Raw genomic sequence first — 98,787 nt, 5'->3', positions numbered from 1 at the left:
AGCCCTCCCATCCCGGAGGGCGCCTTGCGTTTAGGGCCTTGGATACCGCAAATGACTTGCTGGCGGTATAGCCACGTGGGGCTCTGATAGCGTGCAGCTAGGCCTATACCCTGCTCGCGGAGCTGCAACTATCTAACGATTGGTTATGAAGATCACGTTCTGCTTGGCGTATCCCGGTAAAAACGAGGGCGCAAATCCAGAGTTGCTCGCGCCGGTTCAAACCCCCATAGTTTAGCTTTTCTAAACAAAAACCCATCTGTGGCGGGATTGTCTCTCTTTGTTGACGCGCAAATAATGAGATTTGTCAGAGGGATAAATTGAGGTGAGGCCTTGGGGCTGCAAATTGGTGAAGACCAAATTGCCAGCGAGTTTTTGAGGAAGTTCTGCCTCCCGCGAAAACCTTTGATCGTCTGCAGGTTGACGCAAGCTTTGAGCGATCTCACGGGGAGGGCTCTCGAGGCGATCTGTAGATTTCCGGATATTGCAATCATCAGGACAAGCAAATCATGACGACCCGCCTGGATCCACGTTTTCGCCCGTTCGAGGTAAAGCGCAAGGTGCGCGAGAGTGCCACGATCACGTCATTTTACCTCACGCCTGTCGATCCTGCGGATTGGTGTACTTTTGAGGCGGGCCAGTTTCTGACGATCCAGATACCGCATCCCGAAGGCAAAGAACCGCTTGTCCGGAATTACACGGTTTCGTCAGGACCAAATGAGATCGGGGTCTATCGTATTACCGTGAAACGGGAGGCCGCTTTAGCGCCCGATATGGCCGATGGTCTTGTTTCGTGCTGGCTCCATGACGCCGTAGAAGAGGGTGCGGTCATCCATATTGACAGGCCGCGTGGTGCCTTCAAACTCGACAAGGCCAGTCAGCGACCGGTTATTCTCTTGTCCGGTGGCGTCGGGCTGACACCTACGATATCCATGTTGAAGGTCCTGGTTGCGGAAAGCGATCGGCCCGTCTGGTTCGTCCATGCCTGCGACGGGGCTGCTACCCATGCGCTGCGTGAAGAAGTACGGGTGCTCGCTGAACAGCGCAGCAACGTCCATATTCATTACTGTTATCGTTTTCCGACCGACGAGGATGCTAAAGCCGGGCTGTTCCATTCCGCCGGTTTCATCACGCGGGAGACCTTGCAGTCGTTTCTGCCGCTGGACGATTACGAAGTCTATATGTGCGGACCACCGCCGTTCATGCAGGCGATGTATGACCTGCTCCTCTCCCTCGGCTTGGAGAAAAGCAAGATTGCCTACGAGTTTTTCGGGCCTGCCTCCCTGCTTTCGCCATCGCAGCCGAAGAAGGAAGCAAACCTCAGCCTCACTGTTGCTCCGGTGGCGTCAGAGCCTGAGTACTCCGGCATCGAGATTGTTCTCGGAAAGTCAAATGCCAGATTCGAGTGGGATTCAGCCTCGGAATCCATCCTGAGCTTTCTGGAGAGCCGGGGTATTGAGCCAGCATTCTCCTGTCGCGCGGGTGTCTGCGGCAGCTGTGTCCAAAACCTTGTGTCCGGCGACGTTGAATATGTGGAAGAGCCGCTGGATAACGTGCCGTCCGGGCAGATTCTCCTCTGTTGTTCCAAGCCCGTGAGTTCAGTCGTACTCGACCTCTGAAACCAGATTCCAGCGTTTATCCAAATCAGCGAGATCAACCCATGGCCGATACACTCAGACTCAACCCGCACGTTGCTGAACTCCCGCCTTATAATGCTGGAATGAATATCGCCGTTGCGCGAAGCAAGACGGGTTTGGCCGAAATTGCGGCCCTTGCCAGCAATGAGAATCCATATGGCTGCTCTCCGAAGGTAACCGCTGCGCTGGCCAGTCTCGACCCTTCACGCTATGCGGATCCTGCCTGTGTGATCTTGCGTGATGCGCTTAGTCGAAAGCTCGGCGTTGCCGGAAACCGGATTGTCATTGGAAACGGCTCGGAAGAGATGATTGCTGCCGTTTGTCGCGCGGTCCTGCGTCCCGATGCTACCGTGGTCGCGATGATACCTGGTTTCGGCCTTCACGAAATCGAACCCAAAGCAAATGGTGCGAAAATCATCAAGATATCGATGACGAAGGATCTTCGGTTTGATCTTGAAGCGATGACGACCGCATTGCGCGAAAAGCCATCGATATTCTTCATCTCCTCGCCTTCCAATCCCGTGGGCCCGGCGTTGCGACAGGATCAGCTCTCAAGCCTCATTGCAGCCGTCCCGAAAGAGACCTTGCTTGTTTTCGACGAAGCCTATTTCGAATTCTGCGACGGGAATACGCCAGATGGGCTTAAGACACTGGCTGACAGCGCTATCTCCTGGGTCGTGCTCAGAACCTTCTCGAAGGCCTATGGGCTGGCTGGGTTGCGCGTCGGATATGCCGTGGCTTCCGATGAGCGGCTGGCACAGGCCATGTCATCTGCAAAAACACCGTTCAACGTCAATGCAGCCGCGCAATTGGCCGCAGTTGCCGCGCTCGATGACGAAAACTGGATGCGGGTCTCAGTCGAGAGCGTCGTCAAGGAGCGCAGGCGCATGGCTGCGGCAATCGCCTCGCTTGATCTTTTCGTTCCGGACTCTCAGACGAATTTTCTCTTCATCGATGTTGGTTGCGACAGTTCGATCGCTTTCGATCATTTCCTGTCCCATGGCGTCATCGTCAAACCCTGGAAAGAACCGGGGTTCGCCAGCTTCATTCGTGTGACCGTCGGGCTCCCTGCGGAAAACGACCGTTTTCTCGAAGCGTTACACTCACTCAAAGATAAGCTTCCTGAGGCAAAAGTCGCGTCATGATCGAACACAATACCGCCTCAACACGGGATTTGTCCGCCGCGTTTCTCAATGAAATCGACCAGATTATCGGCCTGTCGAACCTGAAACGCGGTGATGCCGTTGCCAATCTCGATTATGGCGTAACGCCTGCGAATTTCGGTGCGGATGCGGTTGCTTTCCCTTCATCTCCGCACGAGGTTGCGTCGATCATAAAAACTGCGGTTGCCCATGGTATATCGGTTGTACCACAGGGTGGCCGAACCGGGCTTGTTGGCGGGGGTGTGTCCGTCCCCGGTCAAATCGTGGTGTCGACCGCCCGGCTGAACCGGATCGTGGAAATCTATCCAGATGAGCGGGTTGCCGTTGTGGAGGCGGGCGTTACGCTTCAAGCGTTGCAGGCGGCCGCATCGGAGCATTGTCTCGAGCCAGGCATCGACTTGCCATCGCGTGGTTCTGCCACGATTGGCGGAATGGTCTCGACCAATGCCGGCGGGATTTCTGCTTTTCGATATGGGGTGATGCGACATCGCGTGCTCGGGCTGGAAGTCGTATTGCCTGATGGCTCGATATATTCCGACCTGACACGCGTGGTGAAGAACGCCGCAGGATACGATCTGAAGCATCTCTTCATCGGGGCCGAGGGTACGCTTGGTATAGTGACCAGGGTTGCCATCAAGCTGGAGCCGGTTCCCGCAGCAACCGCCACCGCACTTTTTGGGTTTCCCTCCGTTGAAGCGGCTCTTGATGCAACCAGGCTGGGGTTGACCGTGAGGTATGGCCACATGCGTGCGGCGGAAGCGATCTGGAATTCGTTTTTCTCCCTGACGGCGGGCGAGCACCTTTGGTCGGCGCCAGATTATGCCCCTGACTATCCTCTCAACCTCATCATGTCTCTGGGCGGCGGTGACGAGGAACAGCTTCAGATGGAGCTCGGCCGGATTTACGAGGAGCTGTATGAAACCTATCCGAACGTGTCCGCTGTCGTCGCAACATCGAAGGCACAGGAAGCAGAGTTGTGGCGTCTGAGGGAGGACACGGACCTTATCTATCGCAGATATCCGGCTGCGCCGTCCTTTGATGTCTCCATCCCCTTGTCGCAGATCGGAGAATATGTGGCTCGCTGCGTACCGGAGCTTCGGTCAATCGATCCTCTCCTCGACCCCTACCTCTTCGGCCACATTGCCGATGGCAATCTTCACATTGTTCTCAATGCAGCCGGGACAGCTCTGACGCCCGCCAAGATTGCTGCCATCGAATCCGTTCTCTACCGCGACCTGACGCAATCGGGTGGTTCGTTCTCGGCGGAACATGGGATCGGCTCCAAACGCATTCATTCGTTGCGAGAGACAGCGAACCCGGTAAAATTTGCCCTGATGACGCAGATCAAGGCCGCAATCGATGGCGGATGCACTCTTAACCCCGGCAAAGTCACCGGCTGACATGACAACGCCGCGCTCTTTAGGCGCGCGGCGCTGACACGACATAGGCGACTACGTTTCAGTTCGCCAGAACGCCATTTTTTGGCTGTCCAAGTGGCGATATAGTCCATCAATGCGGATGACAGGCAGTCGTAAGGTTCGAGACTACTGGCCTTCAGCGCGCTTCGTGTCGCATCAGATGTGCCTCAAGCATGCGGATGAGCATGACGAGGGTGAGGTTGATGACGAGGTAGATGGCACCGGCCAGGGCGAAAACCTCGAAAATCGCGAATGTCTGGCTCATCAGGCGCTTTGCATATCCCGTGATCTCGAGAACCGTGATTGTCGAGGCAAGGCTCGTACCCTTGACGACGAGGATCAGCTCATTGCCGTAAGCAGGCAGAGCCTGGCGAATGGCGAGCGGGAATTCGATCCGGCGGAAACGCATAAATGGTGACATTCCCGTGGCTTTGGCCGCTTCCTTGAGACCCGCGGGAACCGATAATAATCCGCCTCGCAGAATCTCCGATGTATAGGCGGCTGTGTTGAGCGCCATCGCCATGACCGCGCAGCGCGCACCATCACTAATCACCCACCACGTTATGGCATTGCCTTTGATAAATCCAATTTGGCCAAGCCCGTAGTAAAACAGGAACAGTTGTACAAGCAGCGGCGTACCGCGAAAGACCATGCTGTAATATTTTGCAAACCCGGCAAGGAAACGGTTTTCGGACAGCCGCATGAGCGCAAGACCAAGGCCGAGATTGAAACCGATCGCGACAGATATCGCGGTTATGGTCGCCGTTGTGGAAAGCCCTTTCAAGAGGAAAGGCATCGATGTTTTCAGGAATTCGATATCCATCGCGTTACTTCCTCGCCCTTAGTCTCATCAGGCGTTCGACCCTGTCGAATCCAGCCTGGCTTATGATGGTGATCGCGAAATACACGACGGCTGCGATAAGAAAGAAAATCAGGGGATTGCGGGTGCTACCGGCGCCAACCGAGGCGGCGCGCATCAGTTCCTGCAGCCCGACAACCGATACCAGTGCCGTGTCCTTGATGGTTGTCTGCCAGACATTGTTCATGCCGGGGATGGCAATGCGTAGCATTTGCGGGATGATGATGCGCCTGAAGATGCGGCGCCCGGGAATCCCCAGTGCGCGCGCAGCTTCGATGTGTCCCGTCGGGATGGAAGCCAATGCTCCCCTGATAACCTCGGTCGAGTAGGCGCCTGAAATCGTACCAATGGCAATGATGGCAATGATGAAGGCATATCCGCTGTCCGCAAGGGCAGCATATCCGAAAGCTGTGGCAACCTGTGTCACGAATTGCACGGAAGAAAAGAACAGCAGATAGATGATAAGCAGTTCAGGCACCCCCCGCACGAGAGAGGTATAGGCGTCTACCACAAGTGTCAGCGGGAATATCCGCGCCCACTTGATGACCCCGCACAAGGTTCCGATCAACGCACCGACAAGCATGCTGACCGTACCGACGGCAATCGTTATTGCGGCCCCCTGCAGAATGGCTCTTATCCAACCACCCTGCCAAACTAGGATCAGACTAGACTCCATTGGATTTGCCTTGGTTTTGCTGCGCACTCACTTGCCTTTTTGGCAGCAGGCATCGTCAGCGTCTTCGACCGTGCGCACCCTGTCAGGTTGCGATTGAGTGGTTGCCCCGCACTTCTGGGAAGAGCGGGGCAGGGGTCTTAGTTGCAGGGTCTGGAGATATCCATCTTGAACCACTTCTGGCTCGCTTTGCCGATCGAACCATCCGCGACGAGCTCGCACAGTGCCTTGTCGATCTTCGTCTTCAGCTCGGTGTTCTCCTTGGCAATACCGACGCCGATCCCTTCGCCGAGGGTGGAATCGAATTTGCTCTGAACTTTCACGTCGACAAACTGAAAGTCCTTGCCTTCGGGCTTGGCGAGAAAATCCTGAAGTGCAGAGGCGTCTGCAAATGCTGCCTCAACGCGGCCGCTTGCGAGATCGATCTGCATATTGTCGAGCGTGTCGTAGGTTTTGAGATTGGCATTCGGCACCCGCTTTTCGATGAAATGGGCGTGCGTCGTGCCGGTTTGAACGCCGATCGTCTTGCCGTCCAAGCCCTTCAACAAAGTGTCGATATCCTTGATACCGGCGAGATCGGACGTCTTGGGAACGAGGAACATGTTTGCCAGCTCAGCATATCCGACCGAAAAATTGATTTCCTTTTTTCGATCCTGGGTAATCGACATCCCGGAGATGATGACGTCGAAGCGCTTCGCCTTGAGGGCAGGGATCAGGCCATCAAAGGCCTGCACGACAAACCGGCACTTCACGGCGAGCTTCGTGCAGAGCAGGTTGCCGACATCGGCGTCGAAGCCGGTTACATTGCCGGCAGCATCGGCCATGCTCCATGGTGGATAGGCACCTTCGGTGCCGATCGACAATTCGCCTTCGGCAGCGTGCGCCGTGCTGACGCCTGCAAGAAGCAGGGCGAGTGACAGGACTTTCAGATTCATATGCGAATTCCCCTATTTGGTTATTTGTTGAGTTTGATTTGCCGGACACAGCGCCGGCACAGCGGATCACGTCATAACGTTCGCGACAGAAACTGACGCAGGCGTTCCGATCGCGGATTGGTGAACAATTCCGCCGGGGTACTCTCTTCCTCCACCTTTCCTTTGTGTAAGAAGAGAATCTTGTGAGATACCTCGCGCGCAAACTGCATTTCATGCGTCACGAGGATCATGGTATTGCCCTCTTCTGCCAGCTGACGGATCACGCGCAGGACCTCTCCCACAAGTTCGGGGTCGAGAGCGGATGTCGGTTCGTCACAGAGGATGACTTTTGGCCGCATGGCCAGTGTTCTTGCGATGGCCGCACGTTGCTGCTGGCCGCCGGAGAGCTGCCCGGGATATTGGGCATGCTTTTCCGACAGTCCCACTTTCTTCAACAACTGATGGGCATGGTCGATTGCATCCTGGCGACGCTCGCCAAGAACATGGACGGGAGCCTCGATGATGTTCTCAAGCACGGACATGTGGGGCCAGAGGTTGAAGTTCTGGAATACCATTCCCACGCGGGCGCGAATTCTTTCGACCTGGCGCATGTCTGCTGGCTGCGAACGGCCATTCGCTCCGCCCTTCATTCGTATTTCCTCGCCATCAACGACGATCGTTCCACTGCTGGGCTGTTCAAGCAGGTTTATACAGCGCAAAAACGTGCTCTTGCCGGAACCTGACGAGCCGATCATCGAAACGACTTCGCCGGGATCGGCACTCAGCCCCACGCCCGACAGGACTTCGTGCGTGCCGAAACTTTTGTGGAGATCATGAACTTCAACGGCTGGCCGTTCATGGCGTTTGGTGTTCACAGGCACGGCCGGTGGCCAGTCGCTCACCAAAGCCGGAGCGGGTGCGCCCTTTGAAGCCGGGGGAGTAACCGAGGCAAGTGCGGTCAGCGCGCGGTCGAAATATCGCAAGCTTGTCCCAAGACAGTTCTGCTGCCATTCGGGATCGTCAGGAATGAACGCCGTTCTCAGCGTCTTCTTGATTTTCTGCCCAAGCGGAGATTCGATATTCCCGAAAAGATGCAGCCAGTTATCGGCCTGCACGGCGTCCATCACCACCGGGCCTTCAAGGGTTCCGCATTCGATTACCAGCGGCAATACGCGGCTCTCGGGCAAGGATTTGCAGACCGCTGCTGAAACGTAGCCCGTAGCCGTTGCCGCAATGCCGGTATCGGTCGTTGCGCCATTGCCGGTCATCACGACCGCGAGTGCGTGCCCATAGGTTTTCCTGCCCCATTCCAGACCGGCATGGTCCTCTTCCGCCACGGATAGCAGTGCGGGATATCCGTAAGGGCCTGCACCGGTGTGAAGATCGAAGACGACGACATCCGACGCGCCACTGACGAAAGTGCTCAAGATATCGTTGAGGGTGCGGTTCGACCATGTCGGGCCGTTGCCGCCATAAAACAGTCCGTCTGGAAAGTCGTATTGGCCTGCTTCGATAATCGCGGCGATCCCGGCGTGACCATTTAAAGCGGCCTTGGCATCTCTCAGCAGTTGATCGGCACGGTCACGATCGGGTCCATCCCACTCGGCGCAGACAAATGCATTATGGAGTGGGGCGTATCGTTCGTTTCGTGGAACGGCTCTCTTCCAGTCAACGAAGTTTCGGTTGAGATCGACATTGTCCTCGTTGACCCGTCGGCTCCATGCTGTTCCCCATGGGTTGATCAGATGGATCATCACCACAGCCGTATCGGGAGGAAGCGGTAAAGGGTTATTTGCGGCAAGCCATTCAGCCTGGCAAGCCGATCCGAATTGCCCCTCAACTCCGTGCGTGCCGGACAAGATGACGAGTTTTTTTGACGCGTTGCGTTCGCCCAGATATGCAACATCCGTGAAAAGGTGCTCTCCACCTGGGCCATGCAATGGATGCTTATATTCGAACAACGCAGCATTCGACCGGCGCGCAGCGGAAAGAAAACGTTGCCGCAGCACATTATAGTCCACTGAATAGAGCTCAGGCTGCCTGATGTGGCGCATCAAGGATACTCCCGATTTGTGGCGGGCGTCGGCTTTTGCCGATCACCAGCTATGTTCCCGGTTATTATTTTTTTGCCATCTCCGCCTGATACATTTGAGCAGGCGAAGACCATATCGTTAGTCGTTCCGGCGCAGGCGCTTACTCCGCGGCAGCGACGACATTCATGGTCTCGCTATCGATCATCTGTGAAAGCTTGCGTCTGAACCGCAGCGGTCCGACATCGATCTTCAGATCGAGGTTTGGAGTCTTCTTGTTCGCGATCCCGTGGTGGACCGCCTCTAGCACGACACGGTCTTCCTCGAATGCGCCGCGTACGGATGTTGCGAAGCGCGCTGAAACGTCCGGGTCGTCGGGCGCGAAATTTCGCATCTGAAACCAATAATACTTCGTGCGGTTCTCATCGACTGGCGTCATGAAATTGTAGCTGTCCATCAAGAACGTATTGGCTGGCAATTCGCGGCCTTCGCCACCGGAGCCTGATGGTGCAAAGATGGCCTTGATGATGGCATTGCTGGGGTAGCGAACCTCGTAATGCTGTTTTCGATCGCATTTCCCCTCAAATTGCAGGAACGGTGCGTAGAAGGGGGCTGGATCTGAATCCAGCATCCAGCGCCAGACGACGACGCCATCGCTTTTCACCGTTGTTTCCAATGGTGTTTCTTCGCAGGCGGAACTGGCGAACGAGCTCTGATGTACCCATGCGACGTGGGATGGGTCCAGCAGATTGTCCGTCATGTAGAGGTAATTGCAGTTGATCGTCATCGACTCGCCGCGATTGACGCCCCAGGACGGATCACCGAAATGTTCGACATGGAAAATCTCTGCGGGATCGGCTTTCGCGGCCTCACCCATCCAGACCCAGACGAGCCCGTAACGTTCCTCCACCGGGTAGGAGCGGACGCAGGCCACATGTGGAATACGCTCTGCACCCGGCACGCGGGTGCAGGCGCCGGAACAGTCGAAGGTCAATCCGTGATAGCCGCATTCGACGTCGTCGCCCTTGATACGCCCCATGGACAAGGGGAGCTTGCGATGGGGACAGGCATCTTCGAGCGCTGCAAGCTTGCCATTCTGAAGACGATAAAGGACGATATTTTCGCCGAGCATCGTTACGGGTGTCAGGTCTCGTCCGATTTCGTGATCCCAGGTGGCGACGTACCAAGCATTCTTGAGAAACATTTTCTTCCCCCGTTCTCGCTTTAATCGGATCAGTATTTTCCTTGTTGCGATGCGGAACAAGCGGATTTTCGTTGCGTTTTTGTTTAGAAAAACTTAACAAAAAGCAGAACTGGAGATACTCTATTGGCTATGCCCCCACTCCATGCCCTGCAAGCTTTCGAAGCCGTAGGAAGGTGCGGCACGATGAGCACGGCCGCCAAAGAACTGGGCGTAACACCCAGTGCCATCAGCCAACAGGTGCGCAAGCTTGAGAACCATCTCGGCGTTACGCTCCTCGAACGTATCGGACGCCGTGTGGAACTGACGTCGTGGGGTGTTCTTCTTCACAAGGAAGTCGCCAAAGGCTTCAGCCAGCTCAATCATTCCGTCGATGTTCTCGAACGGGCGCGGAGCCAGACCGGCATCGTGCTGACTGCGCTCAGCTCGGTGGTGAACAAGTGGATCGGCCGCAAGATCTTCGAGTGGCAGGCTCTCTATCCGGAAGCCAATGTCCGTATCATCGGCAAGGATGACGAACCCAGCCTGTCGGGCGGCCAGAGCGATTTTCGCATAACCTATGGAAAGCGGGCAGAGGTGCACGCGCATTTCGTGCCGCTTTATACGGATTGGGTGGTTCCCGCATGTTCGCCGCGTTTGCTCGGGGGACGGACATTATCGGCGCCCGCCGACCTTCTCAAATTCCCTTTGCTCAATATCGAGTGGGAAGCCCATTACAGCCGTCCACCACAATGGAGCGAGTGGGCGCAGCTGGTTGGCGCGACCGTGAATGAAAAACTCTCGAGCCTGTTTTTCGCGCTGTCGAGCAACGCAATCGACGCTGCGGTCAACGGACACGGCTTCGTGCTGGCTCAGGTCTCGATGATCGAGGACGAGTTGCAGGCCGGTACACTTGTTGTTCCTTTCGACATCCGCCTTCCGCTTCCCGAGAGCTACTATCTGGCATGGGATCGTTCCGTTTTCGATAAGCCCTACGGAAGAGAATTTCATATGTGGGTGATGGCGATCGCGAAAAAGCAGTCTGTCGCATCGTCTCCGAACCGCAGTGCGTGACTAAGGGCCTACCGCTCGGGATATCACTTTCTGATGTGTTGATATTCTCCGCGCCAGTACAGAAGTGGCCGGGCATCGTCATGCGTCCTTATCGACCGGACGAGGCCGACCAGGATCACATGGGATCGATGGATGATCGCGTCTTCGAGTTCGCAGTCCAGACTTGCCAGAGCGCCATCCAGCGCAAGGCCGCCTGACGCCATCGTGTGCCAGACGGCGCCATCGTAGCGGCTGGCACCCTTAAGGCCATTAAAACCCGAGAATGAGTGGGCGACGTTTTCCTGACCTTCAGCGACGACGTTGACGCAAAACCGTCTGGCTTTCTCGACGATTTCCCAGGACGAGGATCCACGATTGAGTGCGACCATCACAGTTGGGCCATCCGCAGAAAGTGCTGTGACGGATGTTGCGGTGAAGCCGGTTCGTGTTTCACCCGTGCCTGTCGTGATGACGCAAACGGCACCCGCCAGATTCCGCATGGAGGATTTGAAGAGGTCAGCGCCCGGAGACGGCACCTGCATTTTCATCTGGTCCACCATGATCGGCTCCTTCATATGCGCTCTTTATCGCCTTTGGCGGCCGTGTAACGGTTGGCAGGCATCGAAAGCCCCAGGTTCTCGCGCAGCGTCGATCCTTCATATTCCTCACGAAACAGTCCGCGCCGCCGCAACTCCGGCAAGACAAGGCGGACGAAATCTTCCAGGCTTGCGGGAAGTGTCGGGAACATAAGAATGAAACCGTCGGCGGCACGGGTTTCGAACCACTCTTCCATGTAGTCTGCGAGCTGTTTTGGTGTCCCGGTTATTCCGTTTCCGGTGTGGCGTTCTGCGTAGTGACGGATCAATTGTCCCACTGTCTGTCCTTGTTTGACGAACTCGACGAGCTGGTCAAACATCTTGCGCGAGCCTTTCGGCTCGGCGGGCAGCCGGTCCATCGGAAATGGTTGATCGAGGGGAACGCCACGAAGGTCGGCTTCGAGGAACTCCGAAAGCATCAACCGACCCACGTCCGGATGCAGGCTGTCGATGAGAAAATCGACTTTTGCCTTCGCCTCGGTCTCGGTCTCCCCGACATTGACGACAATTCCCGGCATGACCTTGAGATCGTTGGGATCGCGACCGAATGCCGGCATACGTCCTTTGACGTTCTGGTAGAAAGCCCTGTTGCTCTCGATGTTGGATGCCAGGCTGAAGACGATTTCAGACGTCCGTGCAGCAAGGTTCATTCCGGCCTCGGAGCCGCCGGCCTGAGCAATAACAGGCCGCCCCTGCTCGGAAGGCGCAATGTTGAGGGGGCCGCGCACCTGAAAATGCTTGCCGACATGATTGAGGGTATGGTGCTTGGCCTTGTCATAATAAACGCCGCTTTCGCGATCGAGCAGCAACGCGTCGCGTTCAAAGCTGTCCCATAGGCCGAACACTACGTCGATGAATTCCTGCGCGCGCTCGTAACGGACGGCGTGAGGATCGAGACCCTGACGATTGAAGTTGTAGCCGGTCTCGTCATGATCGGAGGTGACGACATTCCAGCAGGCGCGTCCCCGGCTCAGCTGATCGATAGACGCGAAAATCCGGGCGACATTGAAGGGTTCATAATAGCTCGTCGATACCGTCGAGACCAAACCCAGTCTTTCCGTCATCACCGAAAGTGCCGAGATAAGAGAAAGCGGTTCGAACCGGTTCTGCTTGGTCGGGCTGCGCGCCAGGGCGTCGGGGTCACCAACGGCAGCCGCAGCGGAATCGGCGAGGAACATGAAATCGAATTTGGCAGCTTCAGAAATTCTGGCCACATTCAACATGTGGCTGAAGTCGGTTGCTGCCGTTACCTTGCTTGCCGGGTGCCGCCATGCGGCTGCATGGAAGCCGAACGTGTAAACAAAGGTTCCGAGCTTGATCTTGTCCTGCCGTTTCGACATCGTTCCCTCTTTTGCCTGATACCAATTCTGGTCTCAGGCTATTCGAGGATCAACGCTGCAACAATCGGCCGAAATCTTCTCCGTAGGTTAGAAATACTAACAAGGATTAGTGGCGCGTCTGCGCATCAGCCCGAGAGGCTGCGGCGCCACGCAACAGGATCACATTCCCGTAGGAAGGCCTGATGATGGCGCTTCACTATAAGTATTCATAAGTCACACTTAAGTCGCTGTTAACCAACATCTGGTCAATTTATTCATATAAGAAGTTGTCTTCGCAGGCGAATTTCGCGCAGGCGCTTCATTTTCATGACCACATGACGCGGTCGTCTTTTCCCAAAAAAATGTTTCCAGATCCGTTGAATTCGCTCGGTGAAAGCCGAGGAGTTCGCGCGTCTATTCGCCCGCAATCCAATGATAGCGAGGACAAGTGCAAATCGTATTGGTCGATGACAGCAAGTCGATTCTTGTTGCCCTGAAAGCGACGGTCCGCGGGCTTCCGGATGTCGGCACCATCGTGGGCTTCACCGATCCCACGGAGGCGTTGGAATTCTGCCGCAACAATGCGGTCGATCTGCTTGTGGTGGATTATACGATGCCGAAATATAACGGCATACAGCTCCTCAAGGCACTGAATACGTATGAGCATTTCGCGCATGTGCCTGTTATCATGATCACATCGGAAAGAGGCCGGCCTGTCCTTATCGAAGCGATAGAGAGCGGTGTCACGGAATTCATCCACAAGCCCTTTGACCCGGTGGAGCTGAAGGCGCGGGTGCGCAACCTTCTCGCCTTGCGCAAGGCGCAGCGCGATCTTGCCGGACAGGCGCGCAGCCTTGTGGATGAGGTGCGCAAGGCCACCCGGCAACTCGCGGCCCGCGAAGAAGAAATCATCTGGCGCCTGGCGCGGGCCATCGAATTCCGCGACGGCCACACCGGCGACCATATTTCCCGCGTCGCGCAAATCAGCATGCTGATGGCAAAGGATCTCGGCCTCGATGACGAGCATTGCCGCATGATCTATCTCGCGGCACCCTTGCACGATGTCGGCAAGATCGGAATTTCCGACAGCGTGCTGCTGAAGCCGGGTCGCCTGACGCCTGATGAGATTACCGAAATGCGAAAACATGTCGGTATCGGTGTGCAGATTCTCGAAAACGGTTCATCCGACCTGCTGCGCATAGCCGAGGCGATTGCAGGTGGCCATCACGAAAAATGGGATGGAACGGGATATCCACACGGCTTGTCGGGTGATGGCATTCCGCTGGAAGCCCGTATCGTCGCCATTGCGGACGTCTTTGAGGCTCTCTGCTCCGAGCGCCCTTACAAGAAGGCGTGGTCGACCCAAGAGGCCTATGCGCATGTTGTCGCGCAGAGCGGCAGCCATTTCGATCCCGCTTGCGTCGCGGCGTTCCAGCGCCAATGGACGCTGATCGAGAGGCTCATGACGGGCCACGGCGTTCTGGAGATCGAAGTGCCGAGCCTCGAAACACCGGAAGAACAACCGATCAGGGCGGATGGCGGCATGCAAGCCGCAGCCGTTCGGGAGACTCCCCATGTTTGATGAAACCACGAACGACACACTGAAGATGCCGCAAGCGCTTTCCATACGGTCGATTGCGTCGGCACACGGTCTTCTTCTCGACCGTCTCAAAGACACCGACAGGCTGGTGGTCGAGGTGCCCAAGGATGCGGATGCGGATTTGAGCTTCGTGCAGCTGATGGAAGCCTCGCGCAATTTCGCGGCGCAGAACAACAAGACGATAACATTGAACGAGCCGGCTGACGGTCAGGTTTTGCAGACATTGCGGCGGGGCGGTTTCCTGTCGCGGATGGATGAAGCCTCCCGCCAGTTCTGGTTGCATGGAAAGGACATATCATGAGCGCACATATTTTAACGGTCGACGATTCCGCCAGCATTCGCATGACGACGAAGATCGCCCTCACAGGCGCGGGCTACCAGATTACCGAGGCCGTTGATGGGCAGGACGGTCTTGCCAAGGCGAAGGCCGCGAATTTCGACCTCATCGTCACTGATCTCAACATGCCGAACATGAATGGTCTCGAGATGATTGAGGCGCTTCGGCAATCTCCGGCTCATACCGGCATTCCGATCATCTTTTTGACGACGGAATCCGATGCGGACATGAAGGCGCGCGCTAAGGCCGCCGGTGCCACCGGCTGGCTGACCAAGCCCTTCGATGCCGAACATCTGGTCAAGATCGTCAGAAAGGTCCTCGGAAAATGACGACGCTGGACCCTATTCAGGTTTTCAGAACGGAGGCAGCGGAGCTTTTCGAGCAAATCGAGGGTGGCCTTCTCGATCTGCTTCACGATTTGACCGATCAGGATCAGATCGACGCCGTTTTCCGCGGACTGCATACATTGAAGGGGTCCGGGGCAATGTTCGGGTTCGAGGCGCTTGCAGCTTTCACCCACCATTGCGAAACCGCCTTTGACCGGGTGCGCAAGGGCGAGGTTCCGGCAACTAGCGAACTGGTCGCAGCCGTTCTTGAAGCGCAGGATCATATGCAGGCGCTGGTCGACAATCCGCACGGTGTGCAGGGTGATGTTGGAGAGCAGCTGCTCGCCAAGCTTCGTGCGGCAGTCGGCACTCGTGGCGATGGCGGTGTCCTGACACATGTTCCGGCGCAGAATCTCGCCAGGAAGCAGGCAAAGGCAAAAGCTGCCACTTGGGAAATCCGGTTCCGGTTGCCCGTCAATGCCATGGCAAACGGAACCAATCCGCTCGGTCTTCTCGATGAGCTGGCCGAACTCGGCGATTGTGAAATCGTTGCCGACACCTCGACGGTGCCGTCTCTCGACGCCCTCAATCCGAGCGATCTCCATCTGGGCTGGACAGTCCGGCTGACGACCGAGCAGCCGCAATCGGCAATCGACGACGTTTTCATCTTCGTGATGGATGACATGGAGATCGATATCCGCGCAATCGAAGCGGTTGTCGAAGAAGAGCTGCCCGTTTCCGAAATCCTGCCGCAAGCCAGAAAGGTCGCCGCCGATCCGAAGGGCGGCAAGGCGGCCGAAAACGTGCGGGTGCCTGCCGAAAGACTTGACGAGTTGATGGATCGGGTCGGTGAACTCGTCATTGCCCAGTCCCGCCTTTCGCAGCTGGCGGGTAGCAGCGTCGATATTCTTTTGCGCTCTGTTTCGGAGGATGTCGAACGTCTTTCCGGAGAACTTCGCGATACGATGATGGTCTTGCGAATGGTGCCGATCGCCCAGCTTTTTGGTCGGTTCCGCCGTCTGATCCATGACCTGGCGCGGGAAACGGGCAAACAGATCGAGCTGGAGACCGAGGGCGAAGGCACAGAGGTCGACAAGGCGGTGATCGAACGCCTGGCTGATCCCCTCGTGCACCTTGTCCGTAACTCCTGCGACCATGGACTCGAAAAAAGCGATGAGCGTGTGGCGGCCGGCAAACCGGCGACGGGGCGGATCACCCTCATTGCCCGCCAGTCGGGCGGTGATGTGACGATCACCATCCGTGACGATGGCCGTGGCATCGATCGCCAGCGCGTCCGGGCAAAAGCTGAGGCTTCCGGCCTTTTGGCTCCGAACGCGCAGGTCAGCGATCAGGAACTGCTGCAGATGATCTTCCAGCCGGGCTTTTCGACAGCCTCTGAAGTTACCAGTCTTTCCGGCCGTGGTGTCGGCATGGATGTGGTGAAGAAGAGTGTCGAGGCCCTTCGCGGCACGATCAGCGTTACCAGCACGCCGGGCGCGGGTTCGGAAGTTTCGCTGGCGATCCCGTTGACTCTGGCCATCATCGACGGCCTGCTGGTGCGGGTCGGCAATGGTTGCTACGTCATTCCGCTGCCGGCGGTGGAGGAATGCCTGGAACTGTCGCCTGACGACGATATTCGTTCGCGGGGCCGGTCCTTCATTTCACTGCGCGAGAGCCTCGTTCCCTTCATTCGCCTGCGCGAATTGTTCAACACCGGAACCAAGCCGGATCAGTTCCAGAAGATCGTCGTCATTTCCACCGGCTCCGAGCGGGTCGGGCTTGTGGTCGACCAGATCATCGGTGACCACCAGACGGTCATCAAGGCCATGTCGAAACTGCACCATGACGTCGCGACATTCTCCGGCGCGACCATCCTCGGTGACGGCAATGTCGCCCTTATCCTCGATGTCGCACATCTGGTGATGGCGGGGCAACAACAGGAGGCGCGATTGCGGGCCGCGGGATGAACCAGTCTCTCTTGAAGCAGACGGACGAGTTTTGGGGCGTGTCCGACGCCGTGGAAGTTCTGACCTTCAACATCGCGGGCGAGACCTTCGCCATCGAGGCGGTGAAGGTACGGGAAATTCTGGATCTTCTGCCCGAAACCGCCGTTCCCGGTGCTAAAGCCTTCGTGGCGAGTGTTATCAACTTCCGGGGCAAGGTCATCCCTCTGGCCGATATCCGTCTTGCATTCGGCATGGAAGCCACCGAGCGAACCATTGATAGCCGTATCGTCGTCATAGAACTCCCGTTTGATGGCGAGCCGGCATTGATCGGCATCAGGACCGATAAGGTCAACGAGGTGACCACGTTCAGCCGGGCAGCCAGCGAACCGCCGCCGAGCGTCGGCATGCGGTGGCGGGCGGATTACATCCATTGCCTCATCAAACGCGGCAGCGAGTTCGTCATTCTTCCAAATCTGACAGCAATTTTCACGGGGCATCGCGAGTCCGGACCGGTTTCGTCCGGCGCGCGTGGCAACGTCATCGAACTTTCCAAGGAGCATTGAGATGCGATTTACAATCAAGATGAAGCTGGCGGTTGCCTTCGGCTTTCTGATCCTGATGCTTGCCGGAACGGCCGGCTATGGCATCTACAGCCTCGGTATCGCCAAGAATGCCATGGACGATGTGGTCGATGGCACCGTCGTGCGCCTCGACAAGGTTCACCAGATGAACGCACTGGCGCTGGCAACTGTCCGGTCGCAGAAGAATATCATCCTTGCTGCTTCGCCGGAGGAAACCCAGCTTTTCAAGGCGGCCGGTAACGAAAGTCGCGACCAGTTGACGGCCATGCTGAATGATATGGCAGCCACCGCCAGCGCCGAGACGCGTGCGTTCTGGACGGATCTGCAGGCCATCACCAAGGCTTTCGAGGCCAGTGATGATCACGTCCGGGAACTGGTTGCGCAGGGCAATACGTCGCTCGCCGCGTCGTACTCGTCCGGCAAGGGCCGTGACGCTGCCAATGCCCTGACCGGGAAACTGGGCGAGGGCGTCAAGATGAACCGCGACCGTCTTGAAGAATCGAAGCAATTGGCGGCTGATGACTATGAGCAGACCCGCACCCTGCTGGTCAGTGCATCGGTCGTTGCCGTACTCATCGCCATCGCGACAGCATTCTGGATCGCGCTCGGCATCAGCAGCGGATTGCGCAAGATCATGACCGTGGCTGAGGCGGTTGCGATCGGCGATCTCGATCAGAATGTCGAGATCAAGACCAATGACGAGATAAAGGATCTCGTTGCGCGCATCAACACGATGACGGGCAATCTGCGCAATACCGCAGGCATTGCCGACCGGATTGCGGATGGCGATCTTACCGTCATGCCGAAACCCCTGTCCGACAGTGATACTCTCGGCCTTGCGCTGGAACGGATGGTTGAGCGCCTGCGTGGCATTGTCGCCGATGCGCTTTCCGCTTCCGACAATGTGTCCTCCGGCAGCCAGGAACTGTCGGCCAGCTCCGAACAGCTGAGCCAGGGCGCGACCGAGCAGGCATCGTCTGCCGAAGAGGCCTCGGCCTCGATGGAAGAGATGGCTGCCAACATCAAGCAGAATGCCGACAATGCCGCGCAAACGGAAAAGATCGCGCGTCAGTCGTCCAAGGACGCCGAAGCCAGCGGTGAAGCCGTCAACCGTGCCGTGGTCGCCATGCGCACCATCGCCGAGAAGATTTCCATCGTGCAGGAAATTGCCCGCCAGACCGATCTTCTGGCGCTGAACGCCGCCGTTGAGGCGGCGCGCGCTGGAGAACACGGCAAGGGTTTTGCTGTCGTGGCATCGGAAGTGCGCAAGCTCGCCGAACGCAGCCAGGCTGCTGCCAGCGAGATCAGCTCGCTTTCCGGCGAGACCGTGCAGGTGGCAACCGAAGCGGGCGACATGCTTAACCGTCTGGTGCCGGACATTCGCAAGACCGCCGAGCTGGTCGCCGAAATCTCCGCCGCCTGCCGTGAGCAGGATATCGGCGCCTCCCAGATCAACGAGGCAATCCAGCAGCTTGACAAGGTGACGCAGCAGAACTCCGGCGCTTCGGAGGAAATGTCTGCGACTTCGGAAGAGCTGGCCGCACAGGCCGAAGAGTTGCAGAGCAGTATCGCCTTCTTCAAGGTGGATACCTCAAGCGTCTCGTCGCGCCCCGCACAGGCCGCACATCGGCCTGCCGCAAAGCCTGCTGCGACCCGTCCGGCGATGAAGCCGGCCCCCGTTCGCAAACCGCAGACGGGCAATACCGTCAGCGCCCAGCAAGCCCGCGTCAAAGGTTTCGCACTGGATATGTCCATGGGCGGTCCCGATGCTGACGACGCGGATTTCCGCGAAAGCGCCTGACCATGACCAGCACATCTTCAGAAGGCCAGTTCGTGACATTCAGCCTCGGTGAGGAGGTCTTTGCGGTATCCGTCGCGGTCGTCCGTGAAATCCTCGACTATGAGGACACGTTCAAAATTCCGCATAGTCCTGAATATCTGCTGGGTCTGAGAGATGTGCGCGGGCAGGGTGTGCCCATCATCGATCTGCGGCTGCGGCTCGGAATGAGCCGCAGCGTGCGGACACCCCATACCCGTGTGCTGGTGCTGGATATTCCGTTTCCATCCCGCACGCTGGCGATAGGTCTTGTGGCGGACAAGGTGTTCGAGGTGACGCCGTTCCGTCGCGACCAGATGGAAACGGCACCCGATATCGGCGTTCACTGGAACTCCGACTACATTGCAGGTGTGGTTCGCCGGGAAGGTGATTTCGTCGTCATCATCGATCTTGCAAAGCTTTTCTCGAACGAAGAAAATGCCATTGCCCGCCAGGGCGGCACACCGGTTCAGGCGGCATGAGGAGAGCCCTTTCCGTGGATGCCTCCATTGCTGCCAGCTCCGCGCATGATGGCCTGAGTCAGCGGGATTTCCGGCTGCTCGCCGAATACATCTACAATTACAGCGGCATAAAGATGCCGGACAGCAAGCGCACCATGCTGGAAGGGCGTCTGCGCAAGCGCCTTCGCGCCACGGGGCATGCCACCTTCGCTCAATATTGCAATTTCCTCTTCCGCGAAGACGGGCTGGAAGAGGAAGCGATCTACCTGATTGACGTGGTGACGACCAACAAGACGGATTTTTTCCGTGAGCCGAACCATTTCGACTACATGGAGAAATTCGCTTTGCCTGCACTTGCGGGTGAAGGCCATGGGCGTATCCGTGCCTGGAGTTCCGCCTGTTCGACGGGTGCGGAACCCTATACCATGGCGATGGTGCTGGCCGAAGCGGCCGAGAAACAGGTCATCAACAATTTCAGTATCCTTGCGACCGACCTTTCCACTGATGTGCTCAGGAAAGCCCATAGCGGTATCTATGCCCGTGAACTGCTCGAACCGGTTCCGGCCGACATGATGCGGAAATATGTCATGCGGTCGGTCGATGCCGGACGACGGGAGGTTCGGATCGTGCCGCGGCTGCGTTCCAAGATCGGTTTTGCCCGCCTCAACCTCATGGACCCGACCTACCAGATCGGCGATGCGGTGCACCTTCTCTTCTGCCGTAACGTTCTCATCTACTTTGATAAAAAAACGCAGGTGCACGTCCTGACTCAATTGTGCAAGCGCCTGGTGCCGGGCGGTTACCTTTTCATCGGTCATTCCGAAACGATAACCGGTATCGACCTGCCCCTGCGGCAGGTCGCCAATACCGTTTTCAAGAAGCAATAGCGGCAGAGAGCCATGTCGAACAAAATCCGCGTTCTCATCGTCGACGATTCCGCCAGCGTCCGGCAGACCCTGACCGAGGTTCTCGAAAGCGATCCCGGTATTGAGGTGATCGGGGCCGCTGCCGATCCGTTTGTTGCGGCCAAGCGCATCCAGGAAGAAATTCCCGATGTCATCACGCTTGATGTGGAAATGCCGCGCATGGACGGCATCACCTTCCTGCGCAAGATCATGTCGCAGAAACCGATCCCTGTAGTCATGTGCTCGTCGCTGACCGAGGCCGGATCGGAAACCCTGCTTCAGGCGCTGGAGGCGGGGGCAGTCGATATCATCCTCAAGCCGAGGATAGGCGCTGCGGATCATCTGGCGGAGCAGGCCACGCGCATCTGCGAGGTCGTCAAAAGTGCGGCGCACGCCCGCGTCGGCAATGCGCGGGCGGCGCTGCGTTCGGCTGCCGCAAGCGGTCCGCAGGCCAAGCTGACCGCCGATGCCGTGTTGCCGCCGCCTTCGGGCAAGGCCATGGCACGCACCACTGAAATGGTGGTCTGTGTCGGTGCATCCACCGGCGGCACGGAAGCGTTGCGCGCAATGCTGATGAAGCTGCCGGCCAATTCACCCGGCATCGTGATCGTTCAGCATATGCCGGAAAAATTTACCGCCGCATTTGCAAAACGCCTGAACAGTCTCTGCGATGTCGAGATCAAGGAGGCCGAGGACGGCGATCCGGTGCTGCGCGGCCATGTGCTGATTGCGCCGGGCGACAGACATATGCTGCTGGAGCGGCAGGGTGCACGTTATCGCGTTTCGGTCCGCACCGGGCCACTGGTTTCGCGACACCGGCCTTCGGTGGACGTTCTGTTTCGTTCTTCCGCGCGTGCCGCCGGTGCCAACGCCATGGGCATCATCATGACAGGCATGGGTGATGATGGCGCACGCGGCATGCTGGAAATGCATCAGGCCGGCGCCTTCACGGTGGCGCAGGACGAAGCATCCTCTGTTGTCTTCGGCATGCCGAAGGAAGCGATCGCCCATGGCGGTGTCGACAAGGTTCTGCCACTCGACAGGATCGCGCTGGAAATTCAGGCCGAAGACCGCCGCCGCTGATGGCGCGACCCTTTTTTACCCGGCATTAACCAAACTCGCCAATGATGGCGGCAACACCATGCGACAGGTGCGTTCCGCGAGGCATGACCGTCTCCGCCCAGTTTTCCGGATCATGCCATGCCAGTTATCACCTTCGCGAATACCAAGGGCGGCGCCGGGAAAACCACGGCGGTTCTTCTCCTGGCGTCCGAACTGGCGCGGCGCGGATCACGGGTTTGCGTCATCGATACCGATCCACAGCGCTGGATTTCCCGCTGGCGTGAAAAGGCCGATGCGCGTGTCGATTTTTCAGTCATCACCTATGTGACGGCGGCGACGTTACAGCAGCATGTCATCGACAGCCGCCGTGCGTTCGATCATGTGATCATCGACCTGCCCGGTGCGCAATCGCCCCTGCTCGCGACTGCGATAGGTCTCTCCAACCATGTGCTGATACCCGTTCAGGGCAGCACCATGGATGCGCAGGGCGGGGCGCAGGTGCTGGAGCTGCTGCGTTATCTCGATGAAAAGGCGAATATCCGGATCGACCATTCCGTCGTGCTGACCCGCGTCAATCCGCTGGTCACGACCCGCGCGCTTCTGGCCGCACGGGAACTGCTGGCGCAAAGGAATGTACGTGTTCTCGATACGCCGATTTTCGAACGTTCTGCGTTTCGCGATATGTTCGAATTCGATGGATGCCTGCATATGATGAAAGCCGGCCATGTCAGCAATCTCGACAAGGCTCTGCAGAATGCCGAAGCTTTTGCCGCCGAGGTTCTCCGTCTCCTTGAGGCCTCCAGCAAGAAAAGCCCTGGCAAACTGATGCAGGCGGCCTGACGCCGGAAACCCGGCGCAGTAAAAGCGCCCGATCGATCCCGTTTAGATCGAATACGCTCTAGAAAAGCGCGTCGGCAAACAGATCGTCGTCATCTTCGACGGCGGCGGGTGCTTTCTGCCCGGGCGCAAGATCGACCGGCAAGTAGCGAAGATGCACGTCGCGCTCCTGCGCCATCGTGTAGATCTTGTAGATGCGTGTCGAAAACGGCTGGATTTTCTCCGCAAAGCCGGAAATGTCTCCGGCGCCGCCGGCGGCCAGCCCGCTTGCCACGTGATGGCATTCTTTCAGGACATCGCCGAGTTCGCTTTCGAAATCGAGCTTGATCACGGCGGCACTGATGCGGCTGAAAACGGCCTGACCTTCCGTGGCGAGATCCTGAAGACCGGTTTCCATCTGACCCTTGGCGTGGCTTATGGCTTCCAGTGCTTCGCTCAATGGTTCCCGCAGGTCACCGGCGCTCCGGTTCTCAGCCGTCTTCAGATTTGTAATAACGCTTTCGATCCGGTGGAGATCGGCAACGATCGAATCCGCCGGGCTTTCCAGCTTGTCGGCAAAGACCCGCAGCTCGCCGCTAACGACATTGACCGACCGGCCTTCGTCGCCCAGTTTCGAGCAGCGCAGGTTTGAGTTCAGCGCCATATAATGGATTTCAGTCTTGATCGAGCGCAGCACTTCAATGCCGTGCAACAGGTCCTGTGCGGTACCGGTAACGGAAGCGACGACCGCATTGGCATCCGCCATGCCTTCCTGAACGCGCCCGGCCAGATCGCACGCCTTTGCTATGTCCTTCTCAAGCAGCTGCAACGCGCTGCCGCCATCATTGGCAGCATCTTCCACCAGGGTGTCGCGCAGTGAAAGAATGGTTGCGGCATCGTCGGCGAAACTTGAGATGCCTGCAAAAATCTTGCGGCAATCCTGCTGGAAGGTGGTTGCCATCTCGTCGATCTGGGCGCTGACCATCTCGAAAATGGTGTCGTAAAGAGCGTCCATTTCGGCGGAATTTAACGCCAGCGCCTCTTCGGAATTCAGATAATCGCTGAACAGGGCGAGTGTCGTCTGCACATGTTCGACACGTTGGCGGGTGATGTCGCCGATCTGGAGGGAGGACAGCGTTGCCGCTATCTTGCCCTGCACGCCCTGCGCGACGGATTTCACCTTGGCCGCCATGGCCGTCATGGCGCGATGCTGTTCGCCGATGCGACCGGAATTTGTCTTCAAACCTCCGACGATGCCGGGGATCGTTGCTTCGAAATCGGCGCCGATGGCGGAGGAGACGTCGCGCGCTCTGGCAAGCTGCTTGTCCATGAGATCGAGATATTGCGCGAATTTGCCGACTTCAGTACCGCCGAAATGGATGCGTTCGCGGATTTCCTCGGCAAAGGAGGAAAATTCGGCGATGCCTGCGCCGGTGATCTTTACCGTGACCGCAAAGGTTTTCAGGTAACGGATCGTCTCGCGGATATCATCGACATGGCCGTTTGCAGACTTGCAAAGGGAACTCATTTCAACGAAGGCGGCCTGTCGCAACTGTTCGGTTTCCGGCAGGCGGACCATGTCCTCAATGGTCTTTTGCATGTTGGCCATTGCCGCATCCGCGGTATCGCCGTCCATCGAACCCGTCATGCGGTCCAATATGGTGATGAGCTGGTTTAGGATGTCCATGACTGAAACGAGCACGGAGCCGCCTTCGAGAAAGGTCTTCTCGATACGAGACTGTGCGGTTGCAAGGCGCGCGGTCAGGTAAGCTTGCGGATCACTGGCTTCAGCTTTTGGTTGATTTTTCACGACGGTACTGTTTCCCATACTCGGATGGCGTGATCCTAGAGAGCAGGAAGAAACGGACAGTGAATATTCTGAGTTGATCGGGAGTTAACAACTCAATTGGTTGACGAATTCCTCTCCCCCTGGAAGGCCTTCTCGGGGCTTATCGAATCTGGACGTGGTCGGTGCCTACCGGAAAAATCAGTTGTACCCTTGCGCCATCGCCCGGGATCGAGCTGATATGCGCCTCGCCGCCGCTCTGCCGGACGAAGCCGTAGACCATTGCAAGGCCGAGGCCTGCCCCGCCGTGTTCCTGCCGGGTGGTGAAATAGGGCTCGAAGGCCTTGTCCACCGCCTCGGGCGTCATGCCCACCCCCTCGTCGGTGACCGCGATCACAAGTGCATCCTTCTCGGAAGCGGCGCTGATCGAGATCAGGCCACCATCGGGCATGGCCGCTGCAGCATTCAGGCAAAGGTTGAGGATGGACTGCTCGAGGAGGGCAGGGTCTAGCGCAATCGAGGGAAGATCCTCGTCAATCTCCAGCGCAATCCGGCATTTCGGGCCGACTGCAATCTCAAGGATATCGGCCATGCCGCGCAGCAGGTTTGCGACGTTGATGCAGCTCGGATGAATGGGCTGCTGGCTGCCGATGGTCAGCATGCTGCTGGCCAGAGAACGGCCGCGATCCGCCGCCTTGCGGATACGGGCGATGTGGCGTTTCTGGCGATCGTTGAAACCAGTTTCGCGCTCCAGCAGGCCGAGGCTGCCGGTGATGATGCCGATCATGTTGCCCACTTCATGACTGACCTGATGGGTCATGCGCATGATGCCATCAAGCCTCTGGGCTTTTGCGGCCTCCGCCTCCTGACGATCTAGAGAAGTTACATCCCGCGCCAGCAGCACGATACCGCCATCCGGCTGGCGTGACATCGATATTTCGATCACTCGTTGATCTCCAGTGCGATGGCGCACCACTGCCCGGTCCATCAACTCGCCTCGGCCGCTCTCGAAAGGGAACAGTGCGGGATCGATCTCCGGTATCGGTTCGACAAAACGGCGAAGCGGCAGCTTACGCGACGAGCCGGAACGACCGACAAGTTCTATGATCCGGCGGTTCATGGTGATCGGCCGACCGGTCGGATCGAACAGCGCTATTCCCTCATTCATGTTGCGGAAGGTCGAGCGGATGGTTCGGGCCGCCGCTTCCGCCGTGCGCCGCAGGCGGGAGACACGATCGACGCTGTCATGGAAAGCCCGGAAAGCATCGAGCAGGCGGATCAGTTCCGTCTCCGATCCGGTGTAGGATGGCGGGCCGACATCCTTTTCACCCTTGGCGAGCGCGTTCATGCCGTTGGAAAGCGTCGCGATCCCGCGTGAGACACGCATCACCGATCGAATCGAGAATGTTGCCATGACCAGAACCAGAAGCGAAGCGACTGCGACGATGACCAATAGCCGGCTCAGAGCGTCCGAGGTCGAGATCAGGTCCTCGTTGAGGCTGCGGGCAACCGCATCGCTCTGGGTTTCGGTGACATGGGACAGATCGCGCGACACAATGTGAAGCCGCGACACCGAGGCGCGGATCGCAAACATTTCCAAGAGGTAACGGCTCTGCGCTTCAAAGACCCGCTCATAGGGTTTCAGCTCGGCCACGGGGAGCCGCTCTCCGGGATAACCTTCCTGGCGCGCGGTGGTTTCGGCAACATAGCGGCGGCGCAGTTCACCAAGCTGGAAGAGGCTGTCGGATGCGGATGCGGCCTGCACGATGCCGTTCATCCGCCGGCGCAGTTCGGGATCGGTGATGCCGCGACCCGTGGCAATTTCGCCAAGCGCGGCTGCCGCTTCCGCCTTGTGGCCCTGCGCCGCATCGGCATCCTTTGCCAGATCCAGCGTCTGTGTTCTGATCAATTCAAGGAGTTCGACGATGCGCTCGTTGGCAAAGCCGCGGGCGACCCGATCACCGTTGCCTGGCCCTGTCATCTCTAGCAGGATATCGACCTGCTGGACCACGGACCGGCTTTCGCTGGAGACGCGATAGGGCGAGGCGGCATTCATCAGGAAAGGTGCACTCGAGACGAGGTCGGAGACCTGCCGCGAAACCAGCGATGCCTTGGCAAGGCTGGAAAAGGCCTGCAGGCCGTAGGCGGCCATTTCATCGCGAGCGCGTTGCAGGCCGTAGATGGCGATGGCGGATAGGCTGAAGACGAGGATGCAGATGAAGACGATCGCAAAGGGCAGGCGAAAGGCGATCGAGGAAAGGAAGGAACGGCTGATCACGGAGAAAGCTCGCCCTCGTCGGTGTGGAGCACATAACCCCTGCCGCGCCGCGTCTTGATGTGACGCGGCAGATCGGGGTTTCGCTCGATCTTGCGCCTCAGCCGCAGCACCAGCACATCGACGTTTCTATCAATATAGCGGTCGCTTTCCGAGCCCAGCCTGTCGAGGATCTGGGAGCGACTGACGGGCTGGTTTGGCGTTTCGGCCAGAATTTCCAGAAGTGCGAATTCGGCACTTGTCAGCGTTCTGCTGCGATCGGTCAGGCAGACCGCCTGTCGGGCATTGAGATCAATCGCCCAGTCGCTGAGGAGCAATGCCGCCCGGCCGTGGTCGCGCTCACTGTCCTTTTCCTGCTTTAAGGAGGGGATTGTCCGACGCAGAACGGCCTTGATCCGTGCCGTGAGTTCGATCGGTTCGAAGGGTTTGACGACATAATCGTCGGCCGCTGTTTCCAGGCCGAGAACCCGGTCGGCGGCGCTGCCGGCAGCCGTTACCATGACGATGCCGATATCGACCTTGCTGCGTAGTCTCTGGGCAAAGGTGCGGCCGGAGGTGCCGGGCAAGTTGTGGTCCACGAGCACCAGCTGCATCACGTCCTTCGCCAATATCTCGTCCGCTTCCTCGGCGGAGCGCGCGCAGGTGGGCAGCCAGCCCTCGGCCTCGACGAGGTCCGAGATAAGCTCTGCCATATCCGGATCGTCCTCGACGATCAGAATGCGAACCTTCTGATTAAGCACTGCGTATTCCTCCCGCCATCATCATAGGCGCGGCAGACGCGATCTTCAAAGCCTAGCTGGTTATCCGCCCTGTCATATTTGTAATATCTGTAATCTTGTTCGGAAAGATTGGTAACCATTCTTCGATTGCGGTGCGGTCAGGATGTGACATGCTAATGGCGGAGATTGGAACGGGGAGGTTCCGAGCAGGGAGGCTCAGTTGAGAGCATTGACCGCACTTGCGGCGAGCATGGCCTTATGGCTGTGCGGCGCAGGGCATGGCATGGCCGCGACGAAGTTGAACGTCCTGTGCGGCGTCGACGAGGCTTGGTGCGTGACCATGCAGCGGGCTTTCGAAGCGCGGATGGGGGTCGAGATTTCGATGGTTCGCAAGAGCACTGGCGAAATCCTCGATCAGATTCGTGCCGAACGCGCCCATCCGACAGTCGACGTCTGGTGGGGCGGTACAGGCGACACTCATTTGCAGGCGGGTTCGGAAGGCCTTCTGGAAGAGTATCAGCCCGCGCATCAGCAGGATCTGCTGCCATGGGCGCAGAATTTCAATGCGATGTCGGGATCGAAATCGGCCGGAATCTATGCCGGTGCGCTCGGTTTTGCCTATAATTCGGAACTGCTTGCCAAGAACAATCTGCCGGCCCCGACATGCTGGAAGGATCTGGCGAAGGAGATTTATCGCGGCCATATCCAGACCGGCAACCCGAACTATTCGGGCACGGCCTTCACCATGCTTGCTACGCTTGTCCAGCTCTTTGGCGAGGAGGAGGCTTTCAGTTTCATGGGCAAGCTTAACCAGAATGTGGTGAGTTACACCAAGGTCGGCTCGGCGCCCGTAAAGGCGGCGGCGCGGGGGGAGGTTCTGATCGGGATTTCCTTCATGCATGACGCCGTGACACAGAAGATCGAAGGCTTTCCGCTGGTGATCGTCGCCCCTTGCGAGGGAACCGGTTACGAGATCGGGGCGGTCAGCATCGTCAAGGGCAACCACAACGATGCGCTGGCGCAGGCCTTCGTTGAATTCGCGCTGACCCCGGAAGGACAGGCGACCGGGGCAAAGGCGGGGCAGAACCAGGTGCCATCCAACGCCCGAGCGACATTGCCGCTGACGGCGCCCGATATATCGATGATCAAGATGGTGGATTACGACTTCGCCACCTTTGGCCAACCCGAAGAGCGAAGTCGATTGTTAAGCCGCTTCGACAACGAAATTCACCCGACCCAGTAGGGTCAGCAATCCAAGACCGAAAAGACAGACAGCGTGGCAGCACAAGATGCCGCGACCGGCAGCGCCATGTTTGTGGACTGCCGAACCATTCAGACGCAAGCTACAGGAGGATAACCATGCGACTGACGATACTTTCCACATTGCTTTTTGCCGGTACGGCACTCGGCACCACATCGGTGCAGGCGGCAGGCGAGCTTAACCTGATATGCTCTGCCGATGTCGTCATCTGCGAACAGATGAAGGGCGATTTCGAAAAGTCGCATGACATCAAGGTCAATATGGTTCGCCTGTCTTCCGGCGAAACTTATGCCAAGGTGCGTGCGGAAGCCCGCAACCCGAAGACCGATATCTGGTGGGCCGGCACCGGCGATCCGCACATGCAGGCGGCCTCCGAAAACCTGACGCTTGAATACAAGTCGCCGATGCTGGATCAGCTGCAGGACTGGGCCGTCAAACAGGCGGAAAGCACCGGTTACAGAACCGTCGGCGTTTATGCCGGCGCGCTGGGCTGGGGTTACAACACCGAAATCTTCAAATCCAAGGGTTACAAGGAGCCGAAGTGCTGGGCCGATCTGCTGGCACCGGAACTGAAGGGCGAAATCCAGATCGCCAATCCCAACTCCTCTGGCACAGCCTATACGGCGCTTGCCTCGCTCGTGCAGATCATGGGCGAAGACCAGGCGATCGATTATCTGAAGAAGCTCAACGCCAACATCTCGCAATATACCAAGTCCGGCTCCGCGCCGGTGAAGGCGGCAGCGCGTGGCGAGACGGCACTCGGCATCGTCTTCATGCATGATGCCGTGGCGCAGACAGCGGAAGGTTTCCCCGTCAAGTCCATCGCGCCCTGCGAAGGTACCGGCTACGAAATTGGCTCCATGTCGATCATCAAGGGTGCCCGCAACCTCGAAAATGCCAAGACCTGGTACGACTGGGCGCTAAAGCCAGAGGTCCAGTCACGCATGAAGGACGCCAAGTCCTTCCAGCTTCCATCCAACAAGACCGCGGAAGTGCCGAAGGAAGCGCCGAAGTTCGAGGACATCAAGCTCATCGACTACGACTTCAAGACCTATGGCGACCCGGCCAAGCGCAAGGCGCTGCTGGAACGCTGGGACCGCGAGGTCGGTGCAGTCGCAAACTGATCTGAACTCCGGCGATCGGCATCCCGGCTTTTGAAAGCCGGGATGTCCGCCGTTCTTTCATCGGCATGAAATAAGCGAGGTCGGCCATGACACGTGGCAATCGCAGGCTGAACATTGTCCTGGCGCTCGGGGCTTTTGCCCTGGTTTTTCTTCCCTGGTATCGCATTGAAGGCGGCTTCTTCAGCTTCCGCTGGCTGTCTGAGTTTCTCTCTTCCCCCAGCAATGCGCCCGGTGTGCTGCAAATATTGGTTTACGGAAAACCCTGGCTTGCCGGTGCCGGCCTGTTTTTTCTTGCCGGATGCCTTGTCCGCCCGATTGGCGATCCGATGCTGCGGGGCAAGCTGCTTGCGTGGATTGGTGCTGCCGGTCTCGTGGTTCTGATTTTGCAGGGATTGGCGATCGGCTTTACCGGCTGGACATGGAGCCTCAGTGAAAACCTGTTCGGCGTGCTTTCCGATGGCCAGCCCGCCATGGGCGCCGGTGCCGTCGTCATGTCGCTGGTCTTTGTGCTTTTCTTTGCCTTCGGGCTTGCCGAACGCGGCGTGATGAAGGGCGATGCCTTTGTCGTCGGCTCGATTTCCATTCTGGCCTTCCTCGTTACCGTTTTCGTGTTCTATCCGATCGGCAGCATGCTGATCGCATCCGTTCAGGATTTCGATGGCTCCTTTAATGCCGATGGCTTCATCCGCAATATTCAGGATCCCGGCATCTGGAGCCTTGGCTGCGTCACGGGTGAAGAGCGCTGCGGCGTTGCCTGGCGAACGCTCTTCCTCGCCTTGATGACCGCCTTCGGCTCCACAGTCCTTGGGTTGGGTTTCGCGCTGGTCGCCACCCGCACCCGTTTTCCGTTCAAGAAGGGCCTGCGCCTTCTGACGGTTCTACCGATCATAACTCCGCCTTTCGTCATCGGTCTTGCCCTGACGCTGCTCTTCGGCCGCGCCGGTGTCGTCACTGAATGGCTTTCCTATCTCTTCGGCATCGAACCCGGCCGCTGGCTCTACGGCATGACCGGCATATGGATCGCGCAGGTGCTCTCCTTCACGCCGATATCCTTCCTGGTGCTGATCGGTGTCGTCGAAGGTGTCAGCCCGTCGATGGAGGAGGCGTCGCAAACGCTTCGCGCCGACCGCTGGCGCACCTTCTGGCGGGTGTCGCTGCCGCTGATGAAGCCGGGTCTCGCCAATGCTTTTCTCATCGGCTTCATCGAAAGCATGGCGGATTTCGGCAATCCGCTGGTGCTTGGTGGCACGCATGGGGTGCTGTCGACGGAAATCTTCTTTGCCGTCGTCGGTTCGCAGAACGACCCTTCACGCGCCGCTGTTCTCGCCATTATCCTCCTGTGCTTCACGCTTTCGGCCTTCCTCGCCCAGCGTTTCTGGCTGGCCGGTAAGAACTTCGCCACGGTTACCGGCAAGGGCGACAGCGGCGCGCATATCGCGCTGCCACGCGGCCTGTCCATTGGTGTCCATGCCGTCGTCGTGCCGTGGATGGTCTTCACCATCGTCGTGTACGGCATGATCCTCGTCGGCGGTTTCGTGAAGACCTGGGGTCTGGACAATTCGCTGACGCTTGACCACTACATCCGCGCGTTCTCCGTCAGCTTCTCCAACGGCTCGATCGCCTGGACCGGTGTTGCCTGGAACTCGTTCTGGACGACCATGGAGATCGCGCTGGTGTCGGCGCCGCTGACCGCTGCCGTCGGTCTACTGACGGCCTATATCATCGTGCGGCAGAAGTTTGCCGGTCGGAACATCTTCGAATTTGCCCTGATGATGAGCTTTGCCATTCCCGGAACGGTCATCGGCGTCAGCTACATCATGGCCTTCAACCTGCCGCCGGTGGAAATGACGGGATCGGCGCTGATCCTGATCGCCTGCTTCGTCTTCCGCAACATGCCGGTCGGCGTGCGCGGCGGCATTGCGGCAATGAGCCAACTCGACAAAAGCCTCGATGAGGCCTCGCTGACGCTGCGCGCCGACAGTTTCCGCACGATTAGGAAAGTGATCCTGCCGCTGCTGCGCCCGGCGATCACGGCGGCTCTGGTCTACTCCTTCGTCCGAGCGATTACCTCGATCAGCGCCGTCATCTTCCTCGTCAGCGCCCAGTACAATATGGCGACCTCCTACATCGTCGGTCTCGTCGAAAACGGTGAATACGGTGTCGCCATTGCCTATTCCTCCATGCTGATCGTGGTGATGATCACTGTTATCACCGGCTTCCAGCTCATTGTAGGCGAGCGTCGCCTGCGCCGCGAAAACCGCGTCGCGGGACTGCCGTCCGCGTCCTCCGTTCCTCTCGCTCAGGAGAAAACCGCATGATTTCCGTAAAGCCCGGCTCCGTCACCTTTCAGAATGTCCGCAAGACATTCGGCGCCTTCACCGCCATCCCCGACCTTTCGCTCACCATCGAACCCGGCACGCTGGTGACACTTCTCGGTCCCTCCGGTTGCGGCAAAACGACGACGCTGCGCATGCTGGCGGGGCTCGAACATCCGACGGCCGGTCGCATTCTGATCGGCGACAAGGATGTGACCATGCTGCCGGCCAATGAGCGCGATGTCTCGATGGTTTTCCAGTCCTACGCGCTTTTCCCGCATATGACGGCGCTCGACAATGTCGCTTATGGCCTGCAATCCTCCGGACTGCGCAAGGCGGAAGCACGGGAGAAGGCCGAGGAAGGTCTGAAGCTCGTGGGGCTGGCCGGCATGGGACATCGTCTGCCTGCCGAGCTTTCCGGTGGTCAGCAGCAGCGCGTGGCGGTTGCCCGCGCTCTGGTGCTGGAGCCGCAGGTGCTGCTGCTCGATGAACCCCTTTCCAACCTCGATGCGCGTCTTCGCCGCCGGGTTCGTACCGAAATCCGGGAATTGCAGCAGCGGCTTGGTTTTACCGCCGTTTATGTGACGCATGATCAGGACGAGGCGCTGGCCGTTTCCGACCGGATCATCGTGATGAAGGAAGGCGAGATCGCCCAGTCAGGCGCGCCGCGGGAACTCTACGAGGCGCCGGCTTCTTCCTTCATAGCCGACTTCATGGGCGAGGCGAATGTCGTCGGCTGCGAGGTGGTCAGCCTTGAGGGCGCCGATGCGTTGATCCGCGTTGGGGGGATCGATCACCGTGTTGCGGCACGCAACGCCAAACCTGGCCCGGCAAAGCTTGCGGTTCGTCCGGGTTCGATTTCCATCGCCCAATCGGGCGGGCAGGGACTTGCCGGGCGGGTGCTGCACAGTGCCTATCTCGGCGGTCACGTCGAATATGAAGTCGAGACCGATATCGGCACGCTCTTCATCATCGACCATGCGGTCGAGACCAGTCTGCCGCCCGAAAGCGATGTCACACTCGGGTTCAAGAACCGTGGCATTGCCTTGATCCAGGCCTGAGTTTCAAAGCGTATCGCGGCGGCCCTCTCAAATATCCTTTGCGAGACGCAGCGCATCGTAGATCGCCGCATGTGTATTGCGTGCGGCGACCGCGTCGCCGATGCGGAACAGCCGGTAGGCACCGCCAGGGTTGCGCTCGACGGTTTGGGCGGAGCCCTCCAGCAAGGCGTCGTAGGATATTTCGCCGAGGTTCCTGGAGCCGGGCTTGAGGTCGAAATAGAGATCGTCCAGCGGCACCGTGCCGTGATTGACGACGATCTGGTCCACGGTCCTTGATTTCGTCACGCCGCCATAATCGCTGCCGACGTGGGCGACGAGCTGGTTGCCGTTTCTTTCCGCCGCTTCCAGCCGATAGGTGACGGTGAAGGTGACGTCGAGTTTTTGCAGTGAGCGCATGTAAGGAACCAGGTTCATCGCCATGACTTCGGGCGCGAAGGCGCGATCCGGGGTCATGATCTCCACTTTTGCGCCCGCCTTTGCGAGAAATTCTGCTGCCTGCAAGCCCGCATGGTCGCCGGCATCGTCGAAAACCAGCACATTCGTTCCCGGCTTGACGTCGCCGGAAATGATATCCCACGAGGAAACGACCAGATCATTGCCGTTTGAAAGCACATCGGTATGCGGCAATCCGCCGGTGGCGATGATGACGACATCTGGGCTTTCCGAGAGAACCGTGTCCGCTTCCGCCCAGCTGTTGAAGTGAAAGGTAACGCCGAGCCTTTCGCACTGGCTCATGCGCCAGTCGATAATGCTGATCATTTCGCGGCGGCGTTCGCTTTGCGCGGTCAGGCGGATCTGGCCGCCCGGATCGTTTGCGGCCTCGAAGACGACGACCTCATGGCCGCGTTCGGCACAGACACGCGCGGCCTCCAGCCCGGCCGGACCGGCGCCGACGATCACGACCTTCAGGCTTTCCGTCGCCTTGGTAATTTCGTGCGGCATCGTTTCTTCGCGGCCTGTCGCCGGATTGTGAATACAGAATGCGAGGCCGCCCTGATAGATGCGGTCGAGACAGTAGTTGGCGCCAACGCAAGGCCTGATATCGTCCTCCCGCTTTTCCATGATCTTGCGCACGATATGCGGGTCCGTCATGTGGGCGCGGGTCATGCCGACCATATCGACCTTGCCGGAAGCGATGGCGTATCTGGCGGTGGCGACATCCTGGATCTTGGCGGCGTGGAAGGTGGGGAAACTGGTTGCCGCGCGGATTTCGCCCGCGAAGTCCAGATGCGGCGCGTTCGCCATGCCCTGAATGGGAATGACGTCGGTCAGGCCGGGATCGGTGTCGATATGGCCCCTGATAACGTTGAGATAGTCGATCAGGCCGCTATCCCGCAACCGGCGCGAGATTTCGAGGCCTTCCGCCTTTCCGGTGCCGCCTTCAAGACATTCGTCGGCGGTATAGCGAACCCCGAGGATGAAATCGTCGCCGACACGCTCGCGCATCGCCCTGAAGACGTCGAAACAGAAACGCATGCGGTTGTCCAGCGAGCCGCCATAGGGGCCATCCAGCTCGTTGGTCAGCGGCGAGACGAACTGATCGATGAGATGGCCATAGGCTTCAAGCTCCACCCCGTCCATGCCGCCCGCCTTCATGCGTTCCGCAGCGTCGGCGAAGTCCTTGATGATGCGCTCGATATCCCAATCCTCGATCTTCTTTGGGAAAGCGCGATGCGCGGCCTCCCGCTGGTGGGATGGTGCCAGCACCGGCAGCCAGTCGCCCTTGTCCCAGCGCGTGCGGCGGCCGAGATGCGTCAGCTGGATCATGATCGCTGCACCCTCTTCATGCACGGCGTCGGTCATTTCCCTGATCCACGGAACGATTTCATCCTTGTAGGCCAAGAGGTTGTTGAAGACGGGCGGGCTGTCTTTCGAGACGGCTGCGGAGCCTGCCGTCATTGTCATGGCGACGCCGCCCTTTGCCCGCTCGAGCGTATAGGCGCGGTAGCGCCCTTTCGGCATGCCGTCCTCCGGATAGGCGGGTTCATGCGAGGTAACGATGATGCGGTTTCGCAGGGTGAGATGCTTTAGCTGGTAGGGCTGAAGAAGGGGGTCATTCGACATGGCGACCGGGCTCCGAGAACGTTTATCGGAGAAGGCTAAGCGGGAATGTACATAGGTGTCAATTAATAAAACACTTGTGTTTATGCATTCGACATGAGTGGACATTCGCCTTGTCGCGACCAGACCGATTTGCTAGGAAATCATCATGGAAGCGACATTGAACGAGACCGGTTGGCGCGGATCGCAGGAGGGCTGGCTTGAGGCCGCCTACCAGGCACTTCTCGAATCCGGCGTGGATTCCGTGAAAATCCTGCCGTTGGCGAAAAAACTCGGTCTGTCGCGCACGAGTTTCTACTGGTTCTTCCGGGATCGGGAGGAGTTGCTGGCCGCACTCGTCTCCCGCTGGCGCGAAAAGAATACCGGCAGCATCGTCAGGCAGTCGGAGGCCTATGCGGAGACCCTGGCCGAAGCGATGCTGAATGTCTTCGATTGCTGGCTGGATGCTGGCCTCTTCGACAACAGGTTCGAATTTGCGGTTCGCAGTTGGGCTCTTCAGTCGGATGATATTCTTGCCGAGGTGCGTAAAGCCGACCAGACGAGAATGGATGCACTTTCGCGCATGTTCATGCGTTTTGGCCATTCCGAAAATATGGCGGATGTGCGTGCCCGCACCACCTATCTCGTGCAGATCGGCTATATCTCCATGCAGTCGGAGGAAGATATGGCTGTGCGCATGAAAAGGATCCCGGACTATATTGCGATCTACACCGGTGAGGTGCCGCAGCAGCGCGAGCTTGACCGGTTTTATGCAAGACATGGGTACAGGCCGGGATAAGGCATCCAAGGTGTGACGGTCGATTTGCGTCTGGCAGGACGGTGAGAGAAGGATAGTCCGGCTCCTTGCCTGCAATGTAGCTGTAACATTCACCGACCAGTGGTGAGGACGGCAAGAGTTCACCTTTGGGGAAAAGTCATTGCGAATCCTGCTTCTCGAGGATGAACCGGAAATGGCGCGGGCCCTGCTCGAAGCCCTGCGACGGTGTGATGTGCTTGCGGATCATGTCAGGACGATTGCCGATGCCGACGCGCTGGCGCGTGACGGCTCTTACGATGTGCTGGTTCTTGATCGCCGTCTTCCGGATGGTGAAGGGTTGAACCTTGTGTCTTCGCTTCGCAAAGCCAGGCATTCGGTGCCGATCCTCGTTCTGACGGCGCTCGGAAGTGTCGATCACCGCGTTGACGGTCTTGACGCCGGAGCGGATGATTACCTCGCCAAGCCCTTTGCGATCGAGGAATTGCTTGCCCGCCTTCGGGCGCTGCACAGGCGCGGCCCTTCGCTTTCCAGCCAATATGTGAGCTTCGGAAATCTGAGCATTGATCCGAAGAGCAATGAAGTCACGGTTGCCGGTGCCATCATCGAGTTTCGGCGGCGAGAATATCTGGCGCTCGAGGCTCTGATGCGACGTCCGAACCGCATCGTGACGCGTTCCAATCTGGTCGAAGCGGTTTACAACCTGGATGATGAGATCGAATCCAACGCTCTCGACGCCCATATCTCCCGCATCAGGAAGAAGCTCGCGCAGGCCGAAGCCACGGTCGAGATAAGAGCCGTGCGAAACATCGGCTATCTCATCCGGGCGAATACATGAAGCAGGAGCGCAACCGATCCCTGCGGTGGGCGCTGATGAAGCGTCTTTTCGCCTTACAGGCGTTCTTGCTCGTTCTGTTTGTCATCCTCCTCGCCGGCTGGATCTGGATCATTGATCCACGGCTGGAGGGCGCCAATGAAGAGGCTGTCCGCATCGTTGCGGAAAGCGTGACAAAGGATGGGCGGGGCCGGGCGCAAGTTTTGCCCACGCCCGGATTGGTCGAGCTGAAACAGCGCTATCCGAATCTTTGGTTCTTGGTGCGGGACGCCGATGAAATCGTCCTGCGATATGGAGAAATCCCAGTACCGGCTTTGGCGGCAGTTTTTCCGTCAAGCATCGAAAGGGCGCGTCTGGAAGCGGGGGAAACAGTCCGGGCCACCATGGAAAACCGCGATACACCTGCCGGGCGGCTGCAATTCATTGCCGGGACGGAAAAAGGCATCCCGAATGACGGCCTCAGCCTATGGATCAGTATGCAGTTAGATCTGGAAAAGGATGCCAACGGCGAGATCCGCTGGCTTACTGTCTTGCCGGGTGTGGGCTTCGTCATTTTTATCGCCGTCGTGCCCATGCTGATCCTGACTGGTATCGCGACATTGATCGTGACCCCGAGGGCGGTCGGCCGTTCACTTGGCGGCCTCATGGAAACGGTCAGCCAGGCGCAATCCATCAATTTCGAGAACCGGTCTGCCCGTATCAATCGTTTCAAGGTGCCCAGCGAAATCATTCCCCTGGTAAATGCCTTCAACGTCGCGCTTTCCAAGCTGGATGAGGGATATAATCGCCGTAACCGCTTCCTTGCCGATGCCGCGCATGAGTTGAGAACGCCGATTGCAATCGCGCGGATCAGGGCCGATCTTTTGCCCGATGACGCGCTGAGCCGACAACTCCGGGCCGATATCGATCGCCTCACACGCGTTGCGCACCAGTTGCTGGAGATGCAGGCGGTCGGCGTGGTGGAATTACCCGCCGAGCGGCAGGACCTGAACATCCTTGTCGAGCGCATCGCGACCGATCTTGCGCCGATTGCGATGGATGCCGGTTACGAGTTCGATTTCGAGCCAAGTGAAGGAGAGTCCGTATTCACGGTCCAGACTTCGATCATCGAGATGGCGGTCGTCAATCTCGTCCGCAACGCAATCGATCATGGCGGCGGCAAGGGTGCTATCACGATCCGGGTCGGTGCTGCGGGCTTCATTGACGTTTGCGATGAAGGGCCGGGCATACCCGTCTCGGAGCGCGAGCAGGTATTCGAGCCGTTTCACCGCGTCAATACGAACTCGCCAGGGGCCGGCCTCGGGTTGAACCTAGTCCAGAAGGCGGCAGAGATTCATTGCGGACGCGTTGTCTTCCTCGACCTCAATCCCGGTTTTTGCGTCCGGCTGGAAATTCGCTCGGTGGCTTCGAAAGATGCTGCGGCTGACACTGTCTAGCTGACGGGATTTTAAGCGATCAGGCATGTTTCCCCGGCCTTACCACCACCAAGTTCAAGGATGGAAACGGCGTCACCGGTCCCGACGGCTGGAAACAGGGCTATCGGGTTGGCGCTGGCGTCGAACGGAGCTTCGGCGGCGGCCTGTCGGCCAAGTTTGGCGAGCGGCAGGTCGAAGACCGATCTAAATGATCACGTCATCAAGGCTGGCCTGAACTACCGCGTCTGACCGGCCCATCCGATGAGAAATCCCAGGGAGAACGTTCCAACGAAAACCGCCGCTTCGAGCATCAAAGCGGCGGTCAAAAATCTGGGAGGGCGGAGTTTGAAATCCGGAAACGATCACTCGCATTCGAGCGCCGGTTGCCGGAAGCTCGTGACATACCATTCGCCGCCGGAATTGCGTGTGTAGAAAGTGTAGAAGCAGTCTATGCGCTCTACATAACCCGGCGTCTCGGACACTTCGTAACGCTCTCCGCGCCGTGTTGTCCGCACTTCGCCATTCGATGATCCGGCGACAGCCTGTGTCTTGTTCTTCCGCCACTGGTAGGCCTGCTGTCCACCGTCAAGGCTATAGATATTGTCCGGCGGCCCATAGTCCAGCATCACGCTGGTGATGGGCGCGCCGATGTAGCTTTTCATGACTGTCGAGGCGCAGGCCGAAACCAGGATCGATGCTGTGACAAGGGCGAGCGTTGTCAGGTAGGCGGGTGACAATCTCTCGGACATGGGCAATTTTCCTCCGCTGTGGTGAGTTGCCACAGGGATAGGAACCAGCCATTACAAGTACATTGCACGCGAAGGTCGTGACGGGTCAGCGGATCCTTGGGGGATCAGAGACCGGCAATGTTGCGGCCGATGTGGCGCAGGATGCTTTTGAAAAGTTTCACTTCGGCCGGGTCAAGGCCTTCGATCGCGGTCTTTTCGAACATGGCGGCGATCGGCATCAGTTCCTCGGCAAGTTCTTCACCCTTTGGCGTCAGCGTGATGCGCACGATCCGCGCATTGTCGACCGGTCGCTCGCGGCTGACGAGGTTGCGTCTGACGAGCAAGCCAACAAGCCGGGAGAGCGTGGAAATCTCCACCGACACGAGGTCTGAAAGCTCGGTCAGCGTTTTGCTTTCCTGTTGTCTCAGCGTTGCCAGCACACGATACATCGGCAGGGTGATGTCATAGGATGCCAGCCTCAGTGAGAAGCGCTCTCCAAGCCGAACACCTACCCAGTTGAGCAGGTAGGGTACCGAGTCAGTGAACTGATAAGACACAAGCAAAACCCCGTTTTGAGAACCACGTGCGCGGGTGACGTGGCGCACCCATCGGCTGTACCGGCATAATCTATCAGTTTCAATAGTTTCGCTCCAGAAGACCGGGGACGGCGAGGCCATATCGCAGCTTCCCCCGCCATAAAACATTTGCATTGACAAATGTTGCAAATGAAAATATTTAGGAATGCAGGATTTGGGAGGATCTTATGACATCAGCACTGTTTGGCCTGAACAATCTTGCGCCTGAAGGCGTCGGCCAGAATTTCCGCACGACGATGCGCCGTTTTCCGGCGACCGTGACGGTCATTACTGCCTGTGCCACGGGTGATCAGCGCGATCACGGCATGACGGTTACCGCCGTCACCTCGGTTTCGATGGAGCCGCCCTCTCTTCTGGTTTGCCTGAACAACCGCACGTTTCTGCACGAATTGCTGCTCTGCCGGCCCGATTTCATCGTGAATGTGCTGACGCAGGACCAGATTGCCTTGTCTGATGCTTTCAGCGGCAAGGTTTCGCCGGAGGAGCGTTTCCGCAACGGCGAGTGGCAGCGTCATGACAACGGTGTTCTTTATCTGCCCACGGCCCATGCCGCCATCGCCTGCCGCCGTGTCGCGGCAATGCCATATGGAACGCATACGGTGTTTATCGGACAGGTGGTGTCGGCCGATGTAAGCGAGACGACACGACCGCTGCTTTACGAAAATGCCCAATATTGCGCCGCAAGCCCGGCAGGCCTGTCCGCCTGATATTTCCCGGCTAGACTATTCTCGGAGGAGACAATCATGAACGATATGAGCCATGCGCCACAGCCGGCGCAAACGAACCCGCACGTCCGCCTCGTCGGTCGCGTTGCCGGTGTAGCGGATCTTTTCCGGTCCAGCGCCCGACAAACAGAGGAGGCGCGCCGCGTTCCCGCCAGTCATATCGCGGCGCTGCGCGGCATCGGCTATTTCGATGTCGTCAAACCGCGGGCCTTCGGCGGGCATGGCGGTGAATTTGCCGAGCTTGTCGAAGCCAATATCGAGCTTTCGGCGGCCTGCGCGTCGACAGGCTGGGTTGCCGGCCTGCTTTCCGCCCATCAATGGCTGCTGGCGATGTTTCCAGAGGAGGCGCAGGCGGATGTCTGGCGCGAAAACTCTGACGCGCTTCTGTGTGGTTCCTATGCGCCGGTAAAGATGGCGGAGGCCGCTGACGGCGGTTACCGCCTGAGCGGCAAATGGGCCTTTGCCTCGGGCTGCGAGAATGCCCAATGGTCTCTCTGCGCCGCCATCCTGCCGCCGCAGGGCGAAGGCAGGCCGGTTCCGGCCTTCCTTCTCGTGCCTGCAAGCCAATATGCCATTGAAGACACGTGGCATGTGGTCGGACTGGCCGGCACGGGTTCCAAGACGCTGGTTCTCGATGATGTCTTTGTTCCCAAACATCGGGTTCTGACCTTTCCGGACGCGACCAGCGGCCACACGCCGGGCGGGCGGTTTTATGCGCAGGAAGGTCTCTTCAACATGCCGCTTCTTACCGGCATTCCTTCCTGTCTCGCCTCGACTGGCGTCGGCGCAGCCAAGGGTGCCCTGGCAGCCTATGTCGATCATGTCGGTGGCCGGGTGACCCGCGGTGCGGTGGCGGGCGGCAATAACCGCATGGCGGAATTTCCAACCATCCAGCTGCGTGTCGCGGAAGCCGCTGCGAGCGTGGATGCCGCTTGTGAAATCCTGTTGCGCGACGTTGCGCGGGCTCAGGCACTCTCACAGGCAAGGCTTGAAGGGCGGGCGGAATTTTCGGTGGACGACCGGCTATTGAGCCGTCGCGGCCAGTCCTTTTCGGTCTCTCTGGCGCTGCGCGCCGTGCAGGCACTCAACGATTCCACCGGCGGTGTCGGGCTCGATCTTTCCAATCCGGTCCAGCGGGCCTGGCGGGATGCGAATGCGGTGGGCCGCCATATCAGCATGAACTGGGATGCCGTGGGCACCATGATCGGCCAGAGCATGCTCGGCCTGGAACCCAAGGGCCAATATTGACCGCACACGTGGCGGCAACTGAACAGCGATTTTCGGAGGAAATAACATGCAAGGCAAGGTCGCTCTCGAAGAGCATTTCGCAATCCCGGAAACACTTCAGGATTCGGCCGGGTTCGTGCCCGGTGATTACTGGAAGGAACTGCAGCATCGCCTGCTCGACATTCAGGATACGCGCCTGAAGCTGATGGATGCGCATGGCATCGAAACCATGATCCTGTCGTTGAATGCGCCGGCGGTGCAGGCTATTCCCGACAAGAAGAAGGCGATCGAGATTGCGCGCCGCGCCAATGACGTCCTGGCTGAAGAATGCGCCAAGCGGCCGGACCGCTTCCTCGCCTTCGCAGCCCTGCCGTTGCAGGACCCGGATGCGGCGACCGAGGAGCTTCAGCGTTGCGTCAACGATCTCGGTTTCGTCGGCGCGCTCGTCAACGGCTTCAGCCAGGAGGGCGATGGCCAGACACCGCTTTATTACGACCTGCCGCAATATCGTCCATTCTGGGGCGAGGTGGAAAAGCTTGATGTGCCTTTCTATCTGCATCCGCGCAATCCGCTACCGCAGGATTCCCGCATCTATGACGGCCACCCCTGGCTGCTTGGCCCCACTTGGGCGTTTGCGCAGGAAACGGCGGTTCACGCGCTGCGCCTCATGGCATCAGGCCTGTTCGACGAGCATCCGCGCCTCAACATCATTCTTGGCCATATGGGCGAGGGCCTGCCCTACATGATGTGGCGCATCGACCACCGCAATGCCTGGGTGAAGCTGCCGCCGCGCTATCCGGCCAAGCGCCGTTTCATGGATTATTTCAACGAGAATTTCCACATCACCACCTCTGGCAATTTCCGCACCCAGACCCTGATCGATGCCATTCTGGAAATCGGTGCCGACCGCATCCTATTCTCCACCGACTGGCCCTTCGAGAACATCGATCATGCCTCCGACTGGTTCAATGCGACGAGCATTGCCGAGGCCGACCGGGTAAAGATCGGCCGCACCAATGCGCGCCGCCTGTTCAAGCTCGACGGAGCCTGAGCCATGCAGCCGTTCGTCTATACGACGGCCCCGGCCCGCATCGTCTTTGGCACGGGTAGCTCCGTGGGGGTGGCGGAGGAAATCCGTCGCCTCGGGCTGTCACGGGCGTTGGTGCTTTCCACACCCCACCAGAAGGGCGATGCGGAGGCTTTGGCCGCCCGGCTTGGCCCATTGGCTGCCGGTGTTTTTTCCGATGCGGCCATGCATACGCCGGTCGAGGTGACGAAAAGGGCGGTCGAGGCCTATCGCGCTGCCGGTGCCGATTGCGTCGTATCGCTCGGCGGCGGCTCTACCACCGGTCTTGGAAAGGCCATTGCCTTGCGCACCGATGCGCCCCAGATCGTCATTCCAACGACCTATGCCGGCTCTGAGGTGACGCCCATTCTTGGCCAGACGGAAAATGGAGTGAAGACCACCCTGCGCGGTCCGGAAATCCTGCCGGAAGTGGTGATTTACGACGCCGAGCTGACACTTGGATTACCGGTTGGTATCAGCATGACCAGCGGGCTAAACGCCATGGCCCACGCGGCAGAGGCGCTTTATGCTCGGGATCGCAATCCGATCGCCAGTATGATGGCGGTGGAAGGGTTGCGGGCGATGATCGAGGCGCTTCCCGGTGTGAGGATGGAGCCGCAAGATACCAAGGCGCGCGAAACGGCACTTTACGGCGCGTGGCTGTGTGGCACGGTGCTTGGCGCTGTTGGCATGTCGCTGCATCACAAGCTTTGCCATACGCTGGGCGGCAGTCTGGACCTGCCGCATGCGGAAACCCATGCGGTGCTTCTGCCGCATACCATCGCTTATGTGGAACAGGCGGTGCCGGATCAGCTTGCGCCGCTGGCCGCACTTGTCGGTGGAAGGGCAGGGACGGGTCTTTACGATTTTGCCGCCCGGCTCGGCGCGCCGGCAAGCCTTGCAGCACTCGGTGTTGGCGAGGAAGATCTCGACGCTATGGCCGAGCTTGCGACCGCCAATCCTTACTGGTGCCCGCGGCCAGTTGAAAAAACCGCGATCCGCGCCCTGTTGCAACGCGCCTTCGAGGGCGCAAGGCCGGAGTGATCCGGCAAGCAGGGAGCGGCAATGATGGGAGGAGGACATTATGGACATGAAAACAACCGGTGACGACGGCTATTTCGTCGAGGAACGTTCGGCCGAAACCGTGATTGCCCGTATGCGCGATTGTGACGATCCGCGTCTCAAGGAGATCATGGCGGTCGTCACCCGCAAGCTTCACGAGGCGGTGAAAGAGATTGAGCCGACTGAAGAGGAATGGATGAAGGCGATCCATTTTCTGACCGAGGTCGGCCAGATCTGCAATGAATGGCGGCAGGAGTGGATCCTTTTTTCCGATATTCTCGGCGTTTCCATGCTGGTCGATGCGATCAACCACCGCAAGCCGAGCGGCGCGTCGGAATCCACCGTTCTCGGGCCTTTTCATGTGGCCGATGCGCCTGAGATGCCGATGGGCGCCAATATCTGCCTCGACGGCAAGGGCGAGGACATGCTGGTAACCGGCCGCATTCTCGACACCGACGGAATGCCGGTCGCAGGCGCCCGCATTGACGTCTGGCAGGCCAATGACGAAGGTTTCTACGACGTGCAGCAGAAGGGCATTCAGCCCGATTTCAACCTGCGTGGCGTATTCGTCACCGGTGAGGACGGACGCTACTGGTTCCGGGCGGCGAAGCCGAAATATTACCCGATACCGGATGATGGCCCCGTGGGGCAGCTTCTGCGGGCCATGGGGCGTCATCCCTACCGACCAGCGCATCTGCACTACATCGTTTCGGCAGAAGGCTTCACCAAGCTCGTCACGCATATTTTCGACCCTGATGATCCTTACATTCGTTCGGATGCAGTTTTCGGTGTGAAGGAAAGCCTGCTGGCCGATTTTCAGCGCGTGGAGGATGCGCAGAGGGCGCAGGAGCTTGGGTTCGCCAACGGCTGGTTCTGGTCGGTGGACCACGATTTCGTGCTCGCCCGATGACCCGCGGTAGCGATCGTCCCCGGCTCTATGTGCGTTTTGCGGAAAGTGATCCCGCTGCCGCTGAGCAAAGGTTGGCGCAAATGAGTGCCCACAAGGCTCATTTGCGCAACGAAGATGGCGTTCCGGAAGGATTCAGAATTCTCGCATCCGGCCCGATGCAGGCGGAAAGCGGAGGGTCTGCCGCGGCCCTCATCATTGCTGAAGCCCGCTGTATCGAGGACGTCATGGCTTTTAGCGACGCCGACCCTTTTGTCATTCACGGCGTCTATAACCGCATTCGTATTTTGAACTGGACGCCGACTTTGTCGAGGATTTCGGGGCTGGAAGGCGACTGAAATCCACGCCTGCAATGGCTGTTGACGATTGTTAATATTTCAATTGCAATTTTTGCAAACGCAACATTTAATCGAAGGCGGGTGATGCCGGCGATATGTGTCTTGACAGGAGCGAGACGCACATCAGGGTGGAGCAAGCCGGGCACCCAGGGAGCAATCGCAGGAACGGGAAGACGTCGATCCATTCCGGGTGGCGCGTTCATGCGTGAAAGGGAGGAATATGTCCACGAACTATATGAGCGCCGCCTCGGTGCGGACGAAGAACCCGGCTGGCGTCATCGCGACATGCGGCCTGATGATCATGTTCGACGGTTACGATCTTGTCGTTTACGGCGCGGTTGCACCGGCGTTGCTGAAAGAAGGCGCATGGGCGCTCAATCCGGCCATGGTCGGGCGGGCTGCCGCCTTGACGCTGGTGGGCATGCTGCTCGGCGCGCTGTTTGCCGGCACCATGGCGGACCGTATCGGCCGCCGGAAGGTCGTTCTCATCAGCCTTGCCGGATTTTCAGCGATGATGATCGCCTCGGCCATGACGCCGAACTTTCTTGCTTTCGAAATCACGCGCTTCTTCGCCGGTCTCGGCCTTGGCGCGCTCCTGCCGACGGTGACGGCGCTGGTGCTGGAGTTCTCGCCGCCAAAGCGCAGGGCGCAGGCAAATTCCCTTTCCTTCCTCGGTTATCTTATCGGCGGCATCATTTCCGGCCTCATGGGTATTTTGCTTCTGGAGAGCTATGGCTGGCGGCCATTGATGCTGATCGGCGGCCTGCCGCTTATTCTTCTGCCGATCTTCATGCGGTTCCTGCCGGAATCGCCGGAATGGCTGGCAAGCAAGGGCCGGCAGGCAGAGGCAGACGGGATTTGCGACACTTACGGCCTGCAACGCATTACGCCGCATGCCAAGATCCAAAAGGGCGGCGTGGGCGCCCTCTTCTCGGAAGGCCGGCTGCTTTCGACGCTGAATGCCTGGGGCATTCACTTTTGCTCGCTTCTGCTGACCTTCGGCATGGTCAACTGGCTGCCCACCATCATGAACAAGATGGGCTACGACATCAGTTCGGCGCTCAGCTTTTCCATCATGCTCAATGTCGGAGCCGCAATTGGCATTCTCATCGGCGGACGTTTCGCCGACAAGGGTAACGTCAAGGTGGTTGTGGCCGTCCTTTTTGCCATTGGCGCGGCCTCGATCTGGGCCTTGACGGTAAACAAGGGGCCGTTGCTCTATCTCTTCGTTGCCCTTGCGGGTGCGGGAACGATTGGAACCCAGATTCTTGCCAACGTTCTGGTCGGGCGGCTTTATCCTGTCCATATTCGCGGTACGGGTCTTGGCTTTTCCCTGGCCGTCGGGCGGCTGGGCGGCATCGCCGGTCCGATGATCGGCGGTCTCGTGCTGCAAAGGGGCCTGGCTCCGGAGTGGAACTTCTACATTTTCGGCTCGGTCGCGCTGGTCGGGCTGGCTTTGACCGTACTGACCCTGCTCTACCGCACTTCAGGCGACGGGCGGGTTTGACTAAGATTATGTTGGCCGCAGGGCAAAACCTGCGGCCAGCACTTATGGATGGTCTAACCTCTGCGGCGGCTGCGGAGTTGCCCCAACGTCGCGAGTGTATTGCCGCTGATGGACGTGCTGCCGCTGCCGAATAGAGCGAGACGCGGATCCGACGTTGCGTTGTTAGCTTCGAATGTCAGCAAAAAGCGATTGACCAGTTTTTCGACCTTCTTGGGGTCCTGCAGGTCCTTCATCTTCAACTTCTTCTCGATCATCTTTGCCTGCGCATCCACCTTGGAGTTTGCGGTTTCTGCGGGAATTCCAAGGGCGGTGCGGGTGAACTCCGCAAGCGCATTATCGGCGAGTATGTCGTAGGGATTGGAAATGCTGGCAGCCATGCGCTTGAAATAGAGCGCAAGGCGAACGCCGGAATTTTCTTCGCCGACCCGCTGTTCCAGCGTCTGCCGAACATATTTGTCGCGTGTTTCCATGAGGCTGCGGGTGTTCTGCACGCTCTGGCCGGCTTTCGCGACGATATTCCCCTTGGCGTCGAAATTGAAGGAGCCGGCAAGTGCGCGGAAGCGGGCATCTTTTTCGGTATTGGCGAAACTTTTGGGGTCCTTGAGGTCGGACTTGAAGATCTTCTTGAGGTAGTCGGTGGTGACCGTTTTGGGGTCGATACGCTGCGCAATCAGCATGAAATCGAGAAGGCGGCGGTCGGAGAGCAATTGATCGACGGTTTCAATCGTTTCCATTTTCTGGCGATAATAGGTGACCTCCTTCTCACCTTTCTCCCTGACCTTTTTGTCCTTGTCCCAACGGGTAACTTCCTTCAGATAATTTCGCGATATTCGGGTGATCTCGTTTTCCGACTGGGCGAGCCGGGGTGAGCCAATCTTGCCCTCGGCATCAAAGTTGAACGCCTTGGCCAGCCGCACGAAACGCTCGTCTTTCAAAGTATAAACGTAACTTTTCGGGTCTGACAGATCGCTGGTAAATACCCGTTTCAGCGTGAAGGACGAGGCTTCTTCAGCGGTAATATCGAAGGCTTTCAGGGCGAAGTTTCGAATGATGACCGCGCCCTGCGCGTTCGACAGAAAATCCTCGAGATTTTTCGTCAGGCCGATGTAGCGCTGGTAGTTCTTGATTGCCTTTTCGTCCGCTGCTTCGTCCTTGTCATCGTAACGGCTGAAGTAGAGGTTCATCATGGTGTTGAGCTGTTCGGCGGTCTGCGCTACCTTGCCGGTCTTGATCTTGCCGTCCGCACCGAAATTGAAGGCGCGTGCCAGATCGACAAGACCTTTGTCCTTCTCCTTGTGGATGGGGCTTTGCGGATCATTCGGATCCTGCAAGACGGCCCAGCCGATTTTCTTGTCCGTCTCATCATTGTCCGTCAGATTGAAGCTGACGATGAGCATCGTTCTCAGGCGCGCAAACTGCGTCATCTGGCTGGCCTCGGTGATGGTTTTCATCTTGTCCGCGAAATACTCGCGGTTGAGAACAGCTCCGGCCTGCGTCAGGCGGGGATTTGAAAGAACGTAGGTTTCGTTAATCAGTCGCCTCTGCGCAGCCGTCTGCGCCGGCATGCCGTCATCTACGCGGCCGTCGTCCCGGAAATTAAACGCGGCCGCCATCTCGAACAGTTTGTTGGCATCGTTGATACGCTTGTTATATTGGCTGATCAGGTAGTCGATCTTTGCGAGCGCCGGTTTGTCGGTGGACGCGACGCCTGCACGTTCTATGCGCAGATCGGCCGCCTTTGCCTTCCACTCCGGGATCAATGACTTGTAGGTCTTGTTGATGTAGCTATCGGCATTGCTGATATCGCTCGTCAGAACGTTTTTGACGTGCTTGTAGCTGAAGGTCTCGGGATCGATGCCGAAGGATTTGAAGATATAATCCCGAAGCCGCGTGTTCTTGAAGATATCTTCGACATGCCCGACCTTCTCGATGGCAATGTTATAAAAACGGGTCTCTTCCTTTAATTCGGCGCCTTCCTGTTCGATCGTAGCGTGATAGGTGGCAATCAACCGGTCCTGCTGCGATTTTGTCTGAACCGATTTTTCCGCTTTGATCGTGCCGAAATCGAAAGAGGCAGCGAAGTCGCGGTATCGCGTATCCTTCAGTTTGTTGGCGAAGCTGTTCGGATCGTTGAGATTGCTTTCCAGCACCTTCTTCATGAAGGCGGTGGCATAGATCATTTCCTCCAGTCCATGTGCCTTCATGGCGTAGGAATAGAGCCGGAAGTCCTTCAGGAACGCGTCGAGGTTTTTGACCTTGCCGATATTATCCGCATAATATTTGGCGTCGCGCGATACGACGGGGTCGTTCGCGACGCGTTTCAGCGACAATTCCATATCACGATTGTAAAGAGCGTAAGTCGTATATGCGGGCAGCACCATGTGTCTCCGAAAAAACTATGGCAAAATCTGTGCGTGAACCAGTTATGAAGCGGATAATTGCAGTATAGTCTTGCGCGTAGCTGTATAATTAAAAGTAATATTTAGAGTAAATATTTTTTATTATTAAATTAGTTGAGATTTATATTGATTGTTTGGTGCGTGGCTGCGTTGAGATCGCGTGCAGGCAGAAGCGGCCCCAAGCGCCAACGCCAACACCACGCCGGCAGACAAAGGGGAAAGACTTGGCAAAAGCTGAGGGCGGCACATTTGTCCGGGCTGTTGGGACAGACATGCGAAAATACCGCTGGCAGCGTGTTCAGCGCTATCCTGAGGCAAGGCCGTATTAGAGGCTTTTTCTAGGGCAGTTCCGGGTACCGCTACGGGTTCTTGCGGGAGGCGGGGGCGATGGTCGCCATCTGCAACAATGTGCGCTCATTCGTGCGTTTGGCTCGCGCCAATGCATCGTTGCGGTCTTCCGGCAGCGTGTAGGTCATGTAGGACAGCGAGGTTTCGAGGTCGTTATTATTGTGTCCGAGGATGGCCGCGAAATAGCTGTTCTTGGTGACATGGGGCGGCGCGAAATTGTGATACGCCACCTCCGCATAAAGGTGCCGCAAGCCATAGGGCTTGGGCAGTTCTTCCTTCGGCCAGAGATCCTCGAACAGATTAAAAACCGTGTCCCGAAGCAGCAGGCGGGTTTCCGATGAAAAATCGTCGATCGACATGCCGTGCCACAATTTTCCCTGCCCGCTTTCGCGCAGGCGCTGGTAGGCGGACAGGATGGTTGCGGAGCGTGCAAGGACCGGGATCTCGTAGGTAATCCCGAATTTCGTTCCTTCGCCCTGCTTTGTCTTGGCCTGGCCGTTAAACAGGATGCTCCATTTGGAAACGCCCTTGCCATAGGGGGCGGGTGAAAACTCGGCCTGCGTAAAGACCTCGTAGGGGCGTCGCCCCGTCATGCCGATCAGGCCGATGCCGATCATCAGCGGATCGCTGGACTTGAGACAATCCTCGCAGATCTTCAGCACCTGCCGGTAATTCTCGAATGTGATGAGCGCGCCGTGCTTGTTGGCGATCTTCTCCATCTTCACCCGGCGTGCCTCGTCATACATTGCGGCATCGCCGGTGGCGATCTTCAGCATTGGATGCTCGTCGCCAAAGGCTTCGCGGATGGCGTTACGATATTTGGTGATGTAGGAAATGATCGTCGTCTGGGCGCGGCCCTTCATGACGGCGATTTCGGCGTCCCACAAGGCCTGCATCTCTTCTTTCGAGCCCAGGCCGTTCATCGCTGCAATAAAATCCGCGATCCGCAAAAGCACTGTCGGCTTGCGGCCGGCGGTGTTGAACTCCGCCCGCTCGATCTTTTCGACAATGGAGGTCGCCACGCCGGTTTTCGGATAGTCGGCCCGCTCTATATAGGTCTTCAGCCGCTCCCGCAGCTTTTTCATGTTGCAGATGGCAAGCGGGGTGCTCTTTGCCCCAAATTCGGCCTTCAGGGCATAGCGATATTTCATGATGTAAAGTTCGAGCGTCTTTTCCGTGCGGCCATTGTCGAAATGGTAGCGGACCTCTGCGTCCCAAAGATCGCGGATTTTTTTGTTTCGCAACGTCTCGCTGCTTTTCATTGCCTCCCTGACCCGACCGACGAACTGGTCGATGCGTTCCACGAGAACTGGAGTTTTGGTCTTTCGTGCGAGCATGCGGCGGCCCCTGAACCGGTCGGGAAATATAAAATCTATGATTGGCAATCAACAGAAGCATGGTTGCGGAAATGCCATGGATATTCGCTGCCAGCATATTTCTTTTGAATAATAGTTTAATCGATTCCGCAAGTATGGCCGTGATGCGTGGAACCTTCAAGGAAGGTTTGCGAGCCGAGATCGGCAAGTCGGGGAGCCGACATCCTGCCGGCGGCGCTTCGGGTGATTGAATTCTGATGGAAGTATGGGCTTCGGGAATTCTCCCGAAGCCGCAGAGGTTGCGACAGCCTATTTCGGTAGCCGGGTTTTCAGGGAGGTCACGATGCGCTTGGCAAGCCCCTCATAGTCCTCATCGAAATGGTGGCCACCTTCGATGCCGACCGTCTCCACGCCCTTTGCCTTCAGGCCGGGGCAGGGGTCTTCATCCTCTTCCTCCGTGCCATAGACGCATTGCACCAGCTTCGGATCGATCTTGACGATGTCGTCGATGGTCTTGCCGCCCTTGCCTTCGCCGGCAACGCCGAGCCAGCCCTGGACGGAAATCTCGAAATCGACTTCGGTCGAAAGTCCAAGCAGCGTCAGCTGCACGACATGGGATTTCGCGCGTTCGGGCAGGAGATTATAGGTGGCGGGAATGATATCAGCGCCAAAGGAATAGCCGATCAGCACGACGTTCCGAACCTTCCATTCCTTGCGGTAGGTGTCGATGATGCGCGCAAGGTCATTGGCCACTTCCTGCGGTTGTTTTTCTTTCCAGAAGTAACGCAGGGCATCGACGCCGATCACAGGTATCCCCTGCTTTTGCAGCGCGCCGCCGACTTCCTCGTCCAGATCGCGCCAGCCGCCGTCACCGGAATAGATCACCGCCATGGTGTCCATCGCCGGGCTCGTTTCGAGGACCGTGATCGGCAGGCCTAGCGGGCTGCTGGCGTCGCCCGCCGCATCGACCTTGTCGGACAGGGTCTGGGACAAAATCTCATCCGCCTTGCCTGTCACATCAGTCACTTCGATATCTGGATGAAGCTTCACCAGGGCGTTAACGTGGTCGCGGCCCTTCTGATCCGCATCGGGCGTGAACAGCACGCTGACAGGAGCTGGCAGCGGGCCATCGGTCAGGCCATAAACCGTTTCACCGTCCACCTTGTCCTTGGTGGCGGGGGTGCAGAGTATCTTCTCAAGCGGCAGGCCAGCCTTGGGGTCGACCGCGATGGCTTCCTGAACGGTGGAGACCGGGCTTTGCGCGATCATGGCGAGCGCCAGCGTTCCGCCCTTGCCGATGCCGGTGAGGATGGGCTGGCGATAGCTGGCCGTCCCGGCGGTGCGCTGGATCTGCTGCGACAGCGACTCGATGTCCGAGATCATATAGATACACTCGTCATCATCGGCCTCGAGTGCCTTCAGATATTCCTTGAAATCGATGCCGACCACTGCGGCACCCTTTTCCACCAGTGCTTTGGCGCGTTCTTCGTCGGTGCTGGTCCATCCGTCCGCATCGGAAATCAGGAAGACGCTGGCGAGAATTTCGCCATCCGGCACCATGATGTGCTCGGCGGGGATCATGCCGGTGTCATAGGCTGGCTTGTCCTGCGAAAAGGCGGCGCTGGAAGCAAACAACGGGGAGAGGAACAGGGCGGAAGCGGCAAGGGCTGCCTTCAGCATGCTGTATTTTCTCATTTTCCGATCACTCCTCTGACACCGCCACTGATCAGAACCGTCGCGTCCATCAGCGCCAGAGCGGCGTCTGCGCCATTTTGTACGGCGAGGTAACGCGGTTCCCATTTCGGGTGGAACTTCGTCTTGAACGCACGAAGGCCCTTAAAGTTGTAGAAACGTTCGCCATGTTCGAAAAGCGTGCTGCCAATGCGGTCCCAGACCGGTGCCGCATCGCGCTTCGACATGCCGGACATGGGTGCCATGCCGAGATTGAAGCTCTCATATCCCGCCTCGCGCAGGTACTGCATGATGCTGACGAAGAGGAAATCCATCGAGCCGCGCGGTGCGTCCGGTGAAAAGCGCATGAGATCGACGGTGGCTTCCTTTTTGGTGTCCGTCACCATCAGATTGGCGAAGGCGGTGATCTTGCCATCCTTGCGCAGCACGGCGACGGGCTGGGAGAGAATGTAGTTGGGCTCGAACGCACCGAGAGAAAATCGCTTTTCCCTTGTATTGTGGTGGGTGAGCCAGCCATCCGAGACCTGCTTGAGATCATCCAGAATATCGGCAACATGCGATTGCTCGACAACTTCGAAGGTCAGCCCGTCGCGGGCGCCGCGGCTCAGTGACTGGCGAAGAGTCGCGAGCTTGCCGCCCTTCAATTCGAATGCGGTAAGATCGACCAGCGCCAGTTCGCCAAGCTTGAAGGCACGCAGGCCCGCATCGGCGCAATGGGACAGGAGGAAGGGCGAAATCTGGTAGAAGGCGGCGCGCGCACCCGCCGAACGGGCGGATTCCACGAATTGCCAGACCAGATCGGGAAAATCCTCCTCGTTGCCGACGGGGTCGGCGAAGGCTATCCATGAGCGGCCCTGAATGCCGTACATGATGAAGGCGCTGCCGCTTTCCGAGAACATCACATGCTTGTCGCCCATGCGCACCAGATTGGCATCGGCCGAATCCTGCTGCATGACGATGTCGGTTGCACGTTCAACGTCTTCCGGCTGGATGGAATCCGGCTTGAAGGTGACCGGCCGCATCAGGCTGAAAATTGCAATGGTGGAGGAAGCGAGCACCAGGCCGAGAAGGGCGCGCAGACCGCGCGGTGCTTCTTCGGAGAACTCGAATTCCCACCACAATGTGTGGCTGTAATCGGTGTCACGGTAGACGAACAGAAGGATCGTTGCCGCGCCGGCGATGATGACGGCCATAGCGGCGAGCCAGCTCGGTCCCAGCGCCTGTTTGACCAGCGAGGCATGACGGTTGAAGCTGCGCATATTGAGGGCGAGCGCCGCGATGAAGATGCCGAGGAAGATTGCTTCGAAAACGGCGATCGCCTTCACCAGCGACAGGATGAGCGCCAGCGATGCGGCGACAAGGGCAATCCACCACGCGCCATCCAGCCGCTGCCCGAGGCCGCGGGAGGCGACAACGAGGCCAAGGCCGAGAATACTCGTCAGAAAGTGCGCCGCCTCGATGATCGGCAGTGGCACGAAATTCGACAGGAAATCCAGATTGCTGCCGGGCGTCGGCGTCACGCTCGAAAAGATCAGCATGGTGCCGAGAATGATCGCGAAGGTCGAGAGCAGCGGCGGCGCCAGCCGCACGGCAAGCTGGCTGATATCGGAGACCACCGGCTTGGCCGCGAACTGCTTCATTTCGGAAACGATCATCACCAGAATGGCAACAACCAGCGGCAGGACGTGATAGATGACGCGATAAAGAACGAGGCTTCCGAGCAGCTGATCGACGCTGATCGCGTTGCCGAGCCCGGCTACCATGACCGTTTCGAACACACCGAGACCGGCGGGAACGTGGCTGAGAACGCCAAGGCCAACGGCGGTGGCATAGATCGCGAAGAATGTCGGCCAGCCGAGATGCGTCTCGGGCAGGAGCACGTAAAGCACGGAGGCGGAGGCGGCGATATCAAAGGCGGAGACGAGGAACTGGCGCGAGGAGGTGCGGCTGTCGGGAAGGCGCAGTCGCCATTTGCCGAGCCGGATCGCCTTGCCGTTGCGGCCGATATAGGCGGTGGTAACGAGAACGGCAATGACGGCGAGCGCTCCGCCCCTTAGAACAGTCGGGTCGAGACCGATGATGGCGGCGATGCGTGGTGCGACGATGAAGGTCGAAAGGGCGCTGACCGACAAAAGGCCCAGCCCGAAGGACAGCGTGACGAAGGCGATGACACGGGCGATGTCACCCGGCGAAAGTCCCAGCCTGGAATAGGCGCGAAAGCGTATTGCGCCGCCGCTCAAGGGGCCAAATCCAGCAGTGTTGCCGATGGCGTAAGCGGCAAAAGCGGTGGCCGCCATGGACGGGAAGCGCACCTTTTTGCCGACATATTCGATTGCGTTGGCGTCATAGAAAATCAGCGACAGGAAGCTCAGCGCCGTAAAGACCATTGCAAGAAGAATGGCCGGAAGCGAAGTGTCCAGAAGGGCTGCGATCACATCATCGTAACGCACTTCGGATGTGAGGCGGTAAATCGCAAACGTCATCATCACGAAGATGAGCGTAATGGCGATGGCCGTCAGATAGGGCCGGTTTCTGGCAAAGAAGCTTTCAACCGGGGATTCGGTAATATCGGTCTGTATAATTTCGCTCTTGTCTGCCATTTGCTTTTTCCAGCGCCAGTCCCTTGGTTGGCGAACCACAGGATTGTGTCGCTAATTCGTTTCGGTTGAGGAAATTTGCTTAGCAGAAATGCGTGACGTGTCGATGTGAAGTTTGGCGACAAACCAACGAGATTTTCGCCGTTAAAATGAAAAATGCAACCAAAAAGAGCGATGTTCGAATTTTAGATCAAAAACTCCGTGAATTAATCGTTCCGATTGCTTGGAGGCGATGTTTGATGTGATTAAACGCTTCTTTCAATTGAAGGAAATTCAAAATGAACATGCCTACAAGAATAGTAATTTCGCTGATCGCAGCCCTTTTGGTGGGCGGCGGCTACATGGCTTATGACAAGATGCGGGGCGCCGAATGGGTTGTCTCGCCGCAGCAGATCGCTGATGCGAAGGCCGGCGGGCAGGCCGGATATGAATCGCGTCCGGGAACAGTGACCGTTCTGCCGATCCGTAGCGAGACGGCGGATGTACTGCCGATCAAATGGGCTATTGCTGGTCTGGTCGCAGGCCTGCTGGCGTTTCGGTCCACGGGCAAAAAGAAAGCGGCAAAGGCCTGAGGCCTGCCGCTTCATGTCTCCGGCACGGAAGTCCGGGGAGAATGCCAAAGTCGGGGCGCGTTACGCGCCCCACGTTTTCTCCAGCACGCGAACCCAGTTGCCATGGCAGATCTTGGCGAGTGCGGCGTCGTCATAACCGCCGTTGCGCAGGGCTGTGACCAGCAATTGCAGATCGGCTGCATCCTTCATGGCTGCTGGAATGGTGGTGCCGTCGAAATCCGAGCCGAGTGCGACGTGATCGATGCCGATGCGGTTGACGATATAGTCGACATGGCGGACCAGTTCGCCAAGATCGGTAGCCGGGTTCTTCACGCCGTCCTGGCGCAGGAACAGAACGCCGAAATTGATGCCGGCAAGACCGCCTGTGTCGCGGATCGCGTCCAGCTGGTGGTCCGTCAGGTTGCGGCTGTGGTTGCACAGCGCGTAGGCGTTGGAATGGGACGCCACCAGCGGTGCGTCCGAAATCTTCGCGATGTCCCAGAAACCCTGTTCGTTCATGTGCGACAGGTCGACCATGATCTTCAGTTCGTTGCAGGTCTTTACCAGCCGTTTTCCGGCATCGGTGAGGCCGGGGCCGATATCCGGTGTCGACGGGAAGCGGAAGGGAACGCCGTAGGCGAAGATGTTCGGGCGGCTCCAGACCGGGCCGAGCGTGCGAAGGCCAGCCTCGTGGAGAACATGCAGCGCATCCAGATCGGCGCCGATCGCTTCTGCGCCCTCGATATGGAAGACGGAGGCAAAGGCGCCCTCTGCCATCGCGCTGCGGATCTCGGCGGCCGTGCGGCAGACTTTCAGCGCACCGCCCGATTGTTTCTCGGCGCGGAACAGCAGGGCCGCCATGCCAAGCGTCGCCTTCAGCGCGTCCGCTTCAGCCGGTGTCGTGAAGTCGCCGTTCGCGTCCTTCTCCATGCTGGGCGAGGGGACGTAGATGGCGCAGAGGCCACCGGCCAACCCGCCCTTCCTGGCGCGCGGCAGGTCGATGTGGCCGACCGTATCACCCTCGATGAGAAGCGTTTCGGGAGAGGCATTGCCCGATCGCCATAACCGCAGAAGCACGTCGTTGTGGCCGTCGAAGACGGGTACGGTTTTTTCATCGGTCATGGTCATTCACCTTTGGATACGGGCGGGGCGCGGGCGCGCGGTCGTCAGACTTTTGAGAATTGGTAGAGGAAAGGTCAAGGTCGGAGCAAATGCAATCCGTGCATAGGCTCTGCCAAATTTGGAATTGGTCGCGCCTCGTTTGCTCGTGGTAATCGCGGGAAAACATAAAAAAAATGACTGGATTGGGGCGAACCCATACCGTTTCCGAAAAATAAGGTCCGAAAGGGGATTTTCGATGATTTCAAGACGCAACCTGCTGATTGCCGGCGCTGCCGTACCGTTCCTGTCCTATGCGCACATTCCGGCATTTGCTGCGACGCCCAAGGATATTCTGGTGGTCGCCCAGCAGCTGGACAACATGACGAGCCTTGATCCGCATGAGGGTTTCGAAGCCGTCGGCGGTGAAATCATGTCCAACATGTACCAGAAGCTGGTGCGGGCGAACCGTGAAGATTCCACCAAGGTCGATCCGGTCATCGCGAAGTCCTGGGAAGCCGATGCGGAAAGCAAGGTTTTCACCTTTGTGATCGGTGACGATGCGACCTTCTCGAGCGGTGCGAAAGTGACCGCGGAAGACGTGGCCTTTTCTCTGCAGCGCGCCATCAAGATGAACAAGAGCCCGGCCTTCATCATCGGCCAGTTCGGCTTCACGCCTGACAATGCCGAAACTACCATCGTTGCCGCCGACGAAAAGACGGTGAAGCTGACGACGGCAAAGCCGACCGCAATCTCGTTCCTGCTCTATTGCCTCTCCGCCAATATCGGCGCGATCGTTGAAAAGAAGGCCGTGCTGGCAAATGCCTCGGGCGAAGACCTCGGCAATGGCTGGCTGCAGAAAAACAGCGCCGGTTCCGGCGATTTCATGTTGCAGGCCTGGAAGCCGAGCGAGAGCGTAGCGCTCACCGTCAACCCGAATGGCCCCTACAAGGGTAACATCAAGCGCGTCATCCTGCGCCATGTCACCGATCCGTCTTCCCAGCTTCTGATGTTGCAGAAGGGCGATATCGACATTGCCCGCGACCTGACCTCGGAACAGCTGCGTACCGTCCAGAACGACGCCAACATCGAGTTGCAGCGCAAGAGCATCGCCTCGCTGGTGCTGATCTCGCTCAATCAGGGCAATGAGAACCTTGCCAAGCCACAGGTCTGGCGGGCCATCAAATGGGCGCTGGACTACAAGGGCATGCAGGAAAACATTGTGCCGCTGACGCACAAGGTTCACCAGAGCTTCGAGCCGGAAGGTTTCCCCGGCGCCGTCAACGACACGCCGTACCAGCGCGATGTCGAAAAGGCCAAGGCGCTGATGGCGGAAGCCGGTCTTGCCGACGGTTTCGAAATCACCATGGATCACTATTCCGCCCAGCCTTACCCGGATCTGGCGCAGGCCATCCAGGCAAACCTTGCCGATATCGGCATCAAGGTGCGTCTGCAATCTGCCGAGAACCGTCAGGTTCTGACCAAGATGCGCGGCCGCGAACACCAGATGGCGCTTTCCGCCTGGGGCACGGATTATTTCGATCCGCATTCCAATGCCGATGTCTTCAACATCAACAAGGACAATGGCGACGACGCCAAGTCCAAGCCCTTCCTGTGGCGTTCGCGCTTCAAGAACGACGACTTTGCCGCGAAGGCAGAAGCCGCCCGTGACGAGAAGGACCCGGCAAAGCGCATCGAGCTTTATGAAGCGCTGCAGCGCGAGCACATGGAAAACAGCCCCTTCGTCTTCATGTTCCAGACGACGAAGACGGCCGCGTTCCGCAAGGGCGTTTCCGGCTTTGAACTCGGCGTTCTCTCCGAGGGCAATTCCTACCACGATGCTAAGAAAGCGTAACATTGAACAAGCGCGTCAAAAGCATATCGTCGACACTGAGCAGCGTCATTCTGACGCTGTTCGGGTTGATGGTCATCACCTTCCTGATCGGGCGCGTCATGCCTGTCGATCCCGTCATTGCGGCAGTCGGCGACAACGCGCCTGAAGACGTCATTGTGCGGGTTCGGGCCGAAATGGGCCTGGACCAGCCACTGGTCGTTCAGTTTTTCCACTATGTGTCGCAAGTGCTGCACGGTGATTTCGGCAATTCCATTCTGACCCGCAACCCGGTCTGGATCGATATCAAGCGCGTTTTCCCCGCCACCTTCGAGCTTGCTACGGCAGCACTCATTCTCGCTGCGCTGATCGGCATTCCGCTCGGCGTATGGGCCGCCGTGAAGCAGGGTAAGTTGACGGATCAGATCATCCGCGTCGTCTGCCTTGCCGGCCATTCCGTGCCCGTCTTCATGCTGGCGCTGATTTCGCTGCTGGTATTTTACGCCACGCTTGGCCTCGCACCCGGACCGGGCAGGCAGGACATCATCTATGACGGCATGATCTCGCCGGTCACCGGCCTGATGACGGTCGATACGCTGCTTGCCGGCGACTGGGACGCGTTTTACGACGCCATCGCCCATATGGTGCAGCCCGTCTGCATCCTTGCCTATTTCAGCATGGCCTATATCACCCGCATGACACGCGCCTTCATGATCGATGCGCTGAAGGGCGAATATGTCATTACCGCCCGTGCCAAGGGGCTTTCGGCAATGACCGTTATCTGGGGGCACGCCTTCCCGACGGTTGCCGTACAGCTCGTCACGGTTCTCGCACTCACCTATGCCGGCCTTCTGGAAGGTGCCGTGGTGACAGAAACCGTCTTCAGCTGGCCGGGCCTTGGCCAATATCTCACCGTCTCGCTCATGAACGCGGACATGAACCCTGTCGTCGGAGCAACCCTGTTGATCGGCCTGATCTATGTCGGCCTCAACCTGCTCGCAGACGTACTTTACCGAGTAATGGATCCCCGCGTTCGATGATGTTAGCAACTTTCAGAAACTGGGCTCTGGATGAGACGCCGCATTCCCGCAGGCAGGCTGCCTGGGGAAACCGGTACCGCATCTGGCTGAACCTCAAGTCCAATCCGCTGGCGGTGGTCGGTCTCACGATCATCATCGTCTTCATTGCGCTGTCGCTGCTGGCGCCGTTCATCGCGCCTTACGATCCGGCCGCGCAGAACCTCGGCAACCGCCTTGCCTTCCCGAGTGCCGAGCACTGGTTCGGCACGGATGAGCTGGGTCGCGACATTCTTTCCCGCATTCTCTATGGTGGTCGCGTCACGCTTGGCATGGTCATTGCCGTCGTCGTTCTCGTTGCGCCGATCGGTCTCGCCATCGGCTGCATCGCCGGTTATTTCGGCGGTATCGTCGATACGGTGTTGATGCGGGTGACCGATGTGTTCCTGGCCTTCCCGCGCCTCATCCTGGCGCTTGCCTTCGTCGCGGCGCTGAAGCCTGGCGTCGAAAGCGCCATTCTCGCCATCGCGCTCACCGCCTGGCCGCCCTATGCGCGTCTCGCTCGCGCCGAAACCATGACGGTTCGCGGCAGCGATTTCGTTGCGGCCTACCGGCTGACAGGCGCTTCCGCCTGGCGCATCATCGCCCGTCACATCGCGCCGCTCTGCGTGCCGAGCCTCATCGTGCGCATCACGCTCGACATGAGCTCGATCATCATCACCGCCGCAAGCCTCGGCTTCCTCGGCATGGGCGCGCAGCCGCCTTCGCCGGAGTGGGGTGCGATGATTGCGACGGCCAAGCGCTTCATCTTCGAACAATGGTGGGTCGCCACCATTCCGGGCATCGCCATTTTCCTCGTCTCGCTCGCCTTCAACTTCCTTGGCGATGGTCTGCGCGACGTGCTCGACCCGAAGGGACATTGAGCCATGCTGGTCGAAATCGAAAATCTGAAGATCGCGTTCCAGACCCGCACCAGCCGCTTCGAGGCGGTGCGCGGTGTTTCCATGAAGCTCGGAACAGAAAAGCTCGGCATCGTCGGTGAATCCGGTTCGGGCAAGAGCCTCACGGCGCGCGCGCTGATGAAGCTTCTGCCCTCCAATGCCGATATCAGGGCCGACAAGCTCTCCTTTGACGGTATCGACGTGCTTTCCGCCAGTGAAAAGCAGATGCGCCAGATCCGGGGAAAACGGGCAGGTTTCATCCTTCAGGATCCGAAATATTCGCTGAACCCGGTCAAGACCATGGGTGCACAGATCGCGGAAGCCTGGCGCGCCCACAAGGGCGGCAGCAAGCGTGCGGCCATGGAGGCGGCAATCGCCCTGCTCGATCAGGTGAAGATCCGCAATCCGCGCCAGGTCGCTTCGTCCTACGCTCACGAGGTTTCCGGGGGCATGGGCCAGCGTGTCATGATCGCCATGATGCTGGCGCCCGATCCCGAGCTTCTGATCGCCGACGAACCGACGAGTGCTCTCGATGCCACGGTTCAGGCGGAAATCCTGCGGCTGATCGAGGAGCTGGTATCGGAACGCGGCATGGGTCTCATCCTCATCAGCCACGACCTGCCGCTAGTCTCGCATTTCTGCGACCGCGTGGCTGTCATGTATTCCGGCCGGGTGATGGAGGAACTGAAGGCTTCCGAACTCCTGAAAGCACAGCATCCTTACACGCAGGGTCTCTTGAACTGCATTCCCTCGCTGACGCATCCGCGCGAGCGTCTTCCCGTTCTCAACCGTGATGCAGCGTGGTCCAGCCTATGATCGACGTCGAAAATCTCCGTATCAAGTTCGGCGACCGTGAAGTGGTGAAGGGCGTGTCCTTTTCGGTCGAAAAGGGCGGCAGCTTCGGCATCGTTGGCGAAAGCGGCTCGGGCAAGTCCACCATTTTGCGCGCCATGGCCGGCCTTAATGAAAGCTGGGAAGGCCGCATCGCCTTTGCCGGCAAGGATGCACCGCTGAAGCGCACGCCGGAATTCTTCCGGCAGGTGCAGATGGTGTTTCAGGACCCCTATGGTTCGCTGCATCCGCGCCAGACCATCGACCGCATTCTCAGCGAATTGCCGTTGGTGCACGGCATGGACAATATCGAAAAACGCATCCAGCAGGCGCTATCGGATGTGGCCCTGCCCCAGGCGGTGCGCTTCCGTTACCCCCACCAGCTCTCCGGCGGTCAGCGTCAGCGCGTGGCGATTGCGCGTGCTTTGATTGCCGATCCGCAGGTTCTGCTGCTCGATGAGCCGACTTCGGCGCTCGATGTTTCAGTGCAGGCGGAAATCCTGAACCTGTTGCAGGATCTGCGGGCGGCGCGCAACCTCACCTATATCCTCGTCAGCCACAATCTGGCTGTTATCGCGCATCTGTGCCCACAGGTGGGCGTGATGCTTAATGGTGAAATGGTCGAGCAGCTGAATGCAGGCGATCTACGCGAAGGCCGCACGAAACACCCGCATACCGAAGAGTTGCGCAGCCTGAGTATCCGGCTGGAAGAGCCGGCTTGAGCCCACGTCGCACATAGATCGAGCGGATGCTGCTCGCTTCTTCTTCCCACCGGGGAGAAGGTCGCGGCAGCGGTATGAGGCTTCCCACAAGACCCACGAAGACACGAGACCGAACAATGTCACAGCAATTCGACTGGAACGCCGCTTCGACGCTTGCCGAGAGTTTCGTCTCGCAATGGGCCGGCAACGAGCCAGGCGGAGCAGTGATCGGTTTCGATCTCAATGGCATCCGTTTTGCCCATGCGGGCGGGGTTGAGAGCCTTTCGACGTTTGCGCCGTTCACGCCGAAAAGCGTGGTGCGTTACGCTTCCGTCACCAAACATGCCTTCTGTGCCATGGTGCTTGCCCATTCCGATCTGATCGGGCTTGACGATCCACTCGGAAAGCATCTGCCGGAGCTGCAATCGCCACTCCGCGACGTCACTGTCGGGCAGGCGCTGGATATGAGCGGCGGGTTGCCGGACACGCGCGAATGCCTCTCGCTGCTTGGTCTTTCCGTCTACACCGAAACGAAGGCCGGCCCGCTTCTAGACTATCTGTCGCGGCTGACCCGGCTGAACTTTCCGGCCGGCAGCGAGGTTTCCTATTCGAATACCGGTTATCGTCTGGTCGAGGCGGCGCTGGAGCGCCATGGTTTCCGTTTTGACGATTTCGTGCAGACGCAAATTGCCGGTCCGTTCGGTGTTTTCCTGAAGGCGCCGGACGTCTGGAACGATCCGGTGGACGGATTGGTGCCGGGTTACTGGAAGGCTGAGAGCAACTGGCAACTTTCGGCGGCGGGGCTGCATATTTCCGCTTCCGGCAGTCTTGCCGGCAGTGCCGAAGCGCTGACCCGCTGGCTGCAGGGGCTGATGCGGGGAGAGGGCAGCTTTGCCGGCGTTCTGGACGGGCTTTCCACCGAGCGGCGGCTCGCCGATGGACGGATGAGCGAATATGGTCTCGGCCTGCGCTGGTCACATCTCGGCGACAGACGTTTCGTCGGTCATGGCGGTTCGCATCCTGGCTACAAGACGTATTTCCTTCTCGATCCGGAAAACGGCACGGGTTTCGTCGTGGTATCGAACCGCGAGGATACCAACGGCTTCAAGATTGCGCTGGAAAGCATGGCGGCCCTGACCGGTCTGCCTTTACCCAAACCCGCCGCCAGCTTGCCGGAAGGCCTCTATGTCACCGAAAGCGGACCGTGGTGGCTGGAGATCAAGGGCAGTACCTCGACCTTCATCGATGGCGACGACACGCTTTATGAAGATGCCGATGGCTGGGTGTCATCGCGCTCCGCATCCTCTCCGATGCTTCTGAGGCTCGAGGGCGATGCGATCGTCGGCGAGGCAGGCCACGCCGCTCGTCGGTTCCTGCCGGTTGGTGACCATGCGGTGCCCGATGAGCTTTCCGGATCTTGGCGCTCTACCGAAGGGGCGGAATTTACGATTTCCGGTTCGTCGCTGACCATGGGTATCGGTCCCACGCGCCGCTCCATGCCTTTGACGGCGCTCGGCAATGGTCGCTTCCTCTTCACGCTCTCGGACGGGCCGTGGACGAAGCGCATCTGCCTCAATCAATTGAGCGACAGCCGGATAGAGCTTGTGGCGAGCCGGGCGCGAATGATCGAATATTCAAGAAGCCTTTAAGAGGGTTTCAATCAGCTGCTATTGCTCCTAATAAAGACCCTTGTTCCAGCTAAAGGCCGGTTCAACATCTTTGTGGGAGAACAGGCCCTTGGAAGTCAAATGGCTCGAGGATTTCCTGGCGCTGGCCGGAACGCTCAATTTTTCGAAGGCGGCGGAAGAGCGGCATGTGACGCAATCCGCTTTCAGCCGAAGGATCAAGCAGCTGGAAGCCTGGGTGGGCGCGACGCTGGTCGATCGCGCTTCCTATCCCTCACGACTGACCGAGGCCGGGGTGAAGTTCGTTCCGGTGGCGCAGGAAACCCTGAAGCAGCTTTACCACGCCCGTCGCACCCTGTTGCAGGAAGACGGCGAGGATGCCAGAACAGTGCGGCTGACGGCGCTGCACACGCTGTCTTTCACCTTCTTCCCGGACTGGCTGAAACGAGTGAACCAGAAGGCGGGACCGCTGTTTTCGGTTCTGCGGCCTGATTCCGGCAGCATGGAGGAGAACCTCAATTCGCTGGTGGACGGGCAGAGCGATTTCCTTCTGACCTACGCCCACCCCGAAGTGCCGATGCTGCTCGATGCGCAGACCTTCGAATTCCGCGTGCTTGGCGCGGAAAACATCATTCCCGTTTCCGCCCCCACAGAGGACGGCGCGCCGCTGCACAGCCTGACGGAAAGCGCGAAAAAACCCTTTGCCTATCTGGATTACGAAAAAGCATCGTTCTTCGGGCCGCTGTTGCGCGATCTCCTGAGTGCGCGCCTGCCGAAATTCGAGCGGGTGCATGAGGGCAGCATGTCGGTGGGGCTGAAAGCCATGGCGATGGCGGGATGGGGTGTTGCCTGGGTGCCGGAAAGCCTGATGCGGCACGAGCTGGATAGCGGCGCGCTGGTGCGTGCCGCCGATCACAGTTTCGATATTGCCGTGGATATCCGGCTTTATCGTTCCAAGGAGAACCGCCGTCCCGTTGTCGAGCGCATATGGGCGGTTCTCGAAGATTGATCCTGGTCAGATCGCGGTGCGGTGGGCGTTTTCGAGATAGAGCGCGCGCAGGCGTTTCACCATCGCGCCTGGTTTGCCATCACCCACCGGCTTGCCATCGATCTTCGTCACCGAAACCACGAAGTTGGAGGCGCTGGTCAGGCAGGCTTCGTCTGCGTTCATCGCCTCTTCCAGCGTGAAAGGCCGTTCTTCCAGCGTGAAACCGGCCTCCTTGGCCAGTTGCAGGGCGGCAAGGCGGGTGCAGCCGGGCAGGGTCTTGTTGCTGTTGCCGCGGGTGATGATCTTCCTGTCGCCGGTGATGATATAGGCGGTGGAGGATGCGCCTTCGGTGACGAAACCATCCTCGATCATCCACGCCTCATCGCAGCCTTCAGCCTTTGCGATGCGTTTTGCCATCACTTGCGGCAGCAGGCAGACGGTCTTGATATCACGGCGCGCCCAGCGCTGGTCGGGAACGGATTTGACCGCAATGCCGGCCTCTTCCACGGCGGTGCCGACGAGTTTCTTGGCCTGCGTGAACATCACCAGCGTCGGCTTCAAATCGGCGGAAAACAGGAAGTTGCGGTCTTCCGCGCCGCGCGTCAGTTGCAGGTAGATCATGCCTTCAACGAGGTTGTTGTCGGCAATCAGGCGACGTTCGGCCTCTACGATTTCCTTTGTTGTGACCGGCAGCGGCACGTCGATTTCGCGGGCGCTGCGTTCCAGCCGCGCCATGTGCAGGTCGCTGTCGATCAGCTTGCCTTCGAGAACGGAGGTGACTTCATAAATGCCGTCGCCGAACAGGAAGCCGCGGTCGAAGATGGAAAGGCGGGCTTCCGCCTCGGGCAGGAATTCGCCGTTGAGGTAAACGATGCGACCGGATTGGCTAGTCATGAAAACTCCGTCTGGAAAAGTCAGGCTGAAAGAAGGGTTTTAAGGGTATCGATGCAAATGGCCTCAACCGTTGCGGCCTTGCCGGTTCCAGCGTTGAAGCCTGAAGTTGTTGTTGCCGCGCAGAGCGAATTGAGGATCGCCTCCTCGGTTGCCTCTATTGCGGCTTCGAAGAGCGGCGAGATCGCATCGTTGGAAAGCTCGGGAAAATCCGCCACGGCCTTGCGGCGTGCGGGTGTTTTGCGAAGCCGCTCGTTGGTCGAAAATGCCAGCGCGTAATCGCCGGAACCATTGCTCAGTGCCGCGCCGGTGCGCGAGAGGCCGCCGAAGCTCCTAGCGGCCAAGCGCTTCAAATTGCGCGACGACAGCGGCGCATCGGTTGCGACGATGATGACGATGGAACCGTCCTTGTCCCTGTGCTCAGGGCTTAGATAGGGTTTGCCGCAGACAAGGAGATGGCCGCCGTAATTGGACTGTACGAGAATGCCGAGTGTATAGGTTTCTCCGGCAATCGGTACCATGCGGGATGCTGTTCCAATACCGCCCTTCATGCCGAAAGCCACCGTGCCGGTTCCGGCTCCAACGCCGCCCTCGGCGACCGGGCCCGTGGCAGCGTTTTTCAGCGCGGCCGAAATTTCCTCGACGGTCGGGCGACCTGCGCGGATGTCGTTGAGCCGGGAATCGTTGGTCTCTCCAACGACCGCATTGATGGATACCACTTTCTCATTGCCTGGCTGCGAAAGCGTATGGCGGTTGATCGCCTCGATTGCCCGGCCGGTTGCGAGCGTATTGGTGAGGATGACAGGCGTTTCGAGTTCGCCAAGTTCCTCGATCTGGGTCGAGCCTGCAAACTTGCCGAAACCGTTATAGACGGCGAAGGCGGCGGGCACCTTGTCCTGAAAAAGATTGCCGCCATGCGGCAGGATCGCGGTTGCGCCGGTGCGGATCGTGTCGCCTTCGATGACGGTCGAATGGCCGATCGTCACGCCTTCGACATCGGTGATGGCATTGAGCGGGCCGGTCTCGAAATGGCCGGGCGGCAAGCCGATATCGCGCAGTCTTGGGCGGGTCGTCTGATGCATCGGGCGATCACTTTTGCGGAATGCAGGCTCAAGGTGGAACAAGCGCGGCTTGCGAAAAGCTTTGCTCTGACTTGACGTTAGCCTAGTTCGCCGGGAAACGGCATCGCAAAAATGGAATAGTTTTATGCGGGCAATGGATGCGCTCAGAAGGCGCGTAGCGCCGGTCCCCGTTCACGCTCCAGCCATTGCCGCATCGCGTCTTCGGTCTCTTCGCGTGTGGGTGCGCCGATGCGGCCGCCGAAGACCGTGCATTTGAGCGCAGCGGCAACGGAGGAGAGCCGGATGGCGGCGCGGCTTTCCATGCCTTCGGCTATGGCAAGCGCAAAGGTGCCGTGGAAAATGTCGCCTGCCGCCAGCGTATCCACCGCCTTGACCTGCATCGTTTCCTGAAAATGGACAGTGGGATCGCCAGCTTCCGTCCACCAGCAGCCTGCCGGTCCGGCGGTGACGGCGATGAAGGTCTGCGGGTAGCGGACGTGCAGCACTGGCAGCATGTCCTCTACCGTCTCAAGCCCCGTCAGCCGGGCAGCGGCGGGTTCGGAAAAAACGATGTGGGTCGCGGCGGGTGCGAGCTTTTCGAGGATTTCAACCGGCGCAACGTCGCCGTCGAGAATGGCGTGTTTGCCGAGCGCGCGTGCCACATCAAGAACCTCGAGCGCCAGTTCCGGCCAGCGCACATCCACCAGCACGGCGTCGTAAGCGGCGAGGTCCGCTGGTGTGCAGGAGCGCTTTTTCTCATGCAGCCTGTGATCATAAAAAGGCACGATCAGCCTTTCACCGCGATCATCGATAATGATCGTGGAGAGTGCGGAGCGTGCGCCGGCGGCGACTGTCATGCCTGTGGTGTCGATACCGCTTTCGGCGAGATCGCGCAGGATGCGGGTTCCGGTCTCGTCGTCGCCCACCGCACCCCAAAGGCTGGCGCGCCCGCCCATGCGGTGCACCGCATAGGCTGCGCTGGATGCCATGCCCTCGGCGATCTGCAACATTTCGTAAGGCAGGACCTTGCCTTCGCCCTTTGGCATGTCATGGACGCGAAACAGGGTGTCGAGCACGGCTGCACCCACGCACAGCACATGTTTGCGGCTCTCGTGTTGGCTGTCCATGCCCGTCACCCTATGTCTTTGTCTTACGCAATTTTACTCGGCATGCGCCTTAGATGCGCTTGCCGGTTGCCTTGTCGAAAAGGTGAACCATTTCCGGGTCGATGGCGATATGGATCGTATCGCCGAACCTCACGTCCAGCCGCTCGCGGAACAAGCAGGCGATCTCGTCGCCCTTGCAGTTCAGCTTGGCGTAGATTTCCGAGCCGGTGCCTTCGACCAGTTCGACCCGGCCTTCGATACCGCCGCTTGCTGCACGGATATGTTCCGGGCGCACGCCGTAGACGAGGTCGCGGCCGCCCAGTGCGGCAATGTCGCTGTTGGCGGGCAGGGGAAGGCTTAAGCCCTTCACGGTGCGGAACACGCCTTCTTCGACGCGTCCACGAATGAAGTTCATCGCAGGCGAACCGATGAAACCGGCAACAAAGAGGTTGGCCGGGCGGTCGTAAAGCTCGAGCGGCGCGCCGATCTGCTCGATCACGCCGTCATGCAGCACCACGATCTTGTCGGCCATGGTCATGGCTTCCACCTGGTCGTGCGTGACGTAGATGGTGGTGGTGCCGATGCGCTGGTGCATGGCCTTGATCTCGCCGCGCATCTGCACGCGCAGCTTGGCGTCGAGGTTTGACAGCGGTTCGTCAAACAGGAAGACCTGCGGATCGCGCACCAGCGCGCGTCCCATGGCTACACGCTGGCGCTGGCCGCCGGAAAGCTGGCGCGGATAACGGTCGAGCAGCTTGTCCAGCCCCAAAATGGCGGCGGCCTTGTCGACCTTGGCCTTGGTTTCGTCGGCGCTCACCTTCTTCAGCTTCAGCGCGAAGCCCATATTATCCTTCACCGTCATGTGCGGATAAAGGGCGTAGTTCTGGAAGACCATGGCGATATCGCGGTCGCGGGCGGGCAGGTTGCTCACCTCACGCGCGCCGATGTGGATTTCGCCGTCGCTGACTTCTTCCAGGCCCGCAATCATGCGCAGCAGGGTGGATTTGCCGCAGCCGGACGGGCCGACCAGCACGACGAATTCGCCATCCTTGATATCGATATCGATGCCGTGGATGATATTGACCGCGCCGAAGCGCTTCTGGACGTTTAGAATATTGACCGGTGCCATGTTTTTGGTTCCCGTATTTTTAATTGGTTGATTCAGCCGCCCTTGACGGCGCCGGCGGTCAGGCCCGCCACGATCTGTTTCTGCGCGAACATGGTGAGCAGCAGCACCGGCAGCGTCACGATCAGCGCGGCTGCGGCAAGCGGTCCCCAGCTCACCTGTTCGAAGGACAGCATGTTGTAGACCGCCACCGGCAGGGTGCGCGTTTCACGGCTGGCCAGCACGATGCCGAAGACGAAGTTATTCCACGAGAAGATGACCGCCAGAATGAAGGAGACGACGATGCCGGGCTTGGCAATCGGCAACGCCACCAGCCGGAACACCTGCCAGGAGGATGCGCCATCGATGCTTGCCGCTTCTTCCAGTTCCTTCGGCGTGGTTTCGAAATAACCGATCATGATCCAGACCACGATCGGAACCGTCACCACGAGATGGATGATGATCTGCGGCCAGAGTGTGCCGAGCAGGTTCAGCCATTGGAACAGCAGGAACAGCGGAATGAGGAAGGAGAGGCCGGGCGTCATGCGGGCGATCATGATGACGACAGCCGACTTTTCCGCCTTCAGCCGGGCGATGCCGTAACCGGCAGGCACGCCGATCACCAGCGCCAGAATGGTGGCCGCACCGGTGACGAGCACCGAATTCCAGAAATAGAGGAAGAAATTATTCTCCTCGAACACCTTCACATAGTTCGACCATGCGAAACGCTCGGGGATGAGGATCGGCGGATAGGCGCCGTTGTCGATTTCATATTTCAGCGACAGCGAGATCATCCAGATGAAGAACAGGATGACAGGTGAAATCATCACCAGCGCCACGAAAAACAGGCCGATGCGGTCGAGGTTTTTACGTTTGAGCAATTGGCGAGCCATCAGCGATCCTCCATCTCGTTCCATTGCGCACGTTGGCGCACCATCAAAAGCACAAAGGACAGCGCTACGATGATGATGAAGAAGACGACGGCCATGGCCGAGCCGTAACCGATGTCGTAGTAGGAAAACGCCGTGTTGTAGAGGTAGATGTTGATGGTTTCCGAGGCCGTGCCAGGGCCGCCCTGCGTCATCGCGTAGATGATGTCGAAGCTTTTGACGGCATCGATGGAGCGGATGATGACGGCAATCATCAGGAACGGCGCGATCATCGGCATGGTCAGGTAACGAAACTTCTGCCAGGCGTTGGCGCCATCGATTTCGGCGCTCTCATAGGGTTCGCGGGGTACTGCAGCCAGTCCGCCGAGCACGATCAGCATGACGAGCGGCGTCCATTGCCAGGTTTCCACCAGCACCAGCGAGGGGATGACGGTGGACTGGTTGTAGATCCATTCCAGCGGTCCGATATGGATGAAGGACAAGAGATAGTTCAGAACGCCGAGCTGCGGGTGGAACATCATGGTCCAGACGAGCGCGATGGCGACCGGGGTCGCCATCATCGGCATCACGAACACGCCGCGCAGAAAACCGCGCAGCGGAAACTGCGCATCGAAAACCAGCGCCGCCAATGTTCCCAGAAACAGCGGAGCGACGACCGACAGCACGGTATAGATGAGGGTGTGCCAGAGCGATTCCCAGAACCTCACGTCGCTTGCGAGCCTTATATAGTTATCGAAACCGATAAAGCTCTGCTCCTGTCCGAGCGTCCAGCGATGTACGCTCATCCACAGGGTGAAGACCCACGGAAAAACGATAACCGCCGAGATGACGACAAGTGCCGGTATGACGAAAGGCCAGTAGTTGGGAGCAAGCCTTGCGGGCCTGCTCCCTTCTTTCCGGCTGACGCCTGTTTTGGTGTTTTCGATGCTCACGGAGACCATTATCCCTCGCTACGCGCCAGAACGGGTGCGAACTGTTCCGTCGCTTTTTTCAGCTCAGCTGCCGGGTCGGCGCCGCCGATCATGTTGGTGAGGCCGACGCCGTAGATGTCGCGGAATTCCGTGACCGGAATGATGACCGGCAGGGCAAGCTGCGAGACCTTGCCGGAACCGACGACCGCATCCAGCCAGGCGGCCGGCATCTTCACGCCTTCGCGCACCTTCTGGTCTTCGAGGATGGACTGGCGGAATGGAACACCCGCACCTGCCTGCAGCAGGCGCGCACCCATGTCGTGCGAAATCGCCCATTGGCAGAAGAGGTAGGCCGCTTCCTTCTTGCTGCTGGCTTCGACGACACCGAGGCCATCGCCGAAGGTGCCGGCCGCCTGTACTGCCGGGCCCTTCGGCATGACACCGTAACCGACCTTGCCGACAACGCGGGATTTTTCCGGGTTTTCGATCGGCGGTGCAAAACCGACGCCATCGAACCACATGCCGATCTTGCCCTGAAGGAAGGCAGACTGCGCTTCGGCCCAGTTGAAGCCGGAAACGCCGGGAGGGGCGGCTTTGGTCATCAAGCGTTGATAGAGTTTCGCGGCCTCGACCGCTTCCTTGGATTCGGTGTCGACCTTTCCGTCCGCGCCGATCGGCTTTGCGCCGTAACCCAGCATCAACGAAGTCCAGACCGGGGTGTTGGCGTTCTTCAGGCCGCGGGCGACGAAACCGTAGGTGTTGGTTGCGGGATCGGTGATCTTTTCCGCTGCCGTCACCAGTTCCTCGAAGGTCTCAGGGTATTTCAGGCCCTTGGCTTCGAAGAGTTCCTTGTTCCAGTAGACGATCCAGTAATCCACCGAGAAGGGCAGCGAGCGCAGCACGCCGTCGCTATCCTTGGCAAACAGCATGCCGGCTTCGGCAAAATCCTTTTCGACGAGGGACGGATCGGTCAGCGAAGGGTCCTTCAGGAAGCCGCTGATATCGGCCAGCCACTTGCCCTTTTCGAACTGTCTCTTCTGCACGTGGTAGCTCAGATGAACGACGTCGAAGCTCGGCTTGCCGGAGGAAAGCTCGATTACCACCTTCTGGCGCTGCTGCTGTTCAGGTGTTGCTTCGGCATTGACCTTGATGCCGGTCAGTTCCTCGAATTCGCCCAGATATTTGATCAGCGTTTCGCTGCGCGGGCTTTTGACCAGGTTGACTTCAAGCGTGGTGCCGGCGTGTTTTTTCCAGTTCACCGCCGCCGATGCGGGGCGGATGCCGAGCACCGCGCTGCCACCGATCGCTGCCGTGCCTGCCAGAAAGGCGCGACGCGTGGGGTTGAGCAATGAATGCGTCATGTCAGTTCTCCTCCAGTTAGCCGGAAATTCTCCTCACCTCCGGCTTGTTGCTTATTTTCATGCAATTCCGGGCAGGACCTTTCTTCTGCCCTACCGGAATTGCCTTATACTGCCAGCGCCCTGTCCCTTGCGTTGCGGATATGGGCGGTCAGCCGCTCCACAGCGTCTTCGACAGATCGCTTCTCAATGGCTTCGAGAATGGCGAGGTGTTCTTTCATCACCGATTTGACATGGCCTGCGATGCGAAAGCGCTCCTGATTGATGAGGCGCATCTTGATGGAGTTGACCCTGTAGGCGTTCGAGATGATCGAATTGCCGAGACTATCGATGAAGGCGTCGTGCATGCCCCAGTCCACCTGCTGCGCGTGCTGGTCCAGCTCCGGCGATTCCCCACCGTTTTCCGTCGCCTCGACGATATCGCGGTGCTGTTTCAACAGCTTGGCGATGGTCTCGTCCGAGGCCGAACGCGTAAAGAGCGCCACGGCCTCCTTCTCGAGAAAGATCCGGAACTGGAACGCCTCGCGGATGAGGTTGATGTCGATATGGGCGACCTGCAATCCCCGCTGCGGCACGGTCTTGATCAGACCTTCCGCCTCCAGCCGTGGAATTGCTTCCCGGATCGCGCCCAGCGGCAGACCCGTCAATTCCACGAGGCGGCGTTGCGAGATGAATTGCCCAGGGCGAACGTCGCGCGAGAGAAGGTGATGCGTAAAGCTTTCATACGCCCGTTCCCGCAATGTCTGTTCGCCGGTATCGTCCATGCTCAACCTTTCAAGGTCTGTTCAGGCGGCCTGTTTGCGAAACAGCGCGTCGAATGCGCCTTCGATCTGCCGCCGGCCCTCCGGTGAAATGGCAACGAGCGGCGCGCGCACGTCAGACCAGATATTTTCCCCTGTCGTGTGTGATACCAGCACCTTGACGGCGGGCGTAACCGGAAATTTCAGAAGTTCCACAACAAGATCGACGATGCGCGCATCGTCCTTGCCGTCAACGGCCATGGCGCGGACTTCCTGCGTCAGGAAATTGGCAACGCCGGAGATGGCTCCCTGACCGCCCAGGCGAACGCCCTTGGCCAGATCACGCTCATCGCCGATCAGAATGGCGAGATCGCCGTGTTCTTTCAGCAGGCGCTCTGTGTGGCTCCAGTTGCCTGAGGAGTCCTTCACGCCGGTGACGATGCCCGGAAACGCTTGTCTCAGCCGCCCCACCAGTTCGACCGACAGTGTTACCATGGTCACGGAAGGGATGTTATAGACGAGAATGTCGCGCGCGCCCTTGCCGATCTTTTCGAAAACCGCCGAGAACCAGGCAAACAAGCCGTCATCGCTGACATTCTTGAAATAGGATGGTGGGGCGAGAAGAATATTGCGGGCACCTGCGTTCAGGGCCTCGGCGGACTGGTCGGCCGCATCCTCGATGGAATCCACGAGAACGCCGGTGACCAGACGGGAAGGCGCAATGCCTGCCTCAATGAAGCGGGAGAGAATGACCTGCCGTTCGCGGCTGCCGACGGAGCATCCCTCGCCGGTGGTGCCGAAGAGTGTCACGCTGTCGCAACCATTTGCAAGGCAACGGCGGGCATGCGCGATCATGGCGTCTGTATCGACGGTTCCGTCAGTTTTGAAAGGGGTCGTCAGTGCTGCCGAAAGGCCGAATTTCTGGGTCAATTAAGATGCTCCTCCAAGATGGCTGCAGATTGGTGGCACACTGACATGTTAGTTGTAAAGCGGTAATTACAGAATGATTGTTCGGGAGGCTGGAATGGGGGGAATTGGCTTCTAAAGCTGCCTCAGGATCGGTGTTGCGCCCGGTGGGGCATGGAATGTTTACACCGGTTTACGCGAATGCCATTTTTTAGCGATGCACAGGAAAAATGCTAAAATAAATTTGACTGTTTAAGTAAAGATTTTTATCAGGCAATCTGAATATGGGATAAAGGGAAGCGTCATGACCATTGTGGAGCCATCAGCGCCTGTGGAAGAGATCGAGCAGAGCCGGGTGAAGCGCCTGAGGGCTGCCACGCGTGGCGCGCATGGTGGTCTCGATACCTTCATCATGGCAGCGAAGCCGTTCGAGAGCCGGGAGAACTTCGGCAAATTCGTGGAAACGCAATATCTTTTCCATCGCGACCTCGATGCGTTTTTCTCCAATGAAACGCTTGATGGCCTGCTGCCTGATCTTAAGGGTCGTCGCCGTCTCTCCATGATAGAGCAGGACCTTGCCGATCTGGGACACGCCATTCCTGAAACAAACGAGCCGCGCTTTACCAGCGAAACGCCGTTCGATCTACCTGAGGCCATGGGCTGGCTTTATGTGGTCGAAGGCTCGAACCTCGGCGCGGCTTTCCTTCTTAAAGATGCAGCCAAGCTTGGCCTCACCGAAGAATTCGGCGCGCGCCATCTGGCCGGCGCTCCGGAAGGGCGCGGCCTGCATTGGCGTACCTTTACGGCCGCGCTCGATGAAATTTCGCTGACCATCGAAGAAGAGGAGCGGGTCGTCGCCGGCGCCGAAGCCGCCTTCAGGGCCGTGCATGCCTACGCGCAGCAACGCCTCGGTTGAGGTTTTGGCATAGCTTGTCGCTGGTTGTCTTCACAGCGCTTGAAATGCCTCGTTGCACATTCGTGCTGACCTCGTCTTAGCATACCCACGCCGTCACCCCGGGCTTGGTCCGGGGTCTAGTGCGATCAAGTGCTTGATCGCGCGGGGCTCTATTGGCGGCGCGGACGGGCCGCGGCTGGATACAGGATCAAGTCCGGCGTGACGGAGGAGTGGTTTTCGGCTGTCGTGCAACGCTTCAGAACCATTGTGAGAGCTACTCATTTCCCGCACATTGCGTTCGATATTTGCCGAATAAACAGGCATGTTAATTTACCAAATGATAAAATTTTTATCTTTTGGTAAAAAGAAATTTGCCTCCAAAAAATTATCCAATTGATAAAATTATTTTTTTTCGTCTGGCACGGAACCTGCTACTCTTTCTTCAAATCAGGAAAACGCCTGATGCCAAAAAAGGGAACAGCAAGATGGAAGTTGGTGTTTTTATACCGATCGGGAATAATGGGTGGCTCCTTTCCGAGAACGCGCCGCAATACAAGCCAAGCTTCGACCTGAACAAGGAAATCACGCTGAAGGCGGAAAAGTACGGCTTCGATTTCGCGCTGTCGATGATCAAGCTGCGCGGCTTTGGCGGCAAGACCGAGTTCTGGGATTATAATCTGGAATCCTTCACCCTAATGGCGGGCCTCGCCGCCGTGACCTCCAAGATCAAGCTGTTCGGCACCGCCGCCACGCTGGTCATGCCGCCGGCCATCGTTGCGCGCATGGCGACGACGATCGATTCCATTTCCGGCGGGCGTTTCGGAATCAACCTTATTACCGGCTGGCAGCGTCCTGAATACAGCCAGATGGGGCTTTGGCCGGGCGACGATTATTTCGGTGATCGCTATGAATATCTCGGCGAATATACCTCCGTGCTGAAAGAGTTGCTGACGGAAGGGCAGTCGGACTTCAAGGGCAAGTTCTTCCAGATGGATGATTGCCGCATGAAGCCGGTGCCGCAGGGGGATGTGAAGCTCATCTGCGCCGGTTCTTCCAATTCCGGCATGGCGTTTTCTGCCAAGTTCGCCGATTACAGCTTCTGCTTCGGCGTCGGCGTCAATACGCCAAAGGCTTTTGCACCCACCAATGAGCGACTTCTGGCGGCAACGGAAAAGTCTGGTCGCGAGGTTAAATCCGTCGTGCTGACCATGATCCTCGCGGAAGAAAAATCCGAGGATGCCTGGGCGAAGTGGGAGCATTACAAGGCGGGCGCGGATGAAGACGCGATCAAGTGGCTCGGCCTGCAGAGTTCTGTCGACACCAAGTCCGGCTCTGATACCAATGTCCGGCACATGTCCAATCCCGTCTCGGCGGTCAACATCAACATGGGAACGCTGATTGGCTCCTATGAGGAAGTGGCGGCGATGCTGGATGAAATGAGCGAAGTGCCGGGAACGGGTGGCGTGATGCTGACCTTTGACGATTTTCTCGAAGGCGTCGAAAAATTCGGCAAATATGTACAGCCGCTGATGAAGAGCCGCCAGCATGTGCTGGCCGAACTGGAGGCAGCGGAATGAGTGAAGCCGTCGTGGCGGGTTACAAGGGGCCGGAAAGCCGTTCGGAAAGTGTCACACTTCCCGCAAGGCCGGAGCCGATTACCCTCAAGCCCAGCGAGACCGCCGTTGTCGTGGTCGACATGCAGAACGCCTATTCGACCGAGGGCGGTTATGTCGATCTTGCCGGGTTCGATATTTCCGGCGCCAAGGGCACCATCGCCAACATCAAGAAGACGCTGGATGCAGCGCGGGCGGCAGGTGTTCAGGTCATCTATTTCCAGAATGGCTGGGACAAGGATTATGTCGAGGCCGGTGGGCCGGGTTCGCCCAACTGGCACAAGTCCAACGCGCTAAAGACGATGCGCAAAAGGCCGGAATTGCAGGGCCAGCTGTTGGCCAAGGGCACATGGGACTATGCCATCGTTGACGAGTTGCAGCCGCAGCCCGGCGATATCTTGGTGCCGAAGACGCGTTACAGCGGTTTTTTTAACACCAATATGGACAGCGTCCTGCGCGCCCGCGGCATCCGCAATCTGGTGTTCGTCGGCATCGCCACCAATGTCTGCGTCGAAAGCTCGCTGCGCGACGCTTTCCATCTCGAATATTTCGGGGTGATGCTGGAGGATGCCACGCATCATCTGGGCCCGGACTACATCCAACAGGCGACGGTCTACAATGTCGAGAAATTTTTCGGCTGGGTGGCGACCGTCAATGATTTCTGCGGCGTCATCTCGCAGGCCGCACCCGTCAGGGATTGATCCCCAAACACAAAGAGGAGAATGAAATGCCGAAGAAGATCGTCGTGCCTGCCGGTACAAGCAAACCCATCGCCCCTTTTTCGCCGGGAACCCTTGCCGATGGCGTGGTTTACGTTTCCGGTACGCTGCCATTCGACAAGGACAATAATGTCGTGCATGTGGGCGATGCCAGCGCCCAGACACGCCATGTTCTGGAAACCATCAAATCCGTTATTGAGACCGCCGGCGGCACGATGGAGGACGTCACGATGAACCACATCTTCATCACCGACTGGGCGAATTATCAGGCCGTAAACACAGTCTATGCCGAATATTTCCCCGGCGACAAGCCCGCGCGTTATTGCATCCAGTGCGGCCTCGTAAAGCCTGATGCACTGGTGGAAATCGCCACCGTCGCACATATCGGCAAGTAAGGCGAAACGGCAAAATGATGCATTTCGAGGTTCATGGCCGGGCCGAGCCTAAGGCGCCCACTATCCTGCTGTCATCGGGACTGGGTGGATCGGGCGCCTATTGGGCGCCGCAGATCGAGGCCCTTTCCAGCCATTTCCGGATCGTTACCTATGACCATCGCGGAACTGGCCGGACCGGCGGCGAGGTGCCGGCAGATGGCGGCATATCGGCGATGGCCGATGATGTGCTGGAGATCGTCTCGGCGCTGAACCTCGAAAAATTTCACTTCATGGGCCATGCGCTTGGCGGTCTGATCGGACTCGATATCGCGCTTCGCAAGCTCGGCCTCATCGACAGGCTTGTTCTTATCAATGCCTGGAGCAAGGCCGATCCGCATTCCGGGCGCTGCTTCGATGTGCGGATCGAGCTTCTGGAAAAATCCGGTGTCGAGGCTTTCGTGAAAGCCCAGCCGCTGTTTCTTTATCCGGCGGCCTGGATGTCAGAGCATCAGGAGCGGCTGGCACGTGACGATGCGCATGGCGTCGCGCATTTTCAGGGCAGGGCGAATGTGCTTCGGCGCATCGCGGCGCTCCGGGCCTTTGATATCGACGCGCGCCTCGGCGAGATCGGCAATCCGGTTCTGGTAGTGGCAACCAAGGACGATCTTCTGGTGCCCTATACCCGGTCGCTGCGTCTTGCGGAAGGTTTGCCGCAAAGCGAGCTTTGCCTTCTCGATTTCGGAGCGCATGCGGTCAATATCACCGATTCTGACCTTTTCAACGCGCGGCTTTTGCAGTTTCTGCTACCGGCAACACAAACATTCTGACGGGATTTGAGAGTAAAATGACGAGAGCATTGGACGACGCTGCATTGGCAACACTTTTCACCGAGGCACGCACCCACAATGGCTGGACGGACAAGCCGATCGGGGATGAGACGCTGACAGCGCTTTATGACCTGACGAAGATGGGGCCGACCTCGGCCAATTGCTCGCCGGCGCGTTTCGTGTTCGTGCGCAGCCCGGAAGCCAAGGAAAAATTGAGGCCGGCGCTTTCTTCGGGCAATCTGGAAAAGACCATGGCAGCACCCGTCACGGTCATCGCTGCCATCGACAGCGAATTTTACGAGAAGCTACCGGTGCTGTTTCCCCATGCCGATGCGCGTTCCTGGTTCACCTCCAGTGCGGCGATGGCCGAGGAAACGGCATTCCGCAATGCCACGCTGCAAGCCGGTTATCTCATTCTTGCCGCCCGCGCGCTCGGGCTTGATACCGGAGCCATGTCCGGTTTCGACAAGGGCAAGGTGGATGCCGCATTTTTTGCGGGTACGACATGGAAATCCAATTTCCTCATCAATCTTGGTTACGGCGATCCGTCGAAGCTGTTCGGCCGCCTGCCGCGACTTGCGTTCGAAGACGCCTGTGTTCTGGCTTGAGGGCCTGTTAAGGAAGGATGGTTTAGATGCGGATGATGTCTCTTGAAAAGGAAGCGGAAATGGAGACGAAGACTGCACAGGAACGCAGCCTCGATTATAGAAACGCCATGGCGCGGCTCGGTGCGGCAGTCAACATCGTCACCACGGACGGTGCGGCAGGCCGTGCGGGATTTGCAGCGACGGCCGTTTGCAGCGTTTCCGACAATCCGCCCACGCTTCTCGTCTGCCTCAACCGCGGCTCTTCCGCTTATAATGTGGTGAAGGGCAATGGCGTCATCTGCGTCAACACGCTTGCTTCCAAGCACGAGGTGCTGAGCACCCTGTTCGGCGGCAAGACACCGGCGGAAGAACGTTTCGCTGCCGGAAGCTGGGGCGTGCTCGAAACCGGCTCGCCTGTTCTGGAAGACGCACTGGTCTCCTTCGATTGCCGCATTCGCGAGGCACATGATGGCGGCACGCACGATATCCTGATCTGCGATGTCGTCGATATGAAGATCAATGAGGGCGACGAAGCACTGATGTATTTCAACCGGCGTTACCGGGTGCTTTGAGAGCGGTCTCTGGGGCCGGTTGATACCCTTAACTCACGATCAGCTATTTGCGCGCCGTCATCCTCGGGCTTGTCCCGAGGATCTGCAACCGGGACAAGCCCGAGGATGACGGCGGAGCTTTCTTTTCACGTCAGTAAGAAGGGCGTTTCCGGTCTCCCGGAAACGCCCTTTTTCATCACTTGATCAGCGGCAAAAGATCGTTGATCGACTTCTTCGCATCGCCGTAGAACATGCGGGTGTTGTCCTTGTAGAACAGCGGGTTCTCGATGCCGGAGTAACCCGTGCCCTGGCCACGCTTGGAAACGATGACCAGTTTGGATTTCCATACTTCCAGAACCGGCATGCCGGCGATGGGCGAGTTGGGATCGTCCTGTGCCGCCGGGTTGACGATGTCGTTGGAGCCGATGACGATGACGACGTCGGTATTGGGGAAATCGTCGTTGATCTCGTCCATTTCCAGCACGATGTCGTAGGGCACCTTTGCTTCGGCGAGCAGCACGTTCATGTGGCCGGGAAGACGACCCGCAACCGGGTGGATGGCGAAACGCACGGTCTTGCCGTCGGCGCGCAGCTTGCGGGTCAGTTCGGAAACGGCCTGTTGCGCCTGTGCCACCGCCATGCCGTAACCGGGCACGATGATGACGCTGTCAGCGTCGTTCAGCGCTGATGCCACGCCTTCGGCATCGATTGCCACCTGCTCGCCCTCGATTTCCATCGCCGGACCCGTCGTGCCGCCGAAGCCCCCGAGGATGACCGAGATGAAGGAGCGGTTCATGGCCTTGCACATGATGTAGGACAGGATCGCCCCCGAGGAGCCGACAAGCGCACCGGTAACGATCAGGAGATCGTTGCCGAGCGTGAAGCCGATGGCGGCCGCCGCCCAGCCGGAATAGCTGTTCAGCATCGAGACGACGACAGGCATGTCTGCGCCGCCGATACCCATGATCAGGTGATAGCCGATGAAGAAGGCGGCAAGCGTCATCAGCACCAGCGTCCATGCGCCAGCACCGTTGCAATACATGATGAGCAGGACGAGCGACAGGATCGCGGCACCGGCATTGAGGACGTGTCCGCCCGGAAGCTTCTTCGCCTTGCCGTCCACCTTGCCGGCAAGCTTGCCGAAGGCGACGACGGAACCGGTGAAGGTGACGGCGCCGATGAAGACGCCGAGGAAGACCTCGACCTTCATGATTGCCAGTTCTACCGGCGTCTTGTGGGCGAGGAGGGCGGAAAAGCCTGTCAACAGGGAGCGCGCCGTCTCATCTAGCGAGGCGACATGCGCTTCCTCGATATGGGCGTTGAAGCCGATGAAGACGGCGGCCAGACCGACAAAGGAGTGAAGTGCTGCAACAAGCTGCGGCATCTCGGTCATCTGCACGCGGTTTGCGACGAAGTAGCCGAGAACGGCGCCACCCGCCAGCATCAGAAGTACGATGAACCAGTTGCCGACATCAGGTCCGAAGACCGTGGCGACAATGGCAAGACCCATGCCTGTTATGCCGTACCAGACGGCGCGCTTGGCGCTTTCCTGCCCGGAAAGACCACCGAGGGAGAGGATGAATAGAACGGCTGCGGCAACATAGGCCGCGGAAACGATACCAATGGTCATTATGTGTCCCCTACACGGCTCAGGACTTCTGGAACATGGCGAGCATGCGCCGTGTCACAAGGAAACCGCCGACGATGTTGATCGTCGCGATCAGGACGGAAAGTGAGGCAAGGATCACCACCAGCCAGTTGCCGGAACCGATCTGCAGCAGCGCGCCGATAATGACGATGCCGGAAATCGCGTTCGTCACCGCCATCAGCGGCGTGTGCAGCGAGTGGCTGACATTCCAGATGACGGAGAAGCCGATAAAGCAGGCGAGCACGAAGACGATGAAATGGCTCATGAAGCTTGCCGGCGCGTAAAGGCCGACGAGAAGCAGGGCCGCCGTACCGATGACGAGCAGACCGACTTGGCTTTTCGTCTGCGCCTTGAACTCGGCCCGTTCCTTGGCGTGCTTTTCCTCAGGCGTAAGCTCTTTTGCTCGTTCCTTGGGTTTCTGCGCGGCGATGGCCTGGATCTTCGGTGGCGGTGGCGGAAAGGTGATGTCGCCCTGATAGGTGACGGTCGCGCCGCGGATGACGTCGTCTTCCATGTTGTGAACGACCTTGCCGTCCTTTGCGGGCGTCAGGTCGGTCATCATGTGACGGATGTTGGTGGAATAGAGCGTTGAGGCCTGCGTGGCCATGCGGCTCGGGAAATCCGTATAGCCGATGACGATGACGCCATTGTCGGAGACGACGCGCTGGTCGGGCACCGTGAGATCGCAATTGCCGCCGCGCTCGGCGGCGAGGTCGATGATGACCGAACCCGGCTTCATTGCCGCCACCATGTCGGCCAGCCACAGCTTCGGGGCGTCACGGCCGGGGATCAGCGCCGTGGTGATGACGATATCGATCTGCGGTGCCAGCTCGCGGAATTTCTCAAGCTGCTTTTCGCGGAATTCCGGCGAGGAGGGGGCGGCGTAACCGCCGGTCGCTGCGCCATCCTGGCTCTGGTCGGCGAAATCGAGATAGACGAATTCGGCGCCCATGGATTCGATCTGTTCGGCCACTTCCGGGCGCACGTCGAAGGCATAGGTAATGGCGCCGAGCGAGGTTGCCGTGCCGATGGCGGCAAGACCGGCAACGCCGGCACCGATGACCAGCACCTTGGCGGGCGGCACCTTGCCGGCGGCGGTTACCTGACCGGTGAAGAAGCGGCCGAAATTATTGCCGGCCTCGATGACGGCGCGATAGCCGGCGATGTTGGCCATGGAGGACAGCGCGTCCATTTTCTGGGCGCGGGAAATGCGCGGCACCATGTCCATTGCGATGACATTTGCGCCGTTTTCCTTCGCCTGCTCCAGAAGGTCCTTGTTCTGTGCGGGATAGAAGAACGAGATCAGCGTCTTGTCCGAAGACAGGCGATCAATCTCCGACGTTTCCGGCGGACGAACCTTGGCGATGATGTCGGCACCGGTATAAAGCGCATCGGCGCTATCAACGATGGTGACACCGGCTGCGCGATAGGCGTCGTCGGAAAATCCCGCCGCCTTGCCCGCGCCTGTTTCGAGGATGCAATCATATCCGAGTTTCTGCAAGCCTTGCGCGCTGTCGGGCGTCATGCCGACGCGCGCCTCGCCATCATATAATTCCTTAGGCGTCCCGATTTTCAAAATGGCTCTCCCTTTTCCGCACGATAGGGCGTCATAGCCTATTTCGAGCGTTTTTGTCTTGTTTTTGGCGGTTTCTACCTGCGGCGGATTGACAGCCTGCGAAAGGCCAGTTCGGGCACTGGCGGTACTGCGGCAATAAAAAACCCGGCGCGTCAGCGCCGGGTCTCTATCGTCGGGAGCGAAACCGCTCACTCCATGGTGTGGATGTCGCGATCCTTGGTTTCCGGCAGGAACAGCAGGCCGATGACCAGCGTGATGCCTGCGAAAACGATCGGGTACCAGAGGCCGTAATAGATATCGCCCTTCGCCGCGCTCATCGCAAAAGCGGTGGCGGGCAGCAGGCCGCCGAACCAGCCGTTGCCGATATGGTAGGGCAGCGACATGCCGGAGTAGCGGATGCGGGTCGGGAACAGTTCGACCAGCAGGGCCGCAATCGGGCCGTAGACCATCGTCACGTAGATCACGAGGACGGTCAGGACCGCGATGATGACGACCCAGTTCACGGCAGCCGGATCGGCGACCATGGCGAAGGTACCACCACCGGCAATGCTGTAGACGGCCATTTCCGCCGCTCCGGCGGTCTCGGCCGGCGTCAGCAACTTGTCGGCCACCAGCTTGTCGGTCGCCACCATCTTCTTGTCGGCGGCGCGAACGGCTTCCGCATTGAGGTTGAGTTCCGGGTTGGCGGCAATGAAGGCATCCAGTTTTGCGTCCGGCACCTGTGCTACGCCGCGCACCAGCGGGTAGCCGCCGTCATGCAGCGCGATGTTGACCTGTTTCTGGAAGGCCCTGTCTTTTGCGGCAGCATCCGCGCCGGCTGCGATGGCGTCGTAGCTCGCAATGGTGGCGTCGCCGATCTTGACGCTTGCCGGCGTTCCAGCCGCTCCAGCAACGACGTCATAGGGAACGGAGTTGCGTGTCAGGAACGAGGTGGCGATATCGCAGGATGTGGTGAATTTCGCCGTACCTGTCGGGTTGAACTGGAATTTGCAGTCTCCCGGAGCAGCGGTCACGGTGGCGCGAACGCTGGCTTGTGCTTGCGCCAGTGCCGGGTTGCCCGCCCATGTGAGCGCCTTGAACAGCGGGAAGTAGGTCAGCATCGCGAGAACGAGACCCGCCATGATGATCGGCTTGCGGCCGATCTTGTCGGAAAGCCAGCCGAAGAGCACGAAGAAGCCCGTGCCGAGGATGAGGGCCGCCGCGACCATGATGTTGGCCGACTGGCCGTCCACCTTCAGAATGCTCTGCAGGAAGAACAGTGCATAGAACTGGCCCGTATACCAGACGACGGCCTGACCGATGACGGCGCCGACGAGGGCAAGCAGGGCGATCTTTGCGTTTTTCCACTGGCCGAAGGCTTCGCTGAGTGGTGCCTTGGAGGTCTTGCCTTCTTCCTTCATCTTCTTGAAGGCAGGAGATTCGTTCATTTTCAGACGAATCCAGACCGATACGCCAAGCAGCAGAACCGAAACGAGGAAGGGAATACGCCAGCCCCAGGCGGCGAAGGCTTCCTTGCCGAGTGCGAACTGCACGCCGAGAATGACCATCAGCGACAGGAAGAGCCCGAGCGTCGCCGTCGTCTGGATCCATGAGGTGTAATAGCCTCTGCGACCGTTGGGCGCGTGTTCGGCCACATAAGTTGCAGCACCGCCATATTCGCCGCCAAGCGCCAGACCCTGAAGCATGCGCAGGATGATCAGGATGATCGGGGCTGCGATGCCGATCTGCGATGCACCGGGCAGGACGCCGACGAGGAATGTCGAAACGCCCATGATGAGAATGGTGATCAGGAAGGTGTATTTACGGCCGACAATGTCGCCGAGACGCCCGAACACCAGGGCGCCGAAGGGGCGCACGAGGAAGCCGGCGGCAAATGCCAGAAGCGCGAAGATGTTACGTGTCGTTTCCGGATATTGGCTGAAGAAGTTCGCGCCGATATAGATCGCGAGCGAGCCGTACAGATAAAAATCGTACCATTCGAAGACTGTTCCGAGAGAAGAGGCGAAAATCACCTTCTTCTCCTCACCCGTCATGGGACGGGCGGCGCCGCTCACGGCTGCTACGTTTGCCATTGTCTGTCCTCCACAGATGTCAAATGAGCGCATTGCAGAGCCCTGTCTCTCCTCCGGACTCCCCCGTAAGGGTGCAATGCGCGTAATGTTAGAGTGACAGAAAATTAACCCCAATGAGAGCGATGCTTTCGGATTATGACTTTAGTCTAATGCATAACGTGCAAAAATATCGCGAGGTGGCATTTGCGCTTATGCGCCGGGTCGCTCGCAACGTGCCTTTTTTCTTGACACGAACACCAAACCTTCTAATAGCTTCTCGCGAAGAAGGAGCATCACCTTGCGCAGGCATGTTGCAGACATGATTGTCATGGAAGGACCGGCACAATCCGCCGGCGATGATCCGCGTCTTTCTTATTCTATCCGAATTACGGCCAAAACGACGATTAAAACCGTCTGACGTCTCTGGCCACCGCTCTCTCCCCGGTTTGGCTGGGGATCGAGGAAGCCGCAATGCGATGCGGGTTCCCCACCTCACCCAAAAGAGGAGAGACAGAAAGAGAGCTTGATCATGGGTTTCAAAGTTGCAATTGTAGGCGCCACCGGCAATGTCGGTCGCGAAATGCTCAACATCCTGGCCGAACGTGGTTTTCCGGCAGATGAAGTCGTGCCGCTCGCTTCCTCCCGCTCGCAGGGTACGGAAGTTTCCTATGGCGACCGCACGCTGAAGGTTTCCAACCTCGAAAACTACGATTTTTCCGACACGGATATTTGCCTGATGTCGGCCGGCGGCGAGATTTCCAAGAAGTGGTCGCCGAAGATCGGCCAGCAGGGTTGCGTCGTCATCGATAACTCGTCTGCATGGCGCTACGACCAGGACGTTCCGCTGATCGTTCCGGAAGTCAATGCCGACGCGATCTCGGGCTTCACCCGCAAGAACATCATCGCCAATCCGAATTGCTCCACGGCCCAGCTCGTTGTCGCGCTGAAGCCGCTGCATGACTTTGCCAAGATCAAGCGCGTCGTTGTCTCCACCTACCAGTCCGTTTCGGGCGCTGGCAAGGAAGGCATGGACGAGCTGTTCCAGCAGACACGCGCCGTCTTCGTGGCCGATCCGGTCGAAACGAAGAAGTTCACCAAGCGCATCGCCTTCAACGTCATCCCGCATATCGACGTCTTCATGGAAGACGGCTATACCAAGGAAGAATGGAAGGTTCTGGCCGAAACCAAGAAGATGCTCGATCCGAAGATCAAGGTAACCTGCACGGCCGTGCGCGTTCCTGTTTTCATCGGTCATTCGGAATCGGTCAACATCGAGTTCGAAAACGAGATCACCGCCGATCAGGCGCGTGATATCCTGCGCGAAGCGCCGGGTTGCCTCGTGATCGACAAGCATGAAGATGGCGGCTACATCACCCCGGTTGAATCCGCCGGTGAGGATGCGACCTATATTTCGCGTATCCGTGAGGATGCGACGGTTGAAAACGGCCTCAACATCTGGGTTGTTTCGGACAATCTGCGCAAGGGCGCTGCCCTCAATGCCATCCAGATCGCCGAACTCCTGGTCAATCGTGGTCTCATCAAGCCCCGCAAGGCGGCGGCTTGATACGATTTTTTAAGGTTCGTTAAGTATAACCCGTCTGTTCTGTGTGGGGCAGGCGGGTTTTCCAATTGGCTATCATCACGGCCAGTTTATTTGCAGGCCTTGCTGCCAAAAGGCAATTTAGGCGGCCAAAAAGCAATTTGGCACCCGAGCCCATACAGCAGCGACGTTTTGGTTCTCGGGATAAATTCCCCAAAGGATATCGAAGGCAGATTTTGATGCGGGCAATGAAGGCAATTCTGGCTGGTGTGGCCATGGTCTCGGTTTTGGCGGCGACGCCGGTTGTGGCTGCGCAATGCGGCAACACTTCGGCAGGGTTCGACGCCTGGGTCGGTGCCTTCAAGCAGGAAGCGGCGAGCCGCGGTGTCAGCGCCTCGGTGCTTGATCGTGCCTTCTCCGGCGTCTCCTACAATCAGCCGACCATCCGCGCCGATCGCGGCCAGCACAGCTTCAAGCTGTCCTTCGACCAGTTCATGCAGAAGCGTGGCGGCCAGACGATCATCTCGCGCGGCAAGACCATGAAGAAGAACAATGCGGCTCTCTTCGCCTCGATTGAAAAGGCCTATGGTGTGCCGGCCGGCCCGCTGCTCGCCATCTGGGGCATGGAAACCGGATTTGGCGGCTTCATGGGCAACCAGCACACGCTGTCCGCCGTGGCGACGCTTTCTTTCGACTGCCGCCGTTCGGATTATTTTACCGAGCAGCTTTATGCGGCCCTGAAGCTCGTCGGCAGCGGTTCGCTGAACGTTAACGCCAAGGGTGCTGCCCATGGCGAAATCGGCCAGACGCAGTTCCTGCCGTTGAACGTTGTGCGCTACGGCGTGGATTTCGACCGCGACGGACGCATTGATCTCGTCGGTTCGCGCGCCGATGCGCTGGCCTCCACCGCCAACTTCCTTGTCGGCCACGGCTGGCAGCGCGGTGCGGGTTATCAGCAGGGGCAGACGAATTACGCGGCCATTCAGGGCTGGAACGCTGCAAGCGTTTATCAGCAGGCGATTGCGTTTATCGGCAAGGCGATTGACGGCCAATAAGGCCGCTTTATCCCAATTGGAACGTCCACTTCCGTGATGCCGGACTAGTTCCGTCATCCAGTCACGGCGCGTCTGCGCCGTGAAAAAAATCCTAAGCAATCAAAGACTTGATCGCGCTTGGCCCCGGATCACGTCCGGGGTGACGAAGCTTTGAGAAGGTTTCGACAATCACAGGTCCGGGCGGCGAAAGTCGCCCGTTTTGCCGTCCATCACCCACAATTCGCCGGTCGAGATATCGAACCAGGCACCATGCAGCTTCACCTTGCCGGCGGTTTCCTGCGCCTTGACGAAGGGGAAGCCGCGAAGGTTGGCGATGGAGTTGCGAATCGAAACGCGCTCCAGCGCCGTCTGGCGCTCGGAAGCGGTCATGACGTCGTTGCTCTGGATCTGCTCGGCGGCGGATTTCACCATGTTCATCCATTTGCCGATGAAGTCGCCGGGTGACAGAGGTTCAAGATTGGGGTCGAGTGCGGCCTGAATGCCGCCGCAGCGGCCATGGCCCATGACGACGATGTCCTTCACCTTCAGAACCTGCACGGCATATTCGATGGCGGCTGATGTGGCGTGGTACTGACCGTCAGGCTCAAAGGGCGGCACCATGTTGGCGACGTTCCGCACGACGAAAAGTTCTCCCGGTCCGCAGTCGAAAATCGTTTCCGGCGCCGAACGGGAGTCACAACAGGCAATGAACAGGGTCTGCGGTTTCTGTCCGGTATCAGCCAGAACGCGGTATCTTTCGCGCTCGTCGGCATAGCGGCCGCTCATGAAGTTCTTGTAGCCGTTGAGAAGGTTTTCCGGAAAATCTTTCATCTATCGCAGTACCGTTGTGCTTTGACCAAGATCAAGAGAAGAACTCGGTGCGTTGAAGACCAATCCTTTAGCCGCTATTTGCGCTTGCTGCGCGAAGGATGCAAGAGATGGCGCATCTGCACCATCGCCATGGGTGTGGAGAGACTTGAAGAATCCGTCTCCAGCGTCAATTCGTTCATGTCGCGTTTTTTGGTTCGCGCCAGAATTTCGAACACGCTGGCGGTGGCCAGTTGCAGCGCCTTCTCGTCGTCCATGCCTTCCAGCAGCCGGGCAAGGAACAGCGCCGCCATCAGGTCTCCGAGACCGTTCGGTGCGTCTTCTATGGCGCGGTGTTCCGCCATCAGCGCGTGCCGGCCGCTCAAATAGAGATTTCCCGTGCCGCCCGCCATCATCGACACGGCTGAGGTGACCAGCATTTTCGGCGGGCCGAGTGCGAGCGCGGCATCCATGATGGCATTGTTGGTCTCAAGCTCGGCACCGCTCATCCAGGCCAGTTCATAACGGTTTGGCGTGGCGACGGTGGCAAGCGGAATGAGGTGATCGCGGATGGCTTCGGCAGTCTCAAGGGGAATGTATAGTCCGCCCAGATCGCCCATGACCGGGTCACAGGCATAAATCAGCGACGGGTTCTTTTCCTTGAGATTGCGGATCAGCCTTGCGACGGAGCGCACCTGCGCCGCGCTGCCGAAATAACCGGTCAGGACAGCTTTGACCTCGCCGATCCATTTGGCGTTTTCGAGGTCGGTCATGGCCTTGTCGAAGTCGTCGTCCTGAAAGCGCATCCGGGTGGACGGGCCATGGCCGGGGTGCCAGGGCAAAACGATTGTGGGCACCGCCCATACCGGATAGCCAAGGGTCTCCAGCGCGAAGACTGCGGCACGGTTGCCGACCGATCCACGCATGACGTGGCTGGAAATGACGATGACGGCGCCCTGGGTATTTTCCTGCATCACGGCCTTCTTGCTTTCAAACGCCACAGAAGCCCGCAAGTGCCCCTGCTCACAGATCAAGATGCGCTCTCATGACATATCGCATCGTCACTTTCCACCGTTAATCCCGCAAGGGTCTATCCCGTAAAACGATGGGCGTCTGTCTTCTTGGCCTTTCCGGTGCCGGTCCGGTATTGCGGGATCGGCGAACTGCACTACCTTTTTGTTTACGCATCGGGTTTTCCCAAAACCGCGGTACACTTTTCGGCACGATGCCCTATAGTTGCATCATGCTCGATCTCGTCATCGCCTATTGGCCTCATATCCTTGCCGCTCTTTCCATTTTGATGGGAACCGTGGCGGCCGTACATGCCACGATGACGAAGGAAGAGGTCCGCTCCGCGCTTGGCTGGGTGGGCGTCATCGTTCTGTCGCCGATCGTCGGTGCAGTCATTTATGCGATTGCCGGCATCAACCGGATTCGCCGGTCCAGTATCAGGCAGCAGCGGTCTTTCATGCAGGACGAGATCATGGATCGCGTGGCGCGCCTGGATGCGAGCGGCGAGGTGATTGCCGCGCGGTTCGGACGCCGTTTCGAGGCGATGAAGACGCTCGGCGACCGGGTGACGCGCCACGCACTGACGACCGGTAACCGCATCGAGCCGCTTGTCACCGGCGACGCAGCCTATGCCGCCATGCTGGAGGCGATAGGCGATGCGAAGCGGTCGATCATCCTCGAAACATATATTTTCGACAATGACAGGATCGGCGCCCGTTTTGTCGCCGCGCTGGAAAGGGCGAAGTTCCGGGGCGTGGAGGTGCGGGTGCTGGTGGATGCCGTGGGCGCGCGCTATTCCGTGCCGAGCATTCTGCCGACGCTCAGGGAAAAAGGCATCGTTGCCGATGTATTCAACGGCAATGTCATCATGGGGCTGCGGCTGCCCTATGCCAATTTGCGCACCCACCGCAAGATCCTGGTGGTGGACGGGCGCCTCGCCTTTAGCGGCGGCATGAATATCCGCGAGGGCTTCACCCTTGAGTTCGGCGGCGAAAAACAGGCGCACGACACTCATTTCAAGATCAGCGGGCCGGTTGTCTCTGATTTTTTCTCCATTGCGGCGGAGGACTGGAGGTTCACGACGGGGGAGCTTCTGCACACGCCGGTCTGGGATATCGCCATTCCCGATGGTGTGCCGGGTTCACAGATCGTCGCCCGCGTTTCCTCCTCGGGGCCGGATAAGAGCATAGAGACCAATCACAAGATGCTGATGGGGGCGTTTTCCGTCGCCCGCTCCTCCATTCTCGTCATGTCGCCCTATTTTCTCCCCGATCGGGAGCTTATTTCAGCGCTCATTACCGCAGCGAGGCGGGGAGTCGTGGTGGATATCATCGTGCCGCAAAGCAACAATCTGGTGCTTGTGGACAGGGCGATGACGGCGCAATTCGACCAGATGTTGAAGAATTACTGCCGCATCTGGCGGGCGACAGGGCCCTTCAATCATTCCAAGCTTCTGGTGATCGACGAGCGCTGGAGCTACATCGGTTCTTCCAACCTGGACCCTCGTTCATTGCGGCTGAACTTCGAAGTCGATCTGGAAGTTATGGATGAGGAATTCGCCGCGACCATCGGAAACCGCATCCGGGAAGCACGGGCAACCGCTTTACCCGTGCGACTGAGCGAACTGAATGCGCGGCCATTCGTTGTCCGTTTTGTGGAGCGCGTCCTGTGGCTCGCTTCGCCGTATCTTTAGAGCGCCATGCGTCGGAAACGCTCTAAAACTTTTAATTTGCGCATCGGAGGCGTCGCAGCGTGAAGAAAAACAGTTTGCTGGAGCGTGGAAAAACGGCACTGGCGAAAAACAGCAGCCTGCCCGCTTTCGTCATGCAGTCGCTGCGCGACCGCCACCAACGGAAGAATGCCGGGCAGGTGGAGAGAGATCACTCCTTCCCGGTCATCGCGTCCTACAACGTCCACAAATGCGTCGGCCGCGACCGCAGGTTTGATCCTGATCGCACCAGCCGCGTCATTCAGGAAATCGGCGCGGATATCATCGCGCTACAGGAGGCGGACAGCCGTTTCGGCGAGCGCACGGGCCTGCTCGATCTTGCCCGGCTGGAGCGGGAAAGCGGGCTTGTCCCCGTGCCTGTTCTGGCGGGTGTGAAGGCGCATGGATGGCACGGTAATGTCCTGTTGTTCAAGGAAGGTGCGGTGCGGGATGTTCATACGCTGAAATTGCCGGGGCTGGAGCCGCGCGGCGCGCTGGTGGTGGAACTGGATTTGAAAAGCGGTGGCGCACTGCGAATAATCGCCGCGCATTTCGGTCTTTTGAGGCATTCCCGTGCCCAGCAGGCAAAGGCGCTTATCGGTCTTCTGGAAGCGCGAAACGAATGCGCGACCATCCTCATGGGAGACCTGAACGAATGGCGTCTCGGCAATGGCTCGTCGCTCAATACTCTGAGGGATGCATTCGGCGCCCTGCCGCCAGCAGTGCCCAGTTTTCCATCCAACCTGCCGGTGCTTGCGCTCGACAGGATAATCGCCAACCGCGAAGGGCTGATCGAGCAGGTGGAAGCGCATGACAGTGCGCTGGCGCGCATTGCCTCGGACCACCTGCCGCTGAAAGCCGCGATAAGGACCGATCTGCTTCCAACCTGATCCTGTGGTAGCATCGGATACGGCGACAGACTTCAGAGCCGCTGCGCTACCGTCAGATGGCTGCGCGAACGGGCCTCCAGCAGCGATGTGCGGATGGCTTCCATCAGCCGTTCACGGTTGTTTCTGGTCTTGCATCTGTCCAGATTCTGCGCGGCAAGCGCCAGATCGAGACCTTCATGCATTACTATCGAATAGGCAATGGTTGTCGCCCAGTTTTCGTATTCCTGCTCCATCATGTCACCCCTGAACTAAATCATTTAGCCCGAATCACCCTGTTCTTGAAATTACCACAAAATGGAAAGCATAAAATAGCATTGTTCCTTTGCGTATCTGCTGCCTTATGCGGATATAGTGTATTCGTTATTTCTTTATTGCGGCGCAACATTTATGTGCTTGCTGCTTAAGTCATTGAAACAGATTCTGTTTCAGGCGATGCACATGGACGTTCCCAGCAACAAAAACGCCGCGCATCGTTAGATGCGCGGCGGGCTTTCGTCGAAGTTTGCGGTGGATTGGATCAGGTCTCAGCCGGCCTTTTCGAGCTTGTAGTCCGAATTGGCAGGTTCTTCCTGTTTGTGCTGGATGAGAGGACGGTTACCCGACAGCTTGCGAACCAGCACGTAGAATACCGGTGTCATGAAGATGCCGAAGAACGTCACCCCGATCATGCCGGAGAACACTGCGACACCCATGGCCGCGCGCATTTCCGCACCCGCACCGGTGGAGATGACCAGAGGCACCACGCCCATGATGAAGGCGAGTGAGGTCATCAGGATCGGGCGGAGGCGCAGGCGACTTGCCTCGACAGCGGCCTGAAGCGGCGTTCGTCCTTCGAATTCCAGCTCGCGGGCGAATTCCACGATCAGGATCGCGTTCTTCGCCGATAGTCCGACAAGGACGACAAGGCCGATCTGCGTAAAGATGTTGTTGTCCCCTCCCGTCAGCCAGACGCCTGTCAATGCGGCGAGAACGCCGAGCGGAACGATCAGAATGATCGCGATCGGCAGGGTCAGGCTTTCATATTGCGCAGCCAATACGAGATAGACGAGCAGCAGCGCCAGCGGGAAGACCACGAGGCTGGAATTACCGGCAAGGATCTGCTGGTAAGTCAGGTCCGTCCATTCGTATTCGATCCCGGCCGGCAGGTTTTCGGCAAGGATTTTCTCGATCGCCGCCTGCGCCTGTCCAGAGGAGAAGCCCGGTGCCGGACCGCCGTTGATATCGGCTGCAAGGAAGCCGTTATAACGGTTTGTGCGCTCCGGTCCTGTTGTTGCATCTACCTTCAACAGCGTGGAAAGCGGGATCATCTGACCGGTGGACGAGCGTACCTTCAGGCGGCCGATATCTTCGGCATGGGCGCGGAATTGCGCATCTGCCTGCACACGCACGCTGTATGTCCGCCCGAAGGCGTTGAAGTCGTTGACATAAAGCGAGCCCAGATAGATCTGCAGCGTCTGGAAGACGTCGCTGACCGAAACACCCAGCTGCTCGGCCTTGGCGCGGTCGAGATCGGCGAAGAGCTGCGGCACGTTGATCTGGAAGCTGGAGAAGATGCCTGCCAGTTCCGGTGTCTGGTATGCCTTGGCGATGACCGCCTTGGCCGCTTCGTCAAGCGTCTGGTAGCCGTAACCGGCACGGTCCTCGATCTGCAGCTTGAAGCCGCCCGTCTGGCCGAGACCGTTAACCGGCGGCGGCGGGAACATGGCGATGAAGGCATCCTGAATGCCGGCAAACTTCTGGTTCAGCTGCATGGCGATGGCGCCGCCTGACAGTTCCGGCGTCTTGCGGTTTTCGAAGTCGTCGAGAACTGCAAAGACGATGCCGGAATTGGAGCCGATGGTGAAGCCGTTGATCGACAGGCCGGGGAAAGCGATGGCGTGGCTGACGCCCGGCTGTTGCATGGCGATATCGCTCATCCGCTTGATGACGCTTTCCGTGCGGTCAAGCGTTGCGCCGTCCGGAAGCTGGGCGAAGCCGATGAGATATTGCTTGTCCTGCGCCGGTACGAACCCGCTTGGGACCGCGCTGAACATGCCGTAGGTGGCAGCCACCAGCGCCATATAGACGATCATGACGAGGCTTTTGCGCGTTACCAGCCCGCCTACGGTTTTGCCGTACCCGTTGGAGGCGGCCCCGAAGGCGCGGTTGAATCCACGGAAGAACCAGCCGAAAATCCGGTCCATGAAGCGGGTCAGCCAGTCTTTCGGTGCGTCGTGCTCTTTCAGCAGCAGGGCCGCAAGAGCGGGTGACAGCGTCAGAGAATTGATCGCCGAAATGACGGTGGAAATCGCGATCGTCAGCGCGAACTGCCGGTAGAACTGGCCAGAAAGGCCGGAGATAAAGGCTAGTGGGACGAAAACGGCGACCAGCACAAGCGCGATTGCTATGATCGGCCCGGAGACTTCGCGCATCGCCTTGTAGGTGGCATCACGCGGAGAAAGCCCGTTTTCGATGTTTCGCTCGACGTTTTCCACCACCACGATGGCGTCATCCACCACGATGCCGATGGCCAGCACGAGGCCGAACAGGGTCAACGCGTTAATGGAGAAACCGAAGGCATACATGACGGCGAAGGTGCCGATGATCGACACCGGAACGGCGATCAGCGGAATGATCGAGGCGCGCCAGGTCTGGAGGAACAGGATGACCACCAGTACCACGAGGCCAACGGCCTCGAGGAGCGTATCAACGACCTTTTCGATGGACGAGCGAACGAACTTCGTCGTGTCGTAGACGATTTCATATTTCACGCCATCAGGCATCGCCAGTTGCAGATTGTCCATTGTCGCGCGGACATTGTCGGCGATTTCGATGGAGTTGGAGCCGGGAGCCTGCAATACGGCAATCGCCACGGCGGGTTCGCCGTCGAGCAGCGAGCGCAGCGTATAGTCGGCAGCGCCGAGTTCGATGCGGGCGACGTCGCGAAGACGGGTGATCTGGCCGTTCGCGCCGCTCTTGACGATGATGTTGCCGAATTCCTCCGGAGTCGTCAGACGGCCCTGGGCATTGACGTTGAGCTGCAGGTCGACGCCATTGGGGCTTGGCGATGCGCCGATAACGCCGGCTGCGGCCTGGACGTTCTGCTGACGGATGGCGTCGGATACGTCGCTGGCGGCGAGATCGTGTTCGGCCACCTTTTGCGGATCCAGCCAGACGCGCATGGAATAGTCACCCGCGCCGAAGACCTGCACCTGACCCACGCCTTCGATACGGGCCAGGCGATCCTTGACGTTCAGCGTCGCATAGTTGCGCAGATAGGTGATGTCATAGGCATCGGTCTTCGACACGAGATTGACGACCATGATGAAGTCGGGCGAGCTTTTGACGGTGGTGATGCCGAGTGCGCGCACTTCCGCGGGCAGGCGCGGTTCGGCCTGCGACACGCGGTTCTGCACCAGCTGCTGCGCCTTGTCCGGGTCGGTGCCCAACTTGAACGTGACGGTCAGCGTCAGCACGCCGTCCGATGTCGCCTGGCTGCCCATATAGAGCATGTCCTCGACGCCGTTGATCTGTTCTTCAAGCGGCGTGGCGACGGTTTCGGCGATAACGGCCGGGTTCGCACCGGGATAGGTGGCGCGGACGACGACGGATGGCGGCACGACTTCCGGATATTCGGAAATCGGCAGGGCGCGCATGCCGAGAAGGCCCGCGACCACGATCAGGATCGACAGCACGCCGGCGAAGACCGGCCTGTCGACAAAAAATCTGGAAATATTCATATCCAGTCCCCTCTCCGGGTAGATTTGGAAATGCAAGGACCGTTCCGGCGGCATCATGGCCGCCGGTGAGGGCCGGTTCTTTGTGAAATGCGTCTCGCCGGAGGCGGGACGGCGTTATTGCGAGGCGGCGACCTTGTCTTCCGCCTGCGGTGCGATGGTTGCACCGGGGCGAATGCGCTGCAGGCCGTTGACGACGATCGTATCGCCGGCTGCAAGGCCGCTGTCGATGATGCGCTGGCCGTCAGCCGGTGCGCCGGGCTTGATCTGGCGGTAGCTCACCTTGTTTTCGGCATCGACGACAAAGACGAACCGCTTGTCCTGATCCGTGCCGATGGCGCGGTCGCTGATGACTATCCGGTTTTCCGGCTTCGGTTCACCCATGCGCACCCGCACGAACTGGCCGGGAATGAGCCTGCCATCAGGATTTTCGAAGACCGCACGCACACCAATGGTGCCGCTGGCGGAATCGACCTGGTTGTCGATGAGGTGCAGGGTGCCCTTGATCGGCGTGCCTTCATCCGAAAGCGTGCCGATTTCCACCGGGATCTGTTCGAGCGCGGGCAGGGCGTCGGTTGTCTTCGGCAGCTCGGAAAGCGCTTTCGCTACCGTTCCTTCGCTGGCGTTGAAGCTGGCATAGATCGGGTTGACCGAAACCAGCGTCGTCAGGGCAGGCGATGTTGAGCCGGCGGCAACGAGGTTGCCGGCGGTGATTTCGATGCGGCCGACCCTGCCGGAAACCGGTGCAACGATTTCGGTGTAACCAAGATCGAGCTGAGCCGTCGTCAGCGTCGAGCGGGCGGCGCGAAGCTGGGCTTCGGCATCCGCAAACGAGCTTTGCCGCTGGTCGAGATCGCTCTGGGAGATCGTGCGATTGTCGGAAAGCCTGCGGCCACGGTCGAGTTCCGTCTTGGCAAGGCTGACCTTGGCTTCGGCGGAGGCGACCTGGGCTTCAGCACCTGCAACGGCTGCGTGATAGGGGGCCGGATCGATGGTGAAGAGGGGGTCGCCTTCCTTCACCAGCGCGCCTTCGCGGAAATGCACGGCCTTGATCTGGCCAGCGACGCGGGAGCGGATCTGCACGCGGTCGACGGCTTCGAGACGGCCGGAAAATTCTTCCCAGCGCATCACATCGCGGCTTTCCACCTTGGCGACGGTGACTGGGATAGCCGGCGTTTCAGCCGGGGTGGAAGCTGCCGTCGCATCACGGCTGGTGGGCAGGTCGAAAATGAGTGCTGCGGCTGCAACGGACATAGCAAGCCCGATACCGGCGCCCGTCAGGGCCCGGCGCTTTGTGGTCAGCGTCATGGGTCTCTCCTTGGCTCGGATCAGGAGCCGGTCAGTTTCTCTATCTGTGTGTTTTGTCGCATGGTCCGGGCGTAAAACCGCTACGCACTTTTACTGGACATGCTCAAAATGCGATTTCAGTGTTTTATCTGGTCAACGAAGGTCTTGAACTCCGAACAGACGGATGGAACCCATCCGCCGCCCTTTCCTTGATAAAGCCCCGTCCAGCCAATACCGGCGGGGAAAACATGCTGCCGGACGCTGACACCGGAGGCGATGAGCCTGTCGGCATAACCGACCGTTTCGTCGCGCAGAGGGTCGTCCTCGGCGGTAAAGATCAGCGCCGGCGCCACCCGGTTCAGCCGCGTACACTGGCAGGGCGCGGCATAGGGGTGAAAAAACCCGCAGGCCTTGGCAAGGTAATGGCTCCAGCCATCCGCCCAGCGCTGGCGCATGCCGATCCTGTCCGCATCGCGGAAGGATTCCGTCGTCATCATCGGGTCGATCATGGGCGACAGAAGTATTTGACCGGCAAGCTTGCCCGGCATGCGGTCCCGCGCCTTCAGCGCAAGCCCAGCCGCCACATTGCCACCAGCCTCTTCGCCGGCCACAAACAGCAGCGATTTTGCGCCGCCATAATGCTTGCGGTCCCGGCTCAGATGATCCAGCGCTTCGAAGGCACAATCGATCACCATCGGAAACTCGTTGCCGGACGACTTGCTATAGTCGGCCTCGACGACGATCGCGCCGCTTTCAGCGAGCGCGCGTGCCACCGGAAGCTCCGGGCAATTGCCGCCCTTTTCAAGAAACGAGCCGCCGCGCAAATAAAGGACCACGGGCGGGTTGGTGCACAGGCCGGCACTTTCATATCGGCGCACGGAAAGCTGGGACGCCGAGCCCCCACAGCCTTCGATATTTTCCCAGTGCGCTTTCATCTGATCCGGTCCCGTGCGCCGCCATCAGCAGCTCACCATATTTGCAAAATCTGAAATTCATATTATTGTTCGGGAGAAAACGATCAAGTACGTCAAAATGAAAACACTATTCCAAAAAAACGGATAATAGCGACATGGATCAGCTTTCCGCCATGCGGGTATTCACTCGCGTCGTCGAAACCGGCAATTTCAGCCGCGCCGCGACCGCGCTGAACATGCCCAAAACCACCGTCACCAACATGGTCCAGGCGCTGGAGGCGCATTTACATACCACGCTTCTCAACCGCACAACGCGGCGGGTGATGCTGACGACGGACGGCGCTCTCTATTATGAGCGGGCCTCGCAGATTCTGTCGGAAATCGAAGAGCTTGATGGCAGCATGTCCAGCGCGCAGGTGCAGCCGTCTGGCCGGTTGCGGGTGGAAATGGCCGGTGTCTTCGCGGACCTCGTGGTTATTCCACATCTTTGCGAATTTTACCAGCGCTATCCGCAAATCCGGCTCGATCTCGGCGTCGGCGACCGTCTGGTCGATTATATCGCGGAGAATGTCGATTGCGCGCTGCGGGTCGGCACCTTGCGGGATCAATCCCTTATAGCGCGCAAGGTCGGCGAGCTGAAATTCGAAACCTTCGCTTCTCCCCTGTACATCGAGAGTTTCGGCATGCCGCAACAGCCTGAAGATCTCGAAAACGGACATCATTCCGTGGGATATTTCAATGCCACCACGGGCCAGATCATGCCGATCTCATTCGACAACGGGCTTCGCAGCGTCGAGATTACGCCCAACTATGTCGTGTCGGTGAATGACAGCCGCACCTATCTCAACGCCGCGCTGGCGGGCATGGGCATGGTGCAGCTGCCTGTTTTCATGGTCAAGGATGCGCTTGCGCGTGGCGAGCTTGTGCCGGTTCTGCCGGAATGGCGGCGCGAACCGATGCCGATCTATGTGGTCTACCCACAGACGAGGCACGTCACCAACAAGGTCCGTGTCTTCGTGGACTGGCTGGCGAAGATGGTTCACAGCCTCGTCTGAGGCGGCTAGTCACCGCCCGACCTTTGCCGCGACAAAATCGATAAAGGCGCGTACGCGGGCGGCCAGGTGATCATGTCCGGCATAAACGGCGTGGATCACCTCCATGTCGCCCGGATTGTAATCCTCGAGCACCGGCACGAGCAGACCGGCCTCGATATCCGGCTCGACATGAAACTCTCCGACTCTTCCCAGCCCAAGGCCCGTCAGGCACAGCCTACGCATTGCCATGCCGCTGTTGACCGAGGCGTTGCCGGTCACGGGAAGGCGGTAGACTTCCGTCGTGCCGGGATCACGGAAAGGCCATTCGTTGAGGCTGCGACTGAAATTGAAGCTGATGCAATTGTGTTGGGCCAGATCCTGCGGCTTTTCCGGCATGCCATGTTTTTCGATATAGGCAGGGGAGGCGACGATGATCCGTCGGACCTCTTTCAGCTTTCTTGCCTTGAGGGACGAATCCGCCATCCCGCCGGATCGTATCGCAATATCGGTGCGCTCCTCGATCAGGCTGATGACGCCGTCGGTTAGCGAGATATCCAGTTCGATTTCCGGATAAAGAGATAAAAACTCCGGTGCGAGCGGCAGAAGATACCTTTCGCCGAAGCCCAGCGTGGCGTTGACACGTAATAGCCCC

Annotated in this window: 85 protein-coding genes and 2 pseudogenes (1 of these 87 only partly in view); 49 read left to right on the top strand and 38 right to left on the bottom strand. The window is 58.8% G+C overall.

The annotated features are described in order from the left end of the window. Positions 1-506 precede the first annotated feature (506 nt). The 3 genes from AC5SEO_RS12825 to AC5SEO_RS12815 are packed head-to-tail and all read left to right on the top strand — an operon-like array spanning position 507 to position 4,197. Complete coding sequence (locus tag AC5SEO_RS12825; protein WP_174068622.1) at positions 507-1,616, top strand: 2Fe-2S iron-sulfur cluster-binding protein; 1,110 nt, start codon at positions 507-509, stop codon at positions 1,614-1,616. Between the two features lie 41 nt (positions 1,617-1,657). Then, positions 1,658-2,779, top strand: a complete 1,122-nt coding sequence (hisC, locus tag AC5SEO_RS12820) for a histidinol-phosphate transaminase (protein WP_112496043.1) — start codon at positions 1,658-1,660, stop codon at positions 2,777-2,779. Further along, complete coding sequence (locus AC5SEO_RS12815) at positions 2,776-4,197, top strand: FAD-binding oxidoreductase (RefSeq protein WP_174068621.1); 1,422 nt, start codon at positions 2,776-2,778, stop codon at positions 4,195-4,197. The genes hisC and AC5SEO_RS12815 overlap by 4 nt, the downstream gene beginning before the upstream one ends. A 58-nt stretch (positions 4,198-4,255) precedes the next feature. Here the strand turns inward: AC5SEO_RS12815 and AC5SEO_RS12810 are convergent. The 6 genes and pseudogenes from AC5SEO_RS12810 to AC5SEO_RS12785 form a co-directional block, all read right to left on the bottom strand. After that, positions 4,256-4,373, bottom strand: a pseudogene (locus AC5SEO_RS12810) (S-(hydroxymethyl)glutathione synthase); the annotation flags it as partial. Further along, complete coding sequence (locus AC5SEO_RS12805) at positions 4,352-5,038, bottom strand: ABC transporter permease (RefSeq protein ID WP_013636823.1); 687 nt, start codon at positions 5,036-5,038, stop codon at positions 4,352-4,354. The gene AC5SEO_RS12805 and the pseudogene AC5SEO_RS12810, both read right to left, overlap by 22 nt. Before the next feature lie 4 nt (positions 5,039-5,042). Continuing rightward, entirely contained in the window at positions 5,043-5,750 is a 708-nt protein-coding gene (locus AC5SEO_RS12800; RefSeq protein WP_026330734.1) for an ABC transporter permease, read from the bottom strand. Positions 5,751-5,887: 137 nt separating this feature from the next. Continuing rightward, the gene (locus AC5SEO_RS12795; RefSeq protein ID WP_003514202.1) at positions 5,888-6,682 is read right to left on the bottom strand and encodes a transporter substrate-binding domain-containing protein; all 795 of its coding nucleotides are present in this window, start codon (positions 6,680-6,682) and stop codon (positions 5,888-5,890) included. Between the two features lie 71 nt (positions 6,683-6,753). Next, entirely contained in the window at positions 6,754-8,715 is a 1,962-nt protein-coding gene (locus AC5SEO_RS12790; protein WP_080797682.1) for a DUF2817 domain-containing protein, read from the bottom strand. A 139-nt stretch (positions 8,716-8,854) separates the two neighbouring features. Continuing rightward, entirely contained in the window at positions 8,855-9,895 is a 1,041-nt protein-coding gene (locus AC5SEO_RS12785) for an aromatic ring-hydroxylating dioxygenase subunit alpha (protein ID WP_013636820.1), read from the bottom strand. A gap of 129 nt (positions 9,896-10,024) precedes the next feature. Between AC5SEO_RS12785 and AC5SEO_RS12780 the strand changes: the two genes are divergently transcribed. Beyond that, positions 10,025-10,945: a LysR family transcriptional regulator gene (locus tag AC5SEO_RS12780; RefSeq protein ID WP_112154350.1), complete on the top strand. Its 921-nt coding sequence runs from the start codon at positions 10,025-10,027 to the stop codon at positions 10,943-10,945. A gap of 23 nt (positions 10,946-10,968) precedes the next feature. Here the strand turns inward: AC5SEO_RS12780 and AC5SEO_RS12775 are convergent, their stop codons facing one another. Both AC5SEO_RS12775 and AC5SEO_RS12770 read right to left on the bottom strand, forming a co-directional pair. Beyond that, the gene (locus AC5SEO_RS12775) at positions 10,969-11,484 is read right to left on the bottom strand and encodes a flavin reductase family protein (RefSeq protein ID WP_174068620.1); all 516 of its coding nucleotides are present in this window, start codon (positions 11,482-11,484) and stop codon (positions 10,969-10,971) included. Positions 11,485-11,495: 11 nt separating this feature from the next. After that, on the bottom strand, positions 11,496-12,860 hold the full coding sequence (locus AC5SEO_RS12770; RefSeq protein WP_174068619.1) for an LLM class flavin-dependent oxidoreductase: 1,365 nt from the start codon (positions 12,858-12,860) through the stop codon (positions 11,496-11,498). Between the two features lie 427 nt (positions 12,861-13,287). On the opposite strand from AC5SEO_RS12770, the gene AC5SEO_RS12765 reads away from it, so the two are divergent. The 10 genes from AC5SEO_RS12765 to AC5SEO_RS12720 all read left to right on the top strand — a co-directional run bounded on the left by AC5SEO_RS12765 (position 13,288) and on the right by AC5SEO_RS12720 (position 22,713). Further along, positions 13,288-14,421 carry an HD domain-containing phosphohydrolase gene (locus AC5SEO_RS12765; RefSeq protein WP_035198757.1) on the top strand — a complete coding sequence of 378 codons (1,134 nt, stop codon included), beginning with the start codon at positions 13,288-13,290 and terminating at the stop codon, positions 14,419-14,421. Beyond that, positions 14,414-14,740 (top strand): hypothetical protein, encoded by a 327-nt coding sequence (locus tag AC5SEO_RS12760; protein WP_174068618.1) that lies wholly within the window; start codon positions 14,414-14,416, stop codon positions 14,738-14,740. The genes AC5SEO_RS12765 and AC5SEO_RS12760 overlap by 8 nt, the downstream gene beginning before the upstream one ends. After that, the gene (locus tag AC5SEO_RS12755) at positions 14,737-15,105 is read left to right on the top strand and encodes a response regulator (protein ID WP_013636814.1); all 369 of its coding nucleotides are present in this window, start codon (positions 14,737-14,739) and stop codon (positions 15,103-15,105) included. The genes AC5SEO_RS12760 and AC5SEO_RS12755 overlap by 4 nt, the downstream gene beginning before the upstream one ends. Then, positions 15,102-17,069: a chemotaxis protein CheA gene (locus tag AC5SEO_RS12750; RefSeq protein WP_174068617.1), complete on the top strand. Its 1,968-nt coding sequence runs from the start codon at positions 15,102-15,104 to the stop codon at positions 17,067-17,069. Before AC5SEO_RS12755 ends, AC5SEO_RS12750 begins: the two co-directional genes overlap by 4 nt. After that, positions 17,066-17,611: a chemotaxis protein CheW gene (locus AC5SEO_RS12745; protein WP_111783443.1), complete on the top strand. Its 546-nt coding sequence runs from the start codon at positions 17,066-17,068 to the stop codon at positions 17,609-17,611. Before AC5SEO_RS12750 ends, AC5SEO_RS12745 begins: the two co-directional genes overlap by 4 nt. Position 17,612: 1 nt before the next feature. Then, positions 17,613-19,430, top strand: coding sequence for a methyl-accepting chemotaxis protein (locus AC5SEO_RS12740; protein WP_174068616.1), 1,818 nt, complete (start codon positions 17,613-17,615; stop codon positions 19,428-19,430). A gap of 2 nt (positions 19,431-19,432) precedes the next feature. After that, positions 19,433-19,927 (top strand): chemotaxis protein CheW, encoded by a 495-nt coding sequence (locus AC5SEO_RS12735; RefSeq protein ID WP_003514179.1) that lies wholly within the window; start codon positions 19,433-19,435, stop codon positions 19,925-19,927. After that, positions 19,924-20,793, top strand: a complete 870-nt coding sequence (locus AC5SEO_RS12730; protein ID WP_065658622.1) for a CheR family methyltransferase — start codon at positions 19,924-19,926, stop codon at positions 20,791-20,793. The genes AC5SEO_RS12735 and AC5SEO_RS12730 overlap by 4 nt, the downstream gene beginning before the upstream one ends. Before the next feature lie 12 nt (positions 20,794-20,805). Further along, a complete protein-coding gene (locus tag AC5SEO_RS12725; RefSeq protein WP_113472897.1) occupies positions 20,806-21,894 on the top strand; it encodes a protein-glutamate methylesterase/protein-glutamine glutaminase in 1,089 nt (362 codons plus the stop codon). A gap of 117 nt (positions 21,895-22,011) precedes the next feature. Beyond that, positions 22,012-22,713, top strand: a complete 702-nt coding sequence (locus AC5SEO_RS12720; protein ID WP_013636809.1) for a ParA family protein — start codon at positions 22,012-22,014, stop codon at positions 22,711-22,713. A 58-nt stretch (positions 22,714-22,771) separates the two neighbouring features. On the opposite strand, the gene AC5SEO_RS12715 is transcribed toward AC5SEO_RS12720, so the two are convergent. The 3 genes from AC5SEO_RS12715 to AC5SEO_RS12705 all read right to left on the bottom strand — a co-directional run bounded on the left by AC5SEO_RS12715 (position 22,772) and on the right by AC5SEO_RS12705 (position 27,490). Continuing rightward, entirely contained in the window at positions 22,772-24,499 is a 1,728-nt protein-coding gene (locus tag AC5SEO_RS12715; protein WP_174068615.1) for a methyl-accepting chemotaxis protein, read from the bottom strand. Positions 24,500-24,638: 139 nt separating this feature from the next. After that, on the bottom strand, positions 24,639-26,753 hold the full coding sequence (locus tag AC5SEO_RS12710; protein WP_174068614.1) for an ATP-binding protein: 2,115 nt from the start codon (positions 26,751-26,753) through the stop codon (positions 24,639-24,641). After that, positions 26,750-27,490 (bottom strand): response regulator transcription factor, encoded by a 741-nt coding sequence (locus AC5SEO_RS12705; protein WP_003514167.1) that lies wholly within the window; start codon positions 27,488-27,490, stop codon positions 26,750-26,752. The genes AC5SEO_RS12710 and AC5SEO_RS12705 overlap by 4 nt, the downstream gene beginning before the upstream one ends. A gap of 199 nt (positions 27,491-27,689) precedes the next feature. Here AC5SEO_RS12705 and AC5SEO_RS12700 point away from each other — a divergent pair, with 199 nt between their 5' ends. The 4 genes from AC5SEO_RS12700 to AC5SEO_RS12685 all read left to right on the top strand — a co-directional run bounded on the left by AC5SEO_RS12700 (position 27,690) and on the right by AC5SEO_RS12685 (position 33,230). Then, positions 27,690-28,712, top strand: coding sequence for an ABC transporter substrate-binding protein (locus AC5SEO_RS12700; protein ID WP_495363884.1), 1,023 nt, complete (start codon positions 27,690-27,692; stop codon positions 28,710-28,712). A gap of 116 nt (positions 28,713-28,828) precedes the next feature. Then, entirely contained in the window at positions 28,829-29,854 is a 1,026-nt protein-coding gene (locus AC5SEO_RS12695) for an ABC transporter substrate-binding protein (protein ID WP_003514162.1), read from the top strand. Between the two features lie 86 nt (positions 29,855-29,940). Next, entirely contained in the window at positions 29,941-32,172 is a 2,232-nt protein-coding gene (locus AC5SEO_RS12690) for an ABC transporter permease (protein ID WP_174068613.1), read from the top strand. Further along, the gene (locus tag AC5SEO_RS12685) at positions 32,169-33,230 is read left to right on the top strand and encodes an ABC transporter ATP-binding protein (protein WP_003514159.1); all 1,062 of its coding nucleotides are present in this window, start codon (positions 32,169-32,171) and stop codon (positions 33,228-33,230) included. Before AC5SEO_RS12690 ends, AC5SEO_RS12685 begins: the two co-directional genes overlap by 4 nt. A gap of 27 nt (positions 33,231-33,257) precedes the next feature. On the opposite strand, the gene AC5SEO_RS12680 is transcribed toward AC5SEO_RS12685, so the two are convergent. Next, on the bottom strand, positions 33,258-35,294 hold the full coding sequence (locus AC5SEO_RS12680) for an NADH:flavin oxidoreductase (protein ID WP_013636803.1): 2,037 nt from the start codon (positions 35,292-35,294) through the stop codon (positions 33,258-33,260). 145 nt (positions 35,295-35,439) lie between these two features. Here AC5SEO_RS12680 and AC5SEO_RS12675 point away from each other — a divergent pair, with 145 nt between their 5' ends. From AC5SEO_RS12675 to AC5SEO_RS12660, 4 genes and pseudogenes are all read left to right on the top strand, one after another. Then, on the top strand, positions 35,440-36,069 hold the full coding sequence (locus AC5SEO_RS12675; RefSeq protein ID WP_013636802.1) for a TetR/AcrR family transcriptional regulator: 630 nt from the start codon (positions 35,440-35,442) through the stop codon (positions 36,067-36,069). A gap of 139 nt (positions 36,070-36,208) precedes the next feature. Then, positions 36,209-36,883 carry a response regulator transcription factor gene (locus AC5SEO_RS12670; protein ID WP_111783450.1) on the top strand — a complete coding sequence of 225 codons (675 nt, stop codon included), beginning with the start codon at positions 36,209-36,211 and terminating at the stop codon, positions 36,881-36,883. 35 nt (positions 36,884-36,918) lie between these two features. After that, complete coding sequence (locus AC5SEO_RS12665; protein ID WP_236771237.1) at positions 36,919-38,316, top strand: sensor histidine kinase; 1,398 nt, start codon at positions 36,919-36,921, stop codon at positions 38,314-38,316. Between the two features lie 5 nt (positions 38,317-38,321). Continuing rightward, positions 38,322-38,544, top strand: a pseudogene (locus tag AC5SEO_RS12660) (outer membrane protein); the annotation flags it as partial. Positions 38,545-38,657: 113 nt separating this feature from the next. Here AC5SEO_RS12660 and AC5SEO_RS12655 read toward each other — a convergent pair. Then, on the bottom strand, positions 38,658-39,044 hold the full coding sequence (locus tag AC5SEO_RS12655) for a hypothetical protein (RefSeq protein WP_174068611.1): 387 nt from the start codon (positions 39,042-39,044) through the stop codon (positions 38,658-38,660). A gap of 104 nt (positions 39,045-39,148) precedes the next feature. Further along, positions 39,149-39,580 carry a MarR family winged helix-turn-helix transcriptional regulator gene (locus tag AC5SEO_RS12650; RefSeq protein ID WP_025594436.1) on the bottom strand — a complete coding sequence of 144 codons (432 nt, stop codon included), beginning with the start codon at positions 39,578-39,580 and terminating at the stop codon, positions 39,149-39,151. A gap of 206 nt (positions 39,581-39,786) precedes the next feature. Here AC5SEO_RS12650 and graD point away from each other — a divergent pair, with 206 nt between their 5' ends. The 7 genes from graD to AC5SEO_RS12615 all read left to right on the top strand — a co-directional run bounded on the left by graD (position 39,787) and on the right by AC5SEO_RS12615 (position 46,451). After that, the gene (gene graD, locus AC5SEO_RS12645; RefSeq protein WP_003514147.1) at positions 39,787-40,326 is read left to right on the top strand and encodes an FADH(2)-dependent resorcinol hydroxylase reductase component; all 540 of its coding nucleotides are present in this window, start codon (positions 39,787-39,789) and stop codon (positions 40,324-40,326) included. Positions 40,327-40,362: 36 nt separating this feature from the next. Then, entirely contained in the window at positions 40,363-41,592 is a 1,230-nt protein-coding gene (gene graA / locus AC5SEO_RS12640; protein WP_003514145.1) for an FADH(2)-dependent resorcinol hydroxylase oxygenase component, read from the top strand. A gap of 46 nt (positions 41,593-41,638) precedes the next feature. After that, positions 41,639-42,622, top strand: coding sequence for a gamma-resorcylate decarboxylase (tsdA, locus tag AC5SEO_RS12635; RefSeq protein ID WP_003514143.1), 984 nt, complete (start codon positions 41,639-41,641; stop codon positions 42,620-42,622). Positions 42,623-42,625: 3 nt separating this feature from the next. Further along, complete coding sequence (graC, locus tag AC5SEO_RS12630; protein WP_112675643.1) at positions 42,626-43,681, top strand: maleylacetate reductase; 1,056 nt, start codon at positions 42,626-42,628, stop codon at positions 43,679-43,681. Positions 43,682-43,721: 40 nt separating this feature from the next. Further along, a complete protein-coding gene (gene graB / locus AC5SEO_RS12625; RefSeq protein ID WP_174068610.1) occupies positions 43,722-44,609 on the top strand; it encodes a hydroxyquinol 1,2-dioxygenase in 888 nt (295 codons plus the stop codon). Next, positions 44,606-44,944 carry a YciI family protein gene (locus AC5SEO_RS12620; protein WP_111790577.1) on the top strand — a complete coding sequence of 113 codons (339 nt, stop codon included), beginning with the start codon at positions 44,606-44,608 and terminating at the stop codon, positions 44,942-44,944. The genes graB and AC5SEO_RS12620 overlap by 4 nt, the downstream gene beginning before the upstream one ends. A 220-nt stretch (positions 44,945-45,164) precedes the next feature. After that, the gene (locus AC5SEO_RS12615; RefSeq protein WP_013636793.1) at positions 45,165-46,451 is read left to right on the top strand and encodes an MFS transporter; all 1,287 of its coding nucleotides are present in this window, start codon (positions 45,165-45,167) and stop codon (positions 46,449-46,451) included. Between the two features lie 53 nt (positions 46,452-46,504). Here AC5SEO_RS12615 and AC5SEO_RS12610 read toward each other — a convergent pair whose 3' ends face one another. The 4 genes from AC5SEO_RS12610 to mprF all read right to left on the bottom strand — a co-directional run bounded on the left by AC5SEO_RS12610 (position 46,505) and on the right by mprF (position 54,806). Next, the gene (locus AC5SEO_RS12610; protein ID WP_174068609.1) at positions 46,505-48,832 is read right to left on the bottom strand and encodes a DUF1217 domain-containing protein; all 2,328 of its coding nucleotides are present in this window, start codon (positions 48,830-48,832) and stop codon (positions 46,505-46,507) included. Positions 48,833-49,209: 377 nt separating this feature from the next. Beyond that, positions 49,210-50,535, bottom strand: a complete 1,326-nt coding sequence (gene telA / locus AC5SEO_RS12605; RefSeq protein WP_174068608.1) for a telomere resolvase TelA — start codon at positions 50,533-50,535, stop codon at positions 49,210-49,212. 288 nt (positions 50,536-50,823) lie between these two features. After that, positions 50,824-52,194, bottom strand: a complete 1,371-nt coding sequence (locus tag AC5SEO_RS12600) for a virulence factor (RefSeq protein WP_211390035.1) — start codon at positions 52,192-52,194, stop codon at positions 50,824-50,826. Between the two features lie 11 nt (positions 52,195-52,205). Then, on the bottom strand, positions 52,206-54,806 hold the full coding sequence (gene mprF / locus AC5SEO_RS12595) for a bifunctional lysylphosphatidylglycerol flippase/synthetase MprF (protein WP_174068606.1): 2,601 nt from the start codon (positions 54,804-54,806) through the stop codon (positions 52,206-52,208). Positions 54,807-55,081: 275 nt separating this feature from the next. Here mprF and AC5SEO_RS12590 point away from each other — a divergent pair, with 275 nt between their 5' ends. Further along, positions 55,082-55,375 (top strand): hypothetical protein, encoded by a 294-nt coding sequence (locus tag AC5SEO_RS12590; protein WP_003514125.1) that lies wholly within the window; start codon positions 55,082-55,084, stop codon positions 55,373-55,375. Between the two features lie 60 nt (positions 55,376-55,435). Here the strand turns inward: AC5SEO_RS12590 and AC5SEO_RS12585 are convergent, their stop codons facing one another. Then, entirely contained in the window at positions 55,436-56,476 is a 1,041-nt protein-coding gene (locus AC5SEO_RS12585) for a dipeptidase (protein ID WP_174068605.1), read from the bottom strand. Positions 56,477-56,711: 235 nt separating this feature from the next. On the opposite strand from AC5SEO_RS12585, the gene AC5SEO_RS12580 reads away from it, so the two are divergent. The 7 genes from AC5SEO_RS12580 (at position 56,712) to AC5SEO_RS12550 (ending at position 64,406) form a co-directional block, all read left to right on the top strand. Beyond that, positions 56,712-58,307, top strand: a complete 1,596-nt coding sequence (locus tag AC5SEO_RS12580; protein ID WP_112290274.1) for an ABC transporter substrate-binding protein — start codon at positions 56,712-56,714, stop codon at positions 58,305-58,307. Between the two features lie 2 nt (positions 58,308-58,309). Next, positions 58,310-59,323 (top strand): ABC transporter permease, encoded by a 1,014-nt coding sequence (locus AC5SEO_RS12575; protein WP_065662127.1) that lies wholly within the window; start codon positions 58,310-58,312, stop codon positions 59,321-59,323. Beyond that, a complete protein-coding gene (gene nikC, locus AC5SEO_RS12570; RefSeq protein ID WP_003514116.1) occupies positions 59,320-60,222 on the top strand; it encodes a nickel transporter permease in 903 nt (300 codons plus the stop codon). The genes AC5SEO_RS12575 and nikC overlap by 4 nt, the downstream gene beginning before the upstream one ends. A 3-nt stretch (positions 60,223-60,225) precedes the next feature. After that, positions 60,226-61,056 (top strand): ABC transporter ATP-binding protein, encoded by an 831-nt coding sequence (locus AC5SEO_RS12565; protein WP_003503986.1) that lies wholly within the window; start codon positions 60,226-60,228, stop codon positions 61,054-61,056. Next, on the top strand, positions 61,053-61,793 hold the full coding sequence (locus AC5SEO_RS12560) for an ABC transporter ATP-binding protein (RefSeq protein ID WP_003514115.1): 741 nt from the start codon (positions 61,053-61,055) through the stop codon (positions 61,791-61,793). Before AC5SEO_RS12565 ends, AC5SEO_RS12560 begins: the two co-directional genes overlap by 4 nt. Positions 61,794-61,909: 116 nt before the next feature. Next, positions 61,910-63,421 carry a serine hydrolase domain-containing protein gene (locus AC5SEO_RS12555; RefSeq protein ID WP_112682221.1) on the top strand — a complete coding sequence of 504 codons (1,512 nt, stop codon included), beginning with the start codon at positions 61,910-61,912 and terminating at the stop codon, positions 63,419-63,421. 88 nt (positions 63,422-63,509) lie between these two features. Next, positions 63,510-64,406, top strand: coding sequence for a LysR substrate-binding domain-containing protein (locus AC5SEO_RS12550; RefSeq protein WP_174068603.1), 897 nt, complete (start codon positions 63,510-63,512; stop codon positions 64,404-64,406). A gap of 6 nt (positions 64,407-64,412) precedes the next feature. Here AC5SEO_RS12550 and AC5SEO_RS12545 read toward each other — a convergent pair whose 3' ends face one another. From AC5SEO_RS12545 to AC5SEO_RS12505, 9 genes are all read right to left on the bottom strand, one after another. Beyond that, positions 64,413-65,279, bottom strand: coding sequence for a D-amino-acid transaminase (locus AC5SEO_RS12545; RefSeq protein ID WP_003514109.1), 867 nt, complete (start codon positions 65,277-65,279; stop codon positions 64,413-64,415). 20 nt (positions 65,280-65,299) lie between these two features. Next, positions 65,300-66,358 (bottom strand): P1 family peptidase, encoded by a 1,059-nt coding sequence (locus tag AC5SEO_RS12540; RefSeq protein WP_313594017.1) that lies wholly within the window; start codon positions 66,356-66,358, stop codon positions 65,300-65,302. A gap of 143 nt (positions 66,359-66,501) precedes the next feature. Continuing rightward, positions 66,502-67,464: a sugar kinase gene (locus AC5SEO_RS12535; RefSeq protein WP_174068601.1), complete on the bottom strand. Its 963-nt coding sequence runs from the start codon at positions 67,462-67,464 to the stop codon at positions 66,502-66,504. A 49-nt stretch (positions 67,465-67,513) separates the two neighbouring features. Continuing rightward, on the bottom strand, positions 67,514-68,572 hold the full coding sequence (locus AC5SEO_RS12530; protein ID WP_013636780.1) for an ABC transporter ATP-binding protein: 1,059 nt from the start codon (positions 68,570-68,572) through the stop codon (positions 67,514-67,516). A 32-nt stretch (positions 68,573-68,604) separates the two neighbouring features. Further along, a complete protein-coding gene (locus AC5SEO_RS12525) occupies positions 68,605-69,441 on the bottom strand; it encodes a carbohydrate ABC transporter permease (protein WP_003504003.1) in 837 nt (278 codons plus the stop codon). Beyond that, positions 69,441-70,379: a carbohydrate ABC transporter permease gene (locus tag AC5SEO_RS12520; RefSeq protein WP_111795904.1), complete on the bottom strand. Its 939-nt coding sequence runs from the start codon at positions 70,377-70,379 to the stop codon at positions 69,441-69,443. The genes AC5SEO_RS12525 and AC5SEO_RS12520 overlap by 1 nt, the downstream gene beginning before the upstream one ends. Next, entirely contained in the window at positions 70,379-71,710 is a 1,332-nt protein-coding gene (locus tag AC5SEO_RS12515; protein WP_003514099.1) for an ABC transporter substrate-binding protein, read from the bottom strand. Before AC5SEO_RS12515 ends, AC5SEO_RS12520 begins: the two co-directional genes overlap by 1 nt. Before the next feature lie 104 nt (positions 71,711-71,814). Then, positions 71,815-72,471 carry a GntR family transcriptional regulator gene (locus tag AC5SEO_RS12510; RefSeq protein ID WP_003504009.1) on the bottom strand — a complete coding sequence of 219 codons (657 nt, stop codon included), beginning with the start codon at positions 72,469-72,471 and terminating at the stop codon, positions 71,815-71,817. Positions 72,472-72,492: 21 nt separating this feature from the next. Continuing rightward, complete coding sequence (locus AC5SEO_RS12505) at positions 72,493-73,377, bottom strand: dihydrodipicolinate synthase family protein (protein WP_003504010.1); 885 nt, start codon at positions 73,375-73,377, stop codon at positions 72,493-72,495. A gap of 280 nt (positions 73,378-73,657) precedes the next feature. Here AC5SEO_RS12505 and AC5SEO_RS12500 point away from each other — a divergent pair, with 280 nt between their 5' ends. The 7 genes from AC5SEO_RS12500 to rutF all read left to right on the top strand — a co-directional run bounded on the left by AC5SEO_RS12500 (position 73,658) and on the right by rutF (position 78,940). Beyond that, the gene (locus AC5SEO_RS12500; protein ID WP_003514096.1) at positions 73,658-74,269 is read left to right on the top strand and encodes a biliverdin-producing heme oxygenase; all 612 of its coding nucleotides are present in this window, start codon (positions 73,658-73,660) and stop codon (positions 74,267-74,269) included. 464 nt (positions 74,270-74,733) lie between these two features. Beyond that, positions 74,734-75,825, top strand: a complete 1,092-nt coding sequence (gene rutA / locus AC5SEO_RS12495; RefSeq protein WP_003504013.1) for a pyrimidine utilization protein A — start codon at positions 74,734-74,736, stop codon at positions 75,823-75,825. Next, complete coding sequence (rutB, locus tag AC5SEO_RS12490) at positions 75,822-76,562, top strand: pyrimidine utilization protein B (protein WP_003514094.1); 741 nt, start codon at positions 75,822-75,824, stop codon at positions 76,560-76,562. Before rutA ends, rutB begins: the two co-directional genes overlap by 4 nt. A 26-nt stretch (positions 76,563-76,588) precedes the next feature. After that, positions 76,589-76,975 carry a pyrimidine utilization protein C gene (gene rutC / locus AC5SEO_RS12485; RefSeq protein ID WP_003492069.1) on the top strand — a complete coding sequence of 129 codons (387 nt, stop codon included), beginning with the start codon at positions 76,589-76,591 and terminating at the stop codon, positions 76,973-76,975. A gap of 14 nt (positions 76,976-76,989) precedes the next feature. Beyond that, complete coding sequence (gene rutD, locus AC5SEO_RS12480) at positions 76,990-77,781, top strand: pyrimidine utilization protein D (protein ID WP_174068600.1); 792 nt, start codon at positions 76,990-76,992, stop codon at positions 77,779-77,781. A 17-nt stretch (positions 77,782-77,798) separates the two neighbouring features. Further along, on the top strand, positions 77,799-78,389 hold the full coding sequence (locus AC5SEO_RS12475; protein ID WP_003514089.1) for a malonic semialdehyde reductase: 591 nt from the start codon (positions 77,799-77,801) through the stop codon (positions 78,387-78,389). 26 nt (positions 78,390-78,415) lie between these two features. Beyond that, positions 78,416-78,940: an NADH-dependent FMN reductase RutF gene (gene rutF / locus AC5SEO_RS12470; protein WP_003514088.1), complete on the top strand. Its 525-nt coding sequence runs from the start codon at positions 78,416-78,418 to the stop codon at positions 78,938-78,940. 175 nt (positions 78,941-79,115) lie between these two features. On the opposite strand, the gene AC5SEO_RS12465 is transcribed toward rutF, so the two are convergent. The 3 genes from AC5SEO_RS12465 to AC5SEO_RS12455 form a co-directional block, all read right to left on the bottom strand. Then, the gene (locus AC5SEO_RS12465; RefSeq protein WP_003514086.1) at positions 79,116-80,549 is read right to left on the bottom strand and encodes an NAD(P)(+) transhydrogenase (Re/Si-specific) subunit beta; all 1,434 of its coding nucleotides are present in this window, start codon (positions 80,547-80,549) and stop codon (positions 79,116-79,118) included. A gap of 19 nt (positions 80,550-80,568) precedes the next feature. After that, positions 80,569-82,143 carry a Re/Si-specific NAD(P)(+) transhydrogenase subunit alpha gene (locus AC5SEO_RS12460; protein WP_495363883.1) on the bottom strand — a complete coding sequence of 525 codons (1,575 nt, stop codon included), beginning with the start codon at positions 82,141-82,143 and terminating at the stop codon, positions 80,569-80,571. Positions 82,144-82,331: 188 nt separating this feature from the next. Next, a complete protein-coding gene (locus AC5SEO_RS12455; protein ID WP_003514082.1) occupies positions 82,332-84,215 on the bottom strand; it encodes an MFS transporter in 1,884 nt (627 codons plus the stop codon). Between the two features lie 508 nt (positions 84,216-84,723). Between AC5SEO_RS12455 and AC5SEO_RS12450 the strand changes: the two genes are divergently transcribed. Continuing rightward, positions 84,724-85,758, top strand: a complete 1,035-nt coding sequence (locus AC5SEO_RS12450; protein ID WP_003514078.1) for an aspartate-semialdehyde dehydrogenase — start codon at positions 84,724-84,726, stop codon at positions 85,756-85,758. Positions 85,759-85,973: 215 nt separating this feature from the next. After that, on the top strand, positions 85,974-86,789 hold the full coding sequence (locus AC5SEO_RS12445; RefSeq protein ID WP_003514072.1) for a lytic murein transglycosylase: 816 nt from the start codon (positions 85,974-85,976) through the stop codon (positions 86,787-86,789). A 168-nt stretch (positions 86,790-86,957) separates the two neighbouring features. Here the strand turns inward: AC5SEO_RS12445 and AC5SEO_RS12440 are convergent, their stop codons facing one another. Together AC5SEO_RS12440 and pdxY are read right to left on the bottom strand one after the other, a co-directional pair. Continuing rightward, a complete protein-coding gene (locus tag AC5SEO_RS12440) occupies positions 86,958-87,599 on the bottom strand; it encodes a carbonic anhydrase (RefSeq protein WP_003514071.1) in 642 nt (213 codons plus the stop codon). Between the two features lie 74 nt (positions 87,600-87,673). Further along, positions 87,674-88,549, bottom strand: a complete 876-nt coding sequence (gene pdxY / locus AC5SEO_RS12435; protein ID WP_026330745.1) for a pyridoxal kinase PdxY — start codon at positions 88,547-88,549, stop codon at positions 87,674-87,676. 269 nt (positions 88,550-88,818) lie between these two features. On the opposite strand from pdxY, the gene AC5SEO_RS12430 reads away from it, so the two are divergent. Both AC5SEO_RS12430 and AC5SEO_RS12425 read left to right on the top strand, forming a co-directional pair. Then, positions 88,819-90,279: a phospholipase D-like domain-containing protein gene (locus AC5SEO_RS12430; protein ID WP_174068638.1), complete on the top strand. Its 1,461-nt coding sequence runs from the start codon at positions 88,819-88,821 to the stop codon at positions 90,277-90,279. A gap of 59 nt (positions 90,280-90,338) precedes the next feature. Then, positions 90,339-91,184: an endonuclease/exonuclease/phosphatase family protein gene (locus tag AC5SEO_RS12425; protein ID WP_013636769.1), complete on the top strand. Its 846-nt coding sequence runs from the start codon at positions 90,339-90,341 to the stop codon at positions 91,182-91,184. A 32-nt stretch (positions 91,185-91,216) separates the two neighbouring features. On the opposite strand, the gene AC5SEO_RS12420 is transcribed toward AC5SEO_RS12425, so the two are convergent. The 4 genes from AC5SEO_RS12420 to AC5SEO_RS12405 form a co-directional block, all read right to left on the bottom strand. After that, positions 91,217-91,420, bottom strand: coding sequence for a hypothetical protein (locus AC5SEO_RS12420; RefSeq protein WP_003514064.1), 204 nt, complete (start codon positions 91,418-91,420; stop codon positions 91,217-91,219). Positions 91,421-91,708: 288 nt separating this feature from the next. Then, complete coding sequence (locus AC5SEO_RS12415; protein ID WP_019565072.1) at positions 91,709-94,903, bottom strand: efflux RND transporter permease subunit; 3,195 nt, start codon at positions 94,901-94,903, stop codon at positions 91,709-91,711. A 114-nt stretch (positions 94,904-95,017) separates the two neighbouring features. After that, on the bottom strand, positions 95,018-96,208 hold the full coding sequence (locus AC5SEO_RS12410) for an efflux RND transporter periplasmic adaptor subunit (RefSeq protein ID WP_112290282.1): 1,191 nt from the start codon (positions 96,206-96,208) through the stop codon (positions 95,018-95,020). Between the two features lie 116 nt (positions 96,209-96,324). Then, positions 96,325-97,122, bottom strand: a complete 798-nt coding sequence (locus AC5SEO_RS12405) for an alpha/beta hydrolase fold domain-containing protein (protein ID WP_013636765.1) — start codon at positions 97,120-97,122, stop codon at positions 96,325-96,327. A 134-nt stretch (positions 97,123-97,256) separates the two neighbouring features. Between AC5SEO_RS12405 and AC5SEO_RS12400 the strand changes: the two genes are divergently transcribed. Continuing rightward, a complete protein-coding gene (locus tag AC5SEO_RS12400) occupies positions 97,257-98,156 on the top strand; it encodes a LysR family transcriptional regulator (RefSeq protein WP_003514057.1) in 900 nt (299 codons plus the stop codon). A gap of 9 nt (positions 98,157-98,165) precedes the next feature. Here the strand turns inward: AC5SEO_RS12400 and AC5SEO_RS12395 are convergent, their stop codons facing one another. Then, positions 98,166-98,787: the 3' portion of a LysR family transcriptional regulator gene (locus AC5SEO_RS12395; RefSeq protein WP_013636764.1), read on the bottom strand. The gene runs 278 nt beyond the window's last position; 622 of the gene's 900 nt are visible here — the last part of the coding sequence; its start codon lies off the right edge, out of view; the stop codon is at positions 98,166-98,168.

It is taken from the genome of Agrobacterium sp. K11 (assembly GCF_059429395.1).
The sequence above is the reverse complement of the archived record's forward strand: the minus strand, read 5'-3'. Positions and strand labels throughout refer to the sequence as shown.

What these genes read in the sequence shown, in the direction of transcription:
- AC5SEO_RS12825 (WP_174068622.1), top strand. Translation starts at nt 507, where the DNA reads ATGACGACCCGCCTGGATCCACGTTTTCGCCCGTTCGAGGTAAAGCGC.
- hisC (WP_112496043.1), top strand. Translation starts at nt 1,658, where the DNA reads ATGGCCGATACACTCAGACTCAACCCGCACGTTGCTGAACTCCCGCCT.
- AC5SEO_RS12815 (WP_174068621.1), top strand. Translation starts at nt 2,776, where the DNA reads ATGATCGAACACAATACCGCCTCAACACGGGATTTGTCCGCCGCGTTT.
- AC5SEO_RS12805 (WP_013636823.1), bottom strand. Translation starts at nt 5,038, where the DNA reads ATGGATATCGAATTCCTGAAAACATCGATGCCTTTCCTCTTGAAAGGG.
- AC5SEO_RS12800 (WP_026330734.1), bottom strand. Translation starts at nt 5,750, where the DNA reads ATGGAGTCTAGTCTGATCCTAGTTTGGCAGGGTGGTTGGATAAGAGCC.
- AC5SEO_RS12795 (WP_003514202.1), bottom strand. Translation starts at nt 6,682, where the DNA reads ATGAATCTGAAAGTCCTGTCACTCGCCCTGCTTCTTGCAGGCGTCAGC.
- AC5SEO_RS12790 (WP_080797682.1), bottom strand. Translation starts at nt 8,715, where the DNA reads ATGCGCCACATCAGGCAGCCTGAGCTCTATTCAGTGGACTATAATGTG.
- AC5SEO_RS12785 (WP_013636820.1), bottom strand. Translation starts at nt 9,895, where the DNA reads ATGTTTCTCAAGAATGCTTGGTACGTCGCCACCTGGGATCACGAAATC.
- AC5SEO_RS12780 (WP_112154350.1), top strand. Translation starts at nt 10,025, where the DNA reads ATGCCCCCACTCCATGCCCTGCAAGCTTTCGAAGCCGTAGGAAGGTGC.
- AC5SEO_RS12775 (WP_174068620.1), bottom strand. Translation starts at nt 11,484, where the DNA reads ATGGTGGACCAGATGAAAATGCAGGTGCCGTCTCCGGGCGCTGACCTC.
- AC5SEO_RS12770 (WP_174068619.1), bottom strand. Translation starts at nt 12,860, where the DNA reads ATGTCGAAACGGCAGGACAAGATCAAGCTCGGAACCTTTGTTTACACG.
- AC5SEO_RS12760 (WP_174068618.1), top strand. Translation starts at nt 14,414, where the DNA reads ATGTTTGATGAAACCACGAACGACACACTGAAGATGCCGCAAGCGCTT.
- AC5SEO_RS12755 (WP_013636814.1), top strand. Translation starts at nt 14,737, where the DNA reads ATGAGCGCACATATTTTAACGGTCGACGATTCCGCCAGCATTCGCATG.
- AC5SEO_RS12750 (WP_174068617.1), top strand. Translation starts at nt 15,102, where the DNA reads ATGACGACGCTGGACCCTATTCAGGTTTTCAGAACGGAGGCAGCGGAG.
- AC5SEO_RS12745 (WP_111783443.1), top strand. Translation starts at nt 17,066, where the DNA reads ATGAACCAGTCTCTCTTGAAGCAGACGGACGAGTTTTGGGGCGTGTCC.
- AC5SEO_RS12740 (WP_174068616.1), top strand. Translation starts at nt 17,613, where the DNA reads ATGCGATTTACAATCAAGATGAAGCTGGCGGTTGCCTTCGGCTTTCTG.
- AC5SEO_RS12735 (WP_003514179.1), top strand. Translation starts at nt 19,433, where the DNA reads ATGACCAGCACATCTTCAGAAGGCCAGTTCGTGACATTCAGCCTCGGT.
- AC5SEO_RS12730 (WP_065658622.1), top strand. Translation starts at nt 19,924, where the DNA reads ATGAGGAGAGCCCTTTCCGTGGATGCCTCCATTGCTGCCAGCTCCGCG.
- AC5SEO_RS12725 (WP_113472897.1), top strand. Translation starts at nt 20,806, where the DNA reads ATGTCGAACAAAATCCGCGTTCTCATCGTCGACGATTCCGCCAGCGTC.
- AC5SEO_RS12720 (WP_013636809.1), top strand. Translation starts at nt 22,012, where the DNA reads ATGCCAGTTATCACCTTCGCGAATACCAAGGGCGGCGCCGGGAAAACC.
- AC5SEO_RS12695 (WP_003514162.1), top strand. Translation starts at nt 28,829, where the DNA reads ATGCGACTGACGATACTTTCCACATTGCTTTTTGCCGGTACGGCACTC.
- AC5SEO_RS12690 (WP_174068613.1), top strand. Translation starts at nt 29,941, where the DNA reads ATGACACGTGGCAATCGCAGGCTGAACATTGTCCTGGCGCTCGGGGCT.
- AC5SEO_RS12685 (WP_003514159.1), top strand. Translation starts at nt 32,169, where the DNA reads ATGATTTCCGTAAAGCCCGGCTCCGTCACCTTTCAGAATGTCCGCAAG.
- AC5SEO_RS12680 (WP_013636803.1), bottom strand. Translation starts at nt 35,294, where the DNA reads ATGTCGAATGACCCCCTTCTTCAGCCCTACCAGCTAAAGCATCTCACC.
- AC5SEO_RS12675 (WP_013636802.1), top strand. Translation starts at nt 35,440, where the DNA reads ATGGAAGCGACATTGAACGAGACCGGTTGGCGCGGATCGCAGGAGGGC.
- AC5SEO_RS12665 (WP_236771237.1), top strand. Translation starts at nt 36,919, where the DNA reads ATGAAGCGTCTTTTCGCCTTACAGGCGTTCTTGCTCGTTCTGTTTGTC.
- AC5SEO_RS12655 (WP_174068611.1), bottom strand. Translation starts at nt 39,044, where the DNA reads ATGTCCGAGAGATTGTCACCCGCCTACCTGACAACGCTCGCCCTTGTC.
- graD (WP_003514147.1), top strand. Translation starts at nt 39,787, where the DNA reads ATGACATCAGCACTGTTTGGCCTGAACAATCTTGCGCCTGAAGGCGTC.
- graA (WP_003514145.1), top strand. Translation starts at nt 40,363, where the DNA reads ATGAACGATATGAGCCATGCGCCACAGCCGGCGCAAACGAACCCGCAC.
- tsdA (WP_003514143.1), top strand. Translation starts at nt 41,639, where the DNA reads ATGCAAGGCAAGGTCGCTCTCGAAGAGCATTTCGCAATCCCGGAAACA.
- graC (WP_112675643.1), top strand. Translation starts at nt 42,626, where the DNA reads ATGCAGCCGTTCGTCTATACGACGGCCCCGGCCCGCATCGTCTTTGGC.
- graB (WP_174068610.1), top strand. Translation starts at nt 43,722, where the DNA reads ATGGACATGAAAACAACCGGTGACGACGGCTATTTCGTCGAGGAACGT.
- AC5SEO_RS12620 (WP_111790577.1), top strand. Translation starts at nt 44,606, where the DNA reads ATGACCCGCGGTAGCGATCGTCCCCGGCTCTATGTGCGTTTTGCGGAA.
- AC5SEO_RS12615 (WP_013636793.1), top strand. Translation starts at nt 45,165, where the DNA reads ATGTCCACGAACTATATGAGCGCCGCCTCGGTGCGGACGAAGAACCCG.
- AC5SEO_RS12610 (WP_174068609.1), bottom strand. Translation starts at nt 48,832, where the DNA reads ATGGTGCTGCCCGCATATACGACTTACGCTCTTTACAATCGTGATATG.
- telA (WP_174068608.1), bottom strand. Translation starts at nt 50,535, where the DNA reads ATGCTCGCACGAAAGACCAAAACTCCAGTTCTCGTGGAACGCATCGAC.
- AC5SEO_RS12600 (WP_211390035.1), bottom strand. Translation starts at nt 52,194, where the DNA reads ATGCTGAAGGCAGCCCTTGCCGCTTCCGCCCTGTTCCTCTCCCCGTTG.
- mprF (WP_174068606.1), bottom strand. Translation starts at nt 54,806, where the DNA reads ATGGCAGACAAGAGCGAAATTATACAGACCGATATTACCGAATCCCCG.
- AC5SEO_RS12590 (WP_003514125.1), top strand. Translation starts at nt 55,082, where the DNA reads ATGAACATGCCTACAAGAATAGTAATTTCGCTGATCGCAGCCCTTTTG.
- AC5SEO_RS12585 (WP_174068605.1), bottom strand. Translation starts at nt 56,476, where the DNA reads ATGACCGATGAAAAAACCGTACCCGTCTTCGACGGCCACAACGACGTG.
- AC5SEO_RS12580 (WP_112290274.1), top strand. Translation starts at nt 56,712, where the DNA reads ATGATTTCAAGACGCAACCTGCTGATTGCCGGCGCTGCCGTACCGTTC.
- nikC (WP_003514116.1), top strand. Translation starts at nt 59,320, where the DNA reads ATGATGTTAGCAACTTTCAGAAACTGGGCTCTGGATGAGACGCCGCAT.
- AC5SEO_RS12565 (WP_003503986.1), top strand. Translation starts at nt 60,226, where the DNA reads ATGCTGGTCGAAATCGAAAATCTGAAGATCGCGTTCCAGACCCGCACC.
- AC5SEO_RS12560 (WP_003514115.1), top strand. Translation starts at nt 61,053, where the DNA reads ATGATCGACGTCGAAAATCTCCGTATCAAGTTCGGCGACCGTGAAGTG.
- AC5SEO_RS12555 (WP_112682221.1), top strand. Translation starts at nt 61,910, where the DNA reads ATGTCACAGCAATTCGACTGGAACGCCGCTTCGACGCTTGCCGAGAGT.
- AC5SEO_RS12545 (WP_003514109.1), bottom strand. Translation starts at nt 65,279, where the DNA reads ATGACTAGCCAATCCGGTCGCATCGTTTACCTCAACGGCGAATTCCTG.
- AC5SEO_RS12540 (WP_313594017.1), bottom strand. Translation starts at nt 66,358, where the DNA reads ATGCATCAGACGACCCGCCCAAGACTGCGCGATATCGGCTTGCCGCCC.
- AC5SEO_RS12535 (WP_174068601.1), bottom strand. Translation starts at nt 67,464, where the DNA reads ATGGACAGCCAACACGAGAGCCGCAAACATGTGCTGTGCGTGGGTGCA.
- AC5SEO_RS12530 (WP_013636780.1), bottom strand. Translation starts at nt 68,572, where the DNA reads ATGGCACCGGTCAATATTCTAAACGTCCAGAAGCGCTTCGGCGCGGTC.
- AC5SEO_RS12525 (WP_003504003.1), bottom strand. Translation starts at nt 69,441, where the DNA reads ATGGCTCGCCAATTGCTCAAACGTAAAAACCTCGACCGCATCGGCCTG.
- AC5SEO_RS12520 (WP_111795904.1), bottom strand. Translation starts at nt 70,379, where the DNA reads ATGGTCTCCGTGAGCATCGAAAACACCAAAACAGGCGTCAGCCGGAAA.
- AC5SEO_RS12515 (WP_003514099.1), bottom strand. Translation starts at nt 71,710, where the DNA reads ATGACGCATTCATTGCTCAACCCCACGCGTCGCGCCTTTCTGGCAGGC.
- AC5SEO_RS12510 (WP_003504009.1), bottom strand. Translation starts at nt 72,471, where the DNA reads ATGGACGATACCGGCGAACAGACATTGCGGGAACGGGCGTATGAAAGC.
- AC5SEO_RS12500 (WP_003514096.1), top strand. Translation starts at nt 73,658, where the DNA reads ATGACCATTGTGGAGCCATCAGCGCCTGTGGAAGAGATCGAGCAGAGC.
- rutA (WP_003504013.1), top strand. Translation starts at nt 74,734, where the DNA reads ATGGAAGTTGGTGTTTTTATACCGATCGGGAATAATGGGTGGCTCCTT.
- rutB (WP_003514094.1), top strand. Translation starts at nt 75,822, where the DNA reads ATGAGTGAAGCCGTCGTGGCGGGTTACAAGGGGCCGGAAAGCCGTTCG.
- rutC (WP_003492069.1), top strand. Translation starts at nt 76,589, where the DNA reads ATGCCGAAGAAGATCGTCGTGCCTGCCGGTACAAGCAAACCCATCGCC.
- rutD (WP_174068600.1), top strand. Translation starts at nt 76,990, where the DNA reads ATGATGCATTTCGAGGTTCATGGCCGGGCCGAGCCTAAGGCGCCCACT.
- AC5SEO_RS12475 (WP_003514089.1), top strand. Translation starts at nt 77,799, where the DNA reads ATGACGAGAGCATTGGACGACGCTGCATTGGCAACACTTTTCACCGAG.
- rutF (WP_003514088.1), top strand. Translation starts at nt 78,416, where the DNA reads ATGCGGATGATGTCTCTTGAAAAGGAAGCGGAAATGGAGACGAAGACT.
- AC5SEO_RS12465 (WP_003514086.1), bottom strand. Translation starts at nt 80,549, where the DNA reads ATGACCATTGGTATCGTTTCCGCGGCCTATGTTGCCGCAGCCGTTCTA.
- AC5SEO_RS12455 (WP_003514082.1), bottom strand. Translation starts at nt 84,215, where the DNA reads ATGGCAAACGTAGCAGCCGTGAGCGGCGCCGCCCGTCCCATGACGGGT.
- AC5SEO_RS12450 (WP_003514078.1), top strand. Translation starts at nt 84,724, where the DNA reads ATGGGTTTCAAAGTTGCAATTGTAGGCGCCACCGGCAATGTCGGTCGC.
- AC5SEO_RS12445 (WP_003514072.1), top strand. Translation starts at nt 85,974, where the DNA reads ATGCGGGCAATGAAGGCAATTCTGGCTGGTGTGGCCATGGTCTCGGTT.
- AC5SEO_RS12440 (WP_003514071.1), bottom strand. Translation starts at nt 87,599, where the DNA reads ATGAAAGATTTTCCGGAAAACCTTCTCAACGGCTACAAGAACTTCATG.
- pdxY (WP_026330745.1), bottom strand. Translation starts at nt 88,549, where the DNA reads ATGCAGGAAAATACCCAGGGCGCCGTCATCGTCATTTCCAGCCACGTC.
- AC5SEO_RS12430 (WP_174068638.1), top strand. Translation starts at nt 88,819, where the DNA reads ATGCTCGATCTCGTCATCGCCTATTGGCCTCATATCCTTGCCGCTCTT.
- AC5SEO_RS12420 (WP_003514064.1), bottom strand. Translation starts at nt 91,420, where the DNA reads ATGATGGAGCAGGAATACGAAAACTGGGCGACAACCATTGCCTATTCG.
- AC5SEO_RS12415 (WP_019565072.1), bottom strand. Translation starts at nt 94,903, where the DNA reads ATGAATATTTCCAGATTTTTTGTCGACAGGCCGGTCTTCGCCGGCGTG.
- AC5SEO_RS12410 (WP_112290282.1), bottom strand. Translation starts at nt 96,208, where the DNA reads ATGACGCTGACCACAAAGCGCCGGGCCCTGACGGGCGCCGGTATCGGG.
- AC5SEO_RS12405 (WP_013636765.1), bottom strand. Translation starts at nt 97,122, where the DNA reads ATGAAAGCGCACTGGGAAAATATCGAAGGCTGTGGGGGCTCGGCGTCC.
- AC5SEO_RS12400 (WP_003514057.1), top strand. Translation starts at nt 97,257, where the DNA reads ATGGATCAGCTTTCCGCCATGCGGGTATTCACTCGCGTCGTCGAAACC.